Annotated in this window: 97 protein-coding genes (1 of these 97 cut by a window edge); 38 read left to right on the top strand and 59 right to left on the bottom strand. The window is 57.1% G+C overall.

Annotated features, from left to right (window positions below):
- Positions 1–67 precede the first annotated feature (67 nt).
- Complete coding sequence (locus LPW13_RS14295) at positions 68–1,696, top strand: hypothetical protein (RefSeq protein ID WP_230436393.1); 1,629 nt, start codon at positions 68–70, stop codon at positions 1,694–1,696.
- A 125-nt stretch (positions 1,697–1,821) separates the two neighbouring features.
- On the opposite strand, the gene gloA2 is transcribed toward LPW13_RS14295, so the two are convergent.
- The 6 genes from gloA2 to LPW13_RS14265 form a co-directional block, all read right to left on the bottom strand.
- The gene (gene gloA2, locus LPW13_RS14290) at positions 1,822–2,205 is read right to left on the bottom strand and encodes an SMU1112c/YaeR family gloxylase I-like metalloprotein (protein ID WP_230436391.1); all 384 of its coding nucleotides are present in this window, start codon (positions 2,203–2,205) and stop codon (positions 1,822–1,824) included.
- An 11-nt stretch (positions 2,206–2,216) separates the two neighbouring features.
- Positions 2,217–2,813 carry a DJ-1/PfpI family protein gene (locus LPW13_RS14285; protein ID WP_230436389.1) on the bottom strand — a complete coding sequence of 199 codons (597 nt, stop codon included), beginning with the start codon at positions 2,811–2,813 and terminating at the stop codon, positions 2,217–2,219.
- Positions 2,814–2,842: 29 nt separating this feature from the next.
- The gene (locus LPW13_RS14280; protein ID WP_230436387.1) at positions 2,843–3,220 is read right to left on the bottom strand and encodes a DUF1294 domain-containing protein; all 378 of its coding nucleotides are present in this window, start codon (positions 3,218–3,220) and stop codon (positions 2,843–2,845) included.
- A gap of 75 nt (positions 3,221–3,295) precedes the next feature.
- Positions 3,296–4,111 carry a class I SAM-dependent methyltransferase gene (locus tag LPW13_RS14275; protein ID WP_230436385.1) on the bottom strand — a complete coding sequence of 272 codons (816 nt, stop codon included), beginning with the start codon at positions 4,109–4,111 and terminating at the stop codon, positions 3,296–3,298.
- A gap of 71 nt (positions 4,112–4,182) precedes the next feature.
- Positions 4,183–4,956: a type I methionyl aminopeptidase gene (gene map / locus LPW13_RS14270; RefSeq protein WP_230436384.1), complete on the bottom strand. Its 774-nt coding sequence runs from the start codon at positions 4,954–4,956 to the stop codon at positions 4,183–4,185.
- On the bottom strand, positions 4,953–5,168 hold the full coding sequence (locus LPW13_RS14265) for a ParD-like family protein (RefSeq protein ID WP_230436382.1): 216 nt from the start codon (positions 5,166–5,168) through the stop codon (positions 4,953–4,955). The genes map and LPW13_RS14265 overlap by 4 nt, the downstream gene beginning before the upstream one ends.
- Positions 5,169–5,337: 169 nt before the next feature.
- Here LPW13_RS14265 and LPW13_RS14260 point away from each other — a divergent pair, with 169 nt between their 5' ends.
- The 3 genes from LPW13_RS14260 to LPW13_RS14250 are packed head-to-tail and all read left to right on the top strand — an operon-like array spanning position 5,338 to position 7,763.
- On the top strand, positions 5,338–6,549 hold the full coding sequence (locus LPW13_RS14260; RefSeq protein WP_329957907.1) for an iron-containing alcohol dehydrogenase: 1,212 nt from the start codon (positions 5,338–5,340) through the stop codon (positions 6,547–6,549).
- A 55-nt stretch (positions 6,550–6,604) separates the two neighbouring features.
- The gene (locus LPW13_RS14255) at positions 6,605–7,048 is read left to right on the top strand and encodes an acyl-CoA thioesterase (protein WP_230436380.1); all 444 of its coding nucleotides are present in this window, start codon (positions 6,605–6,607) and stop codon (positions 7,046–7,048) included.
- Between the two features lie 46 nt (positions 7,049–7,094).
- On the top strand, positions 7,095–7,763 hold the full coding sequence (locus LPW13_RS14250) for a pseudouridine synthase (RefSeq protein WP_230436378.1): 669 nt from the start codon (positions 7,095–7,097) through the stop codon (positions 7,761–7,763).
- A 77-nt stretch (positions 7,764–7,840) separates the two neighbouring features.
- Here LPW13_RS14250 and LPW13_RS14245 read toward each other — a convergent pair whose 3' ends face one another.
- Together LPW13_RS14245 and LPW13_RS14240 are read right to left on the bottom strand one after the other, a co-directional pair.
- Complete coding sequence (locus tag LPW13_RS14245; RefSeq protein ID WP_230436377.1) at positions 7,841–8,968, bottom strand: histidine decarboxylase; 1,128 nt, start codon at positions 8,966–8,968, stop codon at positions 7,841–7,843.
- Positions 8,969–9,064: 96 nt separating this feature from the next.
- On the bottom strand, positions 9,065–11,410 hold the full coding sequence (locus LPW13_RS14240) for a Tex family protein (protein ID WP_230436375.1): 2,346 nt from the start codon (positions 11,408–11,410) through the stop codon (positions 9,065–9,067).
- A gap of 352 nt (positions 11,411–11,762) precedes the next feature.
- Between LPW13_RS14240 and LPW13_RS14235 the strand changes: the two genes are divergently transcribed.
- The 5 genes from LPW13_RS14235 to LPW13_RS14215 all read left to right on the top strand — a co-directional run bounded on the left by LPW13_RS14235 (position 11,763) and on the right by LPW13_RS14215 (position 18,351).
- On the top strand, positions 11,763–13,016 hold the full coding sequence (locus LPW13_RS14235; RefSeq protein ID WP_230436373.1) for an efflux RND transporter periplasmic adaptor subunit: 1,254 nt from the start codon (positions 11,763–11,765) through the stop codon (positions 13,014–13,016).
- A 2-nt stretch (positions 13,017–13,018) separates the two neighbouring features.
- Positions 13,019–16,153, top strand: a complete 3,135-nt coding sequence (locus tag LPW13_RS14230; RefSeq protein WP_230436371.1) for an efflux RND transporter permease subunit — start codon at positions 13,019–13,021, stop codon at positions 16,151–16,153.
- Between the two features lie 383 nt (positions 16,154–16,536).
- On the top strand, positions 16,537–17,289 hold the full coding sequence (locus tag LPW13_RS14225) for a 16S rRNA (uracil(1498)-N(3))-methyltransferase (protein ID WP_230436369.1): 753 nt from the start codon (positions 16,537–16,539) through the stop codon (positions 17,287–17,289).
- A 30-nt stretch (positions 17,290–17,319) separates the two neighbouring features.
- On the top strand, positions 17,320–17,682 hold the full coding sequence (locus tag LPW13_RS14220; RefSeq protein WP_230436367.1) for a hypothetical protein: 363 nt from the start codon (positions 17,320–17,322) through the stop codon (positions 17,680–17,682).
- Positions 17,683–17,700: 18 nt separating this feature from the next.
- A complete protein-coding gene (locus LPW13_RS14215; protein WP_230436365.1) occupies positions 17,701–18,351 on the top strand; it encodes an HAD family hydrolase in 651 nt (216 codons plus the stop codon).
- A 15-nt stretch (positions 18,352–18,366) separates the two neighbouring features.
- Here the strand turns inward: LPW13_RS14215 and LPW13_RS14210 are convergent, their stop codons facing one another.
- Complete coding sequence (locus LPW13_RS14210; protein ID WP_230436363.1) at positions 18,367–19,119, bottom strand: hypothetical protein; 753 nt, start codon at positions 19,117–19,119, stop codon at positions 18,367–18,369.
- A gap of 172 nt (positions 19,120–19,291) precedes the next feature.
- On the opposite strand from LPW13_RS14210, the gene LPW13_RS14205 reads away from it, so the two are divergent.
- Complete coding sequence (locus LPW13_RS14205) at positions 19,292–19,903, top strand: OmpA family protein (protein ID WP_230436362.1); 612 nt, start codon at positions 19,292–19,294, stop codon at positions 19,901–19,903.
- Positions 19,904–19,938: 35 nt separating this feature from the next.
- On the opposite strand, the gene metF is transcribed toward LPW13_RS14205, so the two are convergent.
- The 4 genes from metF to LPW13_RS14185 form a co-directional block, all read right to left on the bottom strand.
- Positions 19,939–20,784 (bottom strand): methylenetetrahydrofolate reductase [NAD(P)H], encoded by an 846-nt coding sequence (gene metF, locus LPW13_RS14200; RefSeq protein WP_377563418.1) that lies wholly within the window; start codon positions 20,782–20,784, stop codon positions 19,939–19,941.
- A gap of 97 nt (positions 20,785–20,881) precedes the next feature.
- Positions 20,882–22,258 carry an adenosylhomocysteinase gene (gene ahcY, locus LPW13_RS14195; RefSeq protein ID WP_456238342.1) on the bottom strand — a complete coding sequence of 459 codons (1,377 nt, stop codon included), beginning with the start codon at positions 22,256–22,258 and terminating at the stop codon, positions 20,882–20,884.
- Between the two features lie 83 nt (positions 22,259–22,341).
- Positions 22,342–23,562, bottom strand: a complete 1,221-nt coding sequence (gene metK, locus LPW13_RS14190; protein WP_230436357.1) for a methionine adenosyltransferase — start codon at positions 23,560–23,562, stop codon at positions 22,342–22,344.
- A 451-nt stretch (positions 23,563–24,013) separates the two neighbouring features.
- On the bottom strand, positions 24,014–25,003 hold the full coding sequence (locus LPW13_RS14185) for a metalloregulator ArsR/SmtB family transcription factor (RefSeq protein ID WP_230436355.1): 990 nt from the start codon (positions 25,001–25,003) through the stop codon (positions 24,014–24,016).
- Between the two features lie 300 nt (positions 25,004–25,303).
- On the opposite strand from LPW13_RS14185, the gene tkt reads away from it, so the two are divergent.
- Positions 25,304–27,304: a transketolase gene (tkt, locus tag LPW13_RS14180; RefSeq protein WP_230436353.1), complete on the top strand. Its 2,001-nt coding sequence runs from the start codon at positions 25,304–25,306 to the stop codon at positions 27,302–27,304.
- Positions 27,305–27,533: 229 nt separating this feature from the next.
- Entirely contained in the window at positions 27,534–28,553 is a 1,020-nt protein-coding gene (gene gap, locus LPW13_RS14175) for a type I glyceraldehyde-3-phosphate dehydrogenase (RefSeq protein ID WP_230436352.1), read from the top strand.
- Between the two features lie 11 nt (positions 28,554–28,564).
- Here gap and LPW13_RS14170 read toward each other — a convergent pair whose 3' ends face one another.
- Positions 28,565–29,878: a zinc metalloprotease gene (locus LPW13_RS14170; RefSeq protein WP_230436350.1), complete on the bottom strand. Its 1,314-nt coding sequence runs from the start codon at positions 29,876–29,878 to the stop codon at positions 28,565–28,567.
- A 254-nt stretch (positions 29,879–30,132) separates the two neighbouring features.
- On the opposite strand from LPW13_RS14170, the gene LPW13_RS14165 reads away from it, so the two are divergent.
- A complete protein-coding gene (locus LPW13_RS14165; protein WP_230436348.1) occupies positions 30,133–30,651 on the top strand; it encodes a peroxiredoxin in 519 nt (172 codons plus the stop codon).
- A 58-nt stretch (positions 30,652–30,709) separates the two neighbouring features.
- Here the strand turns inward: LPW13_RS14165 and LPW13_RS14160 are convergent, their stop codons facing one another.
- From LPW13_RS14160 to LPW13_RS14150, 3 genes are all read right to left on the bottom strand, one after another.
- Complete coding sequence (locus LPW13_RS14160; protein WP_230436347.1) at positions 30,710–31,552, bottom strand: hypothetical protein; 843 nt, start codon at positions 31,550–31,552, stop codon at positions 30,710–30,712.
- A gap of 5 nt (positions 31,553–31,557) precedes the next feature.
- Positions 31,558–32,127, bottom strand: a complete 570-nt coding sequence (locus LPW13_RS14155; RefSeq protein ID WP_230436345.1) for a hypothetical protein — start codon at positions 32,125–32,127, stop codon at positions 31,558–31,560.
- An 86-nt stretch (positions 32,128–32,213) separates the two neighbouring features.
- Positions 32,214–33,026: a DUF2884 family protein gene (locus tag LPW13_RS14150; RefSeq protein WP_230436343.1), complete on the bottom strand. Its 813-nt coding sequence runs from the start codon at positions 33,024–33,026 to the stop codon at positions 32,214–32,216.
- 307 nt (positions 33,027–33,333) lie between these two features.
- On the opposite strand from LPW13_RS14150, the gene LPW13_RS14145 reads away from it, so the two are divergent.
- The gene (locus tag LPW13_RS14145; RefSeq protein WP_230436341.1) at positions 33,334–35,874 is read left to right on the top strand and encodes a TonB-dependent receptor plug domain-containing protein; all 2,541 of its coding nucleotides are present in this window, start codon (positions 33,334–33,336) and stop codon (positions 35,872–35,874) included.
- 143 nt (positions 35,875–36,017) lie between these two features.
- Here the strand turns inward: LPW13_RS14145 and LPW13_RS14140 are convergent, their stop codons facing one another.
- On the bottom strand, positions 36,018–37,163 hold the full coding sequence (locus LPW13_RS14140) for a pyridoxal phosphate-dependent aminotransferase (protein WP_230436339.1): 1,146 nt from the start codon (positions 37,161–37,163) through the stop codon (positions 36,018–36,020).
- Between the two features lie 73 nt (positions 37,164–37,236).
- Positions 37,237–38,055, bottom strand: a complete 819-nt coding sequence (locus LPW13_RS14135) for a sulfite exporter TauE/SafE family protein (RefSeq protein WP_230436338.1) — start codon at positions 38,053–38,055, stop codon at positions 37,237–37,239.
- A 353-nt stretch (positions 38,056–38,408) separates the two neighbouring features.
- On the opposite strand from LPW13_RS14135, the gene LPW13_RS14130 reads away from it, so the two are divergent.
- Complete coding sequence (locus tag LPW13_RS14130) at positions 38,409–40,799, top strand: zinc-dependent metalloprotease (protein ID WP_230436336.1); 2,391 nt, start codon at positions 38,409–38,411, stop codon at positions 40,797–40,799.
- 118 nt (positions 40,800–40,917) lie between these two features.
- On the opposite strand, the gene LPW13_RS14125 is transcribed toward LPW13_RS14130, so the two are convergent.
- Both LPW13_RS14125 and LPW13_RS14120 read right to left on the bottom strand, forming a co-directional pair.
- Positions 40,918–41,730, bottom strand: a complete 813-nt coding sequence (locus LPW13_RS14125; RefSeq protein ID WP_230436334.1) for a transglutaminase-like domain-containing protein — start codon at positions 41,728–41,730, stop codon at positions 40,918–40,920.
- 7 nt (positions 41,731–41,737) lie between these two features.
- Entirely contained in the window at positions 41,738–41,968 is a 231-nt protein-coding gene (locus LPW13_RS14120) for a DUF350 domain-containing protein (protein WP_230436332.1), read from the bottom strand.
- Between the two features lie 128 nt (positions 41,969–42,096).
- Between LPW13_RS14120 and LPW13_RS14115 the strand changes: the two genes are divergently transcribed.
- Positions 42,097–42,993, top strand: a complete 897-nt coding sequence (locus LPW13_RS14115) for an SPFH domain-containing protein (RefSeq protein ID WP_230436330.1) — start codon at positions 42,097–42,099, stop codon at positions 42,991–42,993.
- Between the two features lie 9 nt (positions 42,994–43,002).
- The gene (locus tag LPW13_RS14110) at positions 43,003–43,407 is read left to right on the top strand and encodes a hypothetical protein (RefSeq protein ID WP_230436329.1); all 405 of its coding nucleotides are present in this window, start codon (positions 43,003–43,005) and stop codon (positions 43,405–43,407) included.
- A gap of 70 nt (positions 43,408–43,477) precedes the next feature.
- On the opposite strand, the gene LPW13_RS14105 is transcribed toward LPW13_RS14110, so the two are convergent.
- Together LPW13_RS14105 and LPW13_RS14100 are read right to left on the bottom strand one after the other, a co-directional pair.
- Positions 43,478–45,346 carry a DUF3413 domain-containing protein gene (locus LPW13_RS14105; RefSeq protein ID WP_230436327.1) on the bottom strand — a complete coding sequence of 623 codons (1,869 nt, stop codon included), beginning with the start codon at positions 45,344–45,346 and terminating at the stop codon, positions 43,478–43,480.
- Positions 45,347–45,526: 180 nt separating this feature from the next.
- The gene (locus LPW13_RS14100) at positions 45,527–45,925 is read right to left on the bottom strand and encodes a globin (protein ID WP_230436325.1); all 399 of its coding nucleotides are present in this window, start codon (positions 45,923–45,925) and stop codon (positions 45,527–45,529) included.
- 266 nt (positions 45,926–46,191) lie between these two features.
- On the opposite strand from LPW13_RS14100, the gene LPW13_RS14095 reads away from it, so the two are divergent.
- Positions 46,192–46,572, top strand: a complete 381-nt coding sequence (locus LPW13_RS14095; protein WP_230436324.1) for a hypothetical protein — start codon at positions 46,192–46,194, stop codon at positions 46,570–46,572.
- Positions 46,573–46,641: 69 nt separating this feature from the next.
- On the opposite strand, the gene LPW13_RS14090 is transcribed toward LPW13_RS14095, so the two are convergent.
- The 12 genes from LPW13_RS14090 to LPW13_RS14035 form a co-directional block, all read right to left on the bottom strand.
- A complete protein-coding gene (locus LPW13_RS14090; protein ID WP_230436322.1) occupies positions 46,642–48,996 on the bottom strand; it encodes a xanthine dehydrogenase family protein molybdopterin-binding subunit in 2,355 nt (784 codons plus the stop codon).
- Positions 48,989–49,486 carry a (2Fe-2S)-binding protein gene (locus tag LPW13_RS14085; RefSeq protein WP_230436320.1) on the bottom strand — a complete coding sequence of 166 codons (498 nt, stop codon included), beginning with the start codon at positions 49,484–49,486 and terminating at the stop codon, positions 48,989–48,991. The genes LPW13_RS14090 and LPW13_RS14085 overlap by 8 nt, the downstream gene beginning before the upstream one ends.
- Positions 49,483–50,805, bottom strand: a complete 1,323-nt coding sequence (locus LPW13_RS14080; protein ID WP_230436318.1) for a cytochrome c — start codon at positions 50,803–50,805, stop codon at positions 49,483–49,485. The genes LPW13_RS14085 and LPW13_RS14080 overlap by 4 nt, the downstream gene beginning before the upstream one ends.
- Before the next feature lie 331 nt (positions 50,806–51,136).
- Positions 51,137–52,045, bottom strand: coding sequence for a heme o synthase (gene cyoE / locus LPW13_RS14075; protein WP_230436316.1), 909 nt, complete (start codon positions 52,043–52,045; stop codon positions 51,137–51,139).
- Positions 52,046–52,067: 22 nt separating this feature from the next.
- Positions 52,068–52,409, bottom strand: a complete 342-nt coding sequence (gene cyoD, locus LPW13_RS14070) for a cytochrome o ubiquinol oxidase subunit IV (RefSeq protein ID WP_230436314.1) — start codon at positions 52,407–52,409, stop codon at positions 52,068–52,070.
- Positions 52,409–53,038 (bottom strand): cytochrome o ubiquinol oxidase subunit III, encoded by a 630-nt coding sequence (gene cyoC, locus LPW13_RS14065; protein ID WP_230436312.1) that lies wholly within the window; start codon positions 53,036–53,038, stop codon positions 52,409–52,411. Before cyoC ends, cyoD begins: the two co-directional genes overlap by 1 nt.
- Positions 53,035–55,092: a cytochrome o ubiquinol oxidase subunit I gene (gene cyoB / locus LPW13_RS14060; protein ID WP_329957906.1), complete on the bottom strand. Its 2,058-nt coding sequence runs from the start codon at positions 55,090–55,092 to the stop codon at positions 53,035–53,037. Before cyoB ends, cyoC begins: the two co-directional genes overlap by 4 nt.
- The gene (gene cyoA, locus LPW13_RS14055; RefSeq protein ID WP_230436311.1) at positions 55,089–56,024 is read right to left on the bottom strand and encodes a ubiquinol oxidase subunit II; all 936 of its coding nucleotides are present in this window, start codon (positions 56,022–56,024) and stop codon (positions 55,089–55,091) included. Before cyoA ends, cyoB begins: the two co-directional genes overlap by 4 nt.
- 983 nt (positions 56,025–57,007) lie before the next feature.
- The gene (locus tag LPW13_RS14050; RefSeq protein ID WP_230436309.1) at positions 57,008–58,555 is read right to left on the bottom strand and encodes a S8 family serine peptidase; all 1,548 of its coding nucleotides are present in this window, start codon (positions 58,553–58,555) and stop codon (positions 57,008–57,010) included.
- A 503-nt stretch (positions 58,556–59,058) separates the two neighbouring features.
- Entirely contained in the window at positions 59,059–61,911 is a 2,853-nt protein-coding gene (locus LPW13_RS14045; RefSeq protein WP_230436307.1) for a M16 family metallopeptidase, read from the bottom strand.
- Between the two features lie 168 nt (positions 61,912–62,079).
- Positions 62,080–62,274, bottom strand: coding sequence for a CPXCG motif-containing cysteine-rich protein (locus LPW13_RS14040; RefSeq protein ID WP_230436305.1), 195 nt, complete (start codon positions 62,272–62,274; stop codon positions 62,080–62,082).
- A gap of 40 nt (positions 62,275–62,314) precedes the next feature.
- Positions 62,315–63,085: an alpha/beta hydrolase gene (locus LPW13_RS14035; RefSeq protein WP_230436304.1), complete on the bottom strand. Its 771-nt coding sequence runs from the start codon at positions 63,083–63,085 to the stop codon at positions 62,315–62,317.
- 336 nt (positions 63,086–63,421) lie between these two features.
- Here LPW13_RS14035 and LPW13_RS14030 point away from each other — a divergent pair, with 336 nt between their 5' ends.
- The 3 genes from LPW13_RS14030 to LPW13_RS14020 all read left to right on the top strand — a co-directional run bounded on the left by LPW13_RS14030 (position 63,422) and on the right by LPW13_RS14020 (position 66,930).
- Positions 63,422–64,585, top strand: coding sequence for a phosphoglycerate kinase (locus LPW13_RS14030; protein ID WP_230436302.1), 1,164 nt, complete (start codon positions 63,422–63,424; stop codon positions 64,583–64,585).
- Between the two features lie 200 nt (positions 64,586–64,785).
- Positions 64,786–65,850, top strand: coding sequence for a class II fructose-bisphosphate aldolase (fba, locus tag LPW13_RS14025; RefSeq protein WP_230436300.1), 1,065 nt, complete (start codon positions 64,786–64,788; stop codon positions 65,848–65,850).
- A gap of 102 nt (positions 65,851–65,952) precedes the next feature.
- On the top strand, positions 65,953–66,930 hold the full coding sequence (locus tag LPW13_RS14020) for an alpha/beta hydrolase (protein ID WP_230436298.1): 978 nt from the start codon (positions 65,953–65,955) through the stop codon (positions 66,928–66,930).
- Here LPW13_RS14020 and LPW13_RS14015 read toward each other — a convergent pair.
- The 4 genes from LPW13_RS14015 to serA all read right to left on the bottom strand — a co-directional run bounded on the left by LPW13_RS14015 (position 66,919) and on the right by serA (position 71,007).
- On the bottom strand, positions 66,919–67,188 hold the full coding sequence (locus LPW13_RS14015) for a helix-turn-helix domain-containing protein (RefSeq protein WP_230436297.1): 270 nt from the start codon (positions 67,186–67,188) through the stop codon (positions 66,919–66,921). The genes LPW13_RS14020 and LPW13_RS14015 overlap by 12 nt on opposite strands.
- Positions 67,189–67,190: 2 nt before the next feature.
- Positions 67,191–68,522, bottom strand: a complete 1,332-nt coding sequence (locus LPW13_RS14010) for a type II toxin-antitoxin system HipA family toxin (protein ID WP_230436295.1) — start codon at positions 68,520–68,522, stop codon at positions 67,191–67,193.
- 160 nt (positions 68,523–68,682) lie between these two features.
- Positions 68,683–69,597, bottom strand: a complete 915-nt coding sequence (gene rarD / locus LPW13_RS14005) for an EamA family transporter RarD (RefSeq protein WP_230436293.1) — start codon at positions 69,595–69,597, stop codon at positions 68,683–68,685.
- A gap of 162 nt (positions 69,598–69,759) precedes the next feature.
- Complete coding sequence (gene serA, locus LPW13_RS14000) at positions 69,760–71,007, bottom strand: phosphoglycerate dehydrogenase (protein ID WP_230436291.1); 1,248 nt, start codon at positions 71,005–71,007, stop codon at positions 69,760–69,762.
- Positions 71,008–71,177: 170 nt separating this feature from the next.
- Between serA and LPW13_RS13995 the strand changes: the two genes are divergently transcribed.
- On the top strand, positions 71,178–71,840 hold the full coding sequence (locus LPW13_RS13995; RefSeq protein ID WP_230436290.1) for a fumarylacetoacetate hydrolase family protein: 663 nt from the start codon (positions 71,178–71,180) through the stop codon (positions 71,838–71,840).
- A 34-nt stretch (positions 71,841–71,874) separates the two neighbouring features.
- Here LPW13_RS13995 and LPW13_RS13990 read toward each other — a convergent pair whose 3' ends face one another.
- The 4 genes from LPW13_RS13990 to LPW13_RS13975 all read right to left on the bottom strand — a co-directional run bounded on the left by LPW13_RS13990 (position 71,875) and on the right by LPW13_RS13975 (position 74,505).
- Positions 71,875–72,648, bottom strand: a complete 774-nt coding sequence (locus LPW13_RS13990; protein WP_230436288.1) for a GNAT family N-acetyltransferase — start codon at positions 72,646–72,648, stop codon at positions 71,875–71,877.
- 2 nt (positions 72,649–72,650) lie between these two features.
- The gene (locus LPW13_RS13985) at positions 72,651–73,091 is read right to left on the bottom strand and encodes a DMT family transporter (protein WP_230436286.1); all 441 of its coding nucleotides are present in this window, start codon (positions 73,089–73,091) and stop codon (positions 72,651–72,653) included.
- Positions 73,092–73,784 carry a nitroreductase family protein gene (locus LPW13_RS13980; RefSeq protein ID WP_230436284.1) on the bottom strand — a complete coding sequence of 231 codons (693 nt, stop codon included), beginning with the start codon at positions 73,782–73,784 and terminating at the stop codon, positions 73,092–73,094.
- Positions 73,785–73,872: 88 nt separating this feature from the next.
- Positions 73,873–74,505 carry a Crp/Fnr family transcriptional regulator gene (locus LPW13_RS13975; protein ID WP_230436283.1) on the bottom strand — a complete coding sequence of 211 codons (633 nt, stop codon included), beginning with the start codon at positions 74,503–74,505 and terminating at the stop codon, positions 73,873–73,875.
- A 222-nt stretch (positions 74,506–74,727) separates the two neighbouring features.
- On the opposite strand from LPW13_RS13975, the gene LPW13_RS13970 reads away from it, so the two are divergent.
- From LPW13_RS13970 to LPW13_RS13930, 9 genes are all read left to right on the top strand, one after another.
- Positions 74,728–75,252 carry an asparaginase gene (locus tag LPW13_RS13970; protein WP_230436281.1) on the top strand — a complete coding sequence of 175 codons (525 nt, stop codon included), beginning with the start codon at positions 74,728–74,730 and terminating at the stop codon, positions 75,250–75,252.
- 228 nt (positions 75,253–75,480) lie between these two features.
- The gene (locus LPW13_RS13965; RefSeq protein WP_230436279.1) at positions 75,481–76,941 is read left to right on the top strand and encodes an aldehyde dehydrogenase; all 1,461 of its coding nucleotides are present in this window, start codon (positions 75,481–75,483) and stop codon (positions 76,939–76,941) included.
- A gap of 168 nt (positions 76,942–77,109) precedes the next feature.
- Positions 77,110–77,253 carry a hypothetical protein gene (locus LPW13_RS13960; protein ID WP_230436277.1) on the top strand — a complete coding sequence of 48 codons (144 nt, stop codon included), beginning with the start codon at positions 77,110–77,112 and terminating at the stop codon, positions 77,251–77,253.
- 94 nt (positions 77,254–77,347) lie between these two features.
- Complete coding sequence (locus LPW13_RS13955; protein WP_230436275.1) at positions 77,348–78,208, top strand: energy transducer TonB; 861 nt, start codon at positions 77,348–77,350, stop codon at positions 78,206–78,208.
- Between the two features lie 182 nt (positions 78,209–78,390).
- A complete protein-coding gene (locus LPW13_RS13950; RefSeq protein WP_230436273.1) occupies positions 78,391–78,780 on the top strand; it encodes a SpoIIAA family protein in 390 nt (129 codons plus the stop codon).
- 103 nt (positions 78,781–78,883) lie between these two features.
- Positions 78,884–79,639, top strand: a complete 756-nt coding sequence (locus LPW13_RS13945; RefSeq protein WP_230436271.1) for a TerC family protein — start codon at positions 78,884–78,886, stop codon at positions 79,637–79,639.
- Between the two features lie 409 nt (positions 79,640–80,048).
- Positions 80,049–82,814 (top strand): hypothetical protein, encoded by a 2,766-nt coding sequence (locus LPW13_RS13940; RefSeq protein WP_230436270.1) that lies wholly within the window; start codon positions 80,049–80,051, stop codon positions 82,812–82,814.
- On the top strand, positions 82,792–83,907 hold the full coding sequence (locus tag LPW13_RS13935; protein ID WP_230436268.1) for a hypothetical protein: 1,116 nt from the start codon (positions 82,792–82,794) through the stop codon (positions 83,905–83,907). The genes LPW13_RS13940 and LPW13_RS13935 overlap by 23 nt, the downstream gene beginning before the upstream one ends.
- A 119-nt stretch (positions 83,908–84,026) precedes the next feature.
- Complete coding sequence (locus LPW13_RS13930) at positions 84,027–86,276, top strand: transporter substrate-binding domain-containing protein (protein ID WP_230436267.1); 2,250 nt, start codon at positions 84,027–84,029, stop codon at positions 86,274–86,276.
- A gap of 64 nt (positions 86,277–86,340) precedes the next feature.
- Here the strand turns inward: LPW13_RS13930 and LPW13_RS13925 are convergent, their stop codons facing one another.
- From LPW13_RS13925 to LPW13_RS13900, 6 genes are all read right to left on the bottom strand, one after another.
- Positions 86,341–88,233: a YgaP family membrane protein gene (locus LPW13_RS13925; RefSeq protein WP_230436265.1), complete on the bottom strand. Its 1,893-nt coding sequence runs from the start codon at positions 88,231–88,233 to the stop codon at positions 86,341–86,343.
- Positions 88,234–88,571: 338 nt separating this feature from the next.
- Complete coding sequence (locus LPW13_RS13920; protein WP_230436264.1) at positions 88,572–89,075, bottom strand: DUF2059 domain-containing protein; 504 nt, start codon at positions 89,073–89,075, stop codon at positions 88,572–88,574.
- Positions 89,076–89,353: 278 nt separating this feature from the next.
- On the bottom strand, positions 89,354–92,020 hold the full coding sequence (pepN, locus tag LPW13_RS13915; protein WP_230436262.1) for an aminopeptidase N: 2,667 nt from the start codon (positions 92,018–92,020) through the stop codon (positions 89,354–89,356).
- 191 nt (positions 92,021–92,211) lie between these two features.
- Entirely contained in the window at positions 92,212–94,908 is a 2,697-nt protein-coding gene (gene pepN, locus LPW13_RS13910) for an aminopeptidase N (RefSeq protein ID WP_230436260.1), read from the bottom strand.
- 339 nt (positions 94,909–95,247) lie between these two features.
- Positions 95,248–96,741, bottom strand: coding sequence for a CoA-acylating methylmalonate-semialdehyde dehydrogenase (locus tag LPW13_RS13905; RefSeq protein WP_230436258.1), 1,494 nt, complete (start codon positions 96,739–96,741; stop codon positions 95,248–95,250).
- A gap of 84 nt (positions 96,742–96,825) precedes the next feature.
- Positions 96,826–98,175 carry an aspartate aminotransferase family protein gene (locus tag LPW13_RS13900; RefSeq protein ID WP_230436257.1) on the bottom strand — a complete coding sequence of 450 codons (1,350 nt, stop codon included), beginning with the start codon at positions 98,173–98,175 and terminating at the stop codon, positions 96,826–96,828.
- Between the two features lie 165 nt (positions 98,176–98,340).
- On the opposite strand from LPW13_RS13900, the gene LPW13_RS13895 reads away from it, so the two are divergent.
- Together LPW13_RS13895 and LPW13_RS13890 are read left to right on the top strand one after the other, a co-directional pair.
- Complete coding sequence (locus tag LPW13_RS13895; RefSeq protein ID WP_230436255.1) at positions 98,341–99,282, top strand: LysR family transcriptional regulator; 942 nt, start codon at positions 98,341–98,343, stop codon at positions 99,280–99,282.
- Positions 99,283–99,286: 4 nt separating this feature from the next.
- On the top strand, positions 99,287–100,438 hold the full coding sequence (locus LPW13_RS13890) for an acyltransferase family protein (protein ID WP_230436253.1): 1,152 nt from the start codon (positions 99,287–99,289) through the stop codon (positions 100,436–100,438).
- A 19-nt stretch (positions 100,439–100,457) separates the two neighbouring features.
- Here LPW13_RS13890 and LPW13_RS13885 read toward each other — a convergent pair whose 3' ends face one another.
- From LPW13_RS13885 to LPW13_RS13860, 6 genes are all read right to left on the bottom strand, one after another.
- Positions 100,458–100,802 carry a hypothetical protein gene (locus tag LPW13_RS13885; protein WP_230436252.1) on the bottom strand — a complete coding sequence of 115 codons (345 nt, stop codon included), beginning with the start codon at positions 100,800–100,802 and terminating at the stop codon, positions 100,458–100,460.
- 59 nt (positions 100,803–100,861) lie between these two features.
- Positions 100,862–101,911 carry a hypothetical protein gene (locus LPW13_RS13880; protein ID WP_230436250.1) on the bottom strand — a complete coding sequence of 350 codons (1,050 nt, stop codon included), beginning with the start codon at positions 101,909–101,911 and terminating at the stop codon, positions 100,862–100,864.
- Between the two features lie 2 nt (positions 101,912–101,913).
- Positions 101,914–103,173 (bottom strand): hypothetical protein, encoded by a 1,260-nt coding sequence (locus LPW13_RS13875; protein WP_230436249.1) that lies wholly within the window; start codon positions 103,171–103,173, stop codon positions 101,914–101,916.
- A 325-nt stretch (positions 103,174–103,498) separates the two neighbouring features.
- Entirely contained in the window at positions 103,499–103,945 is a 447-nt protein-coding gene (locus LPW13_RS18175) for a DUF3574 domain-containing protein (RefSeq protein WP_268932652.1), read from the bottom strand.
- Between the two features lie 105 nt (positions 103,946–104,050).
- Positions 104,051–105,400 (bottom strand): NCS2 family permease, encoded by a 1,350-nt coding sequence (locus LPW13_RS13865; protein ID WP_230436245.1) that lies wholly within the window; start codon positions 105,398–105,400, stop codon positions 104,051–104,053.
- A gap of 60 nt (positions 105,401–105,460) precedes the next feature.
- On the bottom strand, positions 105,461–106,258 hold the full coding sequence (locus tag LPW13_RS13860; protein WP_230436243.1) for an outer membrane protein OmpK: 798 nt from the start codon (positions 106,256–106,258) through the stop codon (positions 105,461–105,463).
- A gap of 322 nt (positions 106,259–106,580) precedes the next feature.
- Between LPW13_RS13860 and LPW13_RS13855 the strand changes: the two genes are divergently transcribed.
- Positions 106,581–106,997, top strand: a complete 417-nt coding sequence (locus LPW13_RS13855; RefSeq protein WP_230436241.1) for a VOC family protein — start codon at positions 106,581–106,583, stop codon at positions 106,995–106,997.
- Positions 106,998–107,195: 198 nt separating this feature from the next.
- Positions 107,196–108,968, top strand: a complete 1,773-nt coding sequence (locus LPW13_RS13850; RefSeq protein WP_230436239.1) for an ABC transporter transmembrane domain-containing protein — start codon at positions 107,196–107,198, stop codon at positions 108,966–108,968.
- A gap of 82 nt (positions 108,969–109,050) precedes the next feature.
- Here the strand turns inward: LPW13_RS13850 and LPW13_RS13845 are convergent, their stop codons facing one another.
- The 4 genes from LPW13_RS13845 to LPW13_RS13830 all read right to left on the bottom strand — a co-directional run bounded on the left by LPW13_RS13845 (position 109,051) and on the right by LPW13_RS13830 (position 112,820).
- On the bottom strand, positions 109,051–109,257 hold the full coding sequence (locus LPW13_RS13845; RefSeq protein WP_230436238.1) for a cold-shock protein: 207 nt from the start codon (positions 109,255–109,257) through the stop codon (positions 109,051–109,053).
- 292 nt (positions 109,258–109,549) lie between these two features.
- Positions 109,550–111,157 (bottom strand): ABC-F family ATPase, encoded by a 1,608-nt coding sequence (locus LPW13_RS13840; protein ID WP_230436236.1) that lies wholly within the window; start codon positions 111,155–111,157, stop codon positions 109,550–109,552.
- 175 nt (positions 111,158–111,332) lie between these two features.
- Positions 111,333–112,064 carry a spermidine synthase family protein gene (locus LPW13_RS13835; RefSeq protein ID WP_230436234.1) on the bottom strand — a complete coding sequence of 244 codons (732 nt, stop codon included), beginning with the start codon at positions 112,062–112,064 and terminating at the stop codon, positions 111,333–111,335.
- Between the two features lie 276 nt (positions 112,065–112,340).
- Entirely contained in the window at positions 112,341–112,820 is a 480-nt protein-coding gene (locus LPW13_RS13830; protein ID WP_230436232.1) for a Spy/CpxP family protein refolding chaperone, read from the bottom strand.
- A 957-nt stretch (positions 112,821–113,777) separates the two neighbouring features.
- On the opposite strand from LPW13_RS13830, the gene LPW13_RS13825 reads away from it, so the two are divergent.
- The 3 genes from LPW13_RS13825 to LPW13_RS13815 form a co-directional block, all read left to right on the top strand.
- Positions 113,778–114,140: an ion channel gene (locus LPW13_RS13825; RefSeq protein WP_230436230.1), complete on the top strand. Its 363-nt coding sequence runs from the start codon at positions 113,778–113,780 to the stop codon at positions 114,138–114,140.
- A gap of 100 nt (positions 114,141–114,240) precedes the next feature.
- Positions 114,241–115,140, top strand: a complete 900-nt coding sequence (locus tag LPW13_RS13820) for a hypothetical protein (protein ID WP_230436228.1) — start codon at positions 114,241–114,243, stop codon at positions 115,138–115,140.
- A 94-nt stretch (positions 115,141–115,234) separates the two neighbouring features.
- Positions 115,235–115,343 carry the 5' end (the start) of a TolC family protein gene (locus tag LPW13_RS13815; protein ID WP_230436226.1) on the top strand. It continues 1,265 nt past the right edge of the window, so 109 of the gene's 1,374 nt are visible here — the first part of the coding sequence; it begins with the start codon at positions 115,235–115,237; its stop codon lies beyond the right edge, outside the window.

The raw sequence follows: 115,343 nt of genomic DNA, 5'->3' as shown, positions 1-115,343 counted from the left end.
CTTTTCGCGTAACGTTGACCAAAAAATAGTCAGTTACACCGATAGCGAAAACCCGGGTGGCCAGAATATGTTTTCAAGATTGCTTGCTTCCATAGTCGTTTTTTCCAGCGCACTTCTGTTTGCGGGCGCTGCTGCAGCGGCAGACAATCTCGCCAAGGAAACCTGGTACAAAATTGACAGCGCTAACTTTGAGATCATCACCGACGCGGAGCCGAATTCCGTACGCCAGTTGGCGAAAGATCTCGAGCGCTACCGTTCCGTCGCCCTCCACCTGCTGGGCGCGGAAGATGATGGCGCCAAGCTCACCATCTACGCCGCCAAAGACCGCAAAAGTTATGCGGGACTGGTGGGGGAAGATCTCTCCGAGATGACCAATGGCCTGTTCGACACCACCGCCGACGGCAGTTACGCCCTGGTGAACCTGGATGGCCGTACCGGCGAGCGCCAGTTGGAAGCGCGGGAGTTTCTGTTCCACGAATACACCCACTTCCTGAGCTACAACGGCACCACCACGCACTACCCCTACTGGTACAGCGAGGGTTTTGCCGAGTTCATGTCCACCATGACCTTTGGCGCCAACAACTCCTATGAGATTGGCGCCATCCCTGGTGAGCGCGCGATGACACTGCTTTACACCAGCCCGATGCCGCTGCAGGAGCTGCTGCGTGCCACTGTGTACAACACGCCGGATGAAGAGAAGGGCCGGGTGTATGCGAGTGGCTGGATGCTGGCGCACTGGATCATCATGAAAAGTGGTAAGGCGGATGCATTCAAGCAGTTCGTGAAGGATTACAACAACGGCGCCGATCCGATAAAGGCGCTGGTGAAAAACCTGGGGATGTCGATCAAAGAGATCGAAGACAACTATTACGCGCAGTTTGAGCAGGGTGTGTTTGATCTGGCGCGAGGCAAGGTACCGAAAACCTTCCGCCCTGTGCACCCGAAAGTCGCGCAGTTGAGCGGTGCGGATGCCGTGGTGGAGCTGGCCCGCTTCGTGGTCAAATCTGGTTACAACCTCGAGAGCCTCGAACCGATGGTGGCTTACGCTCGCGAGAACGGGATCTATACCCCGAAGCTGACCGCGGTACAGGCGGAAGCGGAAACCCGTGTGGGTAACTTTGACCGCGCCGAACAACTGATGGCGCAGATAGCGCCCTCTGAGCGCAAAAACCTGTGGTACCAGAAGGCTCGGGCCTGGTTGTGGCTGAACCGTGAAATCAACAACTTCAATGGCAACCGCAATTCCACCAAGCTGAAGAAAGCGCGAGACAACTTCGTGCAGTTGGTGAATGAACAATCCGATGCGGCAATGAACTGGTACGGCCTTGCAATCACGCTGCAAATGCTGGGTTATCCACAGAAGCGCTATATGGAAATGCTGGAGCAGGCCTACCTGCGCGCACCGCGAGAGCTGCATATTGCCCAGTGGATGGCGCAGGAGTTGTACAACCAGAAAGACGCGGAATACTTCGCCCGCGTGGCCCAGCCGCTGATGCTGGAGCTCACCGATGAGCGGGAGTACAACGAGATGAAAATGATGCTGGCAGAACTGAAGCCCGAAACCGCGAGCAAACCGCTGACCAAAAACAGCGATAAAGCCGGTGAGCAGCAGAACGAGCGGGCCAAAGCCACCCAGCACGCCAAGAACCGGGAAAAACGCCCCGGTGGTGCAACGGGAAAAAGCGTCAGTATGTAGCGCTTGAGTGTAACTCGTGAAAATTTATGAGTGAAAAACTAAAAAATTGGTCTTGTCGGGGAGCATTGCTCCCCTTTTTTTATTTCCGGCTTCAGTCCCGGCGCTTTCTATAAATTGCTTTCAAGTCAGGACTCGTACAGCTCCAGTGGCAACCCGTCTGGATCACTGAAAAAAGTAAATCGGCGGCCGGTATATTCGTCCACCCGCACCGGCTCCACTTCTACCCCTTTTGCTTCCAGGTCCGCCTTGCATTCCTCCACCGAGTCCACCGCAAATGCCAGGTGGCGCAAACCCCGCGCCTCGGGATAACTGGGGCGTGGGGGTGCATCCGGAAAAGAGAACAGTTCAACCTGGCCGCCGTCAGGCAGATCCAGATCGAGCTTCCAAGAATCGCGGGCTGTACGGTAATTCTCAGCCAATACGGTCAGGCCCAAGATCTCAGTGTAGAAATGTTTTGCGCGCTGGTAGTCGGAGCAGATGATGGCGGCGTGGTGGATAGACTTCAGCATGGGTATCTCCCCTATGTGTCAGGGTCGTTGTCGCAACGCCAGTCAAACTCCATCTGTTTTGCGGTCAACTCGGCCAGTGTCATTCCTCCCAATCGCGATACCAGGTGCAGGCTCATATCGATGCCCGCTGAGATACCACCGGACGTGATCACGTCGTCCTCATCCACCCAGCGCCGGTTGTCGAGCACCTGAATATCTGGGTAGCAAGTCCTCAGATCGGGAATATCTTCCCAATGGGTGGTGGCGGAGCGCCCGGTGAGAAGACCGGCTTCGGCCAACAGAAATGCGCCGGTGCAGACTGATGCGGTAAGTTGCGTGCGCTCGGATATCCGCGCTATCCAGCGGATGACGTCGGTTTTTTGCAGCTCTGCGGTATGCACACCACCGGCAACCACCAGTACATCCAGTGGCGGATGGTTATCGATGCTGTGGCTGGGGTTGATGCTGAAGCCCCCTCTCGCGCGAACCGGGCCGGGGTTCTGTGCGATCAGGATGACGTTGAACAAGCCGCTGGGTTCCGAGAGCCTGCTGGCTGTGGAAAATACTTCGAACGGGCCGGAAAAATCCAGAACCTTGGCATCGTCATAAATATAGATGCCGATATTCAAGGATTGTTGTGTATTTGAAACGGTCGATGTCATAGGTAGGAAGTGATTAGGTTCTGTAAATAGTACAAGCCGTCGGTGGTCAATGCCCAGACGAGCAGGGCGATATTGCCCATCACGGTGAGCCAGAATACCAGCCTGAAGGGCTGTTTGCGGGTTTTGTGTCTGAATTGATGTCGCGCAATCAGGGCACCGGGCCAGCCGCCGGCGAGGGAGAGCACATGCAGTGTGTTCTCGCGGATCCGTCTGGATCCCTGGCGTGCAGCGGATTTATCCAGGTAATAGGCGATAAAAGTCACCAGGCTGATGCCGACAAAGTAGGGGAATGTGGCCGTTGGCAGCCAATGAAACAGCGTTCCTGTGCCCAACAGCAGGAAGAAAACCAAGGGTAAGAAGAATACTGAAAACATTATGTCAGTTGCTAAACCGGTCTGGCATCATTGCCGGCCCCTGAACACGGGTGTCGGTTTCAGGGTTGCGAGTGTTCATGCGTGGTTGCCTTTGTTCTCCGGGGTTTTCCGCCAGCAGGCGACAAATGCTAGCGGTGGATTATATTGCTCTCGCTCCAGATCTGCACAGTAGTTTCCCACGTTAGCCGCAGTCTCCTCTATATATTGCAACTCCAGCCCACTGCTGATCGCAGCGGTTAATATATCGCTGAATGTATGCTGAAAGTAATAGTTTTCTTTCGCCTTGTACTTTTCGCCTTCAAAGTAATCCAATCCTTCGGTGTCTCTTTGTGGGGAACGGTCAAAGTAGCTCATCCCAAGTGTTGAAGGTGGACCTTCGATATACATGTTCAAGACGGGATGGATTTCTTCCATCAAGAAGTAACCACCGGGCTTGATCAGGCTTGCGCAGATTTTGAAGTATACTTGCAAGTCCGGCATCCAGCCGATAACGCCAACAGTGCTCGCGAGGAAGTCAAATTCTGGAAAGGGTTCTGAGGGGATGTCGTAGAGGTTGACACATGCGAACTCGATGTCGGGCTGACGGCTTGCCTGGGCAAGCTGCTTTGCCTGGGTGATAAATTTTTGTGAACCATCTAAGCCCAGACAGTAGCCGGCACCCTTGTTTTTGAGGGAAATCAGATCTTTCCCATTGTTGCAGCAGACCTGAACCACCGATTTCTCCGAGAGGTCAAATCGGTCGACCATCAGATTGAAATCTTCTTCCAAGGCGTTAAACCCGGGCACGGATACACGTTGCTCGAGATCCGTATTTTTGGCCGCGTGAATGTCCGCAGCCTCATCCCAGGACTCCAGCGTTTTCTCGGTGTAGAACTTTGTATGGTTATTCATTGTATTAAGTCTAAGCTGACTGTTTGTACACGGTGCCTGTTCACGTGCCCTATCCGCGGGTCCGCAATCTGCTAGCGGGCTTCCTCCTGTCGCAGGGTAAGCACCTCAAATCCATCAGCTGTCACGAGTATTGTGTGCTCCCACTGCGCGGACAATTTTTTGTCGCGGGTGATTACCGTCCAGCCGTCCTTCTTGGTTTTGGTCTTGTGGGTGCCCTGATTGATCATCGGCTCGATGGTGAAGGTCATGCCTTCCTTGAGTATCTCGCCGGTGCCGGGGCGGCCGAAGTGTAGTACTTGTGGAGCCTCGTGCATTTCGCGGCCGATACCGTGGCCGCAGTATTCGCGCACCACACTGTAACCGTGACTGTCGGCGTGTTTCTGGATGGCGTGGCCGATATCGCCGAGGGTGGTGCCCGGGCGTACGATTTCGATGCCTTTCCACATGGCGTCATAGGTCGCCTGCACCAGTTTGCGGGCTGCCGGTTGTACCTCGCCGATCATGTACATCTTACTGGAGTCGGCAATAAAGCCGTTCTTTTCCAGGGTAATATCCAGGTTGACGATGTCGCCGCTTTTCAGTTTGCGCGATGCACTGGGCATGCCGTGGCAGACTACCTCATTGATGGAGGTGTTGAGGGAGTAGGGGTAGTCGTACTGGCCCTTGCTGGCCGGGCGCGCTTTCAGGTCGCGGGTGATGAAAGTTTCCACCTGGCGGTCAATCTCCATGGTGGTCACGCCGGGGGTGACGAAGTCATCCAGCATGGCAAACACTCTGGCCAGCAGTCGCCCGGACTCCCGCATCAGTTCCTGTTCGGCTGGCGTCTTGATAATGGGGCGGTTCATTGCGACGGCTCTCCGATCAGTGTGTCCAGTGTCGGTGTTGCTTCCCGCAGCATTTTTTTACACAGCTGGTTGTAGGTCATGTCGGGGTTGAGCTCGGCCAGCATGCCGACACGTATCCAGAACTCGGCCTGGGCATTGATGGAGCGCGACATGGCCGCACTCGCCTGACGAATCTCGTCGTGTACTGCGTCGGAAACTTTGACGATTCCCATGAAGTGTTCACCATCTGTCACGGAGTATATGAAGTGTATACGTTGCGTATATTGTGCGCTAGTTGGTCGGGAAGGTAAAGGGCGAGGTAAAGAGGGAGATCCCGTGTCGGCGCGTGAACCGGAAATCTGAGGTAATGGCCAAGCCCCGGTTAACCCCGTTGAATGCTCTGTGTCAGAAAACAAAAACGATAGCGGTGAAGAGGCGATAGAGAACACCATGCGGGATTTCCGGTTTTCCACCACCAGAACCATCATTTGCGAGGCCGGCGCCGCGGCCAGGCTGGCCGACCTCTGTCGCGCAGAGGGCGCCAGCAAGGTGTTGCTGGTTACCGACAGCGGTATTGTGAATGCGGGGCTGTTGGATCGCATTTTGCCGGGGTTCGATCACGCCGGTCTGCGCCTGGGGATTTTCGACCGGGTAGAGGCCGATCCCAAAGATGCCACCATTGAGGCGGCGGCCCATGCCGCGCGTGCACTGGGTGCTGAGCTGGTGGTGGGGTTTGGCGGTGGCAGCTCCATGGACGTGGCCAAACTGGTGGCAGTACTGGCACACCCCGAGTGTCGCGAATCTCTGGAGGAACTCTACGGTGTGGATAATACCCGTGGCCCCAGGTTGCCACTGGTGCAGGTGCCCACCACCGCGGGTACCGGTTCCGAAGTGACGCCGATCGCCATCGTCACCACGGGCGAAACCACCAAGGCCGGGATTGTGTCGCCAGTTTTACAGCCGGACATTGCGGTGCTGGACGCCGAGCTCACCCTCGGGCTCCCCGCCCATGTAACGGCAGCCACCGGCATCGATGCCATGGTGCACGCGATAGAGGCCTACACCAGCTGCGATAAAAAAAATCCGGTCTCGGACATGTTGGCCAGAGAGGCGTTACAGCTACTGGCGAGTAACATCGCCGCCGCGACCCACGATGGCAGTAACCTGATGGCACGGGGCAACATGCTGCTGGGGGCACTCTATGCCGGCCAGGCGTTTGCCAATGCACCGGTGGCGGCGGTGCATGCGCTGGCCTATCCGCTCGGTGGTCATTTCCATATTCCCCATGGCCTGAGTAATTCTCTGGTATTGCCGCAGGTGTTGCGCTTCAATGCCGCAAACGCCGGCGCCGCGTACGCCGAACTGGCGCCCCACATCATGGGCGACGCCTGTATTGCCGGTAGTGATAGTGAAGTGACGGAACAGTTGATCTGCTGGCTGGAAAATCTGATTGTGGAGCTGGGGCTTCCCAATCGCCTGCGCGACTGCAATGTCGATGAGGCATCTCTGCCGCTACTGGCGAGTGAGGCGATGAAGCAGCAGCGCCTGCTGGTCAACAATCCCCGTACCGTGACCGAGCGGGATGCGCTGGCGATCTATCGCGCAGCCTATTGAAATTCTTACAGCGCATCGGCCCACACAGAAGCAGACTCGGAGAGAGAAAGAGCGTATGTCAGAGCAGCAGAGATCCGCAGACGTGTTTGAGCGCGATCACTACCGGGCCTTCTATCCCATCAGCACCCGTTGGCACGACAATGATATCTACGGGCATGTGAACAACGTGACCTACTACAGCTACTTTGACAGCGCGGTAAACCGCTATCTGATCGAAGAGGGTGGGCTGGATATCCACAACAGTGAGGAGGTGGCCTTTGTGGTCAATTCCAGCTGCGACTACCGCGCCCCGCTGGCCTATCCACAGCAGTTGGAGGCGGGTATCCGGGTAGAGAAGCTGGGTAACAGCTCCGTGGTTTACCGGGTGGGGATCTTCCGCGCCGGTGAGCTTCAGGCTGCCGCGAACGGCACCTTCACCCACGTATTTGTTGCACGCGGGGCAAACCGTTCCGTGCCCATTCCCGCGAAAATCCGCGCGGCGCTGGAGAAAATTGCGTAAGCTTGCGGGTCGATGTACCTAATCCAGTAATTCCCGAGCTTCAGATTTGCGCCCCTATAATCCGCCCGCCGCCCCCTATCTTGATGTCGTCTACAGCGACGCCGAGCTGCTGGTACTCGACAAGCCCAGCGGCCTGCTTACCGTTCCCGGCCGCGACCCCGCCCACAAAGACAGCCTCGCCAGCCGTGCGCAGGCTGAATACCCGGATGCACTGATCGTGCATCGCCTCGATATGGATACCTCCGGCCTGGTGGTGATGGGCCGGGGCAAAGAGGTTCACCGCGCACTGAGCACAATGTTCCAGAACCGTCAGGTGGATAAGTCCTATATTGCGCGGGTGTGGGGGGAACCGGTGGAAGACGAGGGCACAGTGGACCTGCCACTGATCTGCGACTGGCCCAATCGCCCCAGGCAGAAGGTCTGTTTCGAGTCCGGGAAGCCGTCCCAGACCCGCTGGCATAAGCTCGACAGTGACGGCGCCACCAGCCTGCTGGAGCTGATCCCCATCACCGGTCGCTCGCACCAGCTGCGGGTACATATGCAGGCGCTCGGCCACCCGATTCTCGGCGATCCCTTCTATGCCCACCCGGAGGCACTGGCGGCGGCACCGCGGTTGCTACTGCATGCGCAGGTGCTGGGTTTTGAGCATCCAGTATTGGGTAGGGAAATGCATTTCCTGTGCAATCCGGGCGAAGCCTTTCAGGCTGACGGGTGAGCGCGGTGTCTCGTTATCTGTTGTACATGAGGAGCTGTCACCAATGGGGGTGTCCTCTCGGCCAAGCGCAAGCTGACTTATCCTGCCTCATCCGCAGACGTTGCCAACATATCCTCAATCAATTCGTCGATCTGCGCCCGGGTAACATTGGGCATACAGATCACGTGACTCTCGCCGTTGGCGGTAGCCAGCTGCCATTTCTGTTTCACCGATTCCGCCACCTGCGGGAACACCACGGTGATGGCGCCGGGGTTGCGCCAGGCGTTGATGCCGGCGTGGCGCATCTGGGTTTCCGCATAGCTGGCAGTGTCCAGGGAATGCTGTACCCGCGCGGCCAGTCCTTCCACACCCAGGGATTTGATGGTGTGCCACAGCACCAGCGGGGTAAAGCCGTTGCGTGAACCGGTGATGGTGGTATCCAGGTTACCGATATAGGAAATGGAACGCGCAATGCGGTCTACGTTACATTTGCGTGCCAGCACAATGCCGCAGGGAATCGGCGAGCCGAAAAATTTGTGGCCGCTGATGGAGATGCTGTCGGCGCCGTCGGCAAAGTCGAATGCGGGGCGCGGATCCATAAACGGTGCCATGCCCCCGCACAGCGCGGCATCGCTGTGAATATAGCGCTGGCTGAATGCCATCTCGTCGAGGATATTATTGATCTTGTTCAGATCGTCCCGCGCTTCGGTCATGGTGGTGCCGATATTGGCAAAGATAATCGGCGGAATATCGCGGCGTGCGCGCAGGGTCTCGCGCAGGTCGTCGTAATCGATTTCGCCGTTTTTCTGCGAGCGGATCATGATGTGACGCATGCCGAGAAAATGCAGGTTCTTGGCCACGCTGTAGTGGGTGTCCTGGGAGTAGTACACAATGCCCTTGGGCAAAAGCTCCCGCGCCAGATACAGTCCATATAGATTGCCCTCGGTGCCGCCGTTGGTGACGTAACCCCACCAGTCGTTTTCCGGTGCCCGCAACATTTCCGCAAAAAAGGTGATGACGTCGCGCTCAAAGCCGCGGCTGTCCACGCGCCAGGTCGAATCGCTGAAGGGGTCGCCGAGGTTGTTGAGGGGGTAGCGCAAAAAATCCACCAGGTCGTCGAATTCAAAATCCTTGGAGACCGGGTAGCCGAGGTAGGACTCGGTGTTCTTGCGGGTGTTTTCCAAAAACGCCTGCAGGCGTGCGCGATCGGAAGTGGAGAGCGTCATCTCGAAAAGCCTTGTAAATTTTTATAAGAATAGTTTCAAAGGTTGGCAATAAAAAAGGGCGATCAATGATCGCCCTTTGCGGTATGAAGAGGACTGTTATTTTTTACCCTTCATTGCTGCAGCGAGGATATCACCCATGCTGCCGCGGCCACCGTTTCCGCCCTGTTGCTGGCGGTTGCGATTGTTGTGACGCTGGGCCTGTTTACTTTCGCGGTGATCACCTTTCTTGACACCGCCACTGCCCTGCTCGCCGGGCTCGTCGCTCATGCGCATGGACAGGCCGATACGCTTGCGCGCCACGTCCACTTCCATCACTTTCACCTTGACGATGTCATTCGCCTTCACCACTTCGTGGGGATCCTTGACGAATTTCTCGGACAGCGCGGAGATGTGTACCAGGCCATCCTGGTGTACACCGATATCTACAAACGCGCCGAAGTTGGTGACATTGGTGACGGTGCCTTCGAGTACCATGCCCGGGCGCAGATCCTTGATCTCTTCCACCCCCTCTTCGAACTGGGCGGTGCGGAATTCCGGGCGCGGGTCGCGGCCGGGCTTTTCCAGCTCGGCGATGATGTCTTTTACCGTGGGCAGACCGAATTTCTCATCGGTGTAGTCCGCCGGGTTCAGCTGGCGCAGGAAGCCGGAATCGCCAATCAGGCTGTTGATCTCGCGGCCGTGCTTTTCAGCGATACGCTTGACCACGATATAGGATTCCGGGTGCACGCCGGAACGGTCCAGCGGGTCTTCACCGTTGTTGATACGCAGGAAGCCGGCGGCCTGCTCAAACGCCTTGGGCCCGAGGCGTGGGACTTCTTTCAGCTGTTTGCGGCTTTTGAACGCGCCGTTCTCATTGCGGTAGGTGACGATATTGTTGGCGATGGAGGCGCTGAGGCCGGACACGCGGGACAGCAGCGGCGCGGAGGCGGAGTTCAGCTCGGCGCCGACGCCGTTTACACAGTCTTCCACCACGGCGTCCAGGGAGCGCGCCAGTTGGGTTTGGGAGACGTCGTGCTGATACTGGCCGACACCGATAGACTTTGGTTCGATCTTCACCAGCTCCGCCAGAGGGTCCTGCAGGCGACGGGCGATGGAGATGGCGCCGCGGATGGTCACATCCAGGTCCGGGAACTCTTTCGCCGCGAATTCGGACGCGGAGTAAATGGAGGCGCCGGCCTCGTTCACCATCACCTTCTGCGCGCTGAGCTTGAACTGCTTGATAGTCTCGCCGACGAACTTGTCGGTCTCGCGGCTGGCGGTACCGTTGCCAATGGCGATCAGGCCCACATCGTACTTCTTGCACAGCGCCGCGATCACCGCAGCGGATTCCGCCAGCTTGTTCTGCGGCGGGTTGGGGTAGATGGCGGTGTGGTCCAGTACCTTGCCGGTGGCGTCCACCACCGCTACCTTCACCCCGGTGCGCAGGCCCGGGTCGAGGCCGATGGTGGCCTTCTGGCCCGCCGGGGCCGCCAGCAGCAGGTCTTTCAGGTTGCGGGAGAAGACCTTGATGGCTTCCTCTTCTGCCATTTCCCGCAGCTGGCCGAGGAGGTCGGTTTCCAGGCTGGTGAGCAATTTGATACGCCAGGTCCAGCGCACCACTTCACCCAGCCACTTGTCCGCCGGGCGGCCGTGGTCTTCGATTTCCACGTGGCGGGCGATCATCACCTCGCAGGGATGGGCCTGGCTGGGGGTGCGCTCTTCGTCGCCCTCGAGACCGAGATTGATGGCGAGAATGCCTTCGTTGCGACCGCGGAAGATGGCCAGGGCGCGGTGGCTGGGGACCTTGGCAAAGGGTTCAGCGTACTCGAAGTAGTCGCGGAACTTGGCGCCTTCCTGTTCCTTGCCGTCCAGCAGCTTGGATTTCACCTGGCCCTCGCGGCTGAGGAAATCCCGCAGCTTGCCCAGCAGCTCGGCGTCTTCGGCAAAGCGCTCCATCAGGATGAACTTGGCACCGTCGAGGGCGGCCTTGATGTCTTTGACATGCAGGGCGGCGTCTTCGTTGTCGGTGTTGAGGTACTGCTGTGCCTCCTCTTCCGGATTCAGGGTAGGGTCGGCGTAAAGGGCGTCGGCCAGCGGCTCGAGACCGGCTTCGATGGCGATCTGGCCTTTTGTGCGGCGTTTGGGTTTGTAGGGGAGGTAGAGGTCTTCGAGGCGGTTCTTGGTATCGGCGGCGTTGATCTGCTGGGTGAGTTCCGGGGTCAGCTTGCCCTGCTCGTCGATGCTCTTGAGGATCGCGGTGCGGCGTTCTTCCATTTCGCGCAGGTAGCGCAGGCGATCTTCCAGGGTCCGCAGCTGGGTGTCATCCAGCTCGCCGGTCACCTCCTTACGGTAACGGGAGATGAAGGGCACGGTGGCGCCTTCGTCCAGCAGTCCCACTGCGGCGGCCACCTGTTGCGGGCGCACGTTGAGTTCTTCAGCGATACGGGCGTTGATATCCAACATCTTGTTTATTTACATCCTCGATGGTTCATTAACCGACGCGGGCCCGCGTCCCGGTCACAAATTTGGGCGCGCCCTTTGCCGGCGGCGGCGATAGCGAATGAACAGACCGTGTCCAATGACCGATGTTCAACCCGCAGCCCGGTAAGCGTTACCGGACTGCAAAAAATGGGCGGCCATTATGGGCCAAGCGGCGGCGGTCACCAAGACTGATCGTCTTCCCGAAAATTGCTCACAGCATCCGTTTGCGGTCAAGTGCATTTTGTTGCGGCAGCTCGCATCCCGGACAGGTTTATTTGTCGCCCAACTCCAGTAGAATGCCCAACTAGTTAAATTTTGATCAATGGAATCATTTGTGAAACCAGCACATAAAAATAAAGTATTAGGAATTGTTGTTGCCGCTGGCGTAGCTGCGGTAGCTGCTGTCTTCATGATGGCCCCGAAGCCAGAGGAAAAAGTTGCCGAAGCCGTGGTGCCACCCATGGCGGATGTGCTCTACGCGGAGCCCAGCCGCCAGACCCTGCTGGTACCCAGCCAGGGCTCTGTACACGCACGCCACGAGATTGAAGTGGTGGCCCGGGTGGGCGGTGTGATCCAGGGCGTGGGCGATGCCTTCGTGCCCGGCGGTTTTTTCCAGCAGGGGGATTCCCTGTTACAGATCGAACCAGCGGACTACCGCCACGCGCTGACCCGTGCGGAATCCCAGGTGGCCACCGCAGCCGCCACTCTGGCCCAGGAGCAGGGGATGGCCAAGCAGGCCAAGCGTGAATGGCGCGACCTGGGAACGGCCACGGCCAATGACCTGTTTCTGCGCAAGCCACAACTGGCTGCGGCCGAAGCAGGGCTGGCTGCAGCGAAGGCCGATCGCGACCAAGCCAAACTGGACCTGGATCGCACCGCGGTGAAGGCGCCGTTCGCCGGCCGGGTGGTGGAGACTCTGGTGGATATCGGCCAGTACGTTACCCCGGGCACCCAGCTGGCCCGTATCCACAGCACCGACATTGCCGAGATTCGCCTGCCACTGACCGATCATCAACTCTCCCTGCTGGAGCTGCCACTGGGCAGAGCCGTGGAAGATGGTCCAGCAGTGCGTGTCGCCGCCAATCTGGCGGGCAAGGAGCGCGAATGGCGTGGCCGGATCGTGCGCACCGAAGCGGCTATCGACCCCAACAGCCGTTTCGTTTACGCCGTGGCGCAGATTCAGAACCCGTACGCCGGCGAGGCTCCGCTGATCAACGGTCTGTTTGTGGAGGCCCATATCGCCGGCAGGACCTACGACGACATCGCCATCCTGCCGCGCCAGGCACTGCACGAAGGCGATCACATCCTGGTGTTGAATGATGAGAACCAGCTCGGTTTCCGCGACGTGGAGCTGCTGCAGGCGGTAGGTGATCAGGTATGGCTGCGCGGGGATATTGCCACCGGCGAGAAAATTGTGGTGTCCAGCCTCGGCTATAGCCGCGAGGGCATGGTGCTCACACCCAATCCTCTGAATGAAAAGCCCAGTGGCCTGATTCTGGGTGAGGAGGAAGAGAATAAGGAAGCCGAGGAAGAATCTCCGGAGGAATCCTCCGGCAGCACCACCGCCGCGGCACAGGGGGCCTTCTGATCATGCAGGGCATTATTGGATGGTTCGTCCGCAACGGTAAGGCCGCCAACCTGCTGATGATCATGATCGTCATTGGTGGCCTGTTTGGTATTTCTCATGTGGGCCGGGAAGTGTTTCCGGCCATCAACCCCGGCGTGGTCAAGGTTGATATCAGCTACCCCGGCGCCGGTCCTGCGGAAGTGGAGCAGCAGGTCACCCTGCGTGTGGAGCAGGCCATTGCCGAGGTGAAAGGCATCAAGGAGATCAACTCCTGGTCCGCCCGCAGCCACAGCACCGTACGGGTGGAGGCCAGTGAGGGGTACGACGAGCTGCGCCTGCTGAACGATATCAAGGTACAGGTGGACTCCATCAATACCTTCCCCTCTGACATCGAGCGCCCGGTGATCGCGCTGGAGGAGTGGGAGCAGCAGATGATGATGATCGCCATCGGCGGTCCCGTCTCTGATCGCCAGCTCAAACAGACCGCTCTCGACCTGCGCGATGAACTGATGCTGTTGCCGGGCGTGCGGCGGGTAGATGTGTGGGGGGATCGCGCCGACGAAGTCTCCATCGAGGTCTCCGAGATCAACCTGCGCCGCTACAACCTGACCTTCGACGATGTGGCCAGCGCCGTGCGCCGTTCCTCCCTGGACCTGCCGGCAGGCCGCGTGCGCTCCGACCGCGGTGATATCCAGGTGCAGACCCGCGGCCAGGCCTATACCCAGGCGGACTTCGAGCGCATTCCCCTGTTGAGTCGGGAAGACGGCACCCAGCTGTTGCTGGGGGATGTGGCCACCGTCCACGACGGTTTCGAGGAAGAGGGGTCGGTGATCCGTTTCAATGGTGCACCGGCCATGAACCTGCGGGTGATGCAGGGGGAGCCACTGGACGTAGTGGCCACTGCTGAAGCGATCCGCGCGTTCATGAAAGAGGCCCGCGAGACACTACCACCGGGAATGGAGTTCGAGACCTGGTTCGATTTCTCTGAAGCGTATGAGAGCCGCATGAGCATGCTGTTCTGGAACGCAGTCACCGGTCTGGCGCTTGTGTTTGTACTGTTGATGCTGTTCCTGCGCCCGGCACTGGCGGTGTGGGTAACCATCGGTATTTTCACCGCGTTTATGGGCGCCTTCTGGTTGCTGCCCACCACCGGTGTGACCCTGAACATGCTGTCGCTGTTCGCCTTCCTGATGATTCTCGGTATCGTGGTGGATGATGCGATCATTGTCGGCGAGGCGGTGCACGCCGCCCACGACCGTGGCGAGACCGGGCTCAAGGCCGCAGAAGCCGGGGTGAAGACCGTATCTGCGCCGGTAATTTTCGCCGTGGTCTCCACCATGGTGTTCTTTGTACCCATGTTGTTCCTGCCCGGCGTCACTTCACAGATGATGATGGCGTTGCCGGTGGTGGTGTTGCTGTGCCTGACGTTCTCCCTAGTGGAATCGCTGCTGATCCTGCCGGCGCACCTGGTGAACCTGAAGCCGGAAAAGCCGGCCACCTCCGGGCTTGGCAAAAAACTGCAGGCGGTACGGGGCAAATTTGCCAATGCCATGCAGCAGGCCGGCGACAAGTACTATATGCCGCTGCTGGAAAAGTCCCTGGGCAACAGCCGCGCCACGGTGATGATCTTCTTTATGGCCCTGATGTTGTCGTTTGCGGTGTTCAAGGGGGGCTATATCGGTTCTGCATTTTCTCCCGAGGTGCCCTCGGACATGCTCGAGCTGAAGACCACCATGGCCCAGGGCGAATCTTTTGAAGAGGCCAAACGGGTACTGCAGCAGTTCGAACGTGCCGGTGCCAAGGTCGCTCAGGACCCGGATATGCTGGCCCTGAACGGTGGCAAAGACTTCGTGGAAAACACCATGGTGTTCCTGTGGCGGGGTAACGTGAACGTGATCCTTCAGCTCACCGATGGCGAGCAGCGCGACGTCACCTCCGAACAGTTGGCACTCAAGTGGCGCGAGTATGTGGGTAAACTGCCGGCCAGTGTGGAAGAGATGAAAATCCACCACACCATCAACGACGGCGGCGCGGGCATGTCCCTGAACCTCAGTACCGCGTCCGGCGATATGGATGAACTGCGCCGCGCCGCGGATGCGGTGAAAGATGCGCTGGCCAAGTATGCCGGTGTCTACGACGTGCGCGACAATCTGGTTGCCGCCCGTCAGGATATCGAGATCCAGTTGAAGCCCCACGCCACCAACATGGGCATTGGCCTCGCCGACGTGGCCAAGCAGGTGCGTCAGGGTTTTTACGGTGAAGAAGTACAACGCATTCCCCGCGGCCGTGAAGATGTGCGCGTGATGGTACGTTATCCGCAGGAAGAGCGTGCCAGCGAAGACCAGATCGATCGTATCCGCGTGCGCACCAACGAAGGCGAAGTACCGTTCACTGCAGTGGCGGACGCGGTCTATGTACCCGGTTACACCACCATCCGCCGCAACGATCGTGAGCGCACGGTGCAGGTGACTGCGGAACTGATTCCGGGCTCGTCACCGGCATTCGAGATCCTCAAGCAGCTGCGCGAAGAGAACCTGAAGCAGTGGGAAGCCCAGTTCCCGGGGTTCAGCCTCAAGACTGCGGGCGAGATGCAGGAAGAGGCTGAGTTCGGCACCGCGATCCTGTCCTTCTTTATCCTGTCGTTGTTTACAATATACGCGCTGCTGGCCATTGCGTTCCGCTCCTACTCGCAGCCGCTGCTGATTCTCACCGCGGTACCCTTCGGGTTCTTCGGCGCGATCCTCGGCCACCTGTTGATGGGCTATGACATCAGCATCATGTCCATGCTCGGCTTCCTCGCCGCAGCGGGCGTGGTGGTGAACGACAACCTGGTATTGATGGACCGCATCAACCAGCTGCGTGCCCAGGGTATGGCGGTCATGGACGCGGTGGTTCAGGCCGGTCGCGACCGTTTCCGTCCGATCATCCTGACCTCCATTACCACGTTTATCGGGTTGCTGCCGATCATGTTCGAGCGCTCGATCCAGGCCCAGTTCCTGATTCCGATGGTGGTCAGCCTGGCCTTCGGCGTCCTCTGTGCCACCTTCGTGACGCTGGTTCTGGTACCGAACCTGTACAAGGTGATCGAGACCCTGCGTGTCAAAGTGAAGGGCGACAAGGCTTCTGAGGAGCTGCCGGTCAGTTTCGAGAAGGTCTGATCGGTTAGCCGCCGCCGGGTTTTATTCGGGCCCGGTGGCGCGCCCTTATCGGGATGAGGTAATCCGATACTCCACAACCTCATCGGCAATCGTTCCGCATCGAATCACCTCATCCCGATAAGGGCGCTTCGCGTATGGTTTCTTACGAAGTGATTTATGTGGACTTAAGGTGGGGTGCTGGGTATCCGTTTTCAAAAGCGTCGCAAACAGGATGTTTGCGCCGCAGCTCCCATGGATGGGTTCACAGCGGTTTTGAAAACGGATACCCAGTGCCCCACCGCCACGGAAGCGGGACAGAGCCCATCGGAATCGCTGCGCACCTACAATCTCCCCGCCACCTGTATTACCCTTCACGCAACTCCGTCCCCATTCAGGATCTATCGTTGCGTATCCCCCGTATTTTTTCCGCCGAACCCCTGGCGGGTAAAACCGAAGTTCAACTTGACGAATCCGCGTCCCGCCATGTGGTCAAGGTCCTGCGACTGGGCCCCGGCCGGCCGTTGATACTGTTTGATGGGCAGGGCGGGGAATACGAGGCCGAGATACTCGAAGCGGGCAAGAAAACCGCCCGGGTAAAACTGGGCGCCCACACCGCAGAGGATCGACAATCACCGCTGGCCATCACCCTCGCCATCGGCATCTCCCGCGGCGACCGTTTCGACTGGGTAATCCAGAAAGCCACCGAACTGGGGGTGACGGACATCCAGCCCCTGTTTACCGAGCGCTGCGAAGTGAAACTCACCGGCGAGCGGCTGCAGAAAAAACTCGGCCAGTGGCAGCAGATCGCCATCAGCGCCTGTGAACAGAGCGCGCGCAACCGCGTGCCGCAGATACTGGCGCCAATGAAGTTTGCTCCGTTTCTCGCCAGTGAAGACGCAGCAGACCTGAGCGGAACACTTAAACTCGTACTGCACCACCGCACCGACGTATCACTGCCACAACTGGAACAACAGTTTGGCCGTCCGCAGTCCGCGCTATTATTGGTGGGGCCGGAAGGCGGCCTGTCTGCAGACGAAATCGAACTGGCAATGCAGCGGCAGTTTCACCCGCTGCGTCTGGGGCCGCGGGTGCTGCGCACCGAAACTGCACCCGTGGCGGCGTTGTCCGTACTGCAGTTCCAATGGGGCGACTTCTGAAAGAAGCGCTCAACCAACAAGGAGAGAGTTATGAAAGCACTGGTGTGGTTGATCGGCATGGCAATTACCGCCATGTCCATTCTGATTATTCTCAAACCCCAGGTGGCGAGAGACCTCGGTGAGAGAATGAATCCCCAGATGTTCTATTTTGGTGCCTGGGCGCGCATCGTGATCGGTATTGTATTCCTGCTGATTTCCGATACCCGCAGTTGGGCCACTTTGTTCAATGTGCTGGGGATCTTTCTGGTAGTGATCGGCGCCTTTGCCCTGCAATCCGGGTTTGAGAAAACCCGGGAATTTGTACTGGGCATCGTGCACGGCAACGAAAACCTGGTGCGGTTGGTGGGCGCCGCCGGTGTGCTGATTGGTATTCTGTTGATTTCCGCCACTTGAATTAAGGATGCAAGCAAGTTGATACACGATACCAAACTGGTAATTTTCGACTGCGATGGTGTGCTGGTCGATAGCGAAAGCATCGTCTGTCGGGTGCTGGCAGAAGAAATGACAAAGCTGGGTATGCCCGCCACCGCGGACGAGCTGGACGAGCAGTTCAGTGGTCGCCCCTCCAGGGATTGTATCCTGGATATTGAAACCCGCTATGGCGGTCCGTTACCGGAGTCTTATTTCCACAACACCGAGCGCCGTATCCGCGAGGCCTTTCATACTGAGCTGGAGCCGGTGACCGGTATTCATGAGGTACTGGAAAGACTGCGTACTACGGATCTGCAGACTTGTGTGGCCTCGTCGGGGCCGCATACCAAAATGCAGATTACCTTGAATAAAACCGGCCTGTGGGACTTTTTTGACGGGCGCATTTTCAGTGCCGACGATGTTGGCCGCGGAAAACCCTGGCCGGATTTGTTTTTACACAGCGCGCGCCAGTTTGGTATTGCACCGCAGCACTGCCTGGTGGTGGAGGATTCCATTGCCGGCGTGAAGGCGGCAGTGTCTGCTGGCATGCCGGTCGTGGGCTACAGCCACAACGGCAACCGCGGCCGGCAACTGGAAGCCGAAGGCGCGCGGGTTATTCACGATATGCAGCTGCTGCTGGATTATTTTTGATCCGGGGACAGTGCGCTACTGCGTCAGCCTGATATTCATTGAAGCGCTGCGGCGGGTGTCCTTGTCATCGACAAAAGTCCGGGTGTAGCGCACCTGATAGATGCCGTTGGCAACCAGTTCATTAATCAGTCCGGGCGGCAGGGTAACGGTCTCGTTCAGGCGGCTGTCCCCTTCGGCTGAAAGCGGCTCCAGCACCTCGTAGACCACGCGATCACCTACCATAAACTGACCGCTCTCGGAATGGGCACTGATACTGCCGAGGTCGGAATTCAGGTTCCACGCTAGCATCATCTGCCTGGATTTTCCGCTCACGGTCTGCTGCTCGGGGCTGGCCTGCACCTGTGCCAGGCGGCCACTGGCGTCGAGATCGAACAGGATGTGATTGGAAAGGCTGCCCGCGGCGCCGGCGAATACCCGGCGGTAACCCACCCGGCGCACACCCTGTGCGTGCCACTGGTGCACTTGTTGCGCAGAGATCTGTACCGTCTCGGTTACCTCGCCGCGATTACCTGAAAACTCGAGAATCCGGTCCACCACTGCCAGTTCTTGGCTGTTGTCCAGATTGACAAAAACGCCCCGTGGCGACGCCGCGCCACCGTGGCTCGCCACGCGCCAGGTAACTTTCTCCTGATACCCCTCACTCGCATCCAACCACGCATCGCCGGGATCTACGCTCACGATTTGCTGGGCACTAACGCTTGAGCCTAATACCAGAGCCAGCACGATGCCGATGGCCCCAACAAGGGTAAGAATCAGTTGTTTGTTCATGTCGATCTCCCCGGCGTAGGCAAGGTTAGGGGGTGCGTTAAAGGTTAGGGTGCCCGTGATCATCTCAGAAACCGTGCTCTGCGTCTCGCTCAGGATTAGGCTACGGATTGGCATCGGGCGATCCTACAATGCGCGAACCGCCTTCTATCATTCACCAAGAGGAAGCGGCTCTATGCCTGTTTTGCCCCCGCGACCCCATATTGCGATCGTTTCCACAGTCTTTGCTGCGTTGCTGTTAACGGGTTGCCCTGATCCGACCAAGAAGTACACCCTGGATCCGCGCGACCTGGTCACCGGTGGCGACAGAGAGCAGGCCGCTCGCGACGCGGCGCCATTTGGCGATGCCATGGTGCGTTTTCTGATGGGGCAACAGCGGCAGAGTGACACATTCATTCTGGATGTTGATTTCGAACCCGGTGGCTTTGCACCGAAGATGAATACTCTCGATGATGTAGAGGCGCTGCTCGTTATCATGCGGGATTTCCCGGACCTGAAAATCGCCGTTGAGGGGCATACGGACAATGCGGGAGATTCAGCAAAAAACCAGAAGCTGTCCCAGTGGCGTGCCAATTGGGTCAAACAATTCCTGCTCGAGCGGGGTATCAGTGCCGAGCGGGTAGAGGCGCAGGGGTATGGAGATTCGGATCCCATTGCCGACAATGACAGTGAACTGGGGCGGGCGCAGAATCGGAGACTGGTGGTGCGGGTGATGAATTACAACGGCAAGCCGATCAATGTGCGAATGAGCAAATCGAAATCATACCCACAAAAAAGCGCGGACTGATCCGCGCTTTTTTGTGGTATTACAAGAGTACGCTCTCAGCCATTAATGTCCAGGGCCTTCAGAATACTGCTGGTAGGCTCAACCTGGTTCATGGTGTAAAAGTGCAGGCCGGGCGCGCCACCGTCCAGCAGGGTCTCACACAGGTCGGTGACTACTTCCAGCCCCAGCTTTTTCACATCTTCCGGATCGCGATAGCTCTCCATGCGGTACTTCAGCCAACGCGGAATTTCCGCGCCGCAGTTGCGGGAGAAGCGCGCCAGGTTGGCGAAGTTGGTGATCGGCATGATGCCCGGGTAGATGGGCTTGTTGATGCCCGCCTTCTCGCACTGATCCATAAAGTAAAAGTACGCATCCGGATTGTAGAAGTATTGGGTCAGGCCACTGTCGGCGCCGGCCTCGAACTTGCCTTTCAAAAAGCGGATATCGTCGTCATAGCTTTCCGCTTCCGGATGGATTTCCGGGTAGGCGGCAACCTCCAGCTGGAAATGGTCACCAGTATGGCGGCGGATAAACGCCACCAGTTCGTTGGCGTACACCAGTTGTGCCACGGAGCCCATGCCGGAGGGAATGTCGCCACGCAGCGCGACGATACGATCCACGCCGGCCTCTTTGTAGCGCTCCAGCAATCCGAGCACGATCTCTTCATTGTCGCCGCCGAAGGACAGGTGCGGGGCGATGGAAATACCATCCTTACGCAGGCCGGTGACGATGTTCGCCGTGGTGTCGCGGGTGGTACCGCCGGCACCATAGGTCAGCGAGAAGAACGCCGGGTTGAACGCCTGCAATTGTTCGCGGGTGTTGTACAGCTTTTCCCGACCCTGTTCGGTCTTGGGTGGGAAAAACTCAAAGCTGATACGTAATTGACTCATGTTCTGTTCCATTCCCTCGGTCTTTCTGGATCCCGGATCAGGTCCGGGGTGACGAATCAATCTATTCCATCGTCATGCCGGCGCAGGCCGGCATCCAGTAACCAAAGGCTTAATACTTGTAACTTTCCGGCTTGTAAGGGCCGTCTACGGATACGCCAATATAGTTGGCCTGATCTTCGGTCATGCGGGTGATTACACCGCCGAAACCTTCCACCATGTACTTGGCCACTTCTTCGTCCAGGTGTTTCGGCAGTACTTTTACGTACAGCGCGGAAACTTTCTGGTCCGCCGGTAGTTCGGCAAACTTTTCCTTGTACAGGTGGATCTGTGCCAGCACCTGGTTGGCAAAGGAACCGTCCATGATGCGGCTCGGGTGGCCGGTGGCATTGCCCAGGTTGACCAGGCGTCCTTCGGACAGCAGCAACAGGTGATCGTTGTTGTCGGCGTTGCGCACGATCTTGTGCACCTGGGGTTTCACTTCCTGCCATTCCCAGTTTTCACGCATGAAGGCGGTGTCGATCTCGTTATCGAAGTGCCCGATGTTGGAAACCACAGCGCCGGACTTGAGCGCCTTCAGCATATTCGCGTCGCACACATTCACGTTGCCGGTGGTGGTCACAATCAGGTCGGTGTTCGCCAGCAGTGCCTTGTTGATGCAGGATTCGCTGCCGTCGTTGACGCCGTTGATATACGGGGAAACCAGCTCGAAGCCGTCCATGCAGGCCTGCATCGCACAGATCGGATCCACTTCGGTGACTTTCACGATCATGCCTTCCTGGCGCAGGGAGGCGGCAGAGCCTTTACCCACATCGCCGTAGCCGATCACCAGCGCTTTCTTGCCGGCCAGCAGGTGGTCGGTGCCGCGCTTGATGGCGTCGTTCAGGCTGTGGCGACAGCCGTATTTGTTGTCGTTCTTGCTCTTGGTGACAGCGTCGTTGACGTTGATCGCCGGTACTTTCAGGGTGCCAGCTTTCAGCATGTCCTGCAGGCGATGCACGCCGGTGGTGGTTTCTTCACTGATACCGTGACACTTGTCCAGCAGCTCCGGATATTTGCGGTGCAGCAGCTCGGTGAGGTCACCGCCGTCGTCGAGGATCAGGTTCGGCTGCCAGCCGGCCACGTCCGCGCCGATGGTGCGCTCCAGGCACCACTCGTATTCCTCTTCGGTTTCGCCTTTCCAGGCGAATACCGGTACACCGCTGGCGGCGATGGCCGCGGCAGCGTGATCCTGGGTGGAGAAAATATTGCACGAAGACCAGCGTACTTCCGCGCCCAGGGCGACCAGGGTTTCGATCAGTACTGCGGTCTGAATGGTCATGTGGATACAGCCCATAATGCGGGCGCCGGCCAGCGGCTGCTCTGCGCGGTATTTCTCGCGCAGGGTAATCAGGGCCGGCATTTCGCCTTCGGCGATTTCGATTTCTTTGCGGCCCCAATCGGCGAGGCTGATGTCGGCTACTTTAAAGTCTTTGAATTCGGTGCTCATCTGGTTCATGTCCTAAATCTCTGGGTTGTCGCTCGGGTTTTGCCTGGCGAATGCTGGGCGGACTTGTGGCCTGCCCAACCTGTTTAGATGCCTGCCTGTGCGCGCAGGGTTTCTGCTTTGTCGGTTTTTTCCCACGGGAAGGCGGTAAAGGTTTCAGTCTGCTGCTTGCCGTTGCTGTCGGTCCACTGGTAGGTGTGCTCGAACGGCTCGCGGCCGAAGTGGCCGTAAGCGGCGGTCAGCTGATACATGGGATGCAGCAGGTCCAGTGCCTTGGAGATGGCGTAGGGACGCAGGTCGAAGTTTTCCCGCACCAGTTCGATCAGTTTGTCATCGCTCACTTTGCCGGTGCCGAAAGTGTTGATGGATACGGAAGTCGGCTCGGCCACGCCAATGGCGTAGGACACCTGGATTTCACAACGGTTGGCGAGGCCGGCGGCGACGATATTCTTCGCCACGTAGCGACCGGCGTAAGCCGCGGAGCGGTCCACCTTGGACGGGTCTTTGCCGGAGAAGGCACCGCCGCCGTGACGAGCGGAACCGCCGTAGGTGTCGACGATAATTTTACGGCCGGTAAGACCACAATCGCCCACGGGACCACCGATGACGAACTTGCCGGTGGGGTTGATGTGGAACTTGGTATCTTCGTGCAGCAGTTCTGCCGGCAGTACGTGATGTACGATCAGCTCGAGTACCGCTTCGCGCAGGTCTTCCTGGCTGACTTCTTCATTGTGCTGGGTGGACAGGACCACGGCGTCGATGGCGCAGGGTTTGCCGCTTTCGTCGTAGCGGAAGGTCACCTGGCTTTTCGCATCCGGGCGCAGCCACGGCAGCAGGCCGGACTTGCGCGCTTCTGCCTGACGCTCCACCAGACGGTGCGCGTAGTAGACCGGGGAGGGCATGAAGGTGGGGGTTTCGTCGGTGGCGTAGCCGAACATCAGGCCCTGGTCACCGGCACCCTGGTCCTCCGGTTTTACGCGGTCGACGCCCTGGGCGATATCCACGGACTGTTTGCCGATAACGTTGATCACACCACAGGTTTCGCCGTCGTAGCCGACGTCGGAGGAGGTGTAGCCGATGTCGGTGATGACTTTACGCACCAGGTCTTCGAGGTCGACCCAAGCGGAGGTGCTGATTTCACCGGCGATCACGGCGATGCCGGTTTTCACCAGGGTTTCGCAGGCAACGCGGGCGTTTTTGTCGCGCGCCAGCAGGGCGTCCAGAACCGCATCGGAAATCTGGTCGGCAATTTTGTCCGGATGGCCTTCGGAGACAGACTCCGAGGTAAAGATGCTGTATTCACTCATTGTGAGCTTCTCCTTTTTCCGCAGCTGGCGGTTGGCGTAAATCTTGTTTAGCACTCCGTAGTTTCTTAATCCGGAGCATTGTTCCTGTTTGGGTGGCGGCCAAGAGGCCGGTGAAAGGTTTCAAAACCGCTGTAAATACATCCCTGTACGCTGCGGCGGCGACGTCCCTGTCGCCGACGCTTTTGAAACCTTTCCCCGGCCTCTCGGCCTTCGATTTGTACTTCATTGCTTCGTCGTTGTTGGCGAAAGTTGCTTACAAAGTCCAGTGGTCATTCGTTAAGCCAGAGCACCGGGTGCAACTTTTCGGAAGCGTCGCAAACAGGATGTTTGCGCCGCAGCGCCCAGGGATGGGTTCACAGGGGGGCGCCTAGCTCGGTTCCGAAAAGTTGCACCCGGTGATCTGGCGCCCGAAGCTAAAACAGAGCTCCAAGGCTACGGAGTCCACAACCGATCACCCCTTAACAAACTCCTGAATCTGCACTTGGAAACCATTGCGCAAAGCACTGTGCTCACTACGGCCTCTCTGCAAACCGGCGTCGGCCGCCCACGCAATCAACTGCTGAGGCGAAAAGCCCAGCCAGAGATCACCACAGGCATCCCGGGCCCAATCCTGCTTGTGATCGTGCAACTCGGTAATCAACAACTGACCACCCACCTTCAACGACTTCTGCAGATCGTGAAAAATCTGTGCCGGATCCGGCGTGTGGTGCAACACCATATTCACCACAATGCAGTCCGCACTCTCCGGGCGGGATGCCGCCGCGCGGGTGTCGTCGCACACAAACTCGATATTCTGCAGACCCTGCTCGTCCGCAAATTCCTGCGCCCGCTCCAGCATCGTCTGCGACAGATCCAGCGCCGTCACCGTACCAAAACGGCTCGCCAGCTCCGCCAGAAACTCCCCCTCACCGGGGCCCACCTCCAGCGCGTGACGCCCCGGTTTCAACAGCTGTGCCACCTGAGGACCGTACACGTTATAACTGGCGATCAACTCCTGCTGTTCGCGGAAGCGGTTGCCGTAATCGGCGAAGAACCGGCGCGAAGCCTCTGCGCGTTCGGCAGCGATCTGGGCCACGGTTGCGGCGCGCTCTTGCGTCAGCGGCAGCTGGTCCAGGCCGGAGAACAGTTGCTGTAACAGCTCGCTGCTGGCCGTGCGCCGGTAAAACAGGTTGTTGCCCTCGCGCCGCTTGCTCACCAGCCCCGCCTGGGACAGCACCTTCAGGTGATGGGACAGCGCCGGCTGGCGCAGGTCGAAGATACGGCACAGCTCCAGCACGCTGTATGAGTCCTGGCTCAACAGGCGCAGGATCTCCAGCCGCAACGGGTCGCCGGCGGCCTTCAGGGTCGCCGCCAGCTGGGGAATCTGCGCGCTGGCGCGGGATTCCGGGTTCTGCTCCGGGCTGCGGGCGGACCGTGATGAGGATTGGCTGGATTCAAGCATGGAGCGGAGTCTAGCAGTGGATTTTACCTATATCAAAGTTTTTTGATGCAGCTTCATTGAAAAACTTTGATGCAGTTGAAACCAATTCGTTCCAGGTAGGTGTATTGGGAAAATGTTTCGCAGAAGGGCAGTATTTGGCCACCCGGCCTTTGCAGGCGTCGGTGGTTTACGGGAAAATACGCACCCCATTTACCCCGGCCGTCAGGTCGCGCAGGGAATGGGTTGCCGCGGCAAGCTGGCCACCAGAGCCGGGACCCGCAGCGCATCTGAGAACTGATGATTCCAAACCGAGAGCCCACTATGTCTTCTAATCCTTCTCGCACAGAAAAGGCCAATGCCATTCGCGCCCTGTCTATGGACGCGGTCCAGAAAGCCAAGAGCGGCCACCCCGGCGCGCCCATGGGGATGGCTGATATTGCCGAAGTGCTGTGGAACGACTACCTCAAGCACAATCCCGCCAACCCCGAGTGGGCGGATCGCGACCGTTTCGTGCTCTCCAACGGTCACGGTTCCATGCTGCTGTATTCCCTGCTGCACCTGACAGGTTATGACCTGTCCATCCACGAGCTGCAGAACTTCCGCCAACTGCACTCCAAAACCCCGGGCCATCCCGAGTACGGCTATGCCCCTGGTGTAGAGACTACCACCGGCCCATTGGGCCAGGGCATCACCAACGCCGTGGGCTTTGCGCTGGCCGAGAAAGTCCTCGCCGCTCAGTTCAACCGCGAAGGCTACGAGCTGGTGGACCACCACACTTACTGCTTCCTGGGTGACGGCTGCCTGATGGAAGGCATCTCCCACGAAGCCTGCTCCCTGGCGGGCACCCTGGGTCTGGGCAAGCTGGTCGCGTTCTACGACGACAACGGCATCTCCATCGACGGTGAAGTCGAAGGCTGGTTCACCGACGACACGCCCAAGCGCTTTGAATCCTACGGCTGGCACGTGATCTCCAATGTGGACGGCCACGATCCGCAGGCGATCAAGGCCGCGATCGAAGAAGCCCGCGCGGAAACGTCCAGGCCCACCATTATCTGCTGCAAGACCGTGATCGGCTTCGGCTCCCCCAACAAGCAGGGCCGCGAAGAGTGTCACGGTGCACCACTGGGCGACGACGAAATCGCCCTGGTACGCGAGACCCTGGGCTGGAAGCACGAACCGTTCGTCATTCCCGAAGACCTGTACCACGCCTGGGACGCGCGCGTTAAAGGTTCCGAGCAGGAAGACGAGTGGAACGACATCTTCGAAGACTATAAAGAGGCGTACCCGGAACTCGCCGAAGAGTTTGTACGCCGCATGAAGGGCGAACTGCCCGCAGACTTCCTCGCCAAGGCCGACGAGTACATCAAACAGTGCCAGGCCGACGGCGAGAAAGTGGCCTCGCGTAAGGCCAGCCAGAACACCTTGAACGCCTTCGGTCCGCTGTTGCCGGAATTCCTCGGCGGCTCCGCCGACCTGGCCGGCTCCAACCTCACCATCTGGTCCGGTGCCAAAGGCGTGAGCGCCGACGACGCCTCTGGTAACTACGTCTACTACGGCGTACGTGAATTCGGCATGAGCGCCATCATGAACGGCATCGCCCTGCACGGCGGCTTCGTACCTTACGGCGCAACCTTCCTGATGTTCATGGAATACGCCCGTAACGCCGTGCGTATGGCTTCGCTCATGAAACAGAAAGTCGTATTCGTCTACACCCACGACTCCATCGGCCTCGGCGAAGACGGTCCTACCCACCAGCCGGTAGAGCAGCTCACCGCGTTGCGCGCTACCCCGAATCTGCAGACCTGGCGCCCCTGTGACGCCACCGAATCTGCCGTGAGCTGGAAAATGGCCGTCTCCCGCAGCGACGGCCCCAGCGCGCTGATCTTCAGCCGCCAGGGTCTTGCCCCGCAGCCGCGCACCGACGAGCAACTGGCCAACGTCGAGAAGGGCGGCTACGTGCTGCGCGACTGCGACGGCGAACCGGAAGCCATCATCATCGCCACCGGCTCCGAAGTAGAGCTCGCCACTACCGCTGCCGAACAACTGTCCGGCCGCAAAGTGCGCGTGGTCTCCATGCCCTGCGCCGAAGCCTTCGCCGCCCAGCCTGCGGATTACCGTGAATCCGTACTGCCTTCCAACGTGCGCGCCCGCGTCGCGGTGGAAGCCGGTCACAAGGACTACTGGTACAAGTTCGTCGGCTTCGACGGCGCCATCGTCGGCATGGACACCTTCGGTGAATCTGCCCCGGCCGGTGACCTGATGAAGCACTTCGGCATCACTGCCGAGAAAGTTGCGGAAGCGGTTGAAGGACTGCTGAAGTAATGAAACTCTGACTGCTGTGCTGCTTACGATATTTGAGGCGTAGCGCAGCAGTCAGAATCGAAGGCCGGGTGCTGGGGGCGGGTTTTCAGGAGCGTCGCAAACAGGATGTTTGCGCCGCAGCTTACATGGATGTATTCACAGCGGTCCTGAAAACCCGCCCCCAGTGCCCGGCCGCCACCACGCTGGAGCAGAGCACAACCGAGGGTGGTGGAAAAAGCCCGAGGTATACATGCCCAACCCAATAAGACTCGCCATCAACGGCTACGGCCGCATCGGACGCAGCGTTCTGCGCGCCCTGTACGAATCCAACCTGCGCGACCAGCTGCAGATCGTCGCCATCAACGAGTTGGCCGACTGCGCCACCATCGCCCACCTCACCAAATACGACACCGTCCACGGCCGCTTCCACGGCGAAGTTACCGCCCACGACCAGTCCCTGCAGGTTAATGACGACCACATCGCCGTCACCCACTGTGAAAACCTCGAAGACCTCGACTGGAAAAAGACGCGTGTAGATATCGTATTGGAGTGCACCGGCAGCTTCACCGAACGCGAGCGTGCAGAGCTGCATTTAAAAGCGGGAGCGAAAAAAGTCATCTTCTCCCAGCCCGCCAAAAGCGACGTCGACGCCACCATCGTCTACGGCGTCAACGACACCGCACTCACCGGCAACGAGACCATCATCTCCGCCGCCTCCTGCACCACCAACTGCAGCATCCCCGTGATTGCGGCCCTGGAAAGCGCCTTTGGTATCGAAGCCGGCGTCATCACCACCATCCACTCCGCCATGAACGACCAGCCGGTGAACGACGCCTACCATCATACCGACCTGCGCAAAACCCGCTCCGCCATCTCGTCGATCATCCCCGTGGACACCGGCCTCGCCCGCGGCATCGAGCGGATCCTGCCCGACATGGCCGGCAAATTCGAAGCCCAGGCCATGCGCGTACCCACCGTCAACGTCTCCGCTATCGATCTTTCGGTGCAATTGAACAGAGACGTCACCCAGGCGGAAGTGAACTCGGTTTTACAGCGCGCGGCGGAGACCCGTTTCTCTGGTGTTCTCGGTTACACTGAGGAACCTCTGGCCTCCTGCGACTACAACCACGACCCGCGCTCCGGCATCGTCGATGCCAGCCAGACCCGGGTCGCCGGAGGTAGGCTGGTGAAAGTGCTGATCTGGTTTGATAACGAATGGGGCTTTGCCAACCGGATGCTGGATGTCACCCGGCAGCTGTACGGCGATTAACTGGTCTGCGACTAATTGAACCCGCAGGAGCCAACGCGCTCCTTGAATGGCTGGTGCTCTTTCAGGAACAGGGAAAATTCATCGCGGAATGCCGTGCAGGATGCCGTGCTGTCGTCAGCCGTCCCACAGCAGCGGATGGCTTCCGACAGCGCCCGTTCTGACACACTGTCGAACGCATCCGACTGTACGGCACCGTACATGATGCTCTCGGACACACTTTTTACCGGTCGCCAGGAATTGTTCCCGTAGGATCCACCGTAAAAGCAGCCGGCGCCTTGCAGGCAGTCCAGGCCGATATTTTCCTCTCCCCAGGCGGGGGTGCACTGGCCCCCGAAATAATCGTCGACGGTATCTTCCGACCAGGCGCAGCAGGTGACGGTGCCATCGTCATTGGTTTCACATTGCCCGTCGTCATTGCGGTTGTAACTGATACAGCTGTCCTTGCTCTCAAACGTCTGGCAGGCGGCGCTGGCTGATTGTGTATACTCGGAAGCTGGCTTGAAACTGCTGCACCATTTGCCGCACCCGGGGCCATCCAGGTTGCGCCACTGACGGGAAAGATCGCTGGGCCAACCGGTGACAGCGGAGCCGTCCGCATTGACGCCGCCGTCATACAAATCCGCGAGCCCGAAATTGTGCCCGATCTCATGGATTACCAGATTGCGCAGGTTGTACAGGGCAGTACCAGTATCCGGCCAGTTGCTGTCACTGCCCAGATAAATGATCTCGCCCCCGGAGGCACCGTAGCCGGTATCAGCGATGACCACTTTCATGACGCCGTGGATATCGTCGATGTCGCACTGTTGCAGAATTGCCTGATGCACCTTGTCGTCATCACAGGCGAACGAGGCGCCGCTGCTGTTGCCGGTTTTCTCACACCCGAGTGCGTCCGACCCGCTCAACGCCAGTGAATAAAAAGCAAAATGTCCCAAAAAGTCCCGGAATGGCGCCAGTGCCTGAAACTGATTGTGGATGGCATCGTCTACGATTTCATCGAAATAGGGGGCCTTGTCCAGGTTGATGAACAGAAGCTTGAATTCGGCGGTCTCGTTGCCCGCGATCAACGGACAGTTGGCGATGGTGGCATAGTCCCCTGGGCGAACCCTGCTGGAACTGCCCTCGGCCGTCTGCCCGCCGGATTGTGATCCGGAAGCGCCCGCGGACGTATCAGAAGTGCCACCGGAAGAATCGGGTGAATAGGAGGGAGGCGGAGCCTGATCGACCTCTGACTTCGGTGTATCGCCGCCGCTGCCTCCACCGCCACATCCAGCAAGTAAAAGGCACAGTAGGGAGAGGTTAAGCAGCCGGAAGGTACTGAATTGCATGTTATCGGAATTGAGGTTGCTTCGTGCCGGACTCTTGGCCATAGTCCAGAGGTTATTGAATCGGCCCCAATCCCTGGTGCTGCTGTTACCGGAGCCCCCTGCAATCCATTCCGGTTGATTTTGCGACAGCGCAAAAAAGACGCGATTCTACGGTTAAAATTTGATCGTTTCCAGTGGTTGCTGTCATGTGGCCAAGGGTGAATCATCAGTCAGAGTCTCCGTCAGGGAGGCTTGAATTTAAGGAAGAGAAAGAAATGAGAAAGTTATTCTTGCTGGCGATGTGTTTTTCAATCGCTTTACCTGCTTTTGCGTTGGAAGTAGGGGATCAGGCTCCCGCTTTTTCCCTGGCAGCTTCCGATGGCAAGACCTATTCCCTGGAGGATTACCGCGGTAAACAGGCGGTGGTCGTCGCCTGGTATCCGAAGGCGTTCACCAAGGGCTGTACCATCGAGTGCAAGTCGCTGGCGGAAAATGGGCACCTGATCCGCGAGTACGACGCCGCCTACTTTATGGCCAGTACCGACGAGGTGGAGGACAACAAGAAATTTGCCGATGAGCAGAAAGCGGATTTCCCACTGTTGAGCGACCCCACCGGTGAAGTGGCCGAAGCCTATGATGTAAAAATGCCGGTACTGAATATGGCCAAGCGTGTGACCTTCTATATCGGCAAGGATGGCAAGATCCTGAAGATCGACCGGGATATCAAACCGGCCAGCAGTGCACAGGATATGGCGGCAACGCTCGGAGAGTTGGGCGTAGCGCGGAAAGAGTGACAGACAAAGTAAAGGCCGCTTGTGCGGCCTTCCCAAAGTTCACTCGATGCGGGTTTTCTTACCAGCCATCCAGTGAATCCCCGAGAGCGGATTGAAGTTTCCTTTCCGACCTTTTACGCGCCTGTTCCTGCTCAAACCGATGGCGTTCCAGTGCCTCGCCCTTCAGCTCAATACCGGGTTGTCGGGTTTGCTGCGCCCTCTCTTCGATAATGGTCAGCTTGTCCATAAAGTCCCAGAAGCTCACAAACACTTTTTTCAGTGTTTCTGGTGGGGGCTCGGTGCCCTGGTCCCAGTAGCCGTGAGGGCGGAACACAAGTTTCAGAAGATGGTCTTTGGTGAGGGCGGTATAGAAAGTGTAATGACGATGTACTGAATAGCTTCCGTGGTTAGCCTGGACCCAGTGTCGGTTTTTGATGTTGTGGTGGATTAGCTCATCGAATTTTTTGGGATAAAGAAAAGCCTTCGGATCAAGCTCCTTCTCGTTAGCAATATCAAAGCAGGCACTTTCGAAGCTGTCACGATCAGTAAAGTTGATTTCGAATGGATGCGCATCCGATGCAGGCCAGATTACGCGTATATCAATCTTACAGCTGCCAACTGCTGCCAGTTGAGAGTCGTATGGCACGAAATGTCGCCACCAGACGGTAGATATATCCGCATAGCTGCGTTTGGGACGGTTGTTGTTATAATCTCTGGGGCAAAGAGGAGATATGTACGGCTCAAAGACCTCGTGGTCGTATATATCCACGCAATGCGAAATATATCCCGGGTGATATTCATGGGGTTCGGCAATTTCCCCGGGAAAAACAAGCTGGATTCCGGATAGATCATAACAGCTGATGGAGCTGTCTTCGAAAGCGCAGTAGTCCAGCACTTTATGCTGGTCGATAAGGTCGTCCATCGGTCTTATCCCCACGCCAGGCTTTCTGAGAGTTTGTCCACCAGCGCCACAAAGTTCTTACTGGAAAAACTCGCAACTTGCTGAGGATTGGCTGAAACTCCCTGAACAACGCTATCAACCTTTTGTAACAGGGCAGCGCTGGGACGCAACTTCTGATCGAGGTCTGTCCAGCTTTTATCGTGTGCCTGTAAACCGGCGACGGTGGCATCCGCATCCAGTGCCTGATGGAATTTTGCTCCGATGGATTTCAGCGAAAGCGTTTTATTGAAGTGCCCTCCAAGACGATCGATTTTATCCAGAACTGCGCCGAGATTGGTGCGGGGTTCAATAAAGCTGAATTCATGATGACTGAGTCCACCGTGCCCCAGTTGTTCTACTTTAGACAGTGCCTTGTCAAGCAGCTTGCTACCATGTCCGAAAATATACCAGTGATGGGTTTGATCGCTTTCTCCCCAATACTGTTTCTGGGTATTAATCAGTACTTCTGCAAGTTCGTCGGGGCCAGACTTCCATTCTTCAATTTTTTGTTTTGGGGTTTTCCAGGTCCCAAGCTCGTCAATAATACTTGAAACCAAGATTCACAAGGGCGCGGATAAAAAAAAGGCCGCACTAGGCAGCCTGAAGTCTTGGGGGGCTTCTTGACGAAGTCTTGAGTCGCCGATCAATCAGTAGATGCGTCGAGACTGATCAGATCAAAATCTTTCAGCTGAGGTGTCACGCTCTGCAGGTCAACTTCTATGGTGTCCATTACCGCCAGGTTGTGGCACAGGTTCTCAGCGCGGGATTCCAGCTGTAACGCGCGCGCTTCCACGATTTCTTCTGCAGCGTCGGCTGCCGCTTCCGCATCGCGCTCGATACTGGCACCACCGGTAAATACCGCTTTCAGCGCGTGCCAGGCGATATTGCCCGCGGATTCCATAGCAATTTTTTCAATCCGTGGTTCCAGTTCGCGCTCCACGGTTTCTTCGATGGTGCTGCCGATATCATTACTCCAGTTTTCGCCCAGGGCATACACTCCATCTTGGGCCGTGACGCGTTCGCGAGTTGCCTTGCGCAGCTCATCAGCTACCGCCCGGAATTCCACTGTATCCTTGTGGTCGGCACCGGCCAGGGCGGTGAGCGCGATTCCCACTCCCTCCATGACGATATCTACCGCATCCACGGTGATCTGGGTAAGGTCCTGGCCGGACTGATACAGGCCGGCGTGGTATACCTCCATCTGTCGCTGCTGGGCGGCATTCAAGGGGAGTGCGGTATTATCAATCATTACTTCGGCCGGTCGTTTCTGGTCGAAGCGCAGGCGCTGTGGTGTATCTTCGCGGCTGACTTCGAAAAAGTCAGGCCCTACACGGGTGTTGTGGTTGAGCTCTACCGAACAATCACTCTCGCCTATACCCAGATCCACGTCCCCCGCGGTAGAGAGGGCAGGGATTGCCAGTGAGAGGGAAGTCAGAAGTATCAAAGTGTTCTTCATAGATAAATCTTCGTATCTGAAGCCATTCGTTGTTGCTGTTCTAACTGGGACTACATGATCACTCCGTTCAGATGCACCCGGTTCAAAAAAATTTGAAACATGTTCTATGCCCCGATTGTGCCCAAAGGGTAAATAGCTGGCACGCATATTGCTGAATCAGCCATATAAGAGGTTGCAGTATTCACTGCACCAGAAAGCACCCACGATATTGATGTACCTATCTGCTTCGCACCAGTTTGCGCGGCACGGGCAGCTTTTGCCTCATAAAAATAATGGTTATGGCATTAGTAAAAGCAAAAGGTGGCACATGAAGCGTAAAACTCTCAGTTATGCGGTATTGGCAATGATTACCGGTGGGGCATTAGCGCCGGTTCAACCCGCGATGGCGGAAGAGGAAATCGAAGAGGTGGCGGTAACCGGGGTCAGGGGAAAACCCCGCTCAGTTTCTGACTCGCCGGTGCCGGTAGATGTATTCGGCAGTGAGGCTCTGGAGTCGGTTTCTTATACAGATACCAACGATGTGATGAAAACGCTGGTACCTTCTTACAATGTTAACCGTCAGCCCATCAGTGATGGCGGCACCTTTGTCCGCCCGGCACAATTGCGGGGCATGCCCACCGATAAAACCCTGGTTCTGGTCAACTCCAAGCGTCGTCATCGCGCCGCGCTGGTGCAGATTGGTGGTTCCGGTACCCAGGGGCCGGACATTGCGACCATTCCGAGTTCCGCACTGAAGTCGGTAGAGGTGCTGCGCGATGGTGCGGCAGCGCAATATGGTTCGGACGCCATTGCCGGCGTGATCAACTTTATCCTGAAGGATAATGCGGAAGGCGGATCGGTCAGTGTACGCGCCGGTGAGTACACCGAAGGCGATGGCTTCCAGACGACTGCCACTGGCAACGTAGGCATGCCCATCGGTAACGACGGTTTCTTCAGTATCTCCGGCGAGGTATCCCAGTCAGACTTCACCTCCCGCTCTGAACAATATTGCGAAAGCTGGTTCTGCATTGACGAGCAGAGTCCAGAATTTATTGCCGCAGCAGAAAATGCATCTCTGGAAGGAGATGTAGTTCAGCCCTGGGGGCAGCCAAATACCGAAGGTTCGCGGCTATTCTTTAATGCCGGATACGATCTGGGTGGCGGCAAAGAAATCTACGCGTTCGGTAACTATTCCGAGAGTTCGGCAGATGGTGGTTTCTACTATCGTTATCCCGGGAATGGCACTATTGAAGATCTGCGAAAACAAGACGGTTCGATCTATAGCCCGCTGGAGAAATTCCCCGGCGGTTTCACCCCTCGATTCGCCGGTGAAGTTACCGATTACTCACTGGCGAGCGGGCTGAAAGGTGAAACGCTGTCCGGTGTGCTGTACGACTTCAGCGCACGCTATGGTTACAGCGATATCGACTACACCCTGAAAAATACCATCAACCCATCCATGGGGCCTGCGAGCCCGACTTCTTTCAGGCCGGGCACCCTGGCCAATGAGGAGGTGCAGTTACAGGCAGATTTCTCCAAGGCGCTGGAACTGGGTATGCACGCACCGGTGGTGGCTGCATTTGGCTTGAGCTATATGGACGAGTCCTACGAACTCACCGGTGGGGATGAAGCTTCCTACGCGGCCGGCCCCTATGCTACCCCAGACCCCTGGGGGTTCTGTGATGGCGCTGTGCCCACCGCAGCGGGGCAGACGGTGATCGATAGTGGTTCAAGCCTGAATTGCGCGGATGAAAACGACCCGGTCTATACCGTTGTAGGCGTGGGTTCCAATGGCTTCCCCGGCTACTCACCGGAATACTCCGGTAGTTATAGCCGGGACTCCTACGCGATCTACGGTGACCTGAGTACTGACGTGACCGATAGGCTGTTTGTGCAGGGAGCAATGCGTTTTGAAGACTACTCCGATTTTGATTCCGAGCTAGTAGGCAAGCTCGCAATGCAATACGACCTGACGGAAAACATCGGCCTGCGTTCATCCGTCGGTACCGGTTTCCGTGCGCCAACACCGGGCCAGCAGGGGACCACAAACGTTTCCACACGTTTACCCAACGGCTTCCCGGTTGCTACCGGTCTGTTCCCGGCTACCAGTCCGGTTGCGCAGGCGCTGGGAGCGGAGGCGTTAAAGCCGGAAACCTCCATCAACTATACCTTCGGCTTTACTGCCGACTTCGATGCGCTTTCCATGACCGTGGACTTCTATCGTATCGATGTGGATGATCGCACTTACGCGATTTCCACACTGGATGTTTCTGCAGAGACGGACTCCGGTGCGGCATACGACAACTATCTGGCACTGGTGGACGCTGGAGTCGTAGGGGCGGAATCCATCGGCGGTGTGTTCTACTTCACCAACGCATTCGATACCCGCACCCAGGGTGTAGATGTGGTGGCGACCTACCCCCTGAGTTGGTCCGATACCAGCGTGACCAATCTTACGGCGTCGTTTAACTACAACAAGTCTGAGTTCGCTTCTGACCCCAGTGAATACCTGAATGAAGAGGATGAATTCGACTTCGAAAATTTCCAGCCTGAATTGCGTGGTGCAGTAACCGCATTGCACGACATCGGACCGGTATCAATCATGGCTCGAGCCAACTGGTATGGCAGCTATGAAAACTTCGAGGCCGGCGATACTCAGGAGTATGACCCTGTGATTCAGGTGGACCTGGAAGGTCGTTACCACATTACCGAGATGACAAACGTGAGTATCGGTGGCCGCAATATCTTTGATAAGTACCCGGAAATGGATCAGCTCGGAGATGAATGCTGCGGCGCCATCTATATGGCGGGTACGATTGTGGATTGGCAGGGGAGTTTCTACTACATGAGCCTGAACCACAACTTCTAAGGTTTACAATCTTACAAACCAACGGTGTGTCTTCTACCATGGTTAATCCCCGCTCTGCGGGGATTTTTTTGACCATTAGGCATTCAATAACAGACACAAAAAGGCCAGCAGAGCTGGCCATTTGGGGCGATTGTTGCGTGAATTCAGCTCATGCGATGAAGTACCTTGGGAAGGGCGGAGGTGTATTTTTCCACATCCTCCAGATGGCCCATGCTGACCCGGGACCAGTTGGTGTAGTCGCGATAGATACCGCGGATCAGCACACCTTCTTTTTCCATTTCCTGGCGGAAGGTTTCGGCATTCAGATCCCCCAGATTGACGAACATGAAGTTGGTCACCGAGGGCAGTGCACTCAGACCATTCTCCTTTACCGCTGACGCAACCATTTCGCGCGCTTCCTTTACCTTGCCACGGCAGAAATCCATAAAGCGGTGGTCTTCATAGCAGGCGATCGCGGCCGCGAGACCGGCCTGATTGAGGCCGTACCAGCCGATACCAAAACGCTGCATTTGCTCGATCTTTTCCGGTTGTGCAATCAGGTAACCGACGCGCATACCGGCAAGGCCGTAGATCTTGGAAAAGGTACGGGCCACGATAATATCGTGGCCTTCCTTGACCAGCGGGATGACGGTGTTGGCGTCGCTACTGTCAGTCAGCTCGTTGTATGCCTCGTCTGCCAGTACGGTGCACTTTTTCGATGCCTTGAGGCAGAACTCGCGCATTTTTACCGGATTGATCAGCATACCGGTTGGATTGTTGGGGTTGGTGACCTGAACCATGGATACGGAATCGTCAATGGCGCTGTACATCGCATCCAGATCGATGGCGAGCGAGTCGAGTTTGGGCAGACGTTTAATCTTGCCCAGATTCTGGATTTCCACTACACGAGAGGTTGTGTCCCAAAACAGGTCGGGGCCGAGAATATTGCCTTCGCGGCCAGCAACGATCGCCGCCGCAGTGAGCCCCGCACTGGAACCGGAACCCAGCGCCACATGATCCGGAGTAACGCCATGGCGCTCCGCAATCATCGACTTCAACCGCATCACACTGTCGTAAACGTAGTATGCCCCTTTCTGACTCGCTTCCATCATGGCTTTGAGTGCGGCGGGGCTGGGACCGTATGGGTTTTCATTGGCATTCAGCTTGGCAACGCCAGGAGGAGGCCCGTAGATGGGTTGCGGTCGTACCATTTCTTTACTGGGGGCAGCGGTAATTCGCGCCGCCGCCGTCGCCGAAAGGGCGGCCGCAGCACCCTGCATGAACATTCTGCGGCTTAATTTTTTATGCATTCTCGTAGCTCCCGATGGTAGAGGTGGATTTTTATTTTTTGGGTCAGCACTTTTAAAGAGCACTCTTTACCCGCTATGCTTTTGCAAACATGGTGATGGAAACCAGAATCAGGTAGAGGCCAAACAGGCGTTTCAGGTGAAGTTCGTCCAGGCTGTGAGCCCAGCGCGCACCGATCGGTGCAGAAATGACGGAGAATAGTGAGATAGCCAGTAGTGCGGGGATATTGATGTAGCCGACGGAGCCCATGGGCAGATCTGGTGCGCCGAGGCCCATAATCAGGAAGCCTACAGCGCCGGGCAGTCCGATCAGAAAGCCCACGCCAGATGCAGTTGCCACCGCCTGGTGCGCGGGCCGGTTACACAGCACCATGGTCATCACCGTAATGGTGCCACCGCCAATCCCCAACAGTGAAGAAAAGCCGCCGAGAAAACTGGCCAGCGACGCGCGTGCCATTCCCGTGGGCATGCTGAGTTTCCCTTTCAGGCTGTCGAAAAGGTTCGGAAACAGGAAGTAGACGGAATAAAGGAGAACGCCCGCAGCAAATACATAGATAAGACTTTTACTGTCGGTAAACGAGGCAATATACAGTCCGCCACCTACGCCCAGAACCACCCAGAGTGACCAGTCCCGCAATACCTTGAAATCCACCGCACCGCGACGATTGTGCGCGTGTACCGCCCGTGCGGAAGAGATCACGATCGATGCCAGTGAGGTGCCCACTGCAACCCGCATCAACTCACTGGATGCACTGTGCAGGAATGGAAATACCATCAGCAGTGCCGGGACCACGACAAAGCCGCCCCCGTTGCCGAAGAGGCCTGCAGTGATGCCTGCCACCAAACCGGCGAGAGACAGAAGCAGAATAAACAGAGTGATTTCTTCGACGCTCATAGGTGCCCCTTTGCACAGACTCTTAGCAAACTTTTTCTGTAAAAAGCATTAACTGTGCCAATTGCGGGCAGCGGGAGTCGAAGCAGGCGTCTCCTGGGGGTGGTTGGGATGAGTGGAGGGCTTTCAGGGGCCAAACGAACGCAAGTGACAATTCATATGAAGCCAGTCTGGAGTTACGTTCGCGGTTCAGGTAAAGAAGCGCACCACGCCAGCATAAATCTGGTGCATGCTTACAATTGAGCGGAATCGACTTTCAATCGTCTAGACACTGATAGTCTTCGACACGAATAGCCTTCTGAGTGCAAAATCACGATCAGAATCAAACTCATAACTTCGACTAAAAGGGGGCGTCAGTGATCCCGAGATTACTGTTGATTGTTCTTTTCAGCGTGGTGACCGGTGTAGCCAGTGCTGCCAATATCGACACCTTTACCGCGAAGATGGAAAAGCAGGAGGGCCTGTTTGATTTTTACTGGGATTCAGCACAGGGACGTTTGTACCTGGAAGTTGGCCAGTTTGATCGCGAGCTGCTGCTATTGACCGGACTGGCACAGGGGCTCGGCTCCAACCCTGTTGGCCTGGACCGCAACCAGGTGGGGGATACTCGGCTGATCACCTTTGAACGGGTTGGTAACAAGGTGCTGATGCATCAGGTAAATACCCGATACCGTGCACAGACAGAGAATGCGGCAGAGCGCCGCGCGGTGGAGGAAGCTTTTGCTTCATCGATTCTGTGGGGGTTCGAGGTCAAGGCGGAAGGCGCGGGCAGCGTATTGGTGGACTTTACCCCATTCCTGCTGAGCGACCAGCACGGCATTGCCCAGAGGTTGGAAGACACCAAGCAAGGTAGCTACGCCATCGATAAAAGCAAGTCGGCAATATACCTGCCTCGCACCAAGGCCTTTCCCAAAAACAGCGAATTTGAAGCGCAACTGACATTTTCCGGAAGCAAGCCCGGTGAGCATGTCAAAGAAGTTGTGCCCACACCGAAACTGATCACGCTGCGCCAGCATATTTCTCTGGTCGCATTGCCCGAGGACGGTTATCAACCGCGACGCTTCCACAGCCGCTCGGGTTACTTCCCGCTGACTTACCGGGATTACGCTGCGCCCATCGATATGCCAATGGATCAGCGCTTGATCTACCGCCACCGGTTACAGAAGAAGCCGGACAGTGACGAGGTTGTGGAGCCCATTGTTTACTATGTGGACTCCGGTGTGCCGGAGCCGGTACGCAGTGCGTTGATTGAAGGGGCAAGCTGGTGGAACCAGGCGTTTGAGGCGGCCGGTTTCAAAGACGCCTTTCAGGTGAAGTTGTTGCCGGAAGACGTGGACCCGCTGGATGTGCGCTACAACGTGATCAACTGGGTACACCGTTCCACCCGCGGTTGGTCCTACGGCTATTCTATTTCGGACCCGCGCACTGGCGAGATTTTAAAAGGCAATGTCACCCTAGGCTCTCTGCGGGTACGTCAGGATTTTCTGATCGCGCAAGGATTGTTACAGCCTTACGGCGAGCAAGATGCGGATACCGAGGATCTCAAGGCCATGGCTCTGGCGCGGATTCGCCAGCTCTCCGCTCATGAGGTGGGGCATACCCTGGGGCTCGCGCACAATTTTATTGCCAGCACAGAAAACCGCGCTTCGGTCATGGATTACCCGGCACCACTGGTCACATTGACTGACGGCAAGGCATCCATTCAAACCGCTTACACGACGGGTATCGGTGCCTGGGACGAAATCGCAATCCGCTATGGATACGGCATCACAGAGGATGGAAGCCGGTACCTGGCCAGTATTATTGAAGAGGCGGAGCACCGGGGATTGCGATTTATCTCCGACCCGGACTCTCGCGCGATCAATAATGCCCACAGCGAATCTCACCTGTGGGATAACGGCGCCAGACCACTGGAAGAGTTTGAGCGTATGGTGGCAATGCGCCGTCATGCACTGGAGAACTTCAGTGCCGCGGCAAACCGCCCGGATGTCCCGCGATCGTCACTGGATGAAACCCTGGTACCAGTCTATTACGGTCACCGTTACCAGGTGGAAGCTGTAGGCAAACTGATCGGGGGGCTGGATTACGATTATCAGTATAATAACGCGGATGCGAATAGCTTCCGCATGGTGTCCGTGGAAAAGCAACAACAGGCCATAGACGCACTGGTGACAACCCTTGAGCCAGAATTCCTCACCCTGCCGGAAGATGTGTTGAACCTTTTACCACCTAAATCATACGGTTACGCCCGCACCAGGGAGAGTGCTCCGGCTTATACCGGTGTCGCATTTGACGGGGTCGCGCTGGCCGAGGCTGCTGCGGGCCATACTTTTTCCATTCTGCTCGATCCGGCGCGTGCGGCGCGGTTACAGCAGCAGCATGCAAGGCGGGGAGATGGGCCCAGCTTTGGCGCTATGCTGTCCCGGTTGACGGAGCATGCCATATCCAGTGCTCGGTATGAGAATCTGGAGGCGGCGATTCACCAGCGCGTCAACCACGTGTATATCCATCAGCTGATGTTGCTCGCGAGCAATAAGAAGGCCCCGTCATCGGCACGTGGGCAGGCGAGTCTGGAACTGGCAAAAATCCAGCACGCTATTGGCCGCATGAAACTGTTTGGGGGAGATCCACAAGGCTATAACGCGCATTACTTTTATGAGGCACAACGTATAGCGCAATTTATGGCGGGAAATCTGGAAGTGAGCCCTGCAGATATCAAATCGATGCCGCCGGGTTCTCCCATTTAGTGACTTAAATTGAATACACCGGACTTAGTGCATTGGGTGTAGTGTTTTGATCCCTATTCGAACCCTTTAGTAAAAGGCCGGCCCGCAGCGCCGGCCTTTGGCGATAAACCCGGTACAATTAACCGCGAATAAACTGGGATTTCCGGACCCAGTGTTTGCCGCGATAGGTTCTTGTTGGAGCGGAAGTGGTTTTCGCCCAGAAGAAGTCCCGATTGAACTGGAACTCCACTTCGTAGCCCTCTGCCAGTGCGGCGAGCGGCATTGCCTGCCAGCTGGACTGCCGACGTTTGCTGGTGGCCTCCAGCAGATACTCTGTGTCGTTCACTACTGCGATCACCCACGCATGCCCCTCGCCCTTGTAGGTGCCCAGGGCGACTCGTGCATCGACACCGAGGTTGATCAACCAGTCTGCGAGTAGAATGGCATGATCCTCACAGTCGCCACGTTTCTGGTAGTAAGCCTGGCGGGAGGTCTGCCAGATGTCTGCTAGCCCGGAATACTGTAGATGGTCGTACTGGTATTCCTTGCGCGTGGCGAGAGTGTACAGGGGCACCCACAGGGCGTCGGTCTCGAAGGGTTGAAAGCCCACCAGATAGCTGTTGGCAAAGTGATGCAGACTGTCGAGACCGCGGGCAGAAGCGGTGGCTGTTTTAACACCCTGCCAGTCCCAGATCGAAATGTAGCTGCTGCGCTCCTCTGGCTGGGCGCCCACCGCCCGCTGCACCATGGATTCCGTCAGGGGTGAGCTGGTGCCGGAGATCACTACCGTTCCGCTTTGATTGTCCTCACGCCCCGCATCCTCGCTACTTTCGGCGGTGCGCATCTGCCGTTGAATCAGCAGCACCTCTTCTGGTGGTTGGCTTTGCTGCAGGATTTCCGGTAGTGAAATCAGCAGCAGGCTGAATAGCAGAAGTCCAAGTAACAGGCGCATCGTGTTCCTAGCCCTTGAGCCCGAAAGAAATAATCAGGGCAACAAAAACCAGAATAGTGGAGGCAAAGATGGACACCGCGATATTGCCTTTTTTCAACTCCTGCTCGATATCGACATGCTTCAGTAGTTTCTTGTCGATAATCAGCAATGCCACCATTGCAACGAAGATGGCGAGAACGGTATAGAGCAAGTTGATGCCCAGATTGAACAGGGTTGCAGTGAGAAATTCCGTTTGCACTTCAGGGGTCCAGTGTTGTTGAAAGACAGTCAATTAGATCATATTCCGAGCGATATTTCCCATTCGCTTGCGGCTGTCGGAGAGAGCCCTTAAGGTTCGCTCCTGATTCAAGCGAGAAGGGAAATCCGATGCTGTCTAAGTTGTCAAAGCTGTTCATTGTATCCGGTCTGATTCTGGGCCTGGTGGCCTGTGGCGATCGGGTGGAAGTGCCCCCGGCCCACGTGGGCAAAATCCTCACCAAGAATGGCTACAAGCCCAATACGGTACCACCGTCCAAATTCCGATTGGATCCGTGTATTTTCTATTGCGATAAACTGGTTACGCTCGCCACCGCGGACTTCGGTCATATGGAGAAATTCAAGCTGTTCATGCCCAAGGATCAGCTCAATATGAGCTTTGATATCCGCATGACCGGCTCCGTCAACGAAACCTACATCGATAATATTTTTGATCGGGTACCGCCGAGCCAGGACAATATCTCTGTGAACCAGGTGTACAGCACCTATGCACAGCCGGTGATCCGGGATGTGGTGCGCCGGGTGATCGCCAAGTACTCCATTAACGAAATCGCTTCCAGCCGTGAAATGTTGAGCCAGGAACTTTTTTCAGCAGTCACGACCTCCCTGGACGGAACCCCGATCAAGATCAAGCGTCTGGGCATTGCCGACGTACAGTTTCCCAAGGTCATCACCGAGGCCAAGGAGCGCGCCGCCGAGCGCCGCGAACTGATCGAACAGGAAAAGGCCCAGTTCGAGATCCAGAAAATCCAGATGGAGCGGGATCTTGAGCGGGAAAAAATGAACCGCGCGGTTGCCCGTGAAAAAGCCATGGGGCAGAAAGAAGTGAATGATCTATTGGCCAAATCAGTAACGGATAAGTATCTCGCCTACCGCACACTGGAAGTACTCGATCGTATGGCGGAATCCGAGAACAAGGTGTTTGTGCCGGTGGAAGCGCTGGGCACCATCGGGCTGCAGCAGGCAGTATTTACCGATCAGGTCAAACAGGTCGCACGCAAGCGCTGAGGGGAATCGATGGAATTCAATGCGCAGATTGCCAACTGGCTGATGACCGCCCTCGGCGGTCTCTCCAGTTGGATCGTGATAGCCGCCTGCGTGCTGCTGGCACTGAATATCTTCCTGCGGGTACGCTTCCTGCGCAGCCACGGGCAGGGGATGCACTGGCTGCTGGACCGTACCCTGGTCATCCGTTTTCTGTGTCTGCTGTTCTTTATCTGGGTGCTGATTGGCTTTAACAGTAATGGTCCCAGGCTGGTGCTGCAGCCGGATTACAGTGCGGAAGAAGAAGCGAGAGCGCGCGCGCTCCGCCACAAAGGCGAGCTGGATAACCTTGCGCCCGTACGCGAAAGCGCTGAAGAAACCAGCAAGAAGCTGGAACAGTTACGCGAGGCGCAAAAATCTGAAAGCACTGACGGTTAAGTCAGCGTCTAGCAGGCTGCTGAAAAACCAGTCAGGGCGGATTGCACCTGACTGGTCCTCCGCCGCGTTTTCACTTCTCCCCTTCAGACTGGTAAAACCGTGACATCTCTTGCAAAACTTCCTGGATAACATTGCCGGGAATGTGTCTGTTTTTCTCCGGCTCCAGAGTCCGGGTATCCAGGAGTTCCACGGTGCCGGAGGCGTGTTTCACCAGGTGGTATTCCGGCATCAACAGCGCGTAGTCCATATAACTGTGAGACATGTTCCAGCCCAGGCGCCCTTTATTGAACAACCCGTAGTCCGAGGAGAACGCTTTCGGTGATGTGGCCTCGCACCCCAGTGCATTGCGCACCAGCGCGGGAGCTACATCAAAATGCTGTGTGCGGTGATGGTAGGTGTGTGGCTGTTTGCCGGGCCAGTGGATTACCAGGGGCACATGTAACTGGTAGTCGCCGAAGTTACTGCCATGGCCCCAATAGTTTTTGCGATGTTCATTGAATTCTTCGCCATGATCTGAAGTCACCACCACGATGGTGTTTTCCAGCAGGTCGCGCTTTCGCAAATCATCAATCACCTGGCGGAGTTGATTGTCCACGTAGTGCCCTGCAGTGCGGTAGGCATTGAGAAAGGGTGTCGGATCAAAGTCGTTATCGAGTTCGAACCGGTTGACGTCCCAGTAGGGCTCAAACTTCGGGTAATCCTCCGGTACCTCATATCCGTGCGTGGTGTCGTAGAACAGGAAACCGAAGAAGGGGTTTTCTGCTTTTTGCTGCGCACGCTGTTCCATGTAATCGAGCCAGTCCCGGGTGATCCTGGCATCGCGCTGCCAGGGCTTTTTACCGGGGGTTTCCAGGCGCAGATTGTCGATGGAGGAAAATATATTGCGATCGAATGCGGGGCTGACCAGAGTCGCCGACGCCAGCACCTTGGTGTCATAACCCAGCGCTTGCATGCGCTCGATCATCACCGGCGGCTGACCGGCGGTACTGAACGCATCCCAGTAACTGGCAGGGATGCCGTAAAAGAGAGTGAAGAGACCAGGCTTTGTCGCATTGCCATTACTGAAATGCTGCGTAAAAACCTGAGAGGAAGAGCGCAGGTCCCACAGCGTGGGCATGGTCTGTTGCTCCAGAAGGTCCCAGCGCACCGAGTCCATTACGACTATCAAAAGGTTCATGGGGGGCTCGGGGGGCGAACACTGCATGGGTGCGGCAGGGTAGTTCAGCCGTCCGCGGCGGGCGCCTTCCAGCTTGACGCTGCCCTGGTTTCCCCGCGCTCGCTGCGGATCCACCAAGCCCCACTTTTTCATCAGACGCTTGCCGGTAGCGGCATGGTACAGAGGCAGATGACGCGTGACAGAAGTGATACGGGTATCGTAATTGGCATCCGCCCAGGCGTGCCAGCCGTGCGCACAGAGTTGGCTGGCAAACATACCGGCAAAGGCGAGCCGGGCCCAGCGCGCACGGGGGCGATAATGTTTCAGCAGTGCCGCTAACCCGACCTCCAGTAACAGTATGATCAGCCCGGCACCAATAGCGACTGCCTGCGTGGTGGGGGACAGGGTAAATGCCTGTCCACCCGCACCCAGTGCCAGCTCGAGCACAAAACTGGAGAGGTGAAAGCGGTACAGGGAATAGACCACGGTATCTACGGCGAGGATACTGATTCCCGCTGTCGCGACAGTAACGGCCAGCACCCGGGTCAGTGGAAACGGCAGCAACAGTGATAACAGCAGTAGCGGCAGCCCTGCCAGCCAGGCGATGATAGTGAACTGTCCGGGATACAGTACGCTGACGTAAGTGGCAGTGACGATATCGGCGATGTCGATCCACTGTATATAAAGCAGTCCCAGCAGCAGCGCAAACAGTCCGTTGGCAAAAGTGAACCAGATAACCCAATTGAAGGCATCGCGTCTGCTGGCAACTGTTGATCTGGGCATGTCGTTACTCCTTGCCGGTCTGTGCTGTCTGTCTACTGGTGTGTCCGTGTGCCTGTCGGGTCCTTTTATCGTGTTGGTTATGGTGGCGATGGGCGCACTAAAGTGGTGCGGATGATATCAGAGAATTCTGACTTGAGAGGGGCTGGCAGTGCTGAAAATCGGGTTTGTGTGACCAGTTGTTCAGTATGCGCGCCGGATACAATCGATTCCGGGACCGATGGCCCGTTGCCAGGCTTGTGAAACGGAGTCATCAAATTCCGGGTCGTGCTGGCGCAGGGTGGTCAGCAGTGCCGATAGCCAAAGGTCGTACCATTCGGGGCGAATGTTGTAGCCACTGCGGGAGTGGCTTTCTCCCAGGGCTTTCAGCTTGGTGTCCGACATGCCGCGGGCATGTAGCACCAGTTGCATGATGCCATTGCGCAGTAGGTGTCGCTGGGCTGACATATCCGTATTGCGAAACAGCGCGCGAATTTCCTCCGAGCTCCCCATAAAGTGATCGTAGAAGTCGATGAAAAACTGTTCACTATTGCAGCAACGGCCATAGCTCTGGAATACGACATCGCTGTCGACACGGTTCATTTTGCTCTCCCTGAATGCGGTTTTTCATTCAAAATTGTTCTTATCCTGCCCGTGGATAGACGCATGGCTGCGAATGCTAGCGTTCTTGGGAAGTTATAAATTGATTTAAATCAATTTTGGGGTCATAGGGCTAAATCGGGGAGCAAAAGGAGTAAATCATGGGTGGAGCCACAGTCGGGCGGCGGTGTTATTTATGGGCTATTTGCATTGGGAACCGGACATCGGGGGCATAGACTACCTTGCACATCGAGAAGAGGAGATATCCCATGCGTTACTTGATTCCTGTAGTTTTGTTTTGTACGTTCGCCGGTTTTGCTCAAGCACAGCAACCAACGGATCAGCTGCCTGCGGGTAGTTCCGAAATCCAGGTTCTTGGTAAAACCTACTGGAAAAGCGGCGATAACTTTTATCGCTTCAATGAAAATACTGGCATGTTCTATCAGGTTCCTCAGCCCACTGTGCAGGCCCATCGTGATCAGTCCGCGCACATGTATCAGCGTAACCAGACACTGCCTGCGACAGGTCTGACTGGTGACCAGATCGAAGGTTGTCGTAATGCGGCAGCGGACAAATCCAATGCTGTGCCCAACCGTGGTAGCGAGGTGTACATTAACGAGTACAACCGCTGTGTGACCGATCTGCAGTAGTACCTGTACTTCGGTAAGAGAAAAGGTTTGCCGGCTCTGCCGGCAAACCTTTTTTTGTTCGGGGCTCAGTCATTGCTCCGGTGTTGGCGATTCGCCTTGCAGCGCCCGTAGAAGGTCGTCTGCCCGAATTGGCAACGTCCGCATCCGCACACCCACCGCCGCAAAGATCGCATTCCCAATCGCCGGTCCGACCACGGTAGTGGCGGGCTCGCCAAGCCCCACGGGAGTCTCGGTGCTCTCGACAAACTCCATTTCGATTTCCGGCACATCGCGCATACGCAGCGGGGTGTAGGTATTGAGGTTGGTATCCACCACTTGGCCATTTTCAAAGCGGGTGCCCTCGTGCAGGGCGAGGCTTATGCCCCAGAGAGCGGCGCCTTCCACCTGGGCACGGGCGCCGTCCGGGTGGACGACGGTACCGGCGTCGGTGACCAGAGTGATTTTTTCTACGGTGGGGCGGCCGGTTGTGCGGTCGACGCGTACGCGGGCCACACAGGCGGTCCAGGTGGGCATATTGCGTTCCTGGCCGTAGGTGGTAGCGACGCCCAGGCCGGTGTCTGCGGGCATTTCGCTGCTCCAGTCGGAGATTTCCCGCACGCGGCGCAGTACGTTGGCCTGGCGGGAGGCGCCGCCGACGGCGTTGGGGGCGGAGCCGGCGTTCTTGCCTTCGGCTTTGAGCTTTTCCAGCCGGAACTCTATGGGGTCCTGGCCCACTTTGTGGGCGGCTTCGTCCATAAAGGATTCCAGTGCCCAGTTGACCCAGCCGGAGCCCACGGAACGCAGCCAGCCGGGGCGGAAGGTCTCGTTGGCGAGGTCGTTGGAGATGGCGCGCAGGCGGTTGCCGCCAACGGTATACCAGTGCAGGGCGCCCTGGATGGCGAAGGGGTCGTACTTGCCACCGGAGATACCCTCGGCAAGGAAGTCGGGCACCATCACCTGGGTGGGCCAGCCGGCGGTGGCGTGGTGTTCCATACCGGTGACGTTGTTGTCGCCGTCGAAGGCCATGCGCATGCGCTGTACGGAGGGGGAGCGCAGGGAGTCGAAGCGGATATCGTCTTCGCGGGTGAGCACGAGTTTTACCGGTCTGCCCAGGGCTTTGGCAGCGAGGGCGGCGGGTACGGCGTAGTCGCCGTTGAGCCGGCGTCCGAAGCCGCCGCCGAGCATATAGGTTTTCATCACCACTTTTTCCTGGGGTACACCCAGGGCCTTGGCCAGGGTTGGCAGTATCAGGGACTGCCACTGGTTGCCGGTGTGGATTTCCCAGATGCCATCCTTTTCCCGGGCCAGGGCGTTGACCGGTTCCATCTGGAAGTGCAGGGCGCTGTGGGTGATGTATTCGGCATCCAGTGCGGAATCCGCTTCGGCGAAGGCTTTTTCCACATCGCCGTCGTTTACCACCACTACGCCGGCGTCGCGGCTTTCGATCAGTTCGCGTCCGCGCTCGAGGATCGCCGCTTCATCGATATCGGCGGTTTCGCCCGGCGCCCAGTCCACTTTGATTTTCTGTGCGGCCATGTTGGCGGCGTGGAAGCTGTCGGCAATGGCGACGGCCCAGCCCGGCACTGTTTCGGAGGGGTCTTCGAGAATGAGGGTTTTCTGGTAGCCGGGAATTTCCCGGGCGGCACTGTCGTCAAGTTTTTTTACACTGGCACCGTAGCGGGTGGGGGGAACCAGAGGGCGGCCATAGACCATGCCTTCCACTTTTGCGTCCAGTCCGTAGAGGGCCTTCCCATCGGTTTTGTCGGGAATATCCAGGGCCTGGGCGGGACCGCCGATCAGGCGCCGCTGGGAGGCGGGCTTGATCGGCATTTTCTTCAGCTCGTCTTCGCTGAAGCTGCGGCTGATGTTGCCGCTGCGCACCAGCTCTGCGTAGCTGATGGACTGGTCGCCGGCGATCACGCGGCCGCTACGGGCCCGGCACTGGTCCGGGGATACGCCCATTTGACGGGCGCCTTCCTCAATCAGGGCGATGCGGCCGGCGGCGCCCGCCTGGCTCAGGGGCAGATAGCTCTGCCACACGGACCAGCTGCCGCCGGTCACCATCATGCCCCATTTGGGATCGCTGTCGACGTAGTTGAGGGTGACCTGTTCCCAGTCCGCTTCCAGTTCGTCGGCGACGATACGGGCGAGGGCGGTACCGATATGCTGGCCCATTTCCGCCTTGGCGATATTCACCACGACTTGTCCGTCTTTCTGTACCTGATACCAGATGGTGGGCTCGAAGGCGCCTTCTGCAAGAATCTGGCTGGCGGACTCGATCGGGTCCGCCAGGCTGAGAGGGGAGCGGGCAAAGGCGAAAGTGAGGCCGGCACCGGCCATGCCGATAATAAATCCTCGCCGGCTCAGGTCGGGGGCATTGCTGTCCAGGGAGTTGTTGTCCAGGGAGTTGCTGTCCGCGGAAGCGTTCGGGGGAAACTTAAGCATGGTCGGCTCCCGGGTTTTCTTCTCTGGCGTCCGCGCGCATACGGCCCGCGGCGAGTTTGATCGCTTCGCGGATGCGGATATAGGCCATGCAACGGCACAGGTTGCCGCTCATCACATGGTCTATCTGTTCATCGGTGGGATTGGGGAAGTCTTTCAGCATTGCCGCTGCCTGCATGATCTGGCCGGGCTGGCAGTAGCCGCACTGGGGTGTCTGCGTCTCTACCCAGGCCTGCACCAGCGGGTGTTCGCCATTCTGTGACAGGCCTTCGATGGTGGTGACCTCGGTGCCGGCGATGCTGCTTAGCGGGGTAATGCAGGCGCGCACGGCGCGGCCGTTGACGTGTACTGTACAGGCGCCACAGAGGCCGATGCCGCAACCGTATTTGGTGCCGGTAAAGCCGATATCGTCGCGAATTACCCACAGTAGCGGCGTCTCCCCGGGCACATCCACTTCCGCCTGCTGGCCGTTGATCCGGAAACTGGTGCTCATTGCTTCTCTCCCTTATCTGCCGCGACGGTGCCTAGCTGCTGGCGCAATTCTTTCAGGCGTTTTTCCAGGTCTTCCCAGGGGGGCAGGTCCGCGCGCTTGCGCAGAAATCGCGAAAGCTCGGCCACATCCCGGTCGCTCAGCCTGGCAAAGTCCGGCATCACGATACCCGGCGTTCCTTCATCGGCGGGAATACCCCGCAGCAGCACCCGCAGCAGATTGGTGGGATCAGCAGCGGTGACCGCGCTGTTGAGGCTCAGCTCGGCGCGCAGACCGAGGGGGTTGTCCGCTGCGTTGTAGTGGCAGGCAGCGCAGGCAGCGATGTAGATGTTCTCGCCCTGGCTGCGGTCTGCGTCGGTGCGTTTGTGTGCCGCATCAATGACCTGTGCAGCCTGTGTTGCGGCCTGTCGTGTGCTGTTTGGGGTTTGGTCCTGGCCGCCGAGGGAGGCCACGTAAACCGCCAGTGCGCGGATATCGCCGTCCGGCGCTCGCTCGAGTCCCTGATGCACCACTTCCCCCATGGAGCCCACGGATACCCCCTGGTAGGCGGATTGCCCGTTGCGCAGATAGTCGTAGAGGGTGTCGCTACTCCAGTGCACGGGGAGTGGTTGATCTGCATTCAGTGCCGGCGCATACCAGTTGTCCACCAGGGCGCCGGCGTAGGCTTCGTCTTTCTTCTCGGCACCGAATGCGTTGCGCGGTGAATGGCAGGCGGTGCAGTGGCCGGCGCCCTCCGCCAGATAGGCGCCGCGGTTCCAGTCGTCGCTCTGTTGCGGGTCGGCCTGCATCGGCTTTTTATCGAAAAACAACAGCTGCCAGCCCCATTGCAGGAAACGCAGGTTGAAGGGGAAGTGCATTTTGTTTTCCGGTGGGGTGTAGGCCACCGGCTCCCGCGTCATCAGGTAGGCGTAGAGCGCACCCAGGTCTTCATCGGTGAGGTTTTTGAAATGGGTGTAAGGGAATGCAGGGTAGAGGTAGGCGCCGTCTCGGGCGATGCCCGCGCGCATGGAGCGCACAAAGGCTTCGAGCGACCAGTTGCCGATGCCATCCTGGGGGTGAGGAGTGATATTGGTGGAGTAGAGGCTGCCGAATCCCGTGGGGAAATCCCGCCCCCCGGCGTAGGGTTTGTCATCGGTGGTGGTATGGCAAGTGGCGCAGTTGCCGATACCCGCGAGAATCCGGCCGCGTTCGATCACGGCGTCGTCAAAAGAGGAGGGCGGTGGCGTCTCCACCGGGTCGATCGACGGCTTGCGAATAACAAAGAACAGCGCGATAAGGATGATCACCAGCACCGCCAGTGCGGCAGTCAGGGTTCTGCCCATATCGAAACCTCTCACAGTAGGCGATCACCGGGCCCGTGCTTGTTCCGTGATGGACCCGGTGCGCCGGGAATCCGGCGATAAGTCTCTTTATAGCACTCAGCCGGCTTCGCCTTGGGTTATGGGAGGATTTGGCGGGGATCGCTTTATATTCCACTCGTAGTGTGTATCAGCCGAAGCAAGGTCTCGGCAGCAACAGCGGAGGCCCGTCGGGCAGCAATGCCTGTTCCAGCCAGACCGGCGGCGGCCTGATGCGCCCCTGATACAGGTGATGAAAAGAGAACCCCGCATTTGCGGGGCCTTTGGGGGGGATGGGGCGTGGCAAACCCTGCGGTTACAAGTTCAGCACCAGTAAATCCGGTGCGGTGATATTGAAGTCCAGCGCCATGGCGATACTGAGTGTGGTAATGGTAAAGATCGAGAAGGCAAATACCTGCCGCGCCCAGCCAGTAATATCAATGTCACGCCGGTAACCCCGCAGCGCCATCGCCAGCCACCACAGGCTGGTGGTGCAGGCCACCGCCATAAAGGCGGCGCCGGTGTAACCGCTCAGGGGCAGCAGTACCGTCACCAGGCTGAACACTGCGATATACAGCACGATATGCAGTTTGGCCTTGGCCACGCCCTGGGCCACCGGCAGTACCGGAATGCCGGCGGCCTCGTAGTCCCGGTAGCGGAAAATCCCGATCGCATAGGAGTGGGGCATCTGCCACAGACAGAACATCACCAGCAGGATCATGGCACCGGCGTCGCATTGCCCGGTAACCGCACAGTAGCCAACTACCGGGGGCACCGCTCCAGACAGGGCACCTACCAAAGTACCGTAGACGGATTTGCGTTTCATATACAGGCTGTAGATGCCCACATACACCACGAACCCCAGTGCCGCGAAGGCGACGCTGACCGCGTTGGTGTAAATGGCGAGCAATGCAAAGCCGGCCGCGCCCAGCAACAGGCCGAACAGCAGCGCCGCGCGCGCCGACAATGCACCGGTGACCGTGACCCGGTTACGGGTGCGTTGCATGCACGCGTCGATATCCCGGTCGATACAGTTGTTGATGGCGCAGCCGGAGGCGACCACCAGTGACAGGCCGATCGCCGTAGCGGCAAACAGAGCCCAGTCAATATCGCCGCGGGCCGCGAGGAAAAAGCCTCCTGCGACCGAGATCAGGTTGCCAGCGATGATGCCGGGTTTGGTGACCGCATAATAATGGGCCAGGTAATGCAAAGGATGTTTGATCACGACCGTTACCAATCTTTGTGCATCAATGCATCATCATCGCGTTGGCGCTGTAGAGGATCCACACCGACAGCCCCACCACCATGACAATAATCAACGCGGTAAACAGGAAGGTGAACGTATTGGCTCGCCCCTCGCTGGAAAAATTGAGATGCAGGAAGTACTTCAGGTGAACCACCACCTGCACGATGGCCATCAGTACCACCAGCCAGATGGTCGTTACCTTGTCGAATTGCCCGGTCATTACTGCCCAGAATGGAATCGCGGTCAGAATGACCGACAGCACAAACCCCATCAGGTAGGATTTCACACTGCCGTGATCGGCCTCATGAGATTGTCCGGAATGGATGTCAGATTGTGCGTTCATCACAGTACTCCCAGCAGGTAGACAACGGTAAAGACACACACCCAGACAATGTCCAGGAAGTGCCAGAACAGGCTCAGGCAGGACAGGCGGGTCACGGTCTGCTGGCCGAGGCCGCGTTTGGCCACTTCTACCATCATCACCGCCATCCAGATCAGGCCTGCGGTGACATGGAGGCCGTGCATGCCCACCAGGGCGAAGAACGACGAAAGGAAGGCGCTGCGGGAGGGGCCATTGCCCTCGGCGATCAGGTGGTGGAATTCATTCACCTCCATGCCGATAAACACTGCGCCGAGGGCGAAGGTTACCAACAGCCAGGCGAGGGTGCCCGCCTTGTGCTGACGGTGCGCAGCGATCATGGCAAAACCATAAGTGATGCTGCTGAACAGCAGCGCTGCGGTTTCGATGGCCACGTAATCCAGCTCGAAAATATCGCGTCCGGAGACACCGCCAGCAGTGTTCATGAATAGCACGGCGTAAGTGGCAAACACCGAGGCGAACAGCAGACAGTCGGTCATCAGGTAAATCCAGAAGCCGAATAGGGTGTTTTCGCTGGTGTCGTGGTGGTGATCGTCGTGATCCTGCCCATGGGCGCTATCGCCCAGATAGGTTGCTTCTGTCATGGCATTCATGCAGTCACCTCTTCAACATCATTCGCCTTGTGCTTGCGTTGCACAGCCTTTGCCCGTGTGGACTTTCTGGAAGCGGATTGTGGATTGACCTGTTGCAGGTGCCGGGATTCGATACGCTCAATCTCATCCGGCTGCACGTAGTAATCCACATTTTTTGCGTATGCCCGCTGTAGCAGGAACACCACAGCGGCCACCAGACTGGCGATGGCCAGCCAGGTGATATGCCACACCGCGGCAAAACCGAAAGCCGTGGTGGCACCGGCAATAAGCACGCCGGCGGCAGTGTTGCTGGGCATATGGATGGGGGTGTAACTGGCCGGGCGCTGATAGGCGGTGCCTTTCTCTTTCATATCGGTAAATGCATCGATGTCGTGCACCGCGGGCAATTCTGCAAAGTTGTAAAACTGCGGCGGGGATGCGGTGGACCATTCCAGGGTGTGGCCGTTCCAGGGGTCACCGGTCACATCGCGGTTTTTCTCGCGCTCGCGGAATGCGAGATACAACTGCACAAACTGCAGGATGATGCCTACCATGATCACGATTGCACCGGCACAGGCGATATACAGCCAGATGTTCCAGTCGGGGTTGTCGGTGTGATTCAGGCGGCGGGTCATACCCAGGAAGCCGAGCACATACAGTGGCATGAAAGCCATATAGAAACCGACCTGCCAGCACCAGAAAGATGCCTTGCCGATGCGCTCGTTCAGGTGGAAGCCCATGGCCTTGGAAAACCAGAATGCAAAGCCGGCCAGATAACCGAACACCGCGCCGCCGATAATGGTGTTGTGGAAGTGGGCAATCAGGAACAGGCTGTTATGCAGTACATAGTCCGCTCCCGGTACCGCCAGTAATACGCCAGTCATCCCGCCAATGGTGAAGGTCACCATAAAGCCCAGGGTCCACAGTACCGGCACCGTCATACGCAGGCGGCCGCGATACATGGTGAACAGCCAGTTGAACAGTTTCACCCCGGTGGGCACCGCAATGATCATGGTCATAATGCCGAAGAAGGCGTTGACGTTGGCACTGGAGCCCATGGTGAAGAAATGGTGCAGCCAGACGATAAAGCCGAGAATGGAAATCGCCCCGCTGGCCCAGACCATGGACTTGTAGCCGAACAGACGCTTGCCGGTAAAAGTGGAAATCACTTCAGAGAAAATACCGAACGCCGGCAGGATCAGGATGTATACCTCCGGGTGTCCCCACGCCCAGAACAGGTTGATATACATCATGGCGTTGCCGCCGGCAGCATTGGTAAAGAAGTGGAAATCCATATACCGGTCCAGGGTCAGCAGGCCCAGTACGGCGGTGAGGATCGGGAACGAGGCCACAATCAGGATGTTCGCCCAGGTGCAGGTCCAGGTGAAAATCGGCATATCCATCAGCTTCATGCCCGGGGCGCGCATTTTGAAGACCGTCACCAGGAAGTTCACCCCGGTGAGCAGGGTACCGATGCCCGATATCTGTAGTGCCCAGATGTAGTAATCCACTCCCACGCCGGGACTGAATGACAGCTCTGATAATGGCGGATAGGCCAGCCAGCCGGTTTTGGCAAACTCGCCCAGGCCGAGGGAGAGGTTGATCAGGATGGCGCCGCCGGCAGAGAGCCAGAAGCTCAGGTTGTTCATAAACGGAAACGCCACATCGCGCGCGCCGATCTGCAACGGCAGCACGATGTTCATCAGCCCGATCATAAAAGGCATGGCCATGAACATGATCATGATCACCCCGTGGGCGGTAAAGATCTGATCGTAATGTTCCGGCGGCAGATAACCGGCGGCGCCATTGGTGGCGATCGCCAGTTGTGTGCGCATCATGATCGCGTCGGAAAATCCGCGCACCAGCATGATCAGGGCCAGCAGGATATACATAACCCCGAGACGCTTGTGATCGACGGATGTTATCCAGTCGAACCACAGCGTGCCCCATTGTTTATGGCGGGTGATGGCGACCGCGATCAGAGCGCCGACGATCCCCACTACTGCGAGGGTGCCCATGATGATGGGCTCGTGATACGGAATCGCGTCGAGCGATAGATTGCCGAGCAGGTTCATGATTGATCCTCTGCCTCCCCGTGATGTTTGGCTGTAGAACCGTGTTTCGTACCCTTATGCGCCGCGGTATCGCTGGGCGCCTGGTTCCAGGTGTTGTAGTTCTGCATATATTTGTGAATGATCTGATGGAAGAGCCCGTCGCTGACCGCACCGAAATGCTCGATCGGATGGTCTTCGCTGGGTTTGGCCAGTGCGGCATAGCGCTTGCTGTCCAGGGTCGGATTGCCGCTTTTCAGCTTTGTCACCCAGTCTTCAAACCCGGCATCGCTCATGGCGATGGCGTCGAAGTGCATGTCAGAAAATCCGGCACCGCTGTAGTTCGCAGAGAATCCTTCAAACGTGCCCGGCTCGTTGGCGATCAGGTGCAGCTTGGTTTCCATGCCGGCCATGGAATAGATCTGACTGCCCAGCTGCGGAATGAAAAACGAGTTCATGGTGGATTCGGAAGTAATCTTGAACTGCACCGGCACATCGGTGGGAATCACCAGTTCATTCACTGATGCCACCCCCTGTTCCGGGTAGATGAACAGCCACTTCCAGTTCAGTGAAACCACTTCTACGGTCAGTGGATCGCGTTCGTGTTCCAGTGGCTGATAGGGGTCCAGCGCGTGGGTGGAGCGCCAGGTGATTGCACCCAGAATCACCACGATCACCACCGGGATCAGCCACACCGTGGTTTCGATTTTTCCGGAGTGGGCCCATTTGGGCGCATAGATTTCGTGCTCTCGGCCTTCGCGATATTTCCACGCGAAGTAGAGCGTCATGGCGATCACTGGAATTACCACCAGCAACATCAGCACAGTGGCAATGATGATCAGGGACTTTTCATCGACGCCCACCTGTCCTTTGGGGTCGAGCACACCGCCTTCACAGCCGGCCAATGCAAGCACGGCAGCGGACAGCGCAGCGGTTTTCAGGCTACGAATAAACACGAGGACAGATCCTCTCAATACGGGGGTTACAACACCTGCCTGAAGGCAGAGGAAAGTGCACCGACAGAATGCGGTGACAACAGTGGGCCAGCGAATTATCGAAATAATTCGCAAGATCGGCTTACCGATGCCAGGAAAATGTCAGTGCAGGTGGCCCGAACAGGCCAAAAAGATTACGCGTGAAAGGGCGGCGCCCGGGAACCATGGGCGGAGTATGGTACAGAGCACAGTGTCGGCGTCTGCGGCTGCAGAGTGCGGAGAAAACGGCGGAATGCTATTCGCAGGCTTCTTACAAAGCTGAGTAACAGCAAATAATGCCGTACCAGTATAAAACTGCAGAGTAGTACCGCAGTAATCCCCAGATCGACAATTGATTGCGCTGAGGTGCTGGACTCAAGCGCCGGTATCCATTCGCCAGCGTCGATTACCAGGCCGTAATGCAGTAACAGACTGAACAGTACTGCGAAGCATCCGCTGATAGCCAGAAACGACAACATGCCAGCGACCCGCTGGTCCAATTGGACTGCAGGTTTTCGATTCTGATGTGTCGAATGGCTGATCGCTTTCAAAAAATCATCCAGCGGAAATTACGTTGCAGGCGGCCTGCGCACGGGATTGGAAAAAACCATCTTGTTCCCATAACCCCTTGGGTGAGGGACATCGGCCGGCGAAGCCTATCAGACATTGGTTGGTCGCACAAAAGAAAATTGTGCAGGTTTCGAACAGTTGAGATGGTCTGTTTCGGAAGTTTTCCCATCAATGGTGAAAGGATGACAGGGTTTTTCCTTGGTCAATTAAAGCGGAAAACCGTGCTCAAAAAAGAAGCCGGGCACGGCGCTATATTCCGCGGGACTCGAGCGGGGTTGAAAACTGTTGCGAGGGGGTAATTGTTAACTGTAAAGAAGGAATCTCCGCGAGAGGAGAGCTGCGCAAAAAAGGGGCCCCAGGCCCCTAAAGCGATTGAGAGAGGAAAGTGTTGCTCGTTACTGGCATTTTTTCCCTTTGCAGGGCTTGTCACTGCCACCATCGGAACCGCCACCACAACCGTTGGTGGTTAGGTAGTCCACCGCTGACTGCGCCTGCACCAGGCCGTAGCCATAAGCGTTATCGCGCCCGGCCGCTCCCAGGTCTTCGGCGGTAGTGTTCAGTGCATTGCGGATATCTGCCGCAGAGCAGCTGGGGAAGTGGCTCCAGACCAGCGCCGCTACACCTACTACGTGTGGCGTGGCCATGGATGTGCCATCGTAGAAGTCGTAATCACTGGCCTCGAGTGTCAGTGCGGCGTTGCTGCCGAGCTGGTCCAGTAGTGCTGCGCCATCGGTGTCAGAAATACCGGCGGAGGGGATGCCAGTGACAGTTTCTCCCATAGTGCCGTAGAGCATGCCCGGCTCATTGTTATAGATCACCGCGCCGACACCGCCGCCGGCCTCACAGGCCTGCACCTTTTCTGCGAAGCTGATATTGCCGCGAGAGATCAGGCAGACTTTATCAGCGGCATCGGTACAGACGGATTCACCCAGGCCACAATCCGTCAGCGCGCCACTGACACTGCCTTGGGGGCTGCCGTCCATACCTGCGGCATCAATGCCGCTAGCGGCCACGGTGAGGGTAGTGGAGAGGCCGTATCCGACCGGTACCGAAGAAAGTACGCCCACACCGGGGCCCGCCAGTTCGACCTGATCGGTCTGTTGTGAAAAACCGGCAACGACCTTGTTGCTGTCGATCGCGGCCACGGAAACAACGGCATCGTATGACGCGGGGTAGGAGTGGCGGGTATTGCCATCATTGCCTGCGGCGGCGATGGAAAGGATGTTCTGATTGGTATAGAGATCCGCAAAGGCGCGGTCCTCGGTGCGGGATTTGAGCGTTCCCCCCAGGCTCATATTAATCACGTTGGCGCCGTTGCTGGCACATTCGTCTGCGGCAGCCACGAGGTCGGAGGAGTAGGCCCAGCCATCTGCACCGAACACTTTGACGATGTGCAGGTTGATGGCGCTGCCGGGCATCACTCCGACCACGCCGGTGCCGTTGCCAATCGCAGCAATGGTGCCTGCCACATGGGTTCCGTGACCGTTTTCATCGCTGTACCAGTTGCCGGTGCCGGAATCGAAGCTGCCGGTCACACTGTTGCCGGACAGGTCTTCGTGGGATATATCGTAACCGGAATCGATGATACAGACGGTCTGGTTGCCGGCCATGGCGTCGCTGACAAGATCGGCCTGTACCATGGGAATACCGTAGGGGGTGGATTCCGCCATAGGGTAGCGCTTAACGTCTTCTTCTACGTATTCCACATTGGGGTTGTTGCGCAGTGCGTTCAGAGCCCGGGCCGGCAAGTGTGCAGCCATGGCGTTGCGCTTTTCCAGCGCCAGCGCTGAGCGGCCGCCATTTTTACTCATCAGGGATTTTACTGCGGGGCCCTTACCCTCCTTGAACTTCACGATGTAGCGATCATTCGGCGCGGCGGAAGCCTGGGCAGAGATGGTCAGCGCCAGTGCACTGGCGAGAAGAGTGGGAATAGATTTGCTCATGTTTTTATGCTCCTGGTTATTCTTGTTGTATTGGGGACAGCGATGTCCCGAGCCTGACGCAAACAGCAGGTAAGTAGCAGGAGGGCAAAAAAGTACCTAAGTCCCACTAAAGTTTCTCCATCACTCTTTGTAAGTGAAATGCGCAACTTTTTTGCGGATGTGTGCCTTCCACTGCTATAGGCGTATAGGGCACGAACAAATTTAGCAGCAAAAATGACGTCTCCCAGCGCCAGATCACTGACCTGTGCCGGCGTCAGCAAAATGTGATTATGAAGTTGAAATTCGCGACTTTTGGATGGAGGGTTTTGTCGCGTCGACCGTTACAGCTGTCCGTGCCTTAAGGTTGATGTGGAATTTCCGTTTGTGGGGGCGTCTTGGCCCGGGCATAAAAAAGGGCGCCAGAAATTCTGTTCTGGCGCCCTTTGATAAAGCGCAAGCCAAGCCTGAGAAAATCGGCTGAAAGGCCGGGTTAAATGGCTGCCGGCCTGTTTCCCCGTCGTGGATCAGCCGTCGCTGGTTGCCGCGTTTACCTGGGTTGCGAGTGGTTTGCCATCGGCATCCAGCTCGGTGAGGTTTCCAATGCCGAGCTTTTCAACTCCGCCGGCGATCTTTTCCTTGTCCCCTACAATCACCCATACAAACCGATCCGGTTTGATGGTCTGCTTCGCCAGTTCGTGTACCTGTTGCAGGTCGATATTGCGGACTTCATCGGCGTAGCCATTCATATAATCGAGCGGCCGCTCGTAGGTTACCAGGCTCGACAGTGCGCCGGCGACGGCGTCGATGGTTTCGAAACGTCCGGGCAGCTCGTTGATGCGCTTGTCCTTCAGCTTCTGCAGCTCGCTCGCTTTTGCGGGGGCGCTGCCGATATAGCCTCGCAGCTCCTTCTGCAGTTCCGCCAGGGATTCGCTGGTTTTGTCGGTCTGCACCGGCGCATATACCAGCAGCGGTTGCTGGCCCTTGGCGCCAGTGAAGAAGGAGTAGGCGCCATAAGCCCAGTGCTTGTCTTCCCGCAGATTCATATTGATGCGCGCGGTGAAGGTGCCGCCGAGGATATCGTTCATCATATGCAGTGCTTCGCGCTCGGCAATCTTCTCCGAAGGTGCCAGCAGACCGCCGATGATGATGGATTGTTCGGCCCCGGGTTTATCAATCAGATAGACACTGGATTTCTCCGGCAGCGCCACCTCGGTCAGGTTTTTCACTGGCTTGGCGGCTTGTGGCGCGCGCCAGTCGGCGAAGTTCTTTTCCAGTTTTTCCATCAACTGCGGCATGGTGATATCACCAGCCACGATCAGGGTGGCGTTATCCGGGCGCAGCCAGGTCTGGTGGTAGTTCACCAGATCGTCACGGGTGAGAGAGGCGATGGAATCCTCGGTGCCGCTGCCGGTAAACGGAATACTGTAGGCGTGATCCGCCCCGTACAGCAGTGGCGGAATGTTGCGCAACGCCATCTGTACCGGTTTGGTTTTTTCCTGCTGAATGCCGGCGATCCAGCGGCTGCGTTTGCGCTCGATTTCCTCATCGGAGAACGCGGGGTTCAGTAACACGTCTGTAAACAGGTCGATGGAATCATCCAGATTACTGGTGAGGGCATTCAGGGAAACGCTGGCAGTATCCAGGCCCGCATCGGTATCGATACGCGCACCGAGCATTTCTTCGCGTGCAGCAATTTCCAGTGCACTCAGGTGGGTGGTGCCTTCTTTCATCATCGACATGGCATAACTGGAGGTACCCAGTTTTGCGCCCTGGTCGGCAGCGTAGCCGGCGTCGAATTTCATCTCCATGTTGACCACTGGCACCGAGTGGCGCTCAGCCAGAATCACCTTCAGGCCGTTGGGCATTTCCGCGGTCTGCACTTCCGGGAAGGGTACGGAAGGGAAGTCTCCCAGTTCCGGCAACTTGCTGCGGTCGGCACTGGCTTCGGCGGTTTTGTATTCGGGGAAGGGGTGTACTTCCAGAATATGGTCGCCACTGGAGAGCCACTCGTTCGCGGCAACTTTTACCTGATCGGGCGTCAACTGCTGCTTTTCAGTCAGGCTCTCCAGGTAGGCGTTGGGGTTGTCAAAGTAGAGTTCGCCTCGGGCGAGGATCACCCCTTTACCACTCCAGCCGCCCACCTGTTCCAGGTCGCGGGCGTAAGCAGCGTACTCGCTCATATTCACCCGGGCCAGTTCTTCTTTTGTTGGCCCCTCTTGCAGGAACTGCTGCAGTTCTTCATTGATCGCGGATTCAATTTCGGAAAGTTCCACGCCGGGTTTTGCATCGGCGATCACCTGGAACATGGAGGACAGCTCGAATTCATACAGGGCCACGTTTACGCTGGTGGCAATCTGGTCTTCATACACCAGCCGCTGATACAGGCGGGAGTTCTTGCCGTCACCGAGTACCGCGGCCGCGACGCTGATGGCCTCTTCATCGGCGTGACCGAGATTGGGGGTGTTGAATACCTTGTACAGGCGCGATTGGGCTACGCGGTCATACATGGTGTCGCGGGTGGACTGATCGCGCTTGGCGATCCAGGAGTCTTTTCTGGTCAGTGGTGGTCCGGCGGGAATATCGCCGAAATATTTACTGGCTTTTTCTTTGGCGGTGGCGACATCGATATCACCCGCCAACACCAGCACAGTATTTGCCGCGCCGTAATACTGCTTGAACCACTGGTGTACATCGTCCAGGCTCGCCGCATTCAGATCTTCCATGGAGCCGATGGTGCTCCAGGAGTAGGGGTGGCCGGAGGGGAATATGGCTGCCTGCAGTTTTTCCCATACCTTGCCGTAGGGCTGGTTTTGCCCCTGGCGTTTCTCGTTCTGTACCACCCCGCGCTGTTCGTCGAGTTTCTCCTGGGTGATCACACCCAGCAGGTGGCCCATGCGGTCGGATTCCATCCACAGTGCCATATCCAGCGCGTTGCTGGGGACGGTCTCAAAGTAGTTGGTGCGGTCGAGCCAGGTGGTGCCGTTCATGCCCGTGGCGCCCGCCTGCTCGAAGGGCTTGAAGTACTCATCATCGTAGTTTTCAGAGCCGTTGAACATCAGGTGTTCGAACAAATGCGCAAAGCCGGTGCGCCCCGGTTTTTCATCCTTGGAACCCACGTGGTACCAGACACCGACAGAGACGATGGGCGCCTTGCGATCCTCGTGCACAATTACTCGCAGGCCGTTGGGCAGGGTGAATTTTTCGTAATCGATACTGAGAGGTTCGGGGGCAGTGGTGGTGGAGGTGACGGTGGCGGAGGCTGTGGTTTGAGGTTCCGCGCTGGTCGCATTGCTACCGGTGTTACCGCCGTTGGAGGGATCGCCACAAGCGCTGATAGCGAGGGCCAGGGTCGCTGGCAGCCAGAGTCTGTTTACCATAACAGGTGTCCTTTTTATTGTTGGCTGTGCATTGCATTGTTTTAAGGCTCGCAACCGGTGAAGCGCTGAGCCTGTGGGCCGGGTCGGGGATCGTCCTGCGCGGCCGGGACATCGTTTATAGCGCTACGGATTCTGTTCTGCAATGGCGCCGGGCGTTAGCGCGCGGCGTTAAACGTCGTTTTCGTGCTTCAGCTGCACCTGCCAGTCCCCGTCCATATCCACACTAACCAGAACCTGAATCGGCCGGCAGCATACGGAGCAGTCCTCAATGTAGTGCCGGCTACCGGCGGAAGTATCGATCATCAACAGGATTGATTCCCCGCAGTAGGGGCATTGATCGCTGAACTCTTCCACGGTCTGCATATCCGCTCTCCAACTGATGAATGGACTTGATCCGGGGTTCCTAACCCTGCAAATGGGGCGCGGCCCAGGTCGCAAGGGTATTGGCGACATAGAGGGCATCTTCGCGCCGGGTCAACAGGTGATCGGCCGCGTCGAGGCTGATAAAGCTCTTCGGGTGCATCGCTCGGTTGTAGATGTCCGCTGCCTCATCAATAGAAACGGTGGCGTCTACCGGAGAATGGTAGATCAACAGCGGGCGGCCAAGCTCGTGGATGTAGCCTTCCCGGATAGATTCCACGTCCTCGATAAAGTGCTTGCGAATGATAAACGGGCGGCCCGACAGCGCCACTTCCGCCTGACCGTGTTCCCTGATGGCTTTAAGATCGCGGGAGAACTGCTTCAAGACATGTTGCGGATCTCTAGGTGCCGCGATGGTGACAATCGCCTTGGCTTCCGGAATATCCGCCGCTGCCGCCAGTACCGCAGCGCCTCCCAGGCTGTGGCCGATCAACAGGTCCGCCGGTCGATGGGTTTCGCGCAAGAATGCCGCAGCCGCTTTCAGGTCGTCCACATTGGTGGAGAAATTGGTCTCACTGAAGTCGCCCTCGCTGTCGCCGAGGCCGGTGAAATCGAAACGCAGGGTGGCAATACCCAGCTCCGCCAGCCGGCGGCAGATACGGGAGGCGGCAAGCACATCCTTGCCACAGGTGAAGCAGGGAGCGAACAGCGCGTAGCCTGCGGGCGAGCCGGTAGGGAATTCGAGAATGCCTGCGAGCTTTTCCCCCTGAAGGTTGGGGAAAGTGACCTTCTCGCGGCGCTTGCGCTGGGACATGGCGGTTCCTTTTAGCCGACAGCTCACTACTGATGCCAGTACGTGGAAGCGTAATGGTAGAGAGCAGCAATGGCGCGGGCAACGCGGCAGCGGTCACTTTTTTGCATTCTTGTAAAAATGACAGCGCTATCAGTGTGATATCCACACTGTGCGGTAATCCATTTACAAACCGCGTTGATATACTCCGCGCCGATAGTGCCGTGGCCCGGTGCCATCGTTCCGGTTGCCGCTGTGGGCAGGGGCGTTCGCTAGCGCTTATAATCCGCGCCCGCTCCCGGGGTGCTTACCGTACCGTGGGTAAGTGAGTATTCAGTAACCAGCAACAGAGGATTGGCTATGGCGGTTAAATTGATGAAGGACCAGGATCTGGCGGGCAAACGCGTTCTGATCCGCGAAGACCTGAACGTACCGGTAAAAGACGGTGCGGTAACCTCCGACGCGCGCATTCGCGCGGCACTCCCCACCATCAAGGCCGCTGTCGATGCCGGCGCGAAAGTGCTGCTGATGTCCCACCTGGGCCGCCCCACCGAAGGCGAGTACGCCGAAGAGTTCTCCATGGCACCGGTGGCCGCGCACCTGGGCAAGCTGCTGGGCAAAGAGGTACCGGTGGTCAAGGACTGGCAGGGCGGCGTGGATCTTGCAGACGGTGAGGTGGCGCTGCTGGAAAACGTGCGCTTCAACAAAGGTGAGAAGAAAGACGAAGAGGCCTTGGCCAAGCAGTACGCGGCCCTGTGCGACATCTTTGTGATGGACGCCTTCGGCACCGCGCACCGCGCCCAGGCCTCCACCCACGGCGTGGCCAAATTTGCCCCGGTGGCCTGTGCCGGCCCACTGCTGGCGGCAGAGCTGGACGCGCTGGAAAAAGCGCTTGCGAAGCCCGCGCGCCCGATGGTGGCCATCGTTGGCGGCTCCAAGGTCTCCACCAAGCTGACCGTGCTCGAGAGCCTGTCCGATAAGGTGGATCAGCTGATCGTCGGCGGCGGCATCGCCAATACCTTCCTCGCCGCGGCCGGCAAGCCGGTAGGCAAATCCCTGTGCGAGCACGATCTGGTGGACACCGCCAAGAACCTGATGGAGAAATGCGATATTCCACTGCCCACCGATGTGGTGACCGGCAAGGAGTTCAGCGAGTCCGCGGCGGCGGAAACCAAGCCCGCGGACGCTGTTGCCGAAGACGACATGATCTTCGATATCGGCCCGGACTCCTCCGCCGTACTGGCGGACATCCTCAAAAGTGCCAAGACCATCATCTGGAACGGCCCGGTAGGCGTGTTCGAGTTTGACCAGTTTGGCGGTGGAACCGAGCGCCTTTCCAAAGCGATTGCCGACAGTGACGCCTTCTCCATTGCCGGTGGTGGCGACACCCTGGCCGCGGTAGACAAGTACGGCATTGCCGAGCAAGTCTCCTATATTTCTACAGGGGGTGGTGCTTTCCTGGAATACGTGGAAGGCAAGGTGCTACCGGCGGTAGCGATGCTGGAAAGCCGCGCCAGCGAGTAAGGCTGAGCCTGAATTTACAGGCTGCCCCGGCGCTTGACGGCGCCGGGGCAGCCCATTCAGTTGTAGATGTACCCACTGGTTTAGAAGTACCCGAGTTAGAAGTACCCAATATTAAAAATAGATGCGACCGGAGCCCCGCTTCAGGAATCGCACGACAAGTAGTAATTACCAGCTAAATTTCGACGAGAAAGGTTTTTTTCATGGCTTTAATCAGCTTGCGCCAACTGTTGGACCACGCTGCCGAACACGATTACGGTGTGCCGGCGTTCAACGTCAACAACCTCGAGCAGATGCGTGCGATCATGGAGGCTGCCGACCAGACGGACTCCCCGGTGATCGTTCAGGCTTCTGCCGGTGCCCGCAAATACGCCGGCGCTCCCTTCCTGCGCCACCTGATTCTGGCCGCGGTGGAAGAGTTCCCGCATATCCCGGTCGTGATGCACCAGGACCACGGTACCAGCCCCGCGGTGTGCCAGCGCTCTATCCAGTTGGGCTTCAGCTCGGTGATGATGGACGGCTCCCTGCAGGAAGACGGCAAGACCCCGGCGTCTTACGAGTACAACGTGGATGTCACCCAGCGCGCAGTGGCCATGGCCCACGCCTGCGGTGTCTCCGTCGAGGGGGAACTCGGTTGCCTGGGTTCCCTGGAAACCGGCATGGCCGGCGAGGAAGACGGTGTCGGTGCCGAGGGCAAACTGTCCCACGACCAGCTGCTGACCGATCCAGAAGAGGCGGCAGACTTCGTCAAGAAAACCCAGGTGGATGCGCTGGCGATTGCCTGCGGTACCAGCCACGGTGCTTACAAGTTCACCCGTCCCCCCACCGGCGACATCCTTGCCATCGATCGCATCAAGGAAATCCACGCGCGCATTCCGGATACCCATCTGGTGATGCACGGTTCCTCTTCTGTACCTCAGGAATGGCTGAAGATCATCAACGAGTTCGGCGGTGAGATTCCAGAAACCTACGGGGTGCCGGTTGAGCAGATCTGCGAGGGTATCAAGTACGGTGTGCGCAAGGTGAATATCGATACCGACCTGCGCCTGGCCTCTACCGGTGCGGTGCGTCGTTTCCTGGCCGAGAACCCGTCCGAGTTCGACCCGCGCAAATTCCTCAAGGCCACCACCCAGGCCATGAAGGATATCTGTATTGCCCGCTACGAGGCATTCAACACCGCCGGCAATGCCAGCAAGATCAAGCCGATCAGCCTGGAGAGCATGTACCAGCGCTACGAGAAAGGCGAACTGGTGCCGAAGATCAACTGATCTTTTTAATCGTCAGTCGTAGCCAGTGATGAAACGGGCGGACCGCGAGTGAATAAGCTCTGGTTCGCCCTTTTTCGTTTTAAAATGCAGTACCATTAAGTCATGGATCTGCTGAAAGACTTCAATGCCGTCGACCCCAGCCCGGTTATCCGCCGACCGGATTATTCTGTCCTGCGCCAGCAACTGCCGGAGCTGGACTTCGCCTGTGATCGGGATCTCCCGCTATCTGTTACCTCCTACCGGGATTACTACCGTCTCAATTTTGACGAGGCCAGTAGCACCGGGATCGGCACCTTCAGCGCTACAGGTTTTGACCTGGTTGCCCAGTACTGGCTGGTCAACAAGCCCAAGGGCACACTGTTTATCTGTCATGGTTATTTTGACCACACCGGTATTTACGGGGCTGCCATCCGTCTGGGGCTCGAGCGGGGATTCAATGTGGTGGTGATGGATTTTCCCGGTCACGGCCTTTCCAGTGGTGAACCGGTGGCTATCGACACCTTCCTGCAGTATCGGGAAACTTTGGAGGCGTTACTGCGCAGAGCGAAGGGAAAAATGCCGGAACCCTGGCACGGACTCGGGCAGAGTACCGGTGGAGCGACGCTACTCAGCTACCTGCAATTCAGTCGCTGGCAGCCGTTTGACAAAGTCATGCTGCTGGCGCCACTGGTACGTCCGGCACGCTGGCATTTGCGCAAGTGGATGTTCTACTTCGGGCGCTTCCTGATGCCGCACCCCAGCCGTGGTTTCAATATCAATACCCACGATGCCGAGTTTTCCCGTCGCCAGGCCCACCGGGACCCATTGCAGTCCCCGGTGATGTCGATTCGCTGGCTGGGGGCGATGGTGGACTGGTTAAAAGTCTTCCCCAAAACCCCGCGCAACCGAAAACCGATTCTGGTGATTCAGGGCACCGACGATGGCACCGTGGACTGGCGCTACAACATGCGCGTCATCCGCGATCGCTTTCCCAACAGCAAGCGTGTAATTGTACGCGGCGCCCGCCATCAGATGATCAACGAGACCCAGCCCTACCGCCAGCAGATTGTGCAGGCGCTGGATGAGTGGTTAGCCCGCTGATTTTCGGGTTACAAACCCCACCTGATATCCGAAAGGCCGGCCTATTTTGTTGAGCGTCTCGAGGGTGGGGTTGCCGGTGTCCTTTTCTATTTCAGCCAGAATGCGTGGTGAAATACCGACAATTTTCCGCGCGTACTCTTTCTGGCTCATGCCGGTTATCTTGCGCATCCGTCGCACGGCGTCGCCCAGTGTCACTGTACCTTGCGCCAATTCTTCCCGGAGCCGCTGTTTCTCTTCTCGGGCCTGCTCTGCGGTCATTTTCATTGCGCGTCGCTCAGGGATTCCAGTTGATCAGCGTTGGCCGAAATTGCCGGCAATTGGTGTTCGATAATATTGTCGTCGACACCGGCTTTATGGGCGATATCTGGTAATTGTCGCAGCCGTGTACCGAATGTACGCAGCCTGGCAGCCCCATCGGGCAGCTGCTCGCGATAGCGCTCCAGTACCTTTCCCCACTCGGGTCTTCCGGCTGTTTCTGCGTCGCCTTCCCAGCGGCATACCCGCGCGATGCCTTCTGGATCCAGATACATAGGAGCGAAGTCGAACAGCGGGGTGAGAGTGACATCGCCGTTCTCAAAACGATACACCGCTGTGTTGCGCGCGTGATTGTCTTTGTTGCCGAGCGCCAGGTTCAGAATATCCCGCTGGATATATTCGAGCAGGTCGGCCCCGGGTTGGGAGGAGTATCGGATCAGGGCGCGGCATAGTGTGTCGTGGGAGATCGGCTTGCCAAACTCAGCCACACCCGCGAGGGAGCAAAGGCTTTCCATTCCCAGGCGGTCAACAGATTTACCCTTCTGCACACGGCGGTCAAAACGCGGAATAAACAGGGAATCGTTGTCCCACTCCAGTTCCGCAAATACCCTCAGTCCCATTTTCCGGGCGACCCGCATATAGGCCGCTTCATTGCGCAGAATATTGCGGTCAGCGGCGGCGCGGCCGCGGGGACGTTTCAGGATCCAGAAGGCGGATACACGATCGTCCGGCAGAACCCCTTCGGCGTGCCAGCGCCCCTCAAGATCCTGTACCAGCAACAGCTTCGGGGCGATGCCCTGTACATCGGAGGCACCAGCGGCATAAATGCCATGTTGGAATGCGTATTCTACAAAGTGCTCCCGCCGGTTTAATACATCTTCCAGATTGAAACCGGGGTGGTCTGCCATGGGCACCAGTGCGCCGTTGGCGGTCGGAACCGGTGTGGAAAGGTCTTTGGCGGCCACGGCTTCAGCGATACGAAGATTGCCCGGTGGAAAGGCGGCACCGCGCAGGAGCAGCGGCCAGTCCGCAGACGGCGTGTCCCTTAGTCTGAGAAGCTCGAGCCATTGTTGTCGCCCGAAACCGTTGGGAAGCATATCCAGAACAAAAGCCGGCCAGTGGGGGACTTCGTGCTGGGTAAAGTCTACCGGGTAGCGGCAGCTCAGGCCGGCCGCCCGTGTGGTATCCGGGCCAGCGTATTCCGCGGCGTACTCAAGCGCATATTCCAGGCGGCTGGGGCTGCGGTAACCGAGCTGGGGCTTTAGCGGGCAAAGTATCCCCGCGGGCTGCCAGCGGCCGCTTTGGAATATCTCAATGGTTGCCTGTTCGGGAAACATTGCTACTCCGGCAGACCACTAAAGTGGTCTAAAATTGTGAGTATCAGTTTTACTGGACCATTATAATGGTCTTCCGGGAGAGCGGCGTCAAATTATGGTTCACTTTAGTGGTTCAGGGACTTGGGCGCGCCTGAGTCGGTATTCTGGCCGGGCAAGCCTTTCAGATTGCTTTTTTACGCAGTGCACGGCGTTTGCGCCGTTGCCCCAGTGCGTCCGCGGAATAGAAGGCCAGGGCAATCCACACCAGGGCAAAGGTCACCAGCTTGCCGGTATCAAACGGTTCCCGGTAATACAGGGTGGCGAGCAGAAACATGAGCGTGGGGCCGAGATACTGCAGAAACCCGATGGTGGACAGATTGAGCCGGCGCGCGGCGATATTGAACAGCAGCAGTGGGGTCAGGGTTATGGGGCCTGCCAGCACCAGCAGGGTATTCAGATCCCAGCTGTTATTGAACAGATTGCTGGTGGGGCTTGTAGTCCAGAACAGAAAACCCAGGGCAACCGGCAGCATATACAGGGTCTCTACTGCGAGCCCGGTAAGGCTGTCCACTGGTGCCTGTTTGCGCACCAGGCCATAAAATCCAAAAGTCACCGCCAGAAACAGCGCGATCAAAGGCAGCTTGCCGAACTGCCACAATTCATAGGCAATCCCCAATGCTGCCAGCGCTACCGCAATCCACTGCATCGGCCGCAACCTTTCCCCGAGTACCACTACACCCAGCAGCACGCTGATCAGCGGGTTGATGTAATAGCCGAGGCTGGCATCCAGCAGATGCTGGTTGGTGATGGACCAGATAAACACCAGCCAGTTACTGCCGATCAGTACCGTGGACAACAGCAGAGTCAGCATCTTTTGACGCGAGCACAGGGTGGCGCGCAGATCCGGCAGTTTGCCGATCATTGCCAGCAGAATCAGCGCCAGAATAAATGACCAAACACTGCGGTGGCTGAGAATTTCCGGTGCGGAAATGCCGTCGAGCAGATTGAAATACAGCGGCGCGAATCCCCAGATCAGGAAGGCGCCGATACCTGCCAGCAGGCCTGCGGCAGCGGAGTCGGAATTCGGGTTTTGCACTTGGAGCAGCCTTGGCCCGGTACCGATCAGTTGCACATTACGCGCGGAAGTGGGCCGAAAATTGGAAAGAAACGGAAAAAAGAAAACCCGGGCGGCACTGTTGGGTAAACGTGCCGCCCGGGTTTGGGGAAGTCTAACAGACTGCTATGGGCTTGGGAAAACTCAGAACAGCACGCGACAGCGCAGGGTGCCGGGAATATTCTTGAGTTTTTCCAGCGCCAGGTCCGAGTATTCCGCATCCACGTCGATCACCACATAACCCACAGTCTCGTTGGTCTGCAGGAACTGGGCGGAGATGTTGATGCCGTTGTCGGAGAACACCTGGTTGATCGCGCCCAGTACGCCGGGTACGTTCTTGTGGATATGCAGCAGGCGGTGCGCGCCGGCATGGCTGGGCAGTGCCACTTCCGGGAAGTTTACCGAGCTGGTGGTGGTACCGTTGTCGGAGTAGAGCGCCAGTTTGTCGGACACCTCCACGCCGATATTTTCCTGGGCCTCTACGGTGGAACCACCGACATGCGGTGTCAGCAGGGCGTTGTCCAGTCCGCGCAGCGGAGAGACAAACTCGTCGTCGTTACCGCGGGGTTCCACCGGGAATACATCGATGGCGGTTGCCGCCAGGTGACCGCTCTTCAGCGCTTCCGCCAACGGCTCGATTTCCACCACGGTACCGCGGGAGGCATTCAGCAGGATGGCACCTTTCTTCATCTTCGCGATCTGCTCGGCACCGATCATCCATTTGGTGGAAGGCAGTTCCGGTACGTGCAGGGACACCACATCGGACTGCGCCAGCAGTTCGTCCATGCTGTTGACCTGGGACGCGTTGCCCAGTGGCAGCTTGGTCACCACATCGTAAAAGATCACCCGCATGCCGATGCCTTCCGCCAGTACGGAAGTCTGCGAGCCGATGGCGCCGTAGCCGATAATGCCGAGGGTCTTGCCGCGGGCTTCATAGGAGCCCACCGCAGACTTTTGCCAGCCGCCGCGGTGGCAGACCATGTTCTTTTCCGGGATACCGCGCAGCAACATGATCGCCTCGGCAATCACCAGCTCGGCTACGCTACGGGTATTGGAGTAGGGTGCGTTGAAGACCGCGATCCCCTGTTCGGTAGCCGCCTGCAGGTCCACCTGGTTGGTGCCGATACAGAAGCACCCCACAGCGATCAGCTTGTTCGCGCTTTCCAGCACCTTGCGGGTAAGCTGGGTGCGGGAGCGGATGCCGACAAAGTGCGCGTCGGCAATCTTCTCAATCAGCTGGTCTTCCGGCAGTGCGGTTTTAATGTATTCCACATTGGTGTAACCACGGGAAGACAGCAGATCCACCGCGGACTGGTGAACGCCTTCCAGTAGCAGAATACGGATTTTGTCTTTCTGAAGAGACTCTTTGGGATAAGAACTGGGGGGAGCCATATCGGATCTCTTGGCCGTGCGCGATGACAAACTGGTGTGGCATCGCGGCTGATTAGCGAAAAAGGGCGAAATCAATTGGAGATCGCCGGGAACCGGCGAGGGCGGCATCATACCACAAGGGCTTTACAAAGCTTTATACGCAATATCTATCCTAGCTATCGAATTTGGTTATGTATAAGCATCAGTTTACCTGTGATTCGTCCGTCAACTTGCCCCTGGGCAAGATAGTCTGCGTCGGACGTAACTACGCGGCCCACGCAGCGGAACTCGACAACCCCGTTCCGGAGGAGCCGCTGCTGTTTATCAAGCCGGCGACGGCGGCGGTATCCATGGCGGAACCGATCCACCTGCCGCGGGGGCGGGGCAGCTGCCACTTTGAGGGCGAGCTGGCGCTGCTGATCGGTGAACCGTTGACGGATGCCAACGGCACAGAGGTACCGCAGGCGGTGGCGGGGCTCGGCCTGGCACTGGATCTGACCCTGCGGGACTTACAGAAGGCGCTGAAACAGCAGGGTCAGCCGTGGGAGAAGGCCAAGGGGTTCGACGGTGCCTGCCCGCTGTCTCCATTCGTGAAGCTGGACTGGGCACCGGACTGGGACAACCTGACCTATACCCTGTGGCTGAACGGCGAGATCCGCCAGCGGGGCAAGTCCAGTCATATGCTGACGCCGGTGCTGGATCTGGTGGCTTATATCAGCAGTCATTTCACCCTGTTGCCGGGGGATGTGGTGCTCACCGGCACGCCGGCCGGGGTGGGTGAATTGTCGGTGGGGGACAAGGTGGCGATGGAGCTGGAGGAAGACTGGTTGCGGGTGGAAACCTCGGTAGTTTGAAAGAGGGAACGCGTTGGCCCACCAGGCCCTCCCTTCAAGGGCGACGATAACTGAATATCGGGAACTGCGGTGTAAACCCCAGTTGCCGATATAGCCCCTCGCCCATTTCTGACGCCTGCAGGGTTACCCGGCCCGCGCCGGATTGCTGGCAGCGCGCTAACAGCGCCTGCATGAGCTCGCGCGCGATGCCCCGCCCGCGGAAGCGCTCGGGGACGCCCACCTGATGGACGCCAGTCACCTCGCCAGTACGGAAAAGCAGAGCCGTCGCCACCGCCACCCCGTCGATTTCAGCCAGCCATAGGCGGGTATCTTGGTGAGCGGCCAGCCCGGCAATTACCGCCGTATCGATGCGGTAGCCGAAGGCTTCACTGCACACGGTCACCCAGGTCTGCACTTCCCCGGCGAACTGCACCGGGCGCAGTTGCAGCGCTGGGTTGTTGGAGGTCGGGCGCCAGTCAGCCAGTGTCAGGTACATGGCCTGCTGATTCAGGCAACGCTCGAAACCCGTAGCGCTCAAGGCTGCCTGCAGATCACGGTTCTCACCCCACACCGGCACCATTGCCGTTGCTGGCAGGTCGCCCAGGATAGAGCGCAGCTCGCGGTTGTCGGGCAGGGGTGTGTCAGTCTCAAACCAGTGTCGGAATGGCCAGCGACTGCTACCGTAGAGCGTTGCCGATTCTGTGCCGTGTTCTACGTGTTCTACGTGTTCTACGTGTTCTACGTGTTCTAAAGGTGCGGCGCCTGCGGCGCGCCACAGTGCGGTGAGGTTGTGGATATTGGCTTTCGCCCAGTACTTATCTTTGTTCACGGTCACTCCCAGTTAATCAACGCAATACCTGCCAGCAGCGCGGCAATCCCCAGGCCTCGTACCACGGAGATGGGCTTGACGGGCAGGTCGAACCAGCCGAAGTGGCTGCAAATCACGGCAACCAGTATCTGGCCGCTCAGTGCGAAAGACATCATGCTGCCAACCCCCATGCGGGGAATCAGGAAATAAAATAGCCCTACCCCAAAGGCACTGAACAGGCCTCCCAGCCACAGATACCAGGGCACGGCCTGGATGGTGGCAAGGTTGGGGTACTGACGCACCGAGACCACAATGGCGAGGGCCGATACCGCCCAGCTGACCGCGAACGCGACGGCGGTGCCGAGCAGGGCGCTGCGTAGCTGTACCCCGAGCTGGGCATTGATACTGGCTTGTAGCGCAATGGCAGCCCCCGCGATCAGGGCCAGCGTCGCCCAGGTAAGCATTCACACCACCTGCACAAATGCGTCTGTCGGCAGGCGCACCTTGGCGTGTAATGCGGTGTCATCCTCGGGGTGGCGGCGTCCCAGTGCGCACAGGGCGGTTGCGCTCAGCCCCTGCGCGTTCAATCCCAGAACCTGATCGACCCCTGCCGCGTCGAACCCGGTCATTGGACAGCTGTCGATATGCATACCCGCCGCCGCGGCCAGCAGGGTTCCCAGGGCGATGAATACCTGTTCCCGCGCCCAGTGCGCCCGCTCCGCAGGTGTCATACCCGCGAGCACGGATTGCATATGTCGCGTGATACCGGTGCGCACGTCTGACGTGAGGGCGCGGGCCGCCGCCAGCAGTGACATATAGCGCGCTACCGTGTGGTCGCCTGGCTCGGTCTCCGCGGCCAAGACCAGCAGGTGTGAGCAGTACACAATCTTGTCCTGCCCCTTCGCGTGGGGGAGCAGGCGCTCGCGGATCTCGCGGGTGTCGACCTGGAGCACGCGGTACGGCTGTAAGCCGTAGGCCGAGGCACTGAGCCGGGTGGCTTCAATAAGGGCTTCTACGTCGTTCGCTGGCAGTTGCTCGTCGCTGAATCGGTGTACCGCGTAGCGCCATTGCAACGCGGACAAGATCGGTAATGCGGACAAAAACGGCTGTCTGGACAATGTTGACTGTGTTGCTGGCTGCGCGGATAACTTCTGCATCGCTCTCTCCTGAATCTGGCCATTGCACGGGAAGTCAGTCGCATCCCGAGTCGCAGTGCAGTCTATGCGGGCAGCAGGGGTGGGGCATTTACATAGGTTGATCGATCGGCAGGTTTTTCCGGATCCGGCTGAGCTGGGTGGGGGTAATTCCGAGGTGGGAGGCGATATGGTATTGAGGCAGGCGCTGGGCCAGGCGGGGGAAGTCCTCCAGGAAGCGCCGATAGCGGACACTGGCCTCATCCTGAACCAGTGCCACTTCCCGCGGCTCCTTGTCCATCAGCCAGTGCCGTTCGAGATAGTGGATGTGGAAGTTCTTCAGGTCGTCGTGCATCTCCAGTAAACGACGGTATCCGGCGTGGTCGATCTCGATGATGGCGGCGTCCTCCAGAGCCTCGATGGTGAAGCGCGAAGGCTCCCGCCGCAGCAGTGCGGTCATGGAGCCGGGAAAGCGGCCTTCGGCAAAGAAGTTTTTGTTGTACTCGGCGCCCTTGTCATCCAGCACATAGACCCGGAATAGACCCTGATAGACGTAGGCAAAAGCGTGCGGTACCTCCCCGGCGGGATACAGCACCGCGCCTTTGCTGATCTGGCGCCAGGTACAGATGCTGCGGTAGGCGCTCCAGGTTGCGTCGCTGAGCGGGTAATAACCTTCCAGTGTATTGCGTAGCGCGATATAGGCGGCTTTTTGCCGGGAAAGGGAGAGGCGGTGTGTGGGTGGCATGACATTCCTTGTGTGAGCTGCGAATCCCGGGGGCGGGGACTTGCGGGGCAGGATTATAATTAGGCTTCGGGAGTGCCTCCAGTGCGGCCCGATGGGCACTGCTGTTTGGGTGCGTGCGTCTGCGGAGGAATGGTGTGGTGACGGCAAACGGAAGCTAAGATTGTCCCATTCCAAAACCCCCTCTAAGATGCGCATATTTGTACTCATTTAGTGGGAAAAACGATGACAGATCTCAACCCTAAAACCACCATCCGCATCCTCACCACCGGTGGCACCATCGAAAAGAGCTACTGCGAATCCGAGGGCACACTCAAAAATCGCGCCTCCATCATCCGCGACGGCCTGATTGCCAGCCTGCGCCTGCCGTATACCCACCTCGAGCTGGAAAGCGTGCTCAACAAGGATTCGCTGGAGATGGACGACAGCGATCGCATGCAGGTCTGCAGCGCCATCGCCGCCACCGCAGAAGCCGGTGATCCGATTGTCATCCTGCACGGCACCGACACCATGGCGGTTACCGCCGAGTACTGCTATCAACAGATGGGCACACCCAAGGTACCCGTCGTGTTCACCGGCGCGATGAAGCCCATGGGTTTTATCGATTCCGACGCCCGTCAAAATGTCACCGAGGCCCTGTTAACTGCGCGCTTGATGGAACCCGGCTTTTACATCGCCTTCCACAACCGGGTGTTCAGGATTCCCGGTGCACGCAAAAACCTGGAAACCGGCACCTTCGAGGCGGTCTGAGGCATGCTGAGGTGGGAGGCTGAAGCAGGCCCCGATGTCTTTGGGCGATTGATTCCCCGCCGTGAAAGCAAGTAGGCTTTGATTTGTGATCACATTTTCGATATAAACTGAATAATCATTCAGCTTTATCTCCTGACAATCAGAATTTTGACCAATACGAGGTGCGCCATGACCGACAGCCGGACATCCACGAAGCCGACCCCGCAAACCCTTCAGGAATGGTTGGCCATGGCCGACGAACTGACCATTGAGGGCCGCGCCTTTATCAATGGTGAGTATGTCGATGCCCTGTCCGGCAAGACCCGCCCCACTACCAGCCCCGCCGATGGCCGCGAGCTGGCGCAGGTTGCCAACTGCGGGCCGGAAGATGCCGAGCGCGTGGTGAAGATTGCCCGTGACACCTTCGAATCCGGTGTCTGGTCTCACATGCCGCCGATGGACCGCAAGAAGATCCTGGTGCGCTTTGCCGAGCTGATCGAAGAGAACCGCGACGAGATCGCCCTGCTGGAAAGCCTCGACGCGGGTAAGCCCATCAGCGACACCATGAATGTGGATGTGCCCGGTGCCGTCACCACCATCCGCTGGACCGCCGAGGCCATTGACAAGATCTACGACGAGATCGCGCCCACCGGCCCCACCGAGATCGGTCTGATTACCCGGATGCCCCTGGGGGTGGTAGCGGCCATCGTGCCGTGGAACTTCCCGCTCTCTACCACCGCGTGGAAGCTGGGCCCGGCGCTGGCTACCGGTAACAGCGTGATCCTGAAGCCTGCCTCCAATACCCCGCTTACCGCGCTCAAGCTCGCCGGCCTGGCAAAAGAAGCGGGCGTGCCGGACGGCGTGTTGAACGTCTTGCCCGGCCCCGGCAGCACCCTGGGCAAGGCCCTGGGTCTGCATATGGATATCGACGGCCTGACTTTTACCGGCTCCACCGAAGTAGGCAAGACCCTTACCGAGTACTCCGGCCAGTCCAACCTCAAACGCACCTTCCTCGAGCTGGGTGGCAAGAGCCCCAACATCGTGTTTGCCGATGCGGACCTGGACAAGGCAGCGGAAGCCGCAGCGCTGGCGGTATTTTTCAATCAGGGCGAGACCTGCACGGCTGGTACCCGCCTGCTGGTGGAGAAGGGCATTGCCGATAGCTTTATCGAGAAGGTGAAGAAGGCCTCCGAGCGCTTCAAGCCCGGCCACCCGCAGGATCCGAACACCGTGATGGGCGCTCTGATCGATCAGAGCCAGTTCGATACCGTGGAGTTCTATGTAGCCAAGGGCCTGGAACAGGGTGCGCAACTGGTGTGCGGCGGCAAGCCGGCGGCGCCGGTGGAAGGTGGTCACTATTTTGAGCCCACCATCTTCAAGGGGGTGAACGGTGATATGAAGATTGCCCGCGAGGAAATCTTCGGCCCGGTACTGTCCGTGATCGAATTCGAGACCGAGGAAGAAGCGCTCGCCATCGCCAACGACTCCATCTACGGCCTCGCCTCCGGGGTATGGACCAAAGACATCAGCCGCGCACACCGCATGGCACGGGATATTCGCGCCGGTTCCGTGTGGATCAACAACTACTTTGGCGGTGACATCACTGTGCCGTTCGGCGGCTTCAAGCAGTCCGGCAACGGCCGTGACAAGTCACTGCATGCACTGGATAAATACTGCGAGCTGAAATCTACCTGGATCGATATCAGCTGAATGACCATGTATTCTGAATGACTCTGTCAGGGCCGCATTTGCGGCCCTTTTTTTGCCCTTGTTATATGTTGAGGGGCTGCTTGCGATGCGTGTTTGATGTGAGAGAATCCGATAGAAGAACTGGATACCTTTATAAGAAGTCTCGGCGTAGTAAAGGGAGTACCCAAAATGCCCATAATAAAATCTGCCTGGCTGACAGCCGTTGCACTATCTGCGGTGCTGAGCAGCACTGCACAGGGAAGCGGGCTCGGCGACCTGTTTGCCGACTATCAGCGTGCAGTAGAGGGGGGGGAATGTCAGCCAGATCGCTGACGCGGCCGAGGCAGTATATAGCTTTGCCAGTGAAAACCTGCCAGAAGAAAGCAAGAATCGCGCCGCGGCAACGCTGAATTACGGCGCGGCACTGGTGAAGTCGAAGCGATATGAAGAAGCAGAACGGGTGTTGAGTGGTGCACTGCGCCTGTACTGTGCCAGTTACGGGAAGGGCGCAGAGGAGCTGATTGATCCACTGATGCTGCGCGCCCAGGCCCGTGCGGCCCATGTCGGTCACTCCGCCCGCAGTCGCTATAAACGGTTCGTCGATGATGCATTGGAAATAGTAGAAGACAGTCGCGGCAAAGACTCCTATCTATACGCATCCCTGCTACAGGAGGGAGGCAAGATCGGGTTGGATGACGCGGGGGACCGCTTTGCACTGGAATACCTGGAGCGGTCCTACTCTGCGTTTACCGGTAACCTGGCCGAGCACGAACTGGAAAGGTTCCTGGCAGGTTTTTATCTCGGCAAGTACTTTTTTTCGCGCAAGCAGTATCGTCAGGCTGAGATGTACCTGGCGGAAGCGTTGGACCTGGCTGATACATCTTCAGACAAGGATACCCAGCTGGAACTTGCCGCGCGCGCATTCCTGGTAGAAGTGTACGATCATCTTGGTCAACGGGAAAAATCGATAGCCCAGTGCCGCGCAATTGGCGAGGCGGTTCCGTTCAACATGGATCAGGAACCACAGCCCATTTTTCGCCGCAAGCCGGAGTATCCTCGCAGCGCACTGGATACTGGCAGGGAGGGATACGCCGTTGTTGAGTTCACCATCAGCGATGAGGGCTTTGCCAAGGATGTTCAAATTCTGGAAACCAAGGGCTCTATAGGATTCGGGCGTGCTACGGAAGACTATCTGCAAAACGTGCGTTTTGCTCCACGGTTTGTGAAAGGCAAAGCGGTAGATACCCCCGGGCGCAAGATGAAAGTCAGTTTCAATATCGCACGCTAAATGTATGTATTGTGGACTCTTCTATTCTCCCATTCGTATTAAGTCGACCGGGAAATTCCGCACATCGAGAAGGTGCGGGTGGCATCTACACTGCCCTGCAGGTCAGATCTCTTGGAGATGGTTTGTGCTGACGCTTCCATGACGCTATACCTGATTATTTAAGGTCAAGTGGGGTGAACTGCATGAGTGACTATCACCACGGTTTTTCTGTCAGCATTGAGCGCACCAGCGACGAGCGGGTCCTGCTTTCTCTACATGCGCGTGGCAAGCTGGAACATCAGGACTACGCAACACTGGTGCCGATGCTGGAGTCCGCCATTGCCGGCATGGAGCATCCCAAGGTGGATGTTTTGTTTGATATGCGTGAGCTGGATGGTTGGGAGATCCGCGCCGCCTGGGATGACCTCAAGCTTGGCTTGAAACACGGGCGCCACTTCAACAGGGTGGCCATGGTGGGCAACAAGCAGTGGCAGGAGGTTGCCGCCAAGATCGGCAGTTGGTTTATTGGCGGTGAAGCGAGGGTATTCGAGGAAAAGACGGAAGCCTTGGCGTGGTTGCAGCAAAACGCATAAACTGCCGTCTTTCTTTGCTGTACTGCGGTTCTCTCTTGGTAGTGGGGGCCGCTTGTTGCATTTATTGATAATAAACACCAACTCTTAACCGTGAGGGAACCGCATGTTCGAATGGATTGCGAGCCCGGAAGCCTGGGTCGCCCTCGCCACCCTGGCGGCGCTGGAAATTGTCTTGGGCATAGACAACATTATCTTTATTTCCATTCTGGTGGCGCGCCTGCCGGACAAGCAACGGGAGCCTGCGCGGTTTATTGGCCTGACCCTGGCCATGGTCACCCGACTCGGGCTACTGTTCTCCATCGCCTGGATCATGGGGCTGACCGAACCCTGGTTTACAGTTTTGGGCGAGGAGATCTCTGGTCGCGATGTGATCCTGATTGGCGGTGGCTTGTTCCTGCTGGCCAAGGCTACCCATGAGATTCACAACAGTCTCGAAGGCGTCGATGGTGAAGCGGGTGGTGTAAAAACTGCGACCTTCGGTATGGTGTTGGTGCAGATCGCGATTCTGGATATCGTGTTTTCACTGGATTCGGTGATCACTGCGGTGGGCCTGGTGGATCACGTATCTATTATGGCTATAGCAATTATCCTGGCGGTTGCAGTGATGCTGTTTGCGGCCAAGCCCATCGGTGATTTCGTCGACCGTCATCCGACCATCAAGATGCTGGCATTGTCATTCCTGATTCTGGTGGGGGTGACACTGATTATCGAAGGCTTTGATGTGCACGTGCCCAAGGGATATATCTACTTCGCCATGGCGTTCTCCGTGGTGGTGGAAATGCTCAATATCCGCATGCGCAGTAAGAAAGCCAAGACGGTAAAACTGCATAAGCCCATCAGAGAAGAGTCGTCAGAGTAAAATGGCTGTTTGAAGCCGGTGGATTCGGGGTTGCTCGGACCCACCGGGCTCCGTTCCCTTCTACGGCAAACCTGCCGTCTGTGTTTCTCCTGCTTTCCTATTTCCCCAGCACGATGCTGTCGCATTAAATGTGTGCCGTATGGAATTACGGAAATTATTGCCTCTTTGTTGTCTCCTTTGTCTGAATTCTGATCGGATAATCTTGGGCTGCCCCGAGAAATGGCTCTAAAGAGCTATTGAGGCGCCTGAGTAAACCGATCAAACTTTGCCGCTGGCAGAAAGCGTGCGCTACATCACAAAAATAGGGGTGCATCGCGCGAATGCTGCCTTGGAACACAAATGCCTCGTTGGCTGTATCTCGGTCTACAGGGCCATTGGGGTGAATCAGAATCAGGGTCAGGGGAAGAACATGATGTTCAAAAAACTCGCATTGTGCCTCGCCGTTGCCGCATTGACGGCGTGCGGTGGCGGCGGTGGTAGCTCCAACAATGGTGGCGGTAGCTCGTCCGGTAGTGGTAGCGGCTCCGGCAGTGGCTCCGGTGGGGACAATGGCGGCAACGGTAGTCCGGTGCCTGTTGGTGGGACTGCGGCCAAGGGGATTATCTCCGGTGCTGTGGTTGAGGCGCTCGGTGCGACGGGTGAGTCTCTGGGCACGGCGACCACAGCCGAAGACGGCAGCTACTCAATTGAACTGAGCGAGTACACCGGTGCTGTCAAGCTCATACTGTCGGCACCGGCAGACGGTGTAGCCCTGGTTACCTGTGATACCGCGACCTGCCGTACCGCCGGGGAAAATGACAACGACCTGGACGAAGATGGCTCTATCGAGTTTGGCGAACAGTATGCACTGGATTACCAGCTGAGGTCCGTTGTCTTTGTGGATGACACCGCGGCCGAAATCTCCAGCAGTATTACCGCGCTGACCACGCTGGTTGCTGATAAAGCGGGTAGCGAGCTGAATCAGGCGGGCATCCAGTCTGCCAACGCTTTCATCAAAGAAACCCTGGGCCTTGATGCCAACCCGAGCACCATTGCTCCGGTAGACCTTACCCGTGCCGATGAGGCCGATGAGCAGGCGCTGCGGTTTGCGTTGCTGAATGCGGCGATTGAAGAAGCCGCAGAGGGGGGCGATGTAGGTGGAGAGATTGCTGGCCTGGCAGCAGGATTTGCGTCCAATATCGTAGACGCTGCCAAATTACAGGCAATCAGCGACTCTATCGATACCGTCGCCGAGGCAACCAAGGCGGGTAACAGTGACCTGGAAGGCGTTGCGGATGCCGCCGGTGCCGCGCAGCAGGGTGCCAATCAGGCGATTGCAGACAATTGCGGTGATGGTGATACTTGTCGTCCGCCGGTGGAACTGAGCGGCGAACTGGCAACGAACCTGGATGCGGCAAAAGCGCTGGTTGCTACCGCGCGTAAGGTTTCCGTTGAAGCGCTGGAAGCCATCGACGCCGAACTGGACGATGAGGCTGAAACCTATAATCCGGACAACATCGTGGTGAAGCTGCAGGGGGCGGAAGACCTGCTGGATAGCGACGTCCAGGATGTCATTACCGCGTTCAGCGAAGTCAGCGACGTTTTCGTCAACCAGATTTCCGCGGTGGAATTCGGCGTGGAACCGACGCTGCAAGCACCGGCTGCCAACCTGAACGATGCCGCCGGTTACCTTTGGCAAAAATATGGTGAAGACACGGACTACGTTTCCGAGGCCGCATTCGTGGCTCATTTCCCGACGGGTACTATCAGTCGCGCCGGTCTGGTATGGACGCTGACCGATGGCGTGTACGACCTGGATGGCAGTACAGATACCACGGACGATCAGGTCTCGGTGAACCTCACCATCACCATTCCCGAGCTCACCGGGGAACCCGGCGACCTGGCCCTGTCTGCAGCGGAGCATCTGCTGACCATTCAGGGGCGCGCGGAACTCGGCGATACCGCCTTTGCCATTGCGGATACTTCCGGGGTGACGCTTGAGCTGGAAGCGCCATTCTCCGAAGATTCGGAAGGCGAGCCTGCGATTGCCAGCATTGGCGCATCGATTGAAGGTAGCCTGGAAAACGCTGCGAAAAAATTTGAAGGGGCGATAGTATTTGACGTTCGCAAGTCCGACGCATTCGGGGCTCTGAACCCGGAAAACGACATGCTGCCGCTGTTGCCTGAAAAGCTGTCGTTGCAAGGCAGGTTCTCAGACAAGGTGGAGCAAACCTTTGTCGAGGCCGGCATTACCCTGACTATCGACAATGCCGGAGAGTTTGGGTTTGTAGCCGAAGGAACAGAGCGTACAGATCTGACCACCTTCAGTTACGATGAAGAAAACAACAGCCTCACTGTTGTGCATGGAGAAGCAGGAAACCGGGCCACGGTTACATACTCTCATTATTCAGAGGAGTATGACGGATACAGCAATCACTTTATTGAAGTTTCCTGTACCAAAGAAGGTTCTGCATCATGTCCCGATTTCGCTGGCCCGATTCCACTTTGGGGGGTCAATGTCCTGGTACCGGAGGTGACAAACTATTCCGAATGCGAAAGTGATCCAGTGCAGGGATACTGGAGCTGGGATCACGATCAGTGCTTCCGGGGTATCTCCGCAGAGGAAGCCGGTATCGCCGAGGATATCCGCCCTGTCTTTACCGCAGACTATCAATATCTTTTGAACTACCTCGAAGCATTTGTAGCTGGCGAAGGTTGGTACGCTGCGGGTCCGCAAGAGTGGTGGAATGACTATTACGGCCAATCCATTTTTGGCGCCCTGGATAGCGGCAACCTCACTGCATACCTGGATGAATCGGATATGGATTTTGATGCCGAAGGTCGTTATATCAGAGCCACCTTCCGCGCAAACGCCGCGGGTAAACTCTCCGCCAACCTGCCGACCATGGATGTGGAGCTGGTAGTACAGCGTTCAGGTTTTGAGCAGGGTGATGTGGTGCTGAGCCTGGCATGGGGTAGTGACAGCCTGCGGGTCAAGTATCCCTACAGTGGCGAAGGCAGCAATACCATCGAACTGTCTGACGGCGAGGGTGGGGAATTTATCCTGACCGTGCAGGAAGACGAAACCATCGCTGGTGAAATTACCAAAGATGGCACCATCTACGGTACGCTTACCGAAGAAAACGGTGTTTACGTGATTACCTGGATCGACAATGGAATTGAAACTCTGCTCTAAGCGGGGCAATTTCCAACGTCATGGAAAAGGCCGCCGCTGGTGGCCTTTTCTGTTTCTGGCGTTGGCGAATCTGCCTCTGCAGTCTGTCGCACAGGAAGCTTCTGCAATCGGATTGGAGTTTTCCAGCCGGACGCTTAGTGAGCCACTGCCAATAAAAACATTTACCGATGAATGGGATCGGGCGCCCGGGGATGGCGAAGCAACCTGGACCCGCAACCGGATTGGTGTCAGTGCCAACTATGGTAGCTGGAGCATCGGCTATCGTCAGCGATTTGATTACAGCCTGCGCTATAACAAAAGTACGGCGGATCTTTACTATCGGGATGAAAATAACCTGCCTGCAATACAGGGGGAAGTTCCGGTTTACCTGGAGATCAATCAGCTGTTGGCGCACGGCTTAACTCTGGGCTACCGCAAGCAGTGGTCCAGTGGCTTCTTTGTGGGTGCGACCGCGGCGTGGCTGCAGGCATCCGATTTCCAGGTCGGCGAGTTGCGCGGGGCGCTCAATGGTGAGTCCGACCTTTTTGCCGGTACCGCGGCGCTGGACTATCGCTATAGCGAGGACCTGTTGCTGGATCATCAATTTGAGCGCCCGGACGGTAAGGGGGTAACACTGGATCTGGCGTTGGGATATGTCACCAACGCGCGCAGGTTCAGCATTCAGGTGCAGGATCTGTACAGCCGGGTTGATTGGGAGCAGGCACCGCACACCGCCGGTAGTTTCGACAGTGTTGATCGGGACGTGGAAGATAAGGTGCAGTTGAACCCGCTGTTTTCCGGGACGCGCCAGCTGGAACAGTTCAGCCAGACTCTGCCCCTTTACGGCACGGCTCGTTATATTGAGTACACCGATGGTGCTGACTGGGTGCTCGACCTTGAATATTTCGATGGCGCTCTACGCTATCGACCCGGTTTGCAATGGGGAAGTGCGCCCGGAAATCCCTATCTGGGCTATGAGCCGGAAAGGGGGGAGTGGCAGCTGCAATTGCGGAATGAGTCCGGCAGCTGGCACCTGACTCTGGGTACCGACGACTTGGATCTGGAAGAAGCGCACAGTCTCACCATCGCCATGGGCTGGGGGCGTTTCTGGTAATCACTGCAGGTTACTGGAGAGCGACGTCGCCGGCTGACGGGTACCAAATCGAAATGCAGCGGCATTTGTGCGACAGTTACCCCTATCAACAGGGATATTGATGGGGAAGTATGACAGTTATGCAAAAAATGATCGCTTTGTGGCGTCCTGTCCTGTGTGTTTTGATCGTCCTTTCCACACTATTGAGTGGCTGCGAGCGTCCATCGGACTCCGATGTCGACCACGCCTCCACCAGTGATCGGGCAATGCCTGCCACTGAAGACTCCGCAATTGACCTCCGGGAGATGGATAATCCCGGGGAGCCCGTGCTCGAAAACGATTTTGAAAACTATATCGAGCGCGGTGACCTGGAAGCGATTACTACCCACGGCACACTGCGCCTGCTGGCCCCGCGGGGCTTTGAGGACGATTCATTACCGCGAGATGGCCTGCCCGGCGATGCATGGCGAGCGCTTGCGGAAAAGTTTGCCCGCAATCGCGGACTGGAACCACAGTGGGTATTTGTGGACAGTTTTGCCGATCTGATACCGGCACTGGTGGACGGTCGCGGGGATATCATCGCGATCAATTTTTCGCGCACTCCCGAGCGCGCTTCTCTGGTCGCGTTTACCCGGCCCCTGGAGTATGTCCAGGAAGTGTTGGTAACCTCCAGGGAGAAAGGTCAGAAAGAGTCCAAAAAGGCATCCGAGGAACAAAGTGTGGATGCTGCCGATGTGGTACAGGTGGCGCTCCGGCCCGGCAGCGCGTTTGCGGGAACGATCAATGACCTCTCCGATACAGGCGTGGAGTATGTGCCCCAGTATCTGGAAGAAGCCATCAGTCACGACGATCTATTGGCTGCGGTAGCGGCTGGTACGTATCCGGCGACGGTGATTGACAGTAATCTCGCAGAAGTGTTGCTGCCCGCGTATCCCGAACTGCAAGCGCGTGCGCTGCTGGAAGATCGCCGTGCAATCGCGTGGGCGGTACGCACCGAGGCCCCAGAGCTCGAACGTGCCCTCAACGAATACTTCACGGAAGAGCATCTTGTCGCCACGCAGCGTCAACAGCGCCCCAAGCGGGACTGGGCACAGATAAAAGACAGTCGCACTCTGCGGGTACTCACCCGCAATCATCCCGCATCCTATTTTATGTGGCGTGGGGAGCTGATGGGGTTTGATTACGACCTGTTGCAGCGTTTTGCCAAGGACAACGGACTGCGCCTGAGCATGGTGGTCCCCGGCCCGGACGTGGATCTGGCCGAAGCCCTGAATGCCGGTATGGGCGATGTCATCGCCGCCTCCCTGACCGTCACGGAAGCGCGCAAAGCGCAGGGGCTTACCTTTACGCGGCCTTATATGCAGGTGACGGAGCAACTGATTGCGGCTGTGCCTGACCCCGGGGTAGATATCGATACCGTCCCTGTCGCCCAGCGCATCAGCGGGCAGAAGGTAGCGGTCAATCCCTTTACCAGTTACTACACCAGCCTGGAGACGCTCGCTGCCGCTCAGGAGGCGCCACTCGACATCGTGCCGGTGGAAGGTGCCACCACCGAGTACCTGATTGATGCAGTGGCGAAGGGCGAGTACGAATATACCGTTGCAGACTCTCACTTAGTCGCCATCGAGCGCACCTACCGCGACGATTTCGCGGTGCTTGGAGATCTTTCCGGAGAACGGGATATCGCCTGGGCGGTGCGCAACGATCAGCCAGAGTTACTGGGCGAGCTGAATGGTTTTCTCAACCAGTATTATCGCGGGCTGTTTTTCAACGTTACCTATAACAAGTACTTCAAGGAAGAAAAGCGCACCCTTAAGAAACAGCAGGAGCGGCTGCGTACGACCGATCAGCTGTCCCCATTCGACCCGATTGTCCGCAAGCACGCCGTGCCCGCAGATCGGGACTGGCGCATGGTGGTTTCGCAGATGTATCAGGAAAGCCGCTTCAACCCCAAGGCCAGGTCGTTTGCCGGCGCCCTCGGCCTGATGCAGGTGATGCCCCGGACAGCTGGACAGATGGGGATCAGCCAACTGTACGAGCCCGAGAATGGTATTCGAGCCGGGATTTCCTACCTCGAGTGGCTGGAGGAGCGGTTCCCCAAAACCCTTTCTTTCGATCAAAAAATCTATTTTACCCTCGCCGCGTATAACGCCGGCCATGGCCATGTGCGCGATGCGCGCAACCTGGCCCGTCAAATGGGAAAAGATCCCGATCTCTGGTTTGGCAATGTAGAAGAAGCAATGCTGAAACTCTCACAGCCGGAGTACTATAAAAAAGCGCGCTTCGGCTATGTGCGTGGTACTGAGCCGGTGCAGTATGTACGACAGATCAGAGAGCGGTATTTCGGCTACCTGTCCGTCGCACAAAAGAATCGTATACGAAACCTGTGATGAGCGATCAGGTTTCGCAGCAGCTGCTTTCGGGCTCGCCCTTCCCATCGGTGGAATTTACTGCTTATTTGTCTTTTTCCGGCTCGGGCAGGGATATTTCTTCTTCCCGCCGAAGGTAACCTGCCTGCTCGCCATCCTGATCCAAGCCCTGCTGGGTGGGGATGGCGCGCGTCTGCTGGTTTAGCTGGTGAATCTGAGAGGCATTGCCCAGATCCCGGCTGCTGGTAATCGAGGCGATGGATTCCCGATCTTTCAGAAAGCCCACCACATCCTCTTTGATATTCTGCAGCTCCTGATCATCCCGGTGCATTTCCAGAATATGACGCGGGTGCTCCAGATTCTTCATGCCAGTGGAAGCAAACGTTGTCGAGACGATCCGGGAGACAACCACCCACGGCGTGATGCTGCTGCGTACCAGGGTGTTTTCCGAGCGGGTGCTGTCGTGAATGCCGGTACCGGTGGAAATCCTCGATTCGGTAAAGGTGCCTTCGCACTTGAAGTACACCAGCAGGGACTCGAATTGAATTTCGGCGTAATGCAGGTGCGCTGCATTACTCAGTAGTTGTCCGAAGGATTTAAGTAGAAAACCCACCAGCAGGATATGCAGGGCACTCATGCAAAGCCCCAGCAGGGTGATGATCTGCTCGCTATCGACAATCTGCTGCAGGGAGCCGGAAGCCGGGCTGGCGATAAAGTTGTAAATATCCACTGACTGGTATGCCAGCATTACGGTGAATGCCAGCGCAATCATGCTGAGCAGGTTACCGCCAAGCAGCGCCGCGAGACGCGCCTTAGCAAAGGTCTCGCCCAGATCCATGGTTTTGACCCGAGGTTGCACCTCCTGAATCATCTCTCCGCGAAAGCCCCCCTTGCCGTCGGTCTGTTCTTGCAATTGCGGGTCCAGTTCCCGGTAGACACGGTTGGGGACTTCCTTGTAGCGGCGGTTGGCCATCACCAGGTTGTCGAGATTGATGAAGATCTCATTGGGATGCACGGATTCCTGCCAGTTCTCCCGCAGTTCTGACACTTCTGCTACCGGGTCGGTGGCTGCCAGCCGCTGACGTAGCAGCACCAATGCCAGCGCGCTCGCCGCCGCGCCGAGGAGCAATACTGCGGCGATATAAAAGCCGGGGTTCAGGTTCGGAATCTGCGCCATAAAGGCGTCCAGTTCTGCCGGTGTGATTTCGCTCCTGTTCAGTATCCAGGATGCCAGAAGCCCCGCCAGTACCGGCAGTATCAGCGCCTGGGTGATGGTTCTGGAGAGCGCACCGCCGCCGAGGGCTTCGATGTTGCGCTCCGCCTCGCGATTGATGGGCTTGCCCGCGCGCCGCCAGATCAGCAGCAGGTACACCATCAGCAGTACGGAATATACCGGGAACAGCAGCTCGCCGGCGGCACCTGCGAATCCGGCCAGGGATACGAATGCCACCAAGCCGTAGGCCACAAGGGCGACCAGGGTACTGGTCCAGGCGCCGAAAATCCGCTGGGCGAAGTTCCGCACCGGGTAGGGCATAAACAGCAGTTTGGGCATCAGGGTGTGCAGCAGGCGCGCCAGGAACCCCTGGGGTTCAGAGAAGGTGGCATTCTTACGCCCGATCAGCATCTCTTCCAACTGCTTGGCGTTATACGCGACAGTGGCTGCCTCCTCCCGGGCGGTGCTCTTCTCCGAGCGGCTGAAGTTGGGCGCCAGCGATGTTGGATGGTTGCGGCCAACGAAGTACCTGAGAATCGCGTAGGTACCGCCGGTGATCACGGTGATCCCCGTTGCGAGCATCACCAGGCCAAAGGCCATCAGAATCCAGCCTGCGCCGGCATCATCCTTGACGGTGGCCGCCGCCGAGATCAGCAGCGCCAGGCCTGCCATCGCTTGTACACCACCGCGAATCGCGGTGACCTTACCTTCGGTCTTGAATGGATTCTTGAGACCCAGGTCGATCGATCCGTAATCGAACGCCATTGATACCCCCCTGAACTACTGTGCGCACAAAACCCGGCGGATTGTGTATACCGGTCATTGGTGCGGTGATTGAGATTACAAAGCCCACGAAGTGCGTGGCAGTATGTGATATGCCGCACAAACTCTGGCCCAAGTTTATATCACGACAACCGGGTGTTCGCGAGATGGGCGCGAATCGATCAGGGGCTAGAGGTTGGCTGGTGAGAAGCAACGAGCACTGCAAGTGGCAGGAGGTAAGCGGAAGCAGGTAAGTAGGGGCAAGCGGCGAGCGGAAAAATCGGAGGATGAGTGAGAACGTGGAAACCGGGGTGGCATGATGGCGCACCCCGGCTCAAGCGTTACTCGGATTTGTTCTCCTGCAGCTTCGCCATCGCTGTAGCCTGAATTTCTTGCATCTTCGGTGCCACGCCGGCCATGCGCTGCTGCATCAGGGTCATGGTGTTCTGCATGATCAGCGGCATTTTTGCCACCACGGCTTTGCCGGCTTTTGATTTATAGAACTCCAGCATGCCGTCCACTTCGGACTGGGTCAGCGACTTCTGGTATACCTCGGTGAACAGCGGCTCCATGGAAGTCCAGCTCATTTCCTCTTTCAACAGTGCCATCATATCTGCCCGCATGTCATCGAGCACTTTCTGATCTTCTGCGGGAATGGTCTGGCCCTGCAGCGCCTGGCGCATAGAGGCCTGCATCATCTGGTCTGCCTGATTCATCCCGTTCTCAACCAGATTGCGGGTATCAGTGATTTCCATAAGTTCGCGAATGGATTCGCCGCTTGGCTGTGCCGCAAAGGCCAGCGGTGTCATCAGGGCGGCGACGAGTGTGATCAGAATTTTTTTCACGGTACTTCCTTTCGAGTTCTAGTGACTTTTGGTTGTAGTGCTTTGAGGTTTTAGTGGTTTTCAGTTCAAGTAGCTTTTTATTCGCTTCCGGATTGTAAAACAGCCGGTTTACCAGAGGTGACAACGCACGGTTTGACATAACTCAACGCGAGAGTGCCGTTATATCACGCCTGTATTTCCGGGGCGACCTCGTGTAAGCGCGTGTAATACCACGTTTGGCGCTGCTCCATGGTCGCCCCGACATTGATCGCGGTAATGACTCCGGCAGTGTTTAGCCCTCAGGGGTGGGCCTGACGCTGGCGGATTTTCATCCTGCTGCACCAGATACTCTGCTGCTTTCGGTCCTTCAGTACGCGGCCGAGCGCCGGCATCAGGTCGGTATTTTTCAGGACCGTGGTATACGCAGCGATATCCGCCTTGCTGCAGGCAATCGGAAACAACATGGCGTAAGCCTTGTTGTACAGTGTATCGCCGGTGTCGCTCACTTTGGGCACCGCGTCAAACATTCTGGGGGCAAACTCGCGGTACAGATGGAGCTGCTCCGCCGGGAACAGATTGCCAGCCGCGGCTTTGATCTGGCTCAGTTTGAACTGATCGCGCTTGTCGAGAATATTCTCCAGCCACTCTTTCTTGGCCGCCTCTGTCGGACGTCCGGCGCGGGAGGCAATCGCGGCGTTGCGGGCGCGATCGGTGTTGTCCTTCTTCAATTGATCCGCTATGCGCTGTTCGTAATCGCCATAGAGGTGCCGGTTGAGCAGCGCAATCAGTGGCCAGCTGCGATCCTTGTCGATGTCCAGCCCTTCGATGATGCGTTTACCGTCCAGCAGTTCCGAGGCGTGTTGCAGGGCTTGTTCGCTGGATGCCAGTTCCGTAAAGGCGTGGAACCAGGTTTTCTGCGCATCGCTGCCCGCGGGCGCACTGTTCAATTGCTGCCATGCGAAGGTCTCGATGGCCTGCAGTTGTTCCTCGCGCAGAGATGTGGGGAGCCCCAGACGGTAGAGATAGTTGCGTGCGCTTTGCAGGTTCTTACTGATCAGGCGAATTACATTGATGTCGGACTCGCTGCCGGCGCTCTTCAGCGCAAAATCGATCCAGTCGGTCAGCGGCAGTTGTGCGTCGGTGACGGAATCAAACAGGCTTTGCCACAGCATCAGGCGGGTGAAGGGGCTTTCAATATCGTTGATATGCTGGTTGATCGTTGCTACAGACTTTCCATCGAGCCGGGTTTTAACATAGGCCCAGTCTTCATCATTGGGGTTGAGTATCTGCGGGCAGGGCATCCCCACCGCATCTTTTACTGCGGTCCTGGCGCCACTGTATATCACCGGCACCTTGGCGACGCGTGCCACCTTATCGCCCTGCATCCGGTAAATACCCAGCTGGACTTTTTGTGAGCGCAGCGTCGGGTATTGTTTCGGAGCGGTCTGTTCAATGGTCAGCTCAGAGATTTTGTTGTTGCTGCATTGATACTGGACGGAAATGGTGTTGAGCCCGGCCTTGTATAACCAGCGCTGGGTCCACTGGTCCAGATTCTTACCGGCGGCTTTGCCCAGTGCGTTCATAAAATCGCTCAGTTCGGCGTTGCCGTAAGAAAACTCCTTCAGATAATTGCTGACGCCTTCCCGGAACGCTTCCTTACCCAGATAGTAGGGCAGCTGGTTCAGTACCGAACCGCCCTTGCCGTAGGTGATACCATCAAAGTTGGAGAAGGCCTCGTCCGTATTGGGTACCGGTACCTCGATGGGATGGGTGGTGGGCAGCTGGTCAGAACCGTACGCCCACTGCTTGGAACCCAGGTAAAAATTCTGCCATACATCGTCGAATTCGCTGTTCTCCGCCAGCGCCAGGCTTGCCATATAGGTAGCAAAGCTCTCCTTCAGCCACAGGCCATTCCACCATTCCATGGTCACCAGATCGCCAAACCACATGTGCGCCATTTCGTGGGCGATGACATTGGCGAGACGCTGGCGCTGTGCCTGGGTTTTACTGCCGCGGCTGACGTAGTAGCGCTCGTTAAAGGTGACCGCCGCCACGTTTTCCATTGCCCCGATGGTGAAGTCCGGCACGATCACCTGGTCGTACTTTTCAAACGCATAGGGAATGTCGAAATATTTCTGGAAGAAATCGAATGACTCGCTGGTGAACTTGAACCAGTCTTCCGGCTTGACGTATTCCGACATGGTCTTGCGGGCGAACAGACGCAGCGGAATGCCATCGGCATCACTTTCCCACACCACGTAAGGACCAGCGTGTAGCGGGAAAATATAGGAGGAGAACTTTTTCGACTGCGGGAAGTGCCAGCGTTTGAAACCATTCTCCAGCTCGTCGATTTTTTCTTCCCGAGTCGCGGTGATCACTTCCCAGGATCCCGGTGCAGTGACGGTGACGGTGTAGCGGGCCTTCAGGTCCGGCTGATCAAAGTGCGGGAAAAATCGGTTGGCTTTGTAGGGCTCGAAGTGGGTGTATAGATAAACGCTGCCGTCCTGCGGGTCCTTGAAATGATGCAGGCCGGAACCGTCGTTGGAATAGGGGTGTTCGTACTCGACGGTAATGGTGTGCTTGCCTTTGCCCAGATTGTCCGGGGCGAGGGCAATGAAATTGCCTTCGTATTCATACGTTACCGGGTTGCCGTCCACAGTTACTTTCTTCACTTTGCCATCGGCAAAGTCGATGGTGAGCGGCTTTGCCAGATCGCGGGCGAGGGTGACATCGGCGACGACGCGGCCGCTGAAGCTTTCGGATTTGTTATCCAGCGCCACTTCGATCCGGTAGTCCACGTCCGCAATCTGTTGTCTGCGCAGCTCCGCATACTCGGCGGTAAGTAGTGGGCGGTTGGTCCGATCTGTGATTGAGGCTGCAGTGTCCGGCGCGGCGACAGTCGCTGACGCTATGGTGCCGGCGAGTACGCACGCGGCGATGCCGGCGAAAGTGAATCGATTTTTCATAAGCTCTCCGAAAGCCGTGTTGTCGGGTATGACATCGGGCATGCCGTTATTTTGTGTTCCAGTCTTTGTGGCCCAGTGTAGCCCGAGTGCCCGCTTGAATAAAAAGGCGAAATGGCAACCGGCAACAAAAAAGGCCCCGAAGGGCCTTTCCTGTGCCGGCGATACCGGCGCGTCGTTGATCTGATCGTTGATCAGCCTGCGGTGTTGCCTTTCATGGCCGCGGCCATGTCCAGACAGCGCTGGTTGTTGAAACGACGGTTTTTCAGCGCTTTCTCCAGCAGCGGATTCAGTTGCTTGCCGCTGTCGAGAATACTGCTGATCTGTGCTACACCCTGCACGCTGCAGTTGAACGGGAACAGGGTTGCATAGGTGTCAACCAGCTCCGGTGAATCACTGCTGTTAACCTCATCCAGCGCGGCAATAATGCGATCGACGTTCTCTTCGTAGAGGTCCTGCTGCTCGCTGGGGAACAGGGCGCCGGCTGCATACTTGAGTTGGGCCAGTTTGAACTGATCGCGTTTGCTCAGGATGTTCTCCAGCCACTTGGCCTTGATCTCCTGCTGCGGGCGCAGGGCTTCCGCGGCGATGGCATTCAGCTGGGAGCGGTCAGAGCTGTCTTTGGCCAGCTCGTCTTTGATCGCCTTGTCGAAGTCACCGTAGAGATTTTCATTCTGCAGTGCGATCAGTCCCCAGCGCTTGTCTGGGTCCAGTTCCAGCCCTGCAATGGTGAGCTCGCCCTTCAGCAGCTTGCTGGCATTTGCCAGCGCCTTATCGGAATGGGCGACATCGGTGAAGGTTCCGAACCAGACTTTCTGTGCATCGCTACCAGCGGGTGCACTGTTCAGCTGTTTCCAGGCAAACGCTTCAATCGCCAGTTGCAGTTCTTTGCGTACATCCTGATCCATCTCAATTTGATTCATGTACCCGTTAGCGCTGCCCAGGTGCCGGGAAATCATGCGGATTACGTTAATGTCCCGTTCCGCGCCGGCATTGGCCAGTACAAAGCGCACATACGAATCCAGGGGCATTTTGGCGTCGGTCACGCTGTCGTTGAGGCTTTGCCACATCATCAGACGGGTGAACGGGCTTTCGATATCGTTGATATGCTTGGACATATTGTCCACAGACACCTGGTCAAGATTCACCTTGGCGAAGGCCCAGTCGCCCTCGTTGGGATAGACGATCTGCGGACAGGCCTCCCCTTTGGCGGCAGCAACGCCGGTGCTGGCTCCGCTGTAGGTCACCGGGATGGCCTTGCTCAGCACCATCTTGTCACCGTCCATGTTGTACAGACCCACCTGGGTGCGCTGTTCGCGCAGGGTCGGGTACTCCTCGGGGGCGCTCTGCTCAATGGTCAGGCTGGCGATCTTGCCACCCTCACACTGGAAGTTCGCCTGGATGGTGTTCAGGCCGGCCTGGTACAGCCACTGCTGTTGCCATGTATCCAGGTCTTTACCCGCGGCCTTACCCAGGTGACCCATAAAGTCATCCAGGGTGGAGTTCCTGTAAGAAAGGTCTTTCAGGTAATTGGATACCCCTTTACGGAACTCCTCTTTGCCGAGGTAGTAGGGCAACTGTTTGAGAATGGAGCCACCCTTGCCGTAGGTGATGCCATCAAAGTTGGCGAATGCTTCATCGGTATTTTTCACTGGCAGCTGAATCGCGTGGGTGGTGGGCAGCTGGTCAGAACCGTAGGCCCATTGCTTGGTGCCCAGGTAGAAGTTTTCCCAAGCATCGTCGAACTCGCTGTTCTCCGCCAGGGACAGGTTTGCCATGTAGGTGGCAAAGCTTTCGTTCAGCCACAGGTCGTCCCACCAGTTCATGGTGACCAGATCACCGAACCACATGTGGGCCATTTCGTGGGCGATCACGTTGGCGAGGCGCATGCGCTGGGCCTGGGTTTTTTCACCGCGGGAAACGTAAGCTTCGTTAAAGGTGACCGCAGCGACGTTCTCCATCGCACCAGCATTGAAGTCCGGTACGATGACCTGATCGTATTTAACGAACGGGTAATCCACTTCAAAGTACTTCTGGAAGAACTCGAAAGACTGTTGGGTGAAAGTGAACCAGTCTTGCGGCTTCACGTATTCCGCCAGGGTCTTGCGCGCGAACAGGCGCAGCGGGATACCGTCGGCATCGTCCTCCCACATGGTGAACGGACCGGCGTGCAGAGAGAAAATGTAGGAAGAAAACTTCTTCGACTGCGGGAATACCCAGTGATTGAAATCGCCTTTCTGCTCGACGTTTTCTTCGCGCACGGAGGTAATCACGGTCCAGTCTTTCGGCGCAGTGACGTCCAGAGTGTAGTGCGCTTTCAGGTTCGGCTGGTCAAAGTGCGGGAACAGGCGGTTGGCATCGTAGGGTTCAAAGTCAGTGTACATGTACACCTCGCCGTCCACCGGATCCTGGAAGCGGTGCAGGCCGGAACCGTTGGTGGAATACGCGTGCTGGTAGTCGACGGCAATCGCGTGCTTGCGACCCTTCAGGTGCTCGTTGGAAATGGTGATGAAGTGACCGTTGTATTCGAACGGAACCCCTTTGCCATCAACCTCAACGCCCTCAACCTCACCACCGGCAAAATCGATGGTCAGCGGCTGCAGCAGGTTGCGGCGGAACTGGGTGTCTGCGACTACGCGACCGGAGAACGCCTCACCAGTGCCGTCAATGTTGACCGACAGCTTGTAGTCCACCTGGGCAACCTGTTGCTTGCGCAGTTTTGCGTACTGTTCGGACTGGCCCGGCGCGTTCTCGCGGGCAGTAGCAGGTTTGATCAGTACATGTGCGGTGGAAGTGCCAGCGGTAGCCTGAAGCTGATTGGGCTCCAGGCTGCAGGCGGCGAGTATGCCGGCGCACAGCGCGCCGACGGCAAATTTTCCTGTCTTGGTCATGGGGTCCCCATTTTTCTTAGATTAGAGGTTTTGATCGAACGTCTTTGGCTGACATTGACTGAAAAGTCTTGATCAATCCCTGCGCGCAGGGCGCGGAATGATTGCTCTTATATCACGCGCTGCCATCTGAGGCGGGCGGCTTATCCCGCAGGACATGCGCTTTATCTCGGGGTAGAGAGATTGATTGTCTATCGAGAAATTGCAGGTTTTTGTCCTGAAGAATATTTTTCTGGCGTTTTTTTATATGGCGGATTTTCGGGCGGGGAGTACTTATTGAAATGGCATCAGCTGCATACACGGAAATTGGCTTCCGGGTATGCAGCTTGAACGGTTTCCAGATCAGTTGCTGGGGAAAGAGAACTGAGCCCCTTCCCGTACACCGCTGGAGGGCCAGCGCTGGGTAATGGTTTTGCGCTTGGTGTAGAAGCGCACACCGTCCGGACCATAGGCGCCCAGGTCGCCGAACAGGGAGCGCTTCCAGCCGCCGAAGCTGTGGTAGGCCACCGGCACCGGCAGCGGTACGTTGATACCCACCATGCCCACGAGGATGTTGTCGCTGAAGTAACGCGCCGCTTCACCGTCGCGGGTAAAGATACAGGTGCCGTTGCCATACTCGTGATCGTTGATCATCTGCATCGCCTGTTCCATGGATTCGGCGCGCACCACCAGCAGCACCGGGCCGAAGATTTCCTCTTCGTAGCAGGTCATACCCGGCTTGACGTTATCGATCAGGGTGCCGCCGACGAAGAAACCGTTCTCATAGCCTTCCACTTTCGGGTTGCGGCCGTCGACCACGATGGTGGCGCCCTGGTCTGCCGCACTGGCGATGTAGCCGTTGACCTTGTTCATGTGCGCCTCGGTGATTACCGGGCCGAAGTCATTGCTACTGTCGCTGTAGGCGCCCACTTTCAGGCTTTGCATGGCGCCAGACATTTTGTCGATAAATGCATCCGCGGCTTCATCGCCCACACAGACGGCAACGGACAGTGCCATGCAGCGCTCGCCTGAGGAGCCGAAGGCGGCGCCGGTCAGGGCTGCGACGGCGTTGTCCAGGTCGGCATCGGGCATGATGATCGCGTGGTTCTTGGCCCCGCCCAGCGCCTGGCAGCGTTTGCCGTTGGCACTGGCAGTGGCGTAGACATATTCGGCGATCGGGGTGGAGCCCACGAAGCTGACGGCTTCAACGCGCGGATCGGTTAGCAGGGTATCCACGGCGACTTTATCTCCGTTCACCACATTGAACACGCCGTCCGGCAGCCCCGCTTCTTTCAGCAGTTCAGCCAGATACAGGGAGCAGGAGGGATCGCGTTCGGAAGGCTTCAGTACAAAGGTGTTGCCGCACACGATGGCCAGCGGAAACATCCACAGCGGCACCATAGCCGGGAAGTTGAATGGGGTAATGCCCGCAACCACGCCCAGTGGCTGCATCTCGCTCCAGGAATCAATATCCGGCCCCACATTGCGGCTGTGCTCACCCTTCAGCATCTGCGGCGCACCGCAGGCAAATTCCACGTTCTCGATCCCGCGGGTCAGCTCGCCCATGGCATCGTGGGAGATTTTTCCGTGCTCTTCACCAATCAGTGCGCAGATCTTGTCTGCGTTTTCTTCCAGCAGGTGCTTGAACTTGAACATGATACGCGCGCGCTTGGCGGGCTGGGTATTGCGCCAGGTTCTATAGGCCTTATCCGCGGCGGCGATGGCTTCTTCCACCGTTTCTTTTGCGGCGATCGCCACCTGTTTGGATGCCGCGCCCTCGGCCGGGTTGAAAACGTCCTGGGTGCGCTCGGCGGCGTCTACAATCTCGCCGTTGATAAAATGGCCCACAGTGCTCATGTTGTTTCCTCTCCAAGTCTGTAATTCATGATTTTTATATCGCCATCCCGGCCCCGATCGAGGCGGGCATGACGAGTAGGGAAGTTAACCTGCAGCGACTTCTCTGATTGAGTCGCCCAGCGCGCTAACCAGGGTATCCACTTCCTCCGGCTCGGCCACAAACGGCAAGCCCAACTGGATGGTGTCACCGCCATAGCGCACGTAGAAACCTTTCTCCCACATCTTCATCGCGATCTGGAATGGCCGCAGCAGGGGCTCGCCGCTTGCCGCCTCGATAGTGAGGCCGGCGGCCACACCACAGTTACGGATATCGGACACCAGCGGGGTGTCCTTCAGCTGATGCACACTCTCTTCAAGTACGTTCGACAGGTTTGCGGCGCGCTCGAACAGGTTTTCCTGCTCCAGAATATCCAGCGATGCCAGTGCCGCGGCACAGGACACCGGATGGGCGGAGTAGGTATAGCCGTGGGGAAGCTCCAGCAGATACTCGGGGCCGCCCTGGGTCATAAAGGTATCGTAGATTTCCCGTTTCGCGATCACCGCGCCCATGGGCACGGCGCCATTGGTGAGCTGCTTGGCGGTGTTGATGATGTCCGGTGTCACACCGAAGGCCTCGGCACCGGTGGCGGCACCCATACGACCGAATGCGGTGATCACCTCGTCGAAGATCAGCAGAATGTTGTGCTGGTCACAGATCTCCCGCAGACGCTGCAGATACCCCTTGGGCGGCGGCAGCACCCCGGCGGAGCCGGCCATGGGCTCCACAATCACTGCGGCGATATTGGAGGCATCGTGTAGCGCGATCATCTCCAGCAGGTCGTCCGCCAGGTGCGCGCCTTCTTCCGGCATGCCTTTGCAGAACCTGTTCTGCGGCAACACCGTATGGGGCAGGTGATCGGCATCCACCGCGGTGCCATAGAGCGCGCGGTTGGCACCGATACCGCCGACACTGATACCCCCAAAGTTCACCCCGTGGTAGCCCTTGGCGCGGCCGATCAGCTTGGTCTTGCCGGGCATACCCTTCTTGCGCCAGTAAGCGCGCGCGATCTTGAGGGAGGTTTCAGCAGACTCGGAGCCGGAGCCGGTAAAGAACACGCGGTTCAGGCCATCGGGCATGAACTGGGTGATGCGCTCCGCCAACTGGAAGGCCTTGGGGTGACCGAACTGGAACGCCGGTGCGTAGTCCAGGGTACGTAACTGCTCACTGACCGCGTCGGCAATCTCTGGGCGGTTGTGGCCTGCGCCGCAGGTCCACAGGCCGGAAAGGCCATCAAAGATACGGCGGCCGTCGGCACTGGTGTAATAGCAGCCCTCTGCCCCGGTAATGATCCGCGGATCCTGCTTGAACTGTCGATTGCCTGTGTACGCCATCCAGTGGGCATCCAGTTGAGACTGGCTCAGCCCGGCAAACTTGTCGCTCACTCTGCTCTCCATTTTTGTTATTTCCGGCGCAAATGACCGTTTAAGTGACCAGTCCTGATGACTGGGTAGTTGTGTCAAAAGTAGTTGTGCCAAATGTAGAAGAGCTTTTAAGTTTCATAAATTGCAATTAATCGATGTTTGGTTTCATATATATGAAACAAACTGTTGGAGTCAGCCATGGCGCGCACCCAAACCGCCCTCCTGGGGCAGCTCAGCGATATCGACTTGCGCCTGCTGCGGGTATTCCGTGCCGTGGCGGAGGCCGGTGGCTTCTCCGCGGCGGAGCTGGAGCTGAACGTTGGCCGATCGACCATCAGTCGCCATATCAAGGACCTGGAGGTGCGCCTGGGGGTCACCCTGTGTCAGCGCGGCCGCGGCGGCTTTGCGCTCACTCGCGAAGGCCAGCAGATCTATCAGGCCACCCTGCGCTTGCTGGCTTCTCTGGATACTTTCCGCGGAGAGGTGGCCGACGTACACAGGCGTATGACCGGCCACATCGCTCTCGCCCTGTTTGACAAAATGGTCACCAACCCGAATGCCCGTATTGGGGAGGCCCTGAGCCGTTTTGACGATCTGGCACCAGAGGTGACCCTGGATATCCACATAGAGCCGATCAATGAGATTGAGCGCGGCGTGATGGAAGGGCGATTCCAGCTGGGAGTAATCCCCGCGCACCGCGCATCGCCGAGCCTGGAATATCAGCATCTGTTCTATGAACAGATGTATCTCTACTGCGGCTACCGTCACCCGCTGTTCGACACTGCAGATATTTCCATCGATGACGATGCGATCAGAAACTGCAAATACGCCGGCCTCGGCTACCACTCGCCAAACATGGAAGTGGGCAACCGCCTCGGACTCGAGCGCGCGATCACCGTCAATGACCAGGAGGCCATCGCCCACTGCCTGCAATCCGGCCGCTATATCGGCTACTTGCCGGATCACTATGCGGAAACGTTTATCAAAAAAGGCGAGATCCGCGCGATCTGCCCGCAGCGATATCAATACGAGTGTGATTTTGTGGCGATTCAGCGGTTATCGCCGAAGCCATCGAGGATTGTGAGTACTCTGTGGGAGTGTTTGAAGGCCGAGCATTACGCGGGCAGTGGCTGGAAATGATATATTGCACCCTGTTCAGGGTGGCGCCGCCGCCAAATCAGTAATGGGAGCAGTCGTGGCAAGATTGGATCGTCTGGATGCATTGCGGGGAATCGCCGCACTTTTGGTTGTTTGGCAGCATACCTCGGAATCATTTGTGAAAATTCCCGGCGTCGCGGAACGTGGTAGCTGGTTGGCAGACCTTGCCTGGAGCGTAGATTTTGGCCGCATTGGCGTAGTCTGCTTCTTCCTCATATCCGGCTTTATTATTCCCCACAGTTTCTCCTCTGGTCCCGGGGCATTAAAGAAGTTTGCTATCCGCCGCTTATTCAGGCTCTACCCCGTTTACTGGGTTTCGATACTGGTCGCGCTTATGGCGGGCAGTATATTGGCAAACCGGCATTGGGAACCCATAGCTGTCATTACAAATTTATCAATGATGCAAAAGCTGTTGGGGCAGGAGCATATTCAAGGGTTGTACTGGACCCTACAAGTAGAGCTGATTTTCTACATCCTCTGCGCCTGCTTGTTTTTTAGCGGCAAGATGAAAAATATGGTGTTCCTGACATTTTTTGCAGGGGGCTGCCTGTTTGTGTTTGTGGGGCAGGAGCTGTTGTTGCGCAGTATTGCAGGAGAGGAAAGTATTTCAGCGGAACTACGCTATATTCCTTATTTTCTCTCGATTATGTTTTGTGGAACGTTGCTGAGAGCAGTGTTCTGGGAAGAACATCCCCTCAGTAGAAAACTGTTTTTCTTAACCGCACCGGCCGCAGCTTTCGGTATACCTGCACTGGTACTGATGTTGCACTTTCTGGGCTTTAGCGTGGTAGATCAGCCAGTGCGCTTTGGTGCAGCATACTTGATTGCACTGGCAATTTTTCTGCTGGCGATTTTCATCCCATGGCGGGTGCCAGGAATACTGGCCTGGTTCGGGTTGATTAGCTACTCGATCTACCTTTTCCATCCTGTTGCAATGAGGATTGTACACTGGACGAATAAGCAATCATGGGCCGGGTTCACTGAGAATTGGGCCCTGTGGGTGTACATGTCAGCCGGGTTTGCGATCACTCTCCTTATCGCAACCTGTACGTTTTATCTTATAGAGAGGCCTGCGATAGCTGTCGGGCGTCGGTTATCCCGGCGCAAAGTGATGACAGAAGGCATGGCGGTAACATGAAATTACCCTGACGATTCTGTCAGGTGGTTTTTACAATATGGAAACGGCTGCGCCTCGCTGCGGCGGTCTCAGCACGACGGCGCATCTGCCGTTCCAGCTTCCGGCGAAGTTTCTCTTCATCACTGGGCCAGCTATCGGCTTCTGCCAGAGTGTAGATGACGGATTGCCACAAGTTGGAAAAATCCAGTTGTAGTGGATTGGTAATGATCGGATAGCGCTGATCGGAATCGCAAACCTTCAGCCAGCCGTGAAGCTGGTGGTGGACCATCAGTGTGGCTTTTACATCTCCACCCTTGGCGGCGAGTTGTATAAAGGCGGAGTGGAGTTGAGAGCGGAGGTTTTCGGAGCCTGCACGGAATCCCACCGATTTATCCAGGTGTTTTAGCTTGAGTTTATGCCATGAACACGGGGGCATGATGATGGCTACTTAATACAGGCCTTTTGGAACTTGGTTTCTGGGTGGATGCTTGGGCCGGAAAGGTGTTGTGTTTCTTCTAAAGGGTAGCTATCAGTTAGAGGACGTGGTTTTATCTTCTCGTCGATAAAAGTAGAGACTTCTTCTCTGTTTGCACGGTGGCTACTTTCTTTATTCCGGTCTGGGTTTGTATAACCCCTTGCGCTCCACATCCACATTACGTATTTAGCCTCTTCAACCTCTTCCTTTGAAGGTGTAAATACAGGTTTGGTGCTGTTATTAGGATTTCCTTGACCAGAAGCTGGCTCCTCCAAAGTGGGAGCAGTTTCTAGGTTAACGGTATCCATTATTTTGTGCATCAATGCGGTAAAGCTCTCCAGACTTATTCTTTTATTTATTTGGAAAGGGTTTCCGGCATTAGGGGCTGATCTGGTAATGACAAATCGAAAAACTAGGCTGTGCTTTGGGTCTAGTGCAGTATGCCACTCAACTATTTCGGTATTGCTCACTAATGGTTGATCTTCAAAATAAAACCAATCCCTTCCTCCTCTGCTAACCCATTGATTGTTTATCGGGCCGAGGCTACTTGGCCAGTGATAGGTGGTTACGTCCTTCGGGTCATCTGAAAACCCTTCATGCATGTCGTCAAGAATAGAAGCCCTATAGTGCTGGTAGATCTGCTCAGCTAATACCTGGCTATCCAAAAGGTTTTCATTTACCGGTAAGCTATGAAACTTGTTTACATCCACAAGTAGATTCATATGACCGCAATAGCCTTGGATAATTGGGAGACCTCTGTATTCCCAGGTGGATGAGTAAACCCTTGACCAACTAACCTCTCTTGAACTGCTATCGTCAGGAAGTTTTTTTGGCTTAAACTGGTTAACGTCATTTGTATCTAAGCTGTCTGCCTCCTCCTCCCAGCTATTTAGGTTAGAGAAGGCGTCATTGTGTGGGGGAGACAAAAAGCTAAGCTTGGCTCCAGAAATATTTTTTTCTATTTTTCGGGCTGCTGAAAAATCTGGGCCTTTGGGTTTTTTTTCTGTTCCAATGAGCATCGTTACTTCCCTCTTTTCAGCATTGCTTTGTATGGGGATAAGTTACCGCTATGATAATCTTCGTTATATTTTGGTATGCTTGAAGCGATGACGTGGATTACTGTGGCAGCAACTCCTCGAGTTATGCCAAATTTAGTTGCTAAGCCAGCTATTGTAACGCCAAAAGTATATGCGCTTTTTCCGGTTTTGAACCCCTTCTCGGCGGCGTCAATAAGTTTATCCATGCGCTCATCGGCAGGAGTGTGATTTAAGAGCTCGTTTATTGAGCATGCAACATCTGCAGTTCCTATATCCTTCCCTCCGATCAGCTGTGCTATTCCCGGGGTAGCGTTGTGCCATTTTTCATCACTTGTATCCATGCCTATTGCCCTGCGCAAAATGTCAGCATCATATTGGCTGGATGTATGATCACTTAAAAATATTCTTTGTCTCTGTTCAAGGTTGACACTCGAGTTCTTAACGAGCCTCATGGCTTCTGTAAGCACTTTGGATCCACCTCGATGACTCGTCCATTCGACATGGAGCTGCTTTTTGTGTGCCTGAATAATCTGGTGAGAAAGAATACGGGCTGACTGCATGTCAGATTCGCTGACTTTTCCCAGGTCCCGAAGAAAGGACCACCCGGCTTTTGAAATTGATTTAGATTGTGGCGTATAAAGTAAATAGTAACCTTTATTCTTAAAGTCAGTTATAAGTTTTTTGTTTCCTTTTAAAATATGTATGGGCAGCATCCTGGCCGCATGTGCTAGGTCTGCAGCGTAGCCGTTGATTCCAACTTTAATTGGATCCTTGGACGTTCCAGAAACAGATTTTGTTGATTTAATCACTGGAGTTGGATGTATAGCGCTCTTCCATTCCTGGCTGTTTTCATTGAAGCCAATATCCCAGAGAGCCGGTTTTCTTTCTGCTCGAGCGTCCTGCTTGGTACAGCGAATATCAACAATTGTGACATCCGTCTGTGGACCACTATAGTAGTTGCCAAGCTCATATTCGATCTCAAACCCGGAGAATGCGACACAGCGGCGATTAGGGTTTCCGTCCTTCATGTAAGAGTTGACAGGCGCGGTACAACCTCTCAGCTCATTTACTGCCTTCTTTACTGCTTTGGCATGGTAGCCTTGACTACTGTCTTCTTCGGCTAAAGCCCAGAATCCATCTAGCATCTGTTGATTCTGAGAATTTGCAAACAATGTGCGCCCAGCACCAGCAGGACGATATGGCTTAACACCGGTGTAGCTGGCAGAGGCAGGTAGCTGGCTCATCGAAACTTCCTTTTCAATATTCCTTAAGGGGCAGAGACTCGGGTTTGCGAGCTCTGAAGAATCAAAAACTCTACCGAAATTTTTCAGTTGAGTACATTTCATCAGATTACAAAATTAACGATTCTCTGGGTTTCGTAACGGAGGAAGAGGAAGTTGGTACGATCGTGCACTTTGGCGGTGTGAGTTTGATCAACTGGTTGCGGTGAATGATTTAATCGACTCTGGCACGAATATTCTACATGCGATAAGTCGGGCCGGTATTTGGGCCAGGGAAGTTATTTGGGTTAGAAGGGTATTGAGTGAGGCAGCGCCGGAATGGCAGAAGTCAGTCAAATGAGACACAGGCCTGGCTTCGTATCCGCAGTACGGATTCCTGATTGAATTGATTTTTGTAGGCTTGAATGACTTCCGCAACGGCGGTTTCTTTCTCGGCGCGCTCCGGATATACCACAGTGAGTACATAGCTACGCTCCCGCACAATATGACCTGTCGTTGTTTGCCACTGTCCCCTACCCGTGAGTACCGTCAAACCCTCGGGAAAACGCGGTGTAATCACTTCCCGCAGGAAGTCTTCCCACTCTGCGTTGCTCACCGCGCCTCCGGGTCTCCGTGTTCCGAAATACAGTCGATTGTAAACCTGTAGTGATTCACCTGCGCGGCAGGCAATCGCGGGGGGCTCCGACGGTGGGGGAGTGGCGAGGTTGACGGGGTTGGCGCAGGCAGAAAGCCACAGGCAGGCGGTCAGGATTCCGTAGGATATACAGTAGCGCAAGCGCCCTCCGGTCTTTCCATCGTGTTCTTGTGAACCGCGGTAGCGGTGATAGGACAGAGTATAGAAAGACAGCTAACAGAGGGAGGGCGCCGCGAATGTGAGATGTCAGAAGAAGATGAATTTGGCCACGAACAGGGCCGCCAGTGCGTACACACTGATGCTCACATCTTTGTAGCGACCGCTCAGGGTCTTGATCAGGGCGTAGGCGATAAAGCCCAGCGCGATGCCGTTGGCGATGGAGAACGACAGCGGCATCATCACCGCGGCAATCACTGCCGGCGCCGCCTCGGTAATGTCGTCCCAATCGATGGAAGAGAGCCCGGAGGTCATCAGTACCGCCACGTACATCAGTGCGCCGGCGGTGGCGCAGGCGGGCACCATGCCTACCAGAGGTGAGAAGAACAGTGCCAGCAGGAACAGCCCCGCACACACCACCGCAGTGAGACCGGTGCGACCTCCAGCGGCGACGCCTGCCGTACTTTCGACATAAGTGGTGGTAGTGGAAGAGCCGATCAGGGAGCCCACGGTGGAGGCGGAACTGTCTGCCATCAGCGCCTTGCCCATACCGGGCAGTTTACCGTCTTGGTCCAACAGTCTGGCGCGGTCGGCAGTACTCAACAGGGTGCCGGCGGTATCGAACAGGTCGACGAACAGAAACGCGAAGATCACGCTGATCATGCCGACGTTAAACGCGCCGGCAATATCCAGCTGCAGGAAGGTGGGCGCCATGCTCGGCGGCGCGGAGACCACACCGCCAAACTGTACCTTGCCCATCACCAGTGCAATGGCCGTGACTGCGAGAATCCCGATCATCACTGCCCCCAGTACCCGCCGGTAGGCGAGTGCGGCGATCAATACAAAGCTCAGGGCGGCAAGCACCGCATCGCTGGAGGTCACATCCCCCAGAGTCACCAGGGTGGCCGGACTGGCGGTAACAATGCCGGCGCTCTTCAGCGCAATGATCGCGAGAAAGAGTCCCACACCTGCTGCCAGTGCCTGGCGCAGGGACATGGGGATGCTGTCGATGACCCACTGACGCACGCGGAAAATACTCAGCAGCAGGAACACCACACCGGAGATAAACACCGCCCCCAGTGCCACCTGCCAGCTGTAGCCCATCTCACCCACGACCACGTAGCTGAAGAACGCATTCAGGCCCATACCCGGGGCCAGCGCGAAGGGGTAATTGGCATACAGGCCCATGATCAGGCAGCCCACCGCCGCAGCGAGGCAGGTGGCGGTAAATACTGCGCCCTGATCCATGCCGGCTGCCGCCATCACATTCGGGTTCACGAAAATGATATAGGCCATGGTCAGAAAGGTGGTCAGGCCCGCAATCACTTCCTGGCGGACGCTTGTCTGGCGTTCGGACAGCTGAAACAGGCGCTCCAGCAGTCCGCGCCGAGTGGGGCTGTTAGGTGTTGTCGATGTGGGAGAGGTCGCTTGGTCGGTCATGGTACTGCCTGGTCTGGATTCTGATGTCACGTTTGAAAATCGAAAAAGCACCGGCTGGAATCAGAAGTGGTACTTCACCAGCAGGTTCACATTGCGTTCATTGGAATCCACACCGAAGGTGCCGTCCTCAATCCCGAACTTGTCGTCCCAGTGCACGTACTCGATCCCCGCGTACAGGCTCTTGGGCTGCCCCCAGTAGCTGCCAAGATCCCACTTCAACTGGGAGGTAACGTTGAAGCTGGGGTGCGCGTCCCGCGAGGCGCTGGCCCAGTCCATAAAGCCGTCGTAAAGAAAGTCTGCGCTGCCGAGTGAAAACGGCAGTGCCCACGCGAGGGTCAGTTGCTCGTTGTCTGCAGCATCGTCGTTATTGCGGTGGTAAACATTGGCCTGGAAATAATTGAAGCCCGGTACCGCCAGGTCGAAGCCCACACCGGCGAGCTTGTTGGTGAAGTGCGGCCCCGTCGCGGTGAGATGGTCCGGATCATCCATATTGCCGAGTTCCACTTGTCCTGCCAGCAGGACATCTTTCACCGGGCCGAGTGACAGCTCGTTGCCGCTCAGCTTTCCAAGACTCACACGGGGAGCGATCTCGGTATACAGCTCGCTGGAGTCATCGCTGGAAGAGAGGTAGTCAGAGAACAGAAACAGATCGCCCCAGCTGTGGCCGCTGGCGTGCTCAAAGGTCACTACACTGCGGGTGGTGTCATCCGTACTCAGGCTGTAGTTGACCTTGTAGTCGCGCCCGTGTAACAGGGTCAGGCTGTTGTCCTGCCAGAACACCTCGGCGTGGGTGACAAAAGCAGCGGACAGGGACACGAGGCCAGAGGCCATCGACAAGAGGGTGCGGGTGAGCTTCATCGGTACCTCTGAGTCAGCACGGAAAGGGCGCGGATACGGCGCTGGTCAAAAAATAGCCGCGAAATTTACCGGAATTTGAAGCCGATTGCCAATTTTTACCGGCTGAACAGGGGGCGGGAGCGTATCTGAGTCTCCGACTAAGCGGCGGATGCTGTCTGCTGTCGTGCATTGCGTGGATTTCGGTTGAGCTCCTGCCAGTTGCGGAGATCTGCGCGCAATACAGCCCACCACAAGTTCGTTCTACTAAACTCCCAGTACTTCACGCAGTGGGCAATCTGTCGGGACGCCGTAGCGCCGGCTCCCAAACTCCTGGAGAGAGGCCATGAAATCCAACTGCATGCATCTGGCGATCCCCGCCGGTGATCTGGAAACTGCCAGGCAGTTTTATTGCGACGTTCTGGGCTGTAAAACCGGTAACAGCGAGGCCGGTCGCTGGGTGGATATCGACTTCTGGGGCAACGAGCTGACCCTGCACCAGAGTGAAGAGCAGTTGCCCAGTGTGCGCCATAAAGTGGATATGGGCGCGGTAGCGGTTCCACACTTCGGTGCGCACCTTCCGGAAAAAGAGTTTCAGGCATTGAAGGCGCGTATAGAAGCGGCGGGGCTTGAGTATCTCGATAAACCCTACCGCCGCTTTGAAGGCGACGAGTACGAGCAGGAAACCTTCTTTATCAAGGATCCGAATGGCAATGTGCTGGAGATGAAGACCATGGTGAATCCGGAGCTGATGTTTCGTTAATCTGGCGGTCTGGGGTTAAAAGAATTCGGGCAAAATCATTCGGGTATCAGCGGGGGAATTGTCAAAGAGGCCGGCCCTGTCGTTGTGATAGGCTGGTGACGTTTATTGTTCCCCCACCCCCGGCCCCAGTAGCGCACTATGTCCCATACCGTCGAACCCGACACAACCATACCCAGCACCACACCCAGTGCATCGAACATGAGCTTTCGCCAGATGATGCTGGCGCTGTGGCAGTTTATCCGTCCATACCAGAAAACCATGTTCGCCGCCGGCGTGGCGCTGGTGTTTACCGCCGGGATTACGTTATCCATCGGTCAGGGCGTGAAACTACTGGTGGACCGGGGGCTGGTGGCCAGCTCCAGCGAGGCATTGGGTAATGCCGTGTTCATGATCATCGGCCTTGCCCTGTTGATGGCGATAGGCACCTACGCGCGGCATTACCTGGTGTCCTGGCTGGGCGAGCGGGTAGTGGCGGACCTGCGCAAGGCGGTATTCGATCATATCGTCACCCTGCACCCGAGCTACTTCGAAACCAACCGCAGCGGCGAGATCATGTCGCGCCTCACCACCGACACCACGCTGCTGCAACATATCATTGGTACTTCCTTCTCTATGGCTTTGCGCAGCGCGCTGATGTTTATCGGCGCGTTGATCCTGTTGCTGTTTACCAATCTCAAACTGAGCCTGATGGTGCTGCTGGGCGTGCCGCTGGTACTGCTGCCGATTGTTCTGTACGGCCGTCGGGTACGCAAACTGTCCAAGGCCAGCCAGGACTCCATTGCCGATGTGGGCAGCTATGCGGGCGAGGTTATCCAGCACATCAAAACGGTGCAGAGTTACACGCAAGAGAACGCCGAGATGCAGGCCTTTGGCCGCGAAGTGGAAACCGCGTTCAATGTCGCCAAACGGCGCATTCGCCAGCGTTCGCTGCTGATCGCCGTGGTGATACTGTTGATGTTGGCCGCCGTCAGTGGCCTGCTGTGGGTAGGAGGCAACGATATGATTGCCGGGCGAATGACTGCCGGTGATCTCGCCGCATTCGTGTTCTACGCCATGTTGATGGGCTCTGCGGTAGCCACCCTCTCCGAAGTGTACAGCGAGCTGCAAAGAGCCACCGGTGCCACGGAACGGCTGATGGATCTGTTGCACGTAGAGGCGCAGATTCCCGTCAGCACCGGGGCGGACGCTGAACGATCTGCGGCGCCCGGCAAGGGGGAGGTCGCCTTTCGGGAAGTCGGCTTCAGTTATCCTGCACGTCCGGACCGGCCAGCCATACACCATCTGAACCTGGATGTGCCTGCAGGGCAAAGCCTGGCACTGGTAGGCCCCTCCGGCGCAGGCAAATCCACGCTGCTCGAACTGCTACAACGTTTTTACGATCCGCAGAGCGGACAGATCACCCTGGATGGAAAGGATCTCCGCGAGATAGACACGGGCACGTTGCGCCGGCAGATGGCCGTGGTCCCGCAGCAGCCCGCGCTGTTCACCGCCGATGTCTGGTACAACATCCGCTACGGCAAGCCGGATGCGAGTGACGCGGAGGTAATCGCGGCGGCCAGGGCGGCTCATGCGCATGAGTTTATTTCTCAGCTCCCGGAGGGCTATGACAGCCATCTGGGGGAGCAGGGCACCCGCCTGTCCGGTGGTCAGAAACAACGCATAGCCATTGCCCGCGCGATACTCAAAGATCCAACAATCCTGTTGCTGGACGAAGCCACCAGCGCACTGGATGCGGAGAGTGAATATCACGTGCAACAGGCACTGCAGACGCTCATGCAGGGGCGCACCACCATCATCATCGCACATCGGCTGGCGACAATTCTGCATGCAGACAGTATTGCGGTATTGGAGCGGGGGCAGTTGGTTGCGCAGGGGAATCACGCCGAGCTGGTCCAGGCGTCGCCGCTGTACAAGCGGTTGGCCGACCTGCAGTTTCGAGAAGCGGAGAGACAGAAGCCGCTGGTGGAGTAAGGGGAGAGAAGCGAAATAAGAGTGGAATACAGCACAAACAAAAACGGACCCCGTAGGGTCCGTTTTCACATCCGTAGGGCGATTAAACCACTACGATGTTTTCAGCCTGCGGGCCTTTCTTGCCTTGAGTTACGGTGAACTCAACGGCTTGGCCTTCGGTCAGGGTGCGGAAGCCGGTGCTGGCAATCGCACTGAAGTGTGCGAAAACGTCCGGGCCGGACTGCTGCTCGATAAAACCAAAACCTTTTGCTTCGTCAAACCATTTAACGGTGCCGGTTACTGTAGACATAATGTAATCCTGAGATTGATACGGGTTTGTGCCTTCGGGAGGCGATTTTTTGCCTTGAAAACAAGCCGTGACTTTCAACTGCAGGACGAGGTGTTACGAGTAAAACAGCGACGTGTAGATTGTAAACGTGGGCTTTCTTTCTAGCAGGGGCTCACTCTATCGATAAGTCGGGCCCCTGTCTACATAATGTTCAGTAATCGGCAGATAAATCGGCCCTCTGGCGCGGAACCTGGCTTGTACCGGGGCTTTGCGCCGGGTCCGACGGTTCAGATGAGGCAGTTCAGGCGGGCTATCAGGCCGCCTGAGCCTCCGCCCGCGCCCGGTCCGCCAGATACTCGTCATAGGTCCCCTGGAAGTCGTGCAGCTGATTGTCCTTGATCTCCAGCACCCGGGTCGCCAGTGATGACACGAACTGACGGTCGTGACTAACAAAGATCAGCGTGCCCTCATACTGTGACAGCGCCTTGTTCAGCGCCTCGATAGACTCCATATCCAGGTGGTTGGTGGGTTCGTCCATCACCAGTACATTGGTGTCCATCATCATCAGCTTGCCGAACAGCAGGCGGTTCTTCTCCCCACCGGAACACACCCGCGCCTTCTTGTTGGCGTCGTCGGCGGTAAACAGCAGGCGGCCGAGGATGCCCCGTACCGCCAGGTCATCGTGCTTGGGAGTGCGCCACTGGGACATCCACTCGAAGATGGTGAGGTCGTTATCGAAGTCGGCGCTGCTGTCCTGGGGGCAGTAGCCAATGGCCGCGTTCTCGGACCATTTCACCACGCCGCTGTTGGCCTGCAGCTCGTCTACCAGGCAGCGCAGGAAGGTGGTTTTACCCACCCCGTTCTCGCCGATTACCGCCAGACGCGCGCCGGCCTCCAGGATCATCTCGCCACCGGCAAACAGCGATTCGCCATCAAAGCCGTGGGAGAGGTCTTCCAGTGTCAGTGCCTGACGGTGGAGCTTCTTGCACTGCTGGAAGGTGATATAGGGTTTGACCCGGCTGGAAGGTTTCACCTCGTCCAGCTTGATCTTCTCCATCTTCTTCGCCCGGGAGCTCGCCTGCTTGGCCTTGGAGGCGTTGGCGGAGAAGCGGTTTACAAACGACTGCAGTTCTTCCAGCTCCGCGGTTTTCTTCGCGTTTTCCGCGTGCAGTTGTTCCTGAATCAGGGTGGAAGCCGCAACAAAATCCTCATAATTACCGGGGAAAATACGCAGCTCGCCATAGTCGATATCCGCCATATGCGTGCACACGGAATTGAGGAAGTGGCGGTCGTGGGAAATGATGATCATGGTGGACTTGCGCTGGTTCAGCACTTCCGACAGCCAGTGGATGGTGTGGATATCCAGGTTGTTGGTGGGCTCGTCCAGCAGCAGGATATCCGGGTCCGCAAACAGCGCCTGCGCCAGCAGCACCCGTACCTTCCAGCCCGGCGCTACCTGCTTCATCGGGCCGAAGTGCAGGGATTCCTCGATACCCGCCTCCAGCAGGATCTCGCCCGCGCGGCTCTCGGCGCTGTAGCCGTCCAGCTCCGCGAACTGCACCTCCAGCTCTGCCACCCGCATGCCTTCTTCCTCACTCATTTCCGGCAGCGAGTAGATACGGTCGCGTTCCTGCTTGATGGCCCACAGGCGGGTATCGCCCATGATCACGGCATCGACCACCGAGTACTCTTCGAACGCGAACTGATCCTGGCTCAGTACACCGACGGTGCAGCCGGGCTCTACGGACACATTGCCCGCACTGGGTGCCAGCGCCCCACTCAGGATCTTCATGAATGTGGATTTGCCACAGCCATTGGCCCCGATCAGGCCGTACCGGTTGCCGTTGCCGAACTTGGCAGAGATGTTTTCAAACAGCGGGTGGGCACCAAACTGCATGGTGATGTTGGCGGTGGTGATCAAGAGGCTATCCCGGGAGTCTGGAAGTGGGCGGAAATGATGCGTGTCATCGACGATGATCCGCCACACTGCGCGGTGTGGCGGGCCGCGCACTATACGGCGCAGAGTCGGGGGTGTCGAGGAAGGTGGGTGAAAATCATACAGGTAGTGGTGTGTGCAAGTGTACTGAACCGGTGGGTCACTCTTCGCCTTTTACGCAGACATAAACCGAGTTCGTGGACTCTTCACTTTGAAACGGGTTATAGAAAGAAACTACATGGGATTCCACTGTCTCGAAGACCGTTTTCAACAGCGCCTCGAAATGTTCTTCCGGCAGGTTCTGTGACCACATGGCAAACACGCCATTGGGCTTCAGCTGTTGTGCCATCAGTGCCAGATTTTCGGTGGTATAGAAGCTGGCATTGCTTGCGTTGAGATATTCTGTGGGAGAGTGGTCGATATCCAGCAGGATGGCATCGAACTGCTTGCCGGCACGGTCCGGGTCAAAGCCCGTTGCCGGCGCTGTCGCCAGATCGAAGAAGCTCCCGTGCACATAGCGGTTTCTGGAATCGGCATTGAGCGTCTTGCCGAGCGGCACCAGCTCCCCTTTGTGCCAGCCAATCACCGTTTCCAGTGCTTCCACTACCAGTAGCTCCGAGATGCGCTCATCTTTGAGCGCTGCCACTGCGGTATAGCCCAACCCCAAGCCACCGACCACCACCTCCAGCCTGTCACCCTGTACCTGCGCCAGGCCGAGTGTGGAAAGCGCCTCTTCGGCCTCCACGAACATACTCGACATCAGAAACTCTTCGCCCAGCTTCACTTCGTAAATATCTCGGTCTCCCAGTGCCGGAATGCGACGTCGGCGCAGGGAAATCTCGCCTAAGGGAGACGCTTGACTATCAATTTCTTCAAAGAGTAGAGACATCATTGTCCTGTTTTTGTGTTGTCGAACAATCGGCGGCTGGCAGTCTGCTGGTGGATCACTCTAGTGGATACGCCGGGCTCGACAAGCCTCATTGTTATAAGTGCCTTGGGACATAGTACATCAGGTATGGTAAATGCTGAATCTATTGCGTTCCCAGTGTTAGGTGCGAAATTTCACAAGCGGCACCAGCCCTATTGAACCTACACTGCTGCCGGGCCGGCATGAGAGCCGGCCCGGAGCAGTGATCTTCAGTCCATCCTGGTTGTTGCTGCAGCGGAATCAATCGTCATCGGAATCATCATCGTTCCATTTGCGACTGTGGTCGGACTTGAATTTCTCCAGTTTCGCTTTCTGGCTATCGTCTAAAACCTCAGCAAATTTCTTGCGATATTTGTGGGAAAGCTCCATCCGCTTGATGTGCAGCTGCCCCAATTGTGCGCCCAGCTTGTCCAAGGTGCTTTGGTCAGAACCGGATTCAAGCGCGGACTTGATTTGTTTCTTTAATTTTTTTGATTCTTCCTTGAGCGTTTTGCGCTCCTCTTTGGTCGCATCACGATAGCTTTTCAGCTCTCTTTTTTGCTCCTTCCGCAAATCCAGCTTCTCTTCCACTTTTTCCCAGAAAGCTTCAAAGCGATCTTTGTGGCCACCGGAATGTTCGCTGGCGAGGTAAGGCACCACCCTACCATCCGCCTGCACGGGCAGGACCGCGATCAAACCCACAATTGCCACACAACCTGCAGCCGCTTTCCAAAATTTCATAAATACCTCCAGTCTTTACACAGACACCTTCATTTAAATCTGGGGCTCAAGGTTTTGCACGAGCCATTCAGCTCAGCCAAAGTCGCCCCTCCCGGGAATTCCGCTTTACTCTCCTGCGGATACGCCATTTAAAGTCTTGATACTATTCATTCAGGATGTCTTCCCACAGATACAATTAAGACTAGACGCGTAATTTTTCTTTGCAGACGGTCATGGCAGAAGCAAAAGTGACTGCTCGTCCCCTAAATCGCTGTCGTGACCAGGTTCCAGGAAAACCGGCCCCAGGTAAACCGGCCTAGCGGCAGGGCTTCGGAACCCAAGGTGAACTTCGCGCTTCTTTGGGGGTTCAGCAAAAGTTGAACTACCCTTACCGGGTGTGCAGTGTGCCACTACATACCGCCGATTCTTGGGCTTGTAAGCCTTTTCCAGGCTCACGATCATCCAGCCAACTTCGCCCGATTTGGGTACGCCGCTCAGTCGATTTACGGGCGACACGTGAAGGGATTACCTCGATGAAAACAGCATCGGTAGTTGCCAGGGTTCTGGTAGCTTGTCTATTGATCCTGGCTGTCGCAGGTTGCAGCCCAGGGAAGAAAGAGCGAAGCCCGTCCGAGGATGCATTATCCGAGGCTCAGAAAGGTCCGAGTGATTCCGGTCCTCTCGGTTGCTGTCAGGAGGGACCGGACACCTGTTCAGCGCCGGCCTATAGCGCGGAATGTGAGCAAACGGACGGTGACTTCCACGAAGGTAAGACCTGTGACATCGACAGCGGCAAGTGCAGCGACGGTCCCTGACTACCTGGATTTGTAATACTGCGGACAGCAGCACTGCAATACCCGGTCGAGTGAGGATTGCCGTTTGCGGGGCGGCAGGGGGTACTGTTGGATCTGAAGTTTCACAGCCATCACTGGCGCCGGACCTTTCTTCTCGCGTTGATGCTGGCGCCTGTTTCATGCCATGGTTTTATTGGAAGCCGCCCGTCTGTTGAATGTTGCCCACGGCTGGCTTATCGATCGATACGGCCAGTTGAATGCAGGCAGAGTCCTGATTCCATTCTGTTTTGTAATCCTGTTTGTCACTCATGTACTCGAAGCATTTGCGTGGGCAGTATTCATCTGGCGCAGAGATTTGATAAAAACACTGGGGGAGGCAATCTATTACACCACTACATCCATCACTTCCCTGGGCTACGGCGACGTAGTGCAACCACCGCCATGGCGCATGCTAGGCCCATTGATTGCAATCAATGGCGTATTGATGTTCGGCTGTTCAACTGCTTTCCTTTTTCTGGTGTTGCAGAAGGTGTGGATGCATTTTTAAAGGGCGTCGAAAAGGCTGTCGAAAAAGCTTTGCAGTGAAAAGATACTATATTGAGTTTTGGCTTATAGCTGATACTTGAATAGAAAGGTGGCTTGTTGGCGTGAATAAGGAAGGGAGTGCCACAAGAGATGAAAGTGCTGACCTGAATCACGCGAATCCGGGTCAATGGATAGAGCTTTCTCACAGCAAAGTAGGTCCATTTTTAACCCGAAAAGTATTCCTGTCACCGGAAAAAGTAAGAATCATCTGGCGCTCTCGAGAACAGCGTAAATGTTATAACAGGTTGCAGGGGAGCTGTCGGAATACTTGGTGGGCTCCAACCGCCATCAGTTGGTGGATTGGCATTTTGTTTGCGCTTGGTAGCAGTGCATTCATGCTGGGATCAGTACCCGCCTACGCCACGTGGGTTGGGGTGAGCAAAGACAACCTTACATTTTTCATAGGTTCGATTTTCTTTACCTCCGCTGCATTCTTGCAGTACCTGGAGGTTGCGGCTACAGCTTGGTCACCTGGTGGTGGTTTTATCAGCCAGGTGTCAAAGAGAAAATGGCAGCCGTTACTGGTTGAGGTTCATCGCATTGACTGGTGGGCTGTAGTCATCCAACTGATTGGCACTCTTTGCTTTAACGTGAGTACTTTCCACGCATTGACTGCAGGAGCCGGAGTCAGTGAATCCAATACACTGGTGTGGAGACCGGATCTGTATGGGTCTATCTGTTTTTTGCTTAGCAGCTATCTCGCCTGGGTGGAGGTTTGCCACAAGTGGGGGGCTGTAAAGCTGCGTCTCATTTCTTGGTGGGTAGTGGCGGTCAATCTACTTGGTTCAGTGGCCTTTGGCGTATCTGCCATCGCTTCATACAAATTGCCCAGCGGAACAATGGTCAATCCCACGATCAATAATGTGGAAACTTTCATCGGCGCGGGATGCTTTTTTATCGGTGGACTGCTGCTTCTTCCCGAGCGAGCCAGTTTGATGAAAGTGAAACTTTTATCTACCTAAGAGATGCCGATCGGGACTCTGTCAGGTTGAAATCGGTGCTTTGGAACTATTTACAGAAGAATCTTCATATCCGTGATTTTTGTAGGCGAATAGTGTGATCCGGTGGTTATTGCTGACGTTGTTAGTTTTGCCGTTTGCTCAGGTTGCAGCGGGTTCATACCAGGATCCGCTGACATTTTCTGAAGCGGTACAGCGTCTGCAGA

This window comes from Microbulbifer celer (assembly GCF_020991125.1).
Lineage (GTDB): Bacteria > Pseudomonadota > Gammaproteobacteria > Pseudomonadales > Cellvibrionaceae > Microbulbifer > Microbulbifer celer.
Note: the sequence above shows the minus strand (reverse complement) of the source record. Positions and strands in the feature narration are given on the sequence as shown.

What these genes read in the sequence shown, in the direction of transcription:
- LPW13_RS14295 (WP_230436393.1), top strand. Translation starts at nt 68, where the DNA reads ATGTTTTCAAGATTGCTTGCTTCCATAGTCGTTTTTTCCAGCGCACTT.
- gloA2 (WP_230436391.1), bottom strand. Translation starts at nt 2,205, where the DNA reads ATGCTGAAGTCTATCCACCACGCCGCCATCATCTGCTCCGACTACCAG.
- LPW13_RS14280 (WP_230436387.1), bottom strand. Translation starts at nt 3,220, where the DNA reads ATGTTTTCAGTATTCTTCTTACCCTTGGTTTTCTTCCTGCTGTTGGGC.
- LPW13_RS14275 (WP_230436385.1), bottom strand. Translation starts at nt 4,111, where the DNA reads ATGAATAACCATACAAAGTTCTACACCGAGAAAACGCTGGAGTCCTGG.
- map (WP_230436384.1), bottom strand. Translation starts at nt 4,956, where the DNA reads ATGAACCGCCCCATTATCAAGACGCCAGCCGAACAGGAACTGATGCGG.
- LPW13_RS14265 (WP_230436382.1), bottom strand. Translation starts at nt 5,168, where the DNA reads ATGGGAATCGTCAAAGTTTCCGACGCAGTACACGACGAGATTCGTCAG.
- LPW13_RS14255 (WP_230436380.1), top strand. Translation starts at nt 6,605, where the DNA reads ATGTCAGAGCAGCAGAGATCCGCAGACGTGTTTGAGCGCGATCACTAC.
- LPW13_RS14245 (WP_230436377.1), bottom strand. Translation starts at nt 8,968, where the DNA reads ATGACGCTCTCCACTTCCGATCGCGCACGCCTGCAGGCGTTTTTGGAA.
- LPW13_RS14240 (WP_230436375.1), bottom strand. Translation starts at nt 11,410, where the DNA reads ATGTTGGATATCAACGCCCGTATCGCTGAAGAACTCAACGTGCGCCCG.
- LPW13_RS14230 (WP_230436371.1), top strand. Translation starts at nt 13,019, where the DNA reads ATGCAGGGCATTATTGGATGGTTCGTCCGCAACGGTAAGGCCGCCAAC.
- LPW13_RS14220 (WP_230436367.1), top strand. Translation starts at nt 17,320, where the DNA reads ATGAAAGCACTGGTGTGGTTGATCGGCATGGCAATTACCGCCATGTCC.
- LPW13_RS14210 (WP_230436363.1), bottom strand. Translation starts at nt 19,119, where the DNA reads ATGAACAAACAACTGATTCTTACCCTTGTTGGGGCCATCGGCATCGTG.
- LPW13_RS14205 (WP_230436362.1), top strand. Translation starts at nt 19,292, where the DNA reads ATGCCTGTTTTGCCCCCGCGACCCCATATTGCGATCGTTTCCACAGTC.
- metF (WP_377563418.1), bottom strand. Translation starts at nt 20,784, where the DNA reads ATGGAACAGAACATGAGTCAATTACGTATCAGCTTTGAGTTTTTCCCA.
- ahcY (WP_456238342.1), bottom strand. Translation starts at nt 22,258, where the DNA reads ATGAGCACCGAATTCAAAGACTTTAAAGTAGCCGACATCAGCCTCGCC.
- metK (WP_230436357.1), bottom strand. Translation starts at nt 23,562, where the DNA reads ATGAGTGAATACAGCATCTTTACCTCGGAGTCTGTCTCCGAAGGCCAT.
- LPW13_RS14185 (WP_230436355.1), bottom strand. Translation starts at nt 25,003, where the DNA reads ATGCTTGAATCCAGCCAATCCTCATCACGGTCCGCCCGCAGCCCGGAG.
- tkt (WP_230436353.1), top strand. Translation starts at nt 25,304, where the DNA reads ATGTCTTCTAATCCTTCTCGCACAGAAAAGGCCAATGCCATTCGCGCC.
- gap (WP_230436352.1), top strand. Translation starts at nt 27,534, where the DNA reads ATGCCCAACCCAATAAGACTCGCCATCAACGGCTACGGCCGCATCGGA.
- LPW13_RS14170 (WP_230436350.1), bottom strand. Translation starts at nt 29,878, where the DNA reads ATGCAATTCAGTACCTTCCGGCTGCTTAACCTCTCCCTACTGTGCCTT.
- LPW13_RS14165 (WP_230436348.1), top strand. Translation starts at nt 30,133, where the DNA reads ATGAGAAAGTTATTCTTGCTGGCGATGTGTTTTTCAATCGCTTTACCT.
- LPW13_RS14160 (WP_230436347.1), bottom strand. Translation starts at nt 31,552, where the DNA reads ATGGACGACCTTATCGACCAGCATAAAGTGCTGGACTACTGCGCTTTC.
- LPW13_RS14150 (WP_230436343.1), bottom strand. Translation starts at nt 33,026, where the DNA reads ATGAAGAACACTTTGATACTTCTGACTTCCCTCTCACTGGCAATCCCT.
- LPW13_RS14145 (WP_230436341.1), top strand. Translation starts at nt 33,334, where the DNA reads ATGAAGCGTAAAACTCTCAGTTATGCGGTATTGGCAATGATTACCGGT.
- LPW13_RS14140 (WP_230436339.1), bottom strand. Translation starts at nt 37,163, where the DNA reads ATGCATAAAAAATTAAGCCGCAGAATGTTCATGCAGGGTGCTGCGGCC.
- LPW13_RS14135 (WP_230436338.1), bottom strand. Translation starts at nt 38,055, where the DNA reads ATGAGCGTCGAAGAAATCACTCTGTTTATTCTGCTTCTGTCTCTCGCC.
- LPW13_RS14125 (WP_230436334.1), bottom strand. Translation starts at nt 41,730, where the DNA reads ATGCGCCTGTTACTTGGACTTCTGCTATTCAGCCTGCTGCTGATTTCA.
- LPW13_RS14115 (WP_230436330.1), top strand. Translation starts at nt 42,097, where the DNA reads ATGCTGTCTAAGTTGTCAAAGCTGTTCATTGTATCCGGTCTGATTCTG.
- LPW13_RS14110 (WP_230436329.1), top strand. Translation starts at nt 43,003, where the DNA reads ATGGAATTCAATGCGCAGATTGCCAACTGGCTGATGACCGCCCTCGGC.
- LPW13_RS14105 (WP_230436327.1), bottom strand. Translation starts at nt 45,346, where the DNA reads ATGCCCAGATCAACAGTTGCCAGCAGACGCGATGCCTTCAATTGGGTT.
- LPW13_RS14100 (WP_230436325.1), bottom strand. Translation starts at nt 45,925, where the DNA reads ATGAACCGTGTCGACAGCGATGTCGTATTCCAGAGCTATGGCCGTTGC.
- LPW13_RS14095 (WP_230436324.1), top strand. Translation starts at nt 46,192, where the DNA reads ATGCGTTACTTGATTCCTGTAGTTTTGTTTTGTACGTTCGCCGGTTTT.
- LPW13_RS14090 (WP_230436322.1), bottom strand. Translation starts at nt 48,996, where the DNA reads ATGCTTAAGTTTCCCCCGAACGCTTCCGCGGACAGCAACTCCCTGGAC.
- LPW13_RS14085 (WP_230436320.1), bottom strand. Translation starts at nt 49,486, where the DNA reads ATGAGCACCAGTTTCCGGATCAACGGCCAGCAGGCGGAAGTGGATGTG.
- LPW13_RS14080 (WP_230436318.1), bottom strand. Translation starts at nt 50,805, where the DNA reads ATGGGCAGAACCCTGACTGCCGCACTGGCGGTGCTGGTGATCATCCTT.
- cyoD (WP_230436314.1), bottom strand. Translation starts at nt 52,409, where the DNA reads ATGAACGCACAATCTGACATCCATTCCGGACAATCTCATGAGGCCGAT.
- cyoC (WP_230436312.1), bottom strand. Translation starts at nt 53,038, where the DNA reads ATGAATGCCATGACAGAAGCAACCTATCTGGGCGATAGCGCCCATGGG.
- cyoB (WP_329957906.1), bottom strand. Translation starts at nt 55,092, where the DNA reads ATGAACCTGCTCGGCAATCTATCGCTCGACGCGATTCCGTATCACGAG.
- LPW13_RS14050 (WP_230436309.1), bottom strand. Translation starts at nt 58,555, where the DNA reads ATGAGCAAATCTATTCCCACTCTTCTCGCCAGTGCACTGGCGCTGACC.
- LPW13_RS14045 (WP_230436307.1), bottom strand. Translation starts at nt 61,911, where the DNA reads ATGGTAAACAGACTCTGGCTGCCAGCGACCCTGGCCCTCGCTATCAGC.
- LPW13_RS14040 (WP_230436305.1), bottom strand. Translation starts at nt 62,274, where the DNA reads ATGCAGACCGTGGAAGAGTTCAGCGATCAATGCCCCTACTGCGGGGAA.
- LPW13_RS14035 (WP_230436304.1), bottom strand. Translation starts at nt 63,085, where the DNA reads ATGTCCCAGCGCAAGCGCCGCGAGAAGGTCACTTTCCCCAACCTTCAG.
- LPW13_RS14030 (WP_230436302.1), top strand. Translation starts at nt 63,422, where the DNA reads ATGGCGGTTAAATTGATGAAGGACCAGGATCTGGCGGGCAAACGCGTT.
- fba (WP_230436300.1), top strand. Translation starts at nt 64,786, where the DNA reads ATGGCTTTAATCAGCTTGCGCCAACTGTTGGACCACGCTGCCGAACAC.
- LPW13_RS14020 (WP_230436298.1), top strand. Translation starts at nt 65,953, where the DNA reads ATGGATCTGCTGAAAGACTTCAATGCCGTCGACCCCAGCCCGGTTATC.
- LPW13_RS14015 (WP_230436297.1), bottom strand. Translation starts at nt 67,188, where the DNA reads ATGACCGCAGAGCAGGCCCGAGAAGAGAAACAGCGGCTCCGGGAAGAA.
- LPW13_RS14010 (WP_230436295.1), bottom strand. Translation starts at nt 68,522, where the DNA reads ATGTTTCCCGAACAGGCAACCATTGAGATATTCCAAAGCGGCCGCTGG.
- serA (WP_230436291.1), bottom strand. Translation starts at nt 71,007, where the DNA reads ATGGCTCCCCCCAGTTCTTATCCCAAAGAGTCTCTTCAGAAAGACAAA.
- LPW13_RS13995 (WP_230436290.1), top strand. Translation starts at nt 71,178, where the DNA reads ATGTATAAGCATCAGTTTACCTGTGATTCGTCCGTCAACTTGCCCCTG.
- LPW13_RS13985 (WP_230436286.1), bottom strand. Translation starts at nt 73,091, where the DNA reads ATGCTTACCTGGGCGACGCTGGCCCTGATCGCGGGGGCTGCCATTGCG.
- LPW13_RS13980 (WP_230436284.1), bottom strand. Translation starts at nt 73,784, where the DNA reads ATGCAGAAGTTATCCGCGCAGCCAGCAACACAGTCAACATTGTCCAGA.
- LPW13_RS13975 (WP_230436283.1), bottom strand. Translation starts at nt 74,505, where the DNA reads ATGCCACCCACACACCGCCTCTCCCTTTCCCGGCAAAAAGCCGCCTAT.
- LPW13_RS13970 (WP_230436281.1), top strand. Translation starts at nt 74,728, where the DNA reads ATGACAGATCTCAACCCTAAAACCACCATCCGCATCCTCACCACCGGT.
- LPW13_RS13965 (WP_230436279.1), top strand. Translation starts at nt 75,481, where the DNA reads ATGGCCGACGAACTGACCATTGAGGGCCGCGCCTTTATCAATGGTGAG.
- LPW13_RS13960 (WP_230436277.1), top strand. Translation starts at nt 77,110, where the DNA reads ATGCCCATAATAAAATCTGCCTGGCTGACAGCCGTTGCACTATCTGCG.
- LPW13_RS13950 (WP_230436273.1), top strand. Translation starts at nt 78,391, where the DNA reads ATGAGTGACTATCACCACGGTTTTTCTGTCAGCATTGAGCGCACCAGC.
- LPW13_RS13945 (WP_230436271.1), top strand. Translation starts at nt 78,884, where the DNA reads ATGTTCGAATGGATTGCGAGCCCGGAAGCCTGGGTCGCCCTCGCCACC.
- LPW13_RS13940 (WP_230436270.1), top strand. Translation starts at nt 80,049, where the DNA reads ATGATGTTCAAAAAACTCGCATTGTGCCTCGCCGTTGCCGCATTGACG.
- LPW13_RS13935 (WP_230436268.1), top strand. Translation starts at nt 82,792, where the DNA reads ATGGAATTGAAACTCTGCTCTAAGCGGGGCAATTTCCAACGTCATGGA.
- LPW13_RS13930 (WP_230436267.1), top strand. Translation starts at nt 84,027, where the DNA reads ATGCAAAAAATGATCGCTTTGTGGCGTCCTGTCCTGTGTGTTTTGATC.
- LPW13_RS13925 (WP_230436265.1), bottom strand. Translation starts at nt 88,233, where the DNA reads ATGGCGTTCGATTACGGATCGATCGACCTGGGTCTCAAGAATCCATTC.
- pepN (WP_230436262.1), bottom strand. Translation starts at nt 92,020, where the DNA reads ATGAAAAATCGATTCACTTTCGCCGGCATCGCCGCGTGCGTACTCGCC.
- pepN (WP_230436260.1), bottom strand. Translation starts at nt 94,908, where the DNA reads ATGACCAAGACAGGAAAATTTGCCGTCGGCGCGCTGTGCGCCGGCATA.
- LPW13_RS13905 (WP_230436258.1), bottom strand. Translation starts at nt 96,741, where the DNA reads ATGAGCACTGTGGGCCATTTTATCAACGGCGAGATTGTAGACGCCGCC.
- LPW13_RS13900 (WP_230436257.1), bottom strand. Translation starts at nt 98,175, where the DNA reads ATGGAGAGCAGAGTGAGCGACAAGTTTGCCGGGCTGAGCCAGTCTCAA.
- LPW13_RS13895 (WP_230436255.1), top strand. Translation starts at nt 98,341, where the DNA reads ATGGCGCGCACCCAAACCGCCCTCCTGGGGCAGCTCAGCGATATCGAC.
- LPW13_RS13880 (WP_230436250.1), bottom strand. Translation starts at nt 101,911, where the DNA reads ATGCTCATTGGAACAGAAAAAAAACCCAAAGGCCCAGATTTTTCAGCA.
- LPW13_RS13875 (WP_230436249.1), bottom strand. Translation starts at nt 103,173, where the DNA reads ATGAGCCAGCTACCTGCCTCTGCCAGCTACACCGGTGTTAAGCCATAT.
- LPW13_RS13865 (WP_230436245.1), bottom strand. Translation starts at nt 105,400, where the DNA reads ATGACCGACCAAGCGACCTCTCCCACATCGACAACACCTAACAGCCCC.
- LPW13_RS13860 (WP_230436243.1), bottom strand. Translation starts at nt 106,258, where the DNA reads ATGAAGCTCACCCGCACCCTCTTGTCGATGGCCTCTGGCCTCGTGTCC.
- LPW13_RS13855 (WP_230436241.1), top strand. Translation starts at nt 106,581, where the DNA reads ATGAAATCCAACTGCATGCATCTGGCGATCCCCGCCGGTGATCTGGAA.
- LPW13_RS13850 (WP_230436239.1), top strand. Translation starts at nt 107,196, where the DNA reads ATGAGCTTTCGCCAGATGATGCTGGCGCTGTGGCAGTTTATCCGTCCA.
- LPW13_RS13845 (WP_230436238.1), bottom strand. Translation starts at nt 109,257, where the DNA reads ATGTCTACAGTAACCGGCACCGTTAAATGGTTTGACGAAGCAAAAGGT.
- LPW13_RS13835 (WP_230436234.1), bottom strand. Translation starts at nt 112,064, where the DNA reads ATGATGTCTCTACTCTTTGAAGAAATTGATAGTCAAGCGTCTCCCTTA.
- LPW13_RS13830 (WP_230436232.1), bottom strand. Translation starts at nt 112,820, where the DNA reads ATGAAATTTTGGAAAGCGGCTGCAGGTTGTGTGGCAATTGTGGGTTTG.
- LPW13_RS13825 (WP_230436230.1), top strand. Translation starts at nt 113,778, where the DNA reads ATGGTTTTATTGGAAGCCGCCCGTCTGTTGAATGTTGCCCACGGCTGG.